Origin of the sequence: Pseudomonas sp. PDNC002 (assembly GCF_016919445.1) — a bacterium.
Classification (GTDB): Bacteria; Pseudomonadota; Gammaproteobacteria; order Pseudomonadales; family Pseudomonadaceae; genus Pseudomonas.
In genome coordinates this window covers 4498663-4612606 of record NZ_CP070356.1, presented here as the reverse complement: position 1 = coordinate 4612606, position 113944 = coordinate 4498663, and the positions used below count along the sequence as shown (strand labels likewise).

The window sequence follows — 113944 nt, the reverse complement described above, 5'->3', positions numbered from 1 at the left end:
CTGCCAGCGCACATAGCAGACTTCCACCGGCATGCCGTGCTCGGCGCAGAAGGCCAGCCAGCGCTTTTGATTATCCTGCAGGCGATCGCCGGGGCCTTTCACTTCGATCATCCGGTAGCGCGCTTCGCCGGGCCAGAACTGGATCAGGTCGGGCATGCCGGCGCGGTTGGCCTTCGGGTCGGCCAGCAGGCGCTCGAACCACAGCTTCAGGTGCGCCGCCGGCAGGCAGTGCAGGGCCTGTTCCAGCAGATTTTCGTCCAGCAGCTCCCAGTGCACGAACGGCGAGAGGATGCCGTGCTTGGCGGCGTAAGTCTCACGGATCGCCGCCAGATAGGCGTCGTTGTCCAGCAGTGCCAGGCGTGCGGCGAAGGCCTCGGCGCGGCGGCTGACGAAATCGCCGCGATACAGATCGCTCGGCCCGGCCTGGAAGGGGTGGAAGAAGGCGCCGGGCAGCGGGGCGAAGATCACCTCCCAGCAGAGCAGGCCGAACAGGCTGCAGACCAGCGCGTTTTCCACGTAGTGCACTGGCGCCTCTTCCTCGTGGAGCACGGATTGCACGGCGAATTCGACGTTGACGTCGGGGCGCGGCAGTTCCAGGTCGATACGCAACGGCGGTACGGGCTTGGCCGCTTTTTCCTTCGGCAGGCCAAGCTGGCGGACCAGTCGCGTCAGCGCACGCTCCACAAGCTGCAGCTCGCCGTCGCTTTCCGGCGCGGCTAGTGCGGCCTGGACCAGAGCATGCGCATCCTCGAAGCGCTGTAGACGTTCCAGCACGCGAATCTGCCGCTGCCGCGAGCCACCCGCGGAGGTTTGCTGATAAAGCGCCAGGGCGGCGTCCAGCTCGCCTTCACGCTCCAACTGGTAGGCCATGCGGTACAGCAGGCGGCCGTGGCGGGCTTGCAGGTAGACGTTGTCGCTGCGGAACTCGCCCAGTTCGGCCAGCAGATCGGCGATGGGCTCGCCAGTTTCAAAGCGGACGGCACCGTTCCACAGGTGGATGTAGGCCTCCAGCTCATCGCGGCGGCGGAAGGCGCGGGAGTCGGGCGTGAAGGGGACGCTTTCGTAGCGGAAGATGCCGAGGTCGGCGAGGACGAATTCGGACCAGTCCTGCTGCAGGTTGCCGAAGAACAGCAGGCGCAGGCGGTCGCACAGCGGCGTCGCCATCAAGGTGTAGAGGCAGTCGAGTTGCGGGTACCAGCCTTCGAACGGCTGCACCTGCTCGTGATAGGCGTGCAGGTGTTCGTACAACTCGGCCTTCTTCAGCGAGCCACGCGGCAGGTCGTCGCGGAAGCGCGCGAGCAGTTCGTCCTTGAGCAGCAGTGGCAGCAGTTCGTCCAGTGCCAGCGGGTAGTCATCGACCAGCCAGCCCAGCTCCAGCAGCGGCGCGGCGGCCTCGGGGATATCGCCGATCTCGGCATAGCTCAGCTTGCCGGCACGAAAATGCGGCCCCTTGCGCATGACCAGTCGCACCAACAGCGCCCGCGAAGGCAGCGGCAGCGCGCGGAAGTCCGCGATGAACCGAGCTTCCTCGGCGTCGAGCAGGTCGGCGTAGCGTTCGTCGATCCAGTCGAGGGCGCGGTGGAAGTTGGTCAGGTAGTAGAGGCTGGGGTCGAGCGGCGCGGGCATCGGCAGGCACTGGTTTTACATACAGTGCCAAGGATGGCGCGATGGTGGCTTGGCCGCAAGGGTTCTGGCGGCCTTTCATCGGGTGAGGCTACCGACGTAGGGCGAATAACCGTTCACGGTTATCCGCCGTTCTTGCGTCATGGCGCGATGATTTGGCGGATAACGCCGTAGGCGTTATGCGCCCTACGGATCAATCCAGCTGGAATACGAGGGCCTTCAGGCCGCTGTCTTCCTCGATATCGGCGAATTCCGGCGGGTTCTCCAGGCGCTCGACGAAGCGCAGCTGCGGCGCCTCGGCGGCCATGCCCTGGAGCAGGAAGTCGACGCCAACGGCCGGGTCGTTCACGCAGGCCAGTACGGTGCCAGCGCCGTCCAGCAGTTCCGGCAGGCGGCGCAGGACGCGGGCGTAGTCCTTATCGAGGACGAAGCTGCCTTTCTGGAAGCTCGGTGGGTCGATGATGATCAGGTCGTAGGGGCCGGATTTCTTCACCTTGCCCCAGGACTTGAACAGGTCGTGGTCGAGGAAGCTGACCTTCGACAAGTCGTGGCTGTTCAGGCGGTGGTTGTCGCGACCACGGCTGAGCGCGGTGCGGGCCATGTCGAGGTTGACCACCTTCTGCGCGCCGCCGGCGATGGCCGCCACGGAGAAGCCGCAGGTGTAGGCGAACAGATTGAGCACACGCAGGCCGTTGGCGTTGGCCTGTACCCACTGGCGGCCGTAGCGCATGTCGAGGAACAGGCCGTTGTTCTGCTTGCGGCCCAGGTCCAGTTGGTAGCGCAGCCCGTGCTCGGTGATCTGCCAGCCGTCGAATGCCTCGCCGTGGAGGACTTCCATCGTGCTTTCCAGGGTGTAGCGGTGCTGCAGCATCAGGCTGCGGGCGCCGGTGGCGCGCCAGGTTTCGCTTTGCGCCAGTTCGACCAGCATCGCCCTGAGTGCCGCCAGCTCGTCTTCGGCAGGCTCGCGGAACAGCGAAACCAGCAGCACGCCTTCCAGCCAGTCTGCGGTCACGTGCTCCAGCCCCGGCCAACGCCGGCCGCGCCCGTGGAACAGGCGGCGGGTCTCCGCAGGGGCTGGGTTCAGGGCCGCAAGCAGTTGCTCGCGCAGGGTAGCGATGGCGTCGGTGTTCATGCTTCGGGTCTTTCTACACAGGCTGATTCGGCGGATCGGGGCGGCGATTCTACGCGCTCAGGCGCCATGGCGCTGCACCCGCAGTTTTTCCTCCGGGCGCGGGGCGACGAAGAAGCGGTTGAGCGCCTCGTAGCCGGCCGGGTCCAGCGGGGCCGCCAGCGGCGCAATGGCATGGCGTGCCAACAGACGGCTACGGCAGGTGGCCGGGTCGACGTCGAGGAAGTGCAAGCAATGCGCCGCGCCGGCCTGTTCGGCCAGGTCGATCAGCCAACGGCGGTCGGCCAGGGTATTGGCGGGAATATCCAGCACCACGCTGGTGCCGGCGCGCAGCAGGCCGACCACGTGCGGCCCCATCACCTTGCGCACGCGCCGGGCATAGAGCTGGTAGTCGTCTGGGTTGCTGATGCCCCAGGGGAACAGCTCGGCCAGCCACTGCTCCTCGGCCAGCATCACGGTGCCGGGCGCCTCGGCCAACTGCCGCGCCAGGCAGGATTTGCCTGACGCCGCCTTGCCACACAGTAGATGCAATGTGCCCGGACTCATGTCGTCGCCTCCAGCAGGTCGGTGCCGTAGGAGTTGTCCACGGCGCAGCGCCAGGCGCCATCGGCCCCGCGGCGAAAGACGTAGGTGGCGCGGCGGGTCAGCTTGCCGTGGCTGGTGTCCAGCAGGGTCTGCGCGACCACCAGGGCGGTATCGCCGGTCTCGAGGATTTCCAGGCGGCCCTGGCGCACCCGCAGGTTGTGCCCGAAGTGCTCGGCGATGGCGACGAAGGCCTGGCGGATCTGCGCTTTGCCGCGCGCGAGCAGGCCGGGCTTGACCACCAGCAGGGCGTCATCGCTGTAGAAGTCGATCAGCGCGTCGAAATCCTCGCGGCCGATGGCTTCGTCAGCGGCCTGGATGAGCGCTTGCAGCGGGTGCTGTAGTGGGGGGAATGCCTGGTCCATCGGTATCTCCTCGTCGGGGAGCCTCGGACGGCGGGCATTAAAAAACCCGCCGGGAGGCGGGTTCGGTTGTCTGCGGAATGCGCTAACCCACCATCGGAGCGATGGTGGTAATAATCTGCTGGAAGGTGCGGTTGGCGGCATTCATGGAGCAGAAGCTAGCAGAAATTTCCTGGGCCGCGCCAGCGCTCTTTTCGCTCGCGCCGTGGCATGATCGCGCCGCGCCGTGGTCCAAGCGCTACCGATATCCTCCACACCGTACCGGAGTTCGCATGCCATCCCACTTCCCGACCCGCTTCCTGCGCGCCCTGGCGCTGCTCGCCGGGTTGGCCGTGTCCGTTCCCGCCAGCGCCAGCGCCAGCGCCTGCCCGGCGGGCCAGCGCCAGGTCTGCCTGGATACCTGCGTCTGCCTGCCGGACATCGGTGCCGTACTCGGCCCGGTGTTCTCCGACGCCAGCAAGGTCGCTGCCCAGGCCTTGGCCGTGTGGCTGCAGCAATCCCGCGACCAGGCCGCCCAGGGCGGCACCCAGCCGATCCCGCTGGAAATCCGCGCGCAACTCCAGGGTTACCTGCCGGACGAAGTGTTGATGGCGGCCCGCTACTCCACCGGCGCGCTGGACCAGTTGAACGCGGCCCAGGCGATGATGCAGAACCCCGATACCGAGGCCGTCACGCTGGTGGACGTGATCGTCTTCCGCAGCGAGGAAGATGCGCAGAAGGACGTTGCCCTCTGGGCCCACGAGCTGTGGCACGTGAAGCAGTATCAGGAATGGGGTGTGCAGGGTTTCGCCACGCGCTACACGCAGAATTTCAATGCGGTGGAGGCGCCGGCCTACGAAATGCAGTTGCGTGTGGCCAAGGACTTGCGCGAGGGCAGGATCAGCCACTGATCGGCCACTATCACGCCGGGTTATCCCGGCTGCTGCCCGCCGCCGGCTTATCTAGGATCAAGGCTTCCCCCTGGAGACAGCCATGACCCGCGCCGCTTCCGATAGCTTCGAACACCACGACATAGTTACCTGCCTGGGGCGCCTGCATGTGCGCTGTCAGGGCCGCGGCGAGGCGATCCTGTTCTGGTCCAGCCTGTTGATGAGCAGCGACATGTGGCTCGCCCAGGCGGCGCATTTCGGCGAGCACTACCGCGTGGTGCTGATCGACCCGCCCGGCCACGGTGACAGCGAGCCGTTGTGCCGTGCCTTCAGTTTCGGAGAGTGCGCGCGCTGCGTGGCGCAAGTGCTGGATGAACTGGGCATCGAGCGTGGCCACTTCGTCGGCAATTCCTGGGGCGGGATGATCGGTGGCACCTTCGCGGCGCGCTATCCGCATCGCATTGGCGCCGCTGTGCTGATGAACTGTACGGCCTCGCCGGCTGGGCTGCGCCACCGCATCGAATTTCCGCTGATGGCGCGCATCGTGCGCTGGCAGGGCGGCTTCAAGGGGCCGATGATCCGCAGTGCGGTGCGCGCCTTCACCGGGCCGACCTCGGATCGCGAACGGCCACAGGTCGGCGAATCTATCCGCCGGGCCTTGCGCCGGTGCCGGATCGATTCCGTGGCCTGGGCGGTGCGGAGCGTGGTGCCGCAGCGCCCGGACCAGCTGGAGTTGATGCAAAGTATCCGCACGCCGGTACTGGTGGTGGCGGGCGAGGAGGACCGCACCTTCCCGGTCAGTGAGACCCTGCGCATGGCCGCCGCCATTCCCGCTTCCGAGTCGGTGGTAATGGCCGGCACGGCGCACCTTGCCGCACTGGAGTGCCCCGAGCCGGTCAACCGGCTGATCGAGGACTTCCTGGCGCGCCATCCCTTCGCCTCGGGTGGTGGCTGAGGCGGTTTCAGCGGCTGGCGGTGGTATCCGGCGCCGGCGTGCCGCCGCCTAGAGCCTTGCACAGTGCGATCAGCGTCAGGCGCAGCTGGGTATCGCTGTCCACCACATCGCGGCGCGCCTGCAGGTAGGCGCGCTGGGCGTCCAGTTCCACCAGGAAATCCGTCATGCCGCCGGCATAGCGCGCCTTGGCCATGCCGTAGGCGACGTCGCTGCTCTGCAGTTTTTCCTGCAGGCGCTGGTTGCGCTGGCGTTCGGCGCCGTAGTGGCTCAGCGCATCGTCGACTTCCTGCCAGGCCTTGAGCACGGTCTGCTGGTAGGAAACGGCGGCTTCCTGCTGTTCCAGCTTGCGCAGGTTGATCTGCGAGCGCCGCCGGCCGTTGTCGAAGATCGGCAGCGACAGGCTCGGGCCGACGGTCCAGGTGCGGCTGCCCCAGTCACTGATGCGGCCGTCCTCCTCGGATTCGTAGCCGAAATGCGCGCCCAGGCGAATGGTCGGATAGAGGTCGGCCACGGCCACGCCGATATTGGCGGTGGCGGCGTGCAACTGGGCTTCGGCGGCGCGGATATCCGGGCGACGGCGCGCCACTTCCGAGGGCAGGCCGAGGCTCAGGTCTGGTGTCTGTGGCGTGGTCTGCGCGACGGGCTTCAGGTCGTCGCGCAGGCTGCCCGGCTCGGCGCCGATCAATACGCCGATCTGATTGATCGCCGCGCTCTCGCTGGCCTGCAGCTGCGGCAGGCTGGAGCGCAGGTCGGCCAACTGGCCGCGTTGGCGCTCGACGTCGAAGTCGTCCACCAGCCCGCCGTCGGCGCGCACCTGGATCAACTGCATGGATTCCTCGGTGGCGGCGATGTCCTGCTGCGCCACGGCGATCTGTTGCTGCACACCGCGCAGCTCGAAGTAGCTGCGGGCCAGCTCCGCGGAAACGCCCAGGCGGGTTTCCTCGAACATCGCCTGTTGCGCATCGACGCTGGCATCGGCGGCCTCGATGGAGCGGCGGATGCGACCCCACAGGTCGGGCTCCCACGAAGCGTCGAAACCGGCCTGGTAGAGCGTGAAGGGTTCGGCCAGGACCTTGGCGATCTGGTCGCTGTCACCGGTCGGTGCGATGCGCTGGATCATCAGCGCGTTGGAGCCGTTCTCGCTCAGGCGCTGGCGATTCACCGCCGCCGAAGCGTTGACGTCCACGCCGCGCTGGGCCGCCACCATCTGTCGCTGCATGCGGCTCTGGGCGAAGCGCAGCACGGCGGTATTGAGGTCCGGGCTGGCCTTGTCGGCGCGGCGTTGCAGGTTGTTCAGCACTGGATCGTTGAACAGGGTCCACCAGTCCTCGCTGAGCCGGGTTGCGCCCTCGGTCGGGTGCAACTGGCCGCTACCGGAATGCGCGGCCTGCCAGCTCGCCGGCGCCTGGGTTTTCGGTGCTTCGTAGTCGGGGCCGACGGCGCAGCCGGCGAGGCTGCTACCCAGCAGGGCCAGGGAGACGAAACGGGAAGTGAGGTTCATGGGTGACACCCTCTTGCAGACCTAGTCATCCGAAGTGCCCTCGAAGCGTCGCGCGACATGGCCCATCACCAGGCCGCCGAGAATGCCGATCAAGCCGCAAGCCAGGCCCATGGAGCGGTTGGTCACCATGCCGACGTTCTTCATGTGGGTGGGCAGGCCGAGCAGGCCGATGAAGAGCAGCATCGCCGCCGACAAGGCGATCAGGTAGATGCCGCCCGCGCGCCAGGACTGGGTGGGAATGCCTTTCTTGCGGCAGTACCGGTGACCCAGCCAGAACGGCAGCAGAAGCTGGGTGACGAGGAAGACGATGAAGCTGCTGGTGTCGCTCATGGCTGTCCATTTCCCAAATAGTCCCCAGTCAGGGTATTGCATTCGCTCGCCATGCCGGGTGACCCGTTACGCAAGCCGGTGGCGGAACAGCCACGAGGCAAGCGGCAAGGTGACGGCGGCGACCACCAGCATGGGGATCAGGTTGAGCCCCACATCGGCCAGGGTCGCGCCTTCCAGATAGACCCGCTGGATCAGGTCGATGCCGAAGCGCAGCGGGTTGGCGTAGGTCACGACCTGCAGGAACTCGGGCATGTTGCGTACCGGCGTGGCGAGGCCGGAGAGCAGCGTCAGCGGCATGATCAGCACGAAGGTGTAGAGCATCGCCTGTTGCATGTTCAGCGACACGGCGCTGATCGACATGCCCAGCCCGACGCAGGCGATGGTGAATACCGTCAGCCCGCCATAGAGGTTGAACAGCGAGCCGGCCATGGGTATTCGGAACCAGAACAGCGCCATCAGCAGCACCAGAGTGGCCTGCACCAGGCCGATGAGCAGCGGTGGGATGGCCTTGCCGAACATGATTTCCAGCGGCGTGTAGGGCGTCACCAGCAGCTGGTCGAAGGTGCCCTGTTCGCGTTCGCGGGCGACCGAGAGGGCGGTGAGCATCAGCGTCTGCATCATGCTCAGGGTGGCGATCAGCGCGGGGATCAGCGGCCAGCGGGTTTCCAGGTTGGGGTTGTACCAGGAGCGGCTGACCACGCTGATCGGCGCGGAGGCCAGACCTTGTTCGCGGTTGAATTCGTCGACCACCACGGCCAGGCCGGCGGCGGCGGAGCCGGCGGTGTTGGAGTTGCGGCCGTCGAGGATAACCTGGATCGGTGCCGGGTCGCCCTGGGTCAGGCGGGTCTGGAAGTCCGAGGGAATGTGGATCACCAGCAGCGCCCTCTGCTCGTCGATCACCGTCTGGATTTCCTCGACGCGAGTCAGGGTCGCCACCCGGTGGAAGATGCCGCTGCCGTCCAGCCGCGAGGCGAGGCGGGTGGAGGATTCGCTGTGGCTCAGGTCGAGGATGGCGTAGGGCGCGTCGTTGAGGTCGAAGGTCACGGCGTAGCCGAACAGCACGCTCTGCATCAGCACCGGCGCCACCAGCACGATGCGGTTGGCCGGGTCCTTGAGGATCACCAGCAGTTCCTTGCGCCAGAGGTTGAGGATGCGCCAGAGAAATTCCATGCGAGTCAGTCCAGCCGCTTGCGCGTCACCAGCCGCGCCAGGCCCAGCAGGGCGACGGCGTAGGCGGCGAGGATCGCGCAGTTCTTGAAGATCATCGGCCAGAAGTCGCCGGCCAGGAACAGGGATTTCACCAGCTCCATGAAGTAGGTCGCCGGCAGCAGGTTGCCGATCACGCGGATGGCGGTCGGTACGTTGCGCAGGTCGAAGATGAAGCCCGAGAGCATCATCGCCGGCAGGAAGCTGGCGAGCAGGGCGATCTGGCTGGCGAGGAACTGGTTCTTGGTCACCGCCGAGATCAGCAGGCCGATGCCCAGCGCCACCAGCATGTAGAGCATGGAGGAGATCACCAGTACGATGAAGGAGCCGTAGATCGGCACGTCGAACAGGAAGCGCGCGGCGAGCAGGCACAGCGCCAGGCCGATCATGCCGATGCCGAAGCAGGGGATGATCTTCGCCAGGAGGATTTCCACTGGCCGCACCGGTGTGACGAACAGCGCCTCCAGCGTGCCGCGCTCCCATTCGCGGGCCATCACCAGGGCGGTGAGGAAGGCCCCCACCAGCGTCATGATCAGCACGATCAGGCCCGGCACCAGGTACCAGGTGCTGGTGTTGGCGGCGTTGAACCACATGCGCTGGACGATGGTGACGGCGCCACCTTGGGCTGAGGAGCCGGCGCTGCGGTCGGCCTGCTTCTCGCCGTATCCCGCCAGCGCGCTGCTGACGTAGGTGGAGACGCTGGCGGCGCGGGTGGCGTCCGAGCCCTGTACCAGAACCTGGATTTGCGCGTTGCCGTCGTTGAGGCGGCGGGTGAAGTCGGAGGGGAACTGCACCACTGCGTCGATCTCCCGTGCCCGCATCAGCGCCTCGCCCTCGGCGAAAGAGCGCACGTAATGCGGTTCGAGGTACTCGGTGCGGCTGATCCCGGCGGCCACGTCGCGGGCCACGGGGGAGGGATCGTCGAGGACGATGGCGACGATGGCGCGCTTGACGTCCAGCGACAGGCCGTAGCCGAAGATCAGGATCAGCGCGATGGGCAGGCCGATGCCAATCAGCAGGTTGCTGCGGTCGCGCACCAGTTGCCGCACTTCCTTGCGGGTCAGCGAGGCCAGGCGCCGCCAGAAGCCGCCGGCGCTCATGCGGATTCCGCCTTGGCGTGTTCGCGGCTGGCCTCATGCCGGTTGGTTTCGACGATCTCGATGAAGGCCTGCTCCATGTTCAGCGTGCTGCCCTTGCCGCCGGCCTGTTCGCGCACTTCCCGCGGCGTGCCCATGGCCAGCAGTTTGCCGGCGTCCTGGATGACGATGCGGTCGCAGTACTCGGCTTCTTCCATGAAGTGGGTGGTGATGATGATGGTCGTGCCGGACGCCGCCAGCGCCGTGATGCGCTGCCAGAAGCCACGGCGGGCGAGGGGGTCGGCGCCGCTGGTGGGTTCGTCGAGGAAGAGGATTTCCGGCTCGTGGAGCAGGCCCACCGCCATCGCCAGGCGCTGCTTGAAGCCGCCGGGCAGCTGGCCGCTGGGCGAGTCCTCCTGGCCGGCGAGATCGAACTGGCGGGACACCTCGTCCATGCGCTGCTTCAGCTGCTTGCCGCCCAGGCCATAGGCGCCGCCGAAGAAGCGCAGGTTCTCCGCCACCGAGAGGTTGCCGTAGAGGGAGAACTTCTGCGACACGTAGCCGACCTTGCGCCGTGCCTGGGCCCGAGCATTGCGCAGGTTGACCCCGGCCACCTGCAACGTGCCGCTGGTGGCGGGCAGCAGCCCGCAGAGCATGCGGAAGGTGGTGGTCTTGCCGGCGCCGTTGGGCCCGAGCAGGCCGAAGATTTCCCCGCGGTGCACACTGAAGCTGGTGCTGGCCACGGCTGTGAAGTCGCCGAACTTGCGCACCAGGTCCTTCACTTCGATCACCGTTTCGTCGCTGTCGGCATGGCTCTCTCCGTGGCGCCGGGTGCCGGCCTTGAGCGATTCCATGTCGACTTGTTCGGCGTCACTGCGGGCGCGCAACAGGAACATGAAGCCGTCTTCCAGGCGCGCATCCACCTGGCGTACCGGCGCGCCATCGAGTAGCTGGTCGAGCTTGCCCTGATCCGCGTCGGGCTGACGGATGAAGCGCACTTCGCCCGATTGCGGCACGGCATCGACGATGTTCTGGTGGTCGTCCAGCAGCCGCGCCTGCAGGGTGCGCGCGGGTTCGTCCTGGGGCGGGGTGGCGATGAAGCAGAGGTTGTCCGCGTGCTCGCGGATCGATGCCGGGTCGCCCTTGGCCATCAACTGGCCCTGGTGCAGCAGGAAGACTTCCGCGCAGCGCTCGGCCTCGTCCATGTAGGAGGTGGAGACCAGCACGCTGAGCTGCTCCTGCTCGATCAGTTGCTGGATGATCTCCCACAGCTCGCGGCGCGACAGTGGGTCGACGCCGACGGTGGGCTCGTCGAGCAGCAGCAGGTCCGGCGAGCGCACCAGCGTGCAGGCCAGTCCGAGCTTCTGCTTCATGCCACCGGAGAGCTTGCCCGCCGGGCGGTCGGTAAAGCGCGCCAGGTCGGTCATCTCCAGCAGGCGCTGGTAGCGCTCCTGGCGTTCCCTGTGCGGTACGCCGTGGAGGTCGGCGTAGAGGTCGAGGTTCTCCTGCACGCTGAGGTCCTCGTAGAGGCCGAAGCGCTGCGGCATGTAGCTGATGCGGTCCTGGACCTGCTGCGGGTGGGCGTGGACGTCGATGTCCAGCACGGTCAGGGTACCGGCGTCGGCCTGCAACAGTCCGGCAACCAGGCGCAGGAAGGTGGTCTTGCCAGCGCCGTCCGGGCCGACCAGCGCGGTGAGCTGGCCGCGCGGGATGTCCAGGGAGATGTCCTTGAGTGCCTGCACCGTCCGTCCCGACTCCTTGACCAGGAACTGCTTGGCCAGGCCCTCGGCCCGAATCACTGGGGTATCGGCCATCAACGCGGCTCGTCGGCGAAGCGAACCGTGGCCGGCATGCCCAGGCGCAGGCGGTTGTCCGGGTCGGCGACCAGCACGCGCACTTCGTAGACGAGGCTGGTGCGCAGCTCTTCGGTCTGCACCGACTTGGGGGTGAACTCGGCGACCGAGGAGATGAAGCCGACGTGGCCGTCGATGGCCTGGTCCGGGTGGCTGTCGGTGAAGACCTGGGCCTTGAGCCCCGGCTTGATCCGTCCCAGGTTGGCTTCGCTGACATAGGCGCGAATCCATTTCGGGTCGGTCAGCGCCAGGGAATACACCGGGCGTTGCGGCGACGCCATGTCGCCGGGCTCCAGCAGACGCGAGCGTACGGTGGCGTTCTGCGGCGCCTTGAGGTCGGCTTCGTCGAGGTTGTGTTGCAGCAATGCCACGTCGGCGCGGGCGGCGGCGAGCTGGGCCTCGGCCTGGGCGATGTCTTCCACGCGCGGGCCGATCTGCGCCAGGCGCAGGGATTTCTGGCGGTCTTCCAGCTCTGCCTGGGCGACTTTCTGCTGCGAGGTGGCGCTGTCGATGTCCTGCTGGCTGACGGCGCGGCCGCCGGGGCTGTTGGCGCGGATGCTCTCAAGCCGGCGCAACTGGGTGTTGGCGAGGTCGAGCTGGGCGCGCGCGGCCTTGTCCTGGGCCTTGGCGCGGTCGATGTCCTCGGGGCGCGAGCCGTTCTTCAGGCGCAGCAGGTTCTGCTCCTGGGCGGCGATCTGCGCCTGGGCCTTGTCGATCTGCAGACGGAGGGTGCGGGTGTCGAGGCTGGCCAGCACGTCGCCGGCTTTCACCTGGTCGCCTTCCTCGACGTTCATCTTCGCGATGCGCTCGCTGCCGATAAAGGCCAGTGACACCTGGCGGATGTCCACGTTGCCGTAGAGCACCAGGCGTTTGTCATCACTCTCGCGGGAGTGCAGGTACCACCACACTCCGCCCCCCAGCAGCAGCGCGACGAGCGCTACCAGCACCAGCTTCTTAGGCATGCAGGCCTTCCCTGTTTCGTGACAGCCCGATGAAGGATAGACAGTTCCATGCGAAGCATGGGGACCTGTATCAATGTCGAAACGCTCTGGCGTGCAGGTCCGGCCGCGTCGATGACCGTTCGGCAGCTATATGGGACGAAGGTTTCAACTCAATCGCGCGGACGTCTATACAGAGTTTCAGTAGCCGTCACGCGCAGCGCCGTTTCGATCTTCCGGGCGACGGCTGGAGGCCCCACGGGCATTCCGGTCCAGTGCTTACCACCATTACCCGGGGTCGAACATGTCCAGACTGCGCCTGCCGTTCTTCGCGCTGTGCCCGCTTGCCACGCTCATCTTCCAGGCTGCTCACGCCGCACCGCTGCAGCCGCCACCGGAATTCAGCTACGACGCCCAGGGCACGACCCAGGCGACCCTCACCGCCGAGCGCAAGGACGTGGCAGTGGGCAATGCCCGCTACGACACCCTGGTATTCAACGGTCAGTATGATTCCCCCGTGCTGCGCCTGCGGCCGGGCGGAGCGTTGTCGCTGCGCCTGGACAATCGCATGGACGACATCACCAACCTGCATTTCCACGGCATGACCGTCACGCCGCTGGACGGCGGCGACAGCATCTTCCGTGAAACCAAACCCCACCAGGTGGGCGAGTATCACTTCGCGATTCCCGCCAACCACAGCCCGGGCGCGTACTGGTACCACAGCCACTTCCATGGCGGCGCGCAGTACCAGGTGTCGGCGGGCATCGCCGGGCCGATCATCGTCGACGGCATTCTCGACCCGTTCCCCGAACTCAAGGGCATCAAGGAACGCGTGCTGGTGCTGCGCAACTTCCAGAAGACGCTCACCGGCCGGAATGCCACCGAAGTCATCACCAGCGCACCATCGATCCGCACCATCAACGGCCAATTCGAGCCGACCATCGATATCCAGCCGGGTGAGACGCAGCTCTGGCACTTCATCAACATTGCCGCGAACCAGTATTTCAGGATCAGCATCGAGGGGCAGAAGATGCAGATCCTCTCCCGCGACGGTAATACCGTGACCCGCCGCGTCGACGCCAAGGACGTGCTGATCGGCCCGTCGGCGCGCTTCAGCGTGCTGGTGGTGGGCCCGGCGGCGGGCCAGCACGATATCAGCATGGGTGCCGCCAACACGGGGCCGGCAGGCGATACCTATCCGGCCCAGCGCCTGGCCATCCTCAATTCCCGTGGCGCGACGGTGGCGACCAGGCAGATCACCAGCCCCTATCCGCAGGCCGAGGATTTCCGCCAGGAGAAGGTCGCCAAGGTGCGCCAGTTCGCCTTCCAGGACTCGGACAGCGATCCCAACACCTTCTACATCAATGGCACGCGGTTCGATGCGGGCAAGGTCAACACCACGGTCAAGCTGGGCGACCTGGAGGAGTGGCGGCTGTACAACCCATCCCAGGAACTGCACCAGTTCCACATCCACCAGACCGACTTCCAGGTGGTGGAGATCAACGGCAAGCCGGTGCGCTTCAGCGGCTACCGCGACAACGTGTACATCCCGGCCACCGGCTCGATCACCCTGCGCATACCGTTCCGCGATCCGGTGATGCTCGGCAAGTTCGTCTACCACTGCCACATCCTCGAACACGAGGACGGCGGGATGATGCAGGCGATCCAGGTGGTGCGCCCGGAGGACTACGAGCAGGCGGTGAAGCTCGAGCCACTGGGCGGCATCTACGGCGACAACCAGATGTGCGCCTATCTGCGCAACACCGGGCGGGAGGCTGACAAGAAAGCCAACCCGCTGGCCCCGTGACGGAGGGCGCCGCCATGAATCCCAATCGCCTGACCCTGCCGCTCCTCGGCGCGCTGCTGGCCACGCCGTTCGTGCACGCCGACGACGGCCAGTACCCCAACGTCGGTCTGGATTACGACGCCACCTTCCAGTACGACTACACCCGCGCCGACCACTCCCAGCCCGGCGGCCGCGAGACACTCGATGGCTACCCGGACATCAACAGCACCTTCTACTTCCGCTTCAGCCGTGATGCGCAGATCCGCTTTTCCACCGAGATCAATCCGATCGACCCACCGAACAACGGTGAGAAGCGCTTCTTCGAAGACGTCGGCATGGTCATCAACGAGCTGGACTACTACCAGCAGTTCGACAAACAGGCCTTCGTCGTCGGCAAGTACCACGTGCCCATCGGCCGCGCCATGGACCAGGCGCCGGGCCTGTACACCAGCGATTTCGTCGACACCTACGACATGGACGGAATGCTCGGCGGCACCTACTCGTATCGCTTCTTCAGCCAGACGCTGGGCAACATCGAGCCGAACCTGAGCCTCTATTCCGCCGACAACTCCTATCTGGGCCGGCCGTACTTCCGTCATGGCGAGATGCTCAAGAAGGATGCCGGCGGCCCGGCCAATACCGGCAAGCTGGACTCCTACGCGATGATGGTGAACTGGCTGGCGATCCCGGCGATTCCCTACCTGGAGCTGCAGGCCGGCTATGCGCGCAGCCGCGAGGGTGATGAGGTCACGGGGCAGGGCGAGCCGGACGACGAGATCATCCGCCTGGCTTCGGCGCGCTACATCTGGGCGTTCCACGGCAATACCCTCGGTCCCACGCTGGACCGGGAGTACATGGATATCGTCCCGTTCATCGAATACGCCGACGTCGACAACGAGGATGCAGTCAAGGGCAACGACACCCAGTACCTGACCACCTCGCTGACCTTCGACTGGGGGCTCTGGGCCTTCGGCCTGACGCGCACCAACAAGAGCTACAGCCTGAGTGGTACGCCGGATGACTACCTCAATGAATTCAGCGTGGTCTACAACATCACCGGGCAATTGAAGCTCGACGTCTCCGCCGGCACGCAGAAGCAGCAGGGCGAGAACTCCAACATCGTCGGTCTGGCGCTGACCTATTCGGGAGGCTACTGAGCATGCGGCTCTGGATACTGTGTCTTTCGCTGCTGCTGGGAACGGCGGGCGCAGCGACCCGCAGCGACGTTGGCGGGCCGTTCAGCCTGACCGACCAGAACGGTGAGCGTGTCACCGAGCGCAGTTACGAAGGGCGGCCGGCGCTGCTGTACTTTGGCTTCACCTCCTGCCCGGACATCTGCCCGACGGACCTGGCGAAGATGGCGCGCATCGCCCGCGCGGTGGAGCAGGAGAAGGGCATCAAGCCGCGGCCGATCTTCGTCACCCTCGATCCGGAGCGTGATACGCCGCAGCAGCTCAAGGGCTACGTCTCGCACTTCGACCCTGAGTTCGTCGGCCTCACCGGCACGGCCCAGGAAATCGCCAGCATCACCGACGAGTACCACGTGTTCTACAAGAAGGTGCCCTACGGCGATAAGCCCGGCGACTACATGGTCGATCACTCCACCATCCTCTTCCTGCTGGACAAGGATGGCGGCTACCTCGACCACTTCGGCCGTGGCCTGAAAGAGGAGGAGATCATCCAGCGGGTCGGCGCGCGCCTTGCACCCTGACCACCCACCGCGCTCCTCGTCGGACGCATAGCGCGCAAGCGGTATGCGCCGCGGGCTACCGGCGCAATGAGCAGCGCTTTGCACATTCGTCCGCTGGCCGTTGGCGCCGCTCTGCGGCTGATAACGTAGGAGGGAAATCGCACAGGAGCGCTGCCATGAACGACGAAGTGGAAAATCTGCAGGAAGTCCGCCAATCCCCCTGGTTCCGGCGCGCCCAGCTGATGCAGTGGTTCGGCCTGGTCATGCTCGTGCTGGCGGTTGGCCTGGCGGCACTCACCGATCTCACCGATCGCCAGTCGGGTATCTTCGTCATCGCCGTGTGCGGCATGCTCGGCCTGATGTCCCTGGTGCCGGCGCGGTTCATCCTCACTGTCTATCTGATGAGCCCGGCGCGCAGGGCAAAGGGCCGGCAGTCCTGACAGGGAGTACCCTTCGGAGGCCCTGTCTCAGCGCCGTGGGATGGACTGCACCTGCGGCTGGATCTGCTGCTGCGGAATCCGCTGGTAGCCCATCTGTCCTTCGTCCATCGGCGGCGGAGGTGGAGCGTCGTTGCGGTTGTTGTGGCTGCCGCAGGACGAGCCGCCGAGTAGCACGGCCAGTACACCGACGAGCAGCAGGAGGGTGGACTTTCGCATGTCATTTCTCCCGGTGATCCCATTCTCCAGTGAACGCGAAAACCCGATACCGGGAGGGTTCGTCTGACGAGTGGGGCACGTGCAATGTCGCGGCCAACGGAGTCTGGCGATTGCTCGAAACTCCGTCGCCCGGGCCTGCTGGTTATCGTGCAGATCGCCAGGGCTCAGCCATACTCATCCAGGCTTCCCAGGCATCGGGCCTGGAATCAAGGAGTGTGGGATGCTGGATTACGTTGCCCTGGGAATACTGATCTTCGCCGCCGTGGTGCTGTTCTACGGGATCATCGTGTTGCACGACATTCCCTACGAGATCGCGGTGCACCGCGATCATCCCCATCAGGACGCCATCCATGCGGCCGGCTGGGTCAGCCTGTTTACCTTGCACGCGCTGTGGCCGTTCCTCTGGATCTGGGCCATGTTGTACCGCAAGGACAGGGGCTGGGGGTTTCATCACGGCAGCACGCCCGAGGCCGAGGCGGAGTATCTCGAAGGACAGCTGGCGGAGCTGCGCCAGCGCCTGGACGTGCTGGAGGGCCGTGTGACTGCCGCCGCTGCAGAGCCACCGCCAATTCCGCCAGCGCCCGCGCCGGTTCAACAAGGCGGGGAGGGCTGAGCCATGGACCTGTTGCTGATCCTCACCTACACCGCCATCTGCATCGCCATCTTCAAGATCTTCCGCATCCCGCTGAACAAGTGGACGGTGCCCACCGCCGTGCTCGGCGGCGTGGTGCTGATCGGCGCGCTGATCTTCACCATGAACTACAACCACCCGTATTCCGAGGTGGCGCGTTCGTATTTCGTTTCCACCCCGGTGATCCCGGTGGTGACCGGCCAGGTGATCGAAGTGCCGGTGAAGGGCAACGAGATGATCGAGAAGGGCACGGTGCTGTTCCGAATCGACCCCAAACCCTTCCAGCTGAAACTGGACTCGATCAAGGCGCAACTGGTGTCCGCGCGCGCCGACCAGTCCCGTGCGCGCGAGCTGGCGCTGCGCAACGTGGGCAACAAGCGGGACGTCGATCTGACCACCGCGCGCGTCGATGATCTGAATGCCCAGCTGGCACTGGCCCAGTTCAATCTCGACAACACGGTGGTGCGGGCGCCGTCCCGTGGCTTCGTCACCCATGTGTCGCTGCGTCCGGGGATGATGGCGACACGCCTGCCGTTGCGCCCCTCGATGGTCTTCGTACCGGACGAGGGGCATTATTTTGCCGCCTGGATGCGCCAGAACAGCCAGCTGCGACTGACTGCGGGGGACGAGGCGGAAGTCGCCTTCGACGGGATTCCCGGCAAGGTCTTCACCGGCAGGGTGAAACAGGCGATCGGTGTGATCGGCGAGGGCCAGATACAGCCCTCGGGTACCTTGCTCAGCTATACGGGTTCACCGCCGCCGGGGCGCGTGCCGGTGGTCATCGAGATTACCGACCCGGACTATGCCCAGTACGCCAACCTGATGCCCGGCGGTGCGTACGGCCAGGCGGCGATCTACAGCCAGCATTTCCACCACGTGGCGATCATGCGCAAGATCCTCCTGCGCATGGCGGCCTGGATGAACTACATCTTCCCGTTCCACTGATCCGCCCCCGCGCTGCGGCCGCCCGGCCGCAGCCATTCCCCCAGCAGTTGTACCCCACTTGTAGGAGCGAGCTTGCTCGCGAACCGCGTGACGCCTGGAGCTGCCGTCAGACATGGCTCGCAAGCAAGCTCGCTCCTACAGGCACGCCTCATTCCTGTGCCTTCCGGACTGTCATGAAATGAAAAGCCCCTGTCGCACGATGTGAAGCTGTCCGCCGGCCCCCTGCCTATTGTCCGCTCAAAGGGCGTTCGTCCGCTCCGACGATGAGCGCCCACGACAACAAGACAACTGGAGATTCCGGCCATGGCCAAAGCCGTTCGTTTCTATGAAACAGGGGGACCCGAAGTCCTGCGTTACGAGGACGTGGAGGTCGGCGAGCCCGGCCCGGGGCAAGTGCGCATCCGCCATGTGGCGGTGGGCCTGAACTACGCCGACACCTACTTCCGCAATGGCACCTACGCCGTCCCGCTGCCCAGCGGCATGGGCGTGGAAGCCGCCGGCGTGGTGGTCGCGGTGGGCGAGGGCGTGACCAACGTCGTGCCCGGTGACCGCGTGACCTACACCGGCTTCATCAACACCCTCGGCGCCTACAGCACCGAGCGCCTGGTTCCGGCGGCGCCGCTGATCCGCCTGCCGGAGAACATCGCCTTCGAAACCGCCGCCGCCATGACCATGCGCGGCCTGACCTCGGCCTACCTGCTGCGCCGCATTCACGACTTCAAGCCGGGCCAGAGCATCCTGCTCCACGCCGCCGCCGGTGGCGTCGGGCTGATCGTTGCGCAGTGGGCGAAGCTGCTCGGCCTGCGGGTGATCGGTACCGTTTCCAGCGACGCCAAGGCCGAAGTGGCCTTCGCCCACGGCTGCGAGCACGTCATCAACTACAGCCACGAGGGCGTCGCCGAGCGCGTGCGCGAGCTCACCGACGGACGTGGCGTGGACGTGGTGTTCGACAGCGTCGGCAAGGACACCTTCATGACCTCCCTGGAGTCGCTCAAGCGGCGTGGCCTGATGGTCTGCGTCGGTACCGCCTCCGGCCCGATCCCGCCGTTCGACCCGGTGCTGCTGGCCATGAAAGGCTCGATCTTCCTCACCCGCCCGGCCCTGGCCGACTACATCGCCGACCCGGCGGAAAAGGCGGCGCTGCTGGATGAGCTGTTCACCCACGTGGGCAACGGCGACATCCGCATCGAGATCAACCAGCACTACGCGCTGGAAGATGCCGTGCAAGCCCACCGCGACCTCGAGTCGCGCAAGACCACCGGCTCGTCGATCTTCGTCATCTGAGGGCGCCGCCATGCACGTAGAACGTCTGACCTGCAGCATTGGCGCCGAAATCTCCGGGGTGAACCTGGGCGACGCTTCCCGCGACGAGGGCCTGTTCGCCGAGCTGCGCGAGCTGCTGCTCAAGCACAAGGTGCTGTTCCTGCGCGACCAGGACATCACCCGCGCCGAGCACGTGGCGTTCGCCCGCCGCTTCGGTGAGCTGGAAGACCACCCGGTGGCCGGCAGCGACCCGGAGCATCCGGGTCTGGTGCGCATCTACAAGACCCCGGACCTTCCCAACGACCGCTACGAGAACGCCTGGCACACAGACGCCACCTGGCGCGAGGCGCCGCCCCTGGGCTGCGTCCTGCGCTGTGTGGAGTGCCCGCCGGTAGGCGGCGACACCATGTGGGCGAACATGGCGCTGGCCTACGACATGCTGCCGGCCGAGATCAAGGAACGCATCGCCAAGCTGCGCGCCCGTCACAGCATCGAAGCCAGCTTCGGTGCGGCGATGCCCATCGAGAAGCGCCTGGCGCTCAAGGCCATGTACCCAGACGCCGAGCACCCGGTGGTGCGTACCCATCCGGAAACGGGCGAGAAGGTGCTGTTCGTCAATGCCTTCACCACTCACTTCAGCAACTACCACACCCCGCAGAACGTGCGCTTCGGCCAGGACGCCAACCCCGGCGCGTCTGACCTGCTGCGCTACCTGGTGAGCCAGGTGTACATCCCCGAATTCCAGGTGCGCTGGCGCTGGAAGAAGAACGACGTGGCGATCTGGGATAACCGCTGTACCCAGCACTACGCGGTGATGGACTACCCGCCCTGCGTGCGCCGCATGGAGCGCGCCGGAATCATCGGCGACAAGCCGTTCTGAGCCCTCGTTGAAACCGACTTCTACAAGAACAATTCCAGGAGACAGACATGCAATTCTTCGACGATTCGCTGCACCCCGAGAACCAGGAAAAGGTGGTCATCACCACCGCTCCCTATGGCCCGGAATGGATGCCCGAGGACTTCCCCGAAGACATCCCGGTGACCATGGACGAGCAGGTGCAGAAGGCCGTGGACTGCTACGAAGCCGGCGCCACCGTGCTCCACCTGCACGTGCGTGAACTCGACGGCAAGGGCTCCAAGCGCCTGTCCAAGTTCAACGAGCTGATTGCCGGCGTGCGCGAAGCCGTGCCGGACATGATCATCCAGGTCGGCGGCTCGATCTCCTTCGCCCCAGAAAGCGATGGCGAAGCGGCCAAATGGCTGTCCGACGACACCCGCCATATGCTCGCCGAGCTGACGCCCAAGCCCGATCAGGTGACGGTGGCGATCAACACCACCCAGATGAACATCATGGAGCTGCTCTATCCGGAGTACCTCAAGGGCACTTCCCTGGAGAACCCCCTGTACCAAGCGGCCTATAGTGAGATGACCGTGCCGGCCGGCCCGGCCTGGGTCGAGGAGCACCTCAAGCGCCTGCAGGCGTCGGGCATCCAGCCGCACTTCCAGCTGACCGGCATGCATGCCCTGGAAACCCTCGAACGCCTGGTGCGCAAGGGCGTCTACAAGGGCCCGCTGAACCTGACCTGGATCGGCATCGGCGGTGGCTTCGACGGCCCCAATCCGTTCAACTTCATGAATTTCGTGCACCGCGCACCGGACGGCGCCACCGTCACCGCCGAATCGCTGCTGAAGAACGTCCTGCCGTTCAACATGATGGCGATGGCCATGGGGCTGCACCCGCGTTGCGGCATCGAGGACACCATCATCGGCCAGCACGGCCAGCGCATGACGTCGGTCGAGCAGATCCAGCAGTGCGTCCGTGTCGCCCATGAACTGGGCCGCGAGGTCGCCAGCGGCAAGGAAGCGCGTGCCATCTACAAGATCGGCGTGCAGTACGAGAGCGTCGAGGAAACCCTGCGCATGAACGGCATGGCGCCCAACCGCCAGCCGGGCCAGAAGTCCGTCCCGCTTCGTGCGTGACAGGCTGGTTGTAGCACGGGCTACCCCATGATCTTTTCGTATTTGTATCGAAACGGCCCTCTCCCTAACCATGGCTGCGCGCCCCGCTCCAAAGGGAGAGGGGACCGTACGGTGCAGGAAGAGACCATGGCGTCAGCCGGCACGGACAACTCCCTCTCCCTTAAGGGAGAGGGCGGGGGAGAGGGGCTGTGCAATGAGAAGCCTCAACCCACAACAACAAGAATCCACTGACTCACCCGGAGAGCTAGCACCATGGCCATCCACTCCGTCGCCCTGGGCGACATCCCTGCCACCGCGCCCAGCGTGCCGCGCCGCTATGCCTGGGTGGTGTTTGCCCTGACCTTCGGCCTGCTGATCTCCGATTACATGTCGCGCCAGGTGCTCAACGCCGTGTTCCCGCTGCTCAAGGTCGAATGGACCCTGAGCGACGCGCAGCTCGGCCTGCTCAGTGGCATCGTCGCGGTGATGGTTGGCCTGCTGACGTTCCCCCTGTCGTTGCTCGCCGACCGCTGGGGGCGAGTGCGCAGCCTGGCGCTGATGGCCATGCTCTGGAGCCTGGCGACCCTGGGCTGCGCCGTGGCGCAGAACTTCCCGCAGATGTTCGCCGCGCGCTTCTTCGTCGGCGTCGGCGAGGCTGCTTACGGCAGCGTCGGCATCGCCGTGGTCATCTCGGTGTTCCCGGCGCATCTGCGCGCCACCCTGACCGGCGCGTTCATGGCCGGTGGCATGTTCGGCTCCGTCCTTGGCATGGGCATGGGTGGCGTGCTCGCCGCGCACCTGGGCTGGCGCTGGGCCTTCGCTGGCATGGCACTGTTCGGCCTGCTGCTGGCGCTGCTCTATCCGTTGATCGTCAGTGAGAAACGCATCGCCCCGGTAGCCGCCGCCGAAGCGCCGCGCCAGGTGGGCGGGCGTTCGCTGCGCAGCCTGTTCGGCAGCCGTTCGGTGATCGCCGCCTACCTGGGCAGCGGCCTGCAACTGTTCGTCGCTGCCGCCGTGATGGTGTGGATTCCCAGCTACCTGAACCGCTATTACCACCTGGACACCGGCAAGGCCGGGCTGATCTCGGCCGTGATCGTGCTGGTCGGCGGCAGCGGCATGGTGCTCTGCGGCATCCTCTGCGACCGCCTGGGCCGTGCCAACCCGCCGCGCAAGATCATCCTCGCCATCGGTTTCTGCCTGGTCAGCTGCGTGCTGCTGTCCATCGCCTTCCACCTGCCACCGGGCACCACGCAGTTGAGTCTGATCTGTCTGGGCATGCTGGTCGCCGCCGGTACTTCCGGGCCGTCCGGCGCCATGGTCGCCAACCTCACTGCGCCGGCCGTGCATGGCACTGCCTTCGCCACCCTAACCCTGGCCAACAACCTGCTGGGCCTCGCCCCCGGCCCGCTGCTCACCGGCGTGCTGGCCGATCACATCGGTCTGGATCGCGCCTTCCAGCTCGTGCCATTGCTGAGCATCCTCGCCGCGCTGGTGTTCCTCTACGCCCGGCGCCACTACCACAGCGATATGCGCCGCCTGCGCGGCGAAGAGGAGGGCGCGTGATGCCGAATCTCAACCTGGACATGACCTTCGACTTCATCTGCCCCTGGTGCCTGATCGGCAAGCGCAACCTCGACGTCGCGCTGCGCCTGCTGGCGCGCCAGCGCCCCGAGCTGCAGGTGCGGGTGAATTGGCTCGGCCTGCAGTTGCTGCCGCAGCTGCCGATGGAAGGCGAGCCATTCGCCGAGTTCTACCAGCGCCGCCTGGGTGGCAAGCGCGCCGTGAAGGCGCGCATGGGCGAAGTGCGCAGGGCCGCCGAGGGCGCCAAGGTGGATATCGAGCTCGAGCGCATCCTCACCATGCCCAATACCACCTATGCGCACCGGGTGTTCCAGCGCGCGGTGCACGTGGGCAGCGATAGCCAGAAGGAGCAGCTGCTGGAGATGATCTTCCGCGCGCACTTCCAGCTGGGCCAGGACATCGGCGATCGCGACACCCTGCGCCGCTTGCTGCGCGCCTGCGATTTCAATGAGGCCGATTTCGCCGACGCCCTGGCCGACGGCGCGCGCCAGTTCATTGGCCGCCGCGTGGCCCTGGCCGATTCCAGCGTGCCGATGTTCCTCCTCGAAGGCCGTGCCTTTGCGCTGGGCGGGCAGAGCCCGGAGCAACTGCTGGCGGCCCTCCACCGAGCGTTGGAACGTCAGCTTCCGGAGGCGATTCCGGCATGAGCGGTGTGATTCGAATTCCCGCCGAACGCCTGCCGGCGCGCGGTGGCAGAAGCCTGTTCCATCACGAGAAAGGTATCTTCCTGCTGTTCGATGTCGACGGTGAACTGCACGCCATCGAAGACAGCTGCCCCCACGCCGGTGCCTCGCTGTTCAGCGGCCGCCTGGATGGCCGCTGGCTGCAGTGCCCGGCCCACGGCCTGCGCTTCGACGTGGCCACCGGCTGCCCGGCGGGCATCAAGGGTTTCGGCCTGCGCCGGCACGGGATTTCCTGGATCGCCGGCGAGTGCCATGTGGTGATCGCCGATCAGGAGATGCCTGCATGACCGCGCTGACGATTTCCGCGCTCGGCACGCGCAGCCGTACGCTGCTGCCAGGCCTGCTGGTCAGCGCCATGGTGGCGGCGGCCGCGACCTTCCTGTCCGAGCACTACGGCGCGCCGGTGATGCTCTTTGCGTTGCTGCTCGGCCTGGCGATGAACTTCCTCGCCGCCGACAGCGTGTGCAAGGCCGGCATCGAATTCACCGCCCGTGAAATCCTGCGCCTGGGCGTGGCGCTGCTCGGTATCCGCATCACCTTCGGGCAGATCGCCGAGCTGGGCTGGCAGCCGGTGGTCATGGTGGTGGTGCTGGTGACGGTGACCATCCTGGTGTCCATCGCGGCGGCGCGCGCCATGGGCTTCAACTTCCTCTTCGGCCTGCTCACCGGTGGCGCCACCGCCATCTGCGGCGCCTCGGCGGCCCTGGCGCTGGCCGCGGCGCTGCCGGCGCACACGCAGAAGGAAAAGGCCACGCTGTTCACCGTGCTTGGCGTGTCGGCGTTGTCGACCCTGGCAATGATCCTCTACCCGATGATCGTCCGCTCCCTGGGGCTGCCGCCGCTGCAGGCGGGGATCTTCCTGGGCGGCACCATCCACGACGTGGCCCAGGTGGTCGGTGCCGGCTACAGCATCTCGAAGGAAGTCGGCGACAGTGCCACGGTGGTCAAGCTGATGCGTGTGGCGATGCTGCTGCCGGTGATTCTCTGCGCGGCGATGATCACCCGCGCCCGCGGCGTGGAACCGGGCGACAAGCGCCCGCCGCTGTTGCCCTGGTTTGCCGTGGGCTTCGTGCTGCTGGCGGCGGTGAACAGCACCGGCTACCTGCCGGCGGTGGTTGTGGAGGCGGGAGGGAAGCTGTCGCAGTGGTGCCTGGTGATTTCCATCGCGGCGCTGGGCATGAAGACTCAGCTCAAGGCGCTGGCGACGGTGGGCGTAAAGCCGATCCTGCTGATGGTGGGGGAGACGGTGTTCCTGGCGGTGCTGGTGTTGGGGATGTTGCGCTTCGCGGGTTGATTTGCGCGTTGCGGATGTCGATCGCGGACGGAGTCCGCTCCTGCGTGAAAGTTCTGCGCTCGGGTCGGCCCTCACCCTAACCCTCTCCCAGGGGGAGAGGGGACCGTTAGGTGCAGGATGAAACCTCAGCGTCAGCCGGGTCGGGCTGCCCCCTCTCCCTGAGGGAGAGGGCTGGGGTGAGGGGGATGCATCAGTACGGACTTCCGAGGAAGAGGCAGTTGCTCCTACGCTCGGATCGGCTGTTGTAGGAGCGGACTCCGTCCGCGATTCTGTTTGGGCGCCTGCCCAGCGTCTCGGCTTGAACTCCAGCTGGCCACGCGCGCGATTCGCCGGCCCTCAGGAATGAATCACTCCGCTTCCCGCCCCAGATGCTCCTTGCGCCACGCCGCCGGCGACATCCCGTACTGCACCGCGAACCAGCGGGTGAACGAGCTGGGCATCGAGTACCCGAGCAAATCCGCGATGCGCCCCAGCGAATAGCGCGGGTTCTCCATGTAGCGCAGCACCAGCTCGCGCCTGACCTCGTTGATCAGGTCGGAGAAGGTCACGCCATTGTCTTCCAGCCGCCGCTGCAGCGTGCGCACGTTCAATCCCAGCGACTGGGCGATCTGCTCGATGGTCGCGCGGCCCATGGGCAGCAGCAGGTAGATGGATTTGCGCACCTCGTTCAGCGTGCTGCCGTCGGTGGCGCCGGGCAGGGAGTCGACGAAGCTGCGTGCGTGACGGGCCATGGCCGGGTCGGCCATGGGATTGGCGGCGTCCAGGTCGGCGGCGGGGATGACGATGCCGTTGAACTCGCTGCCGAACTCGATCTTGCAACCGAACAGCCGGCGATGAACCTGCATGTCCGCCGGGGCGTCGTGGCTGAAGTTGACGCTGACCGGCCGCCAGTGCGGGCCGAGGAGGGCGGCGCAGAGCCGGTAGAGCGTACCCAGGGCCAGCTCCAGGCCCTGGCGCATGGGCATTGGCGGAACGGTGAGGAGCTCCTCGCGCAGGATCGCCATCTTGCCTTCCTGGTCGACGTACAGCGCCAGGGATTCGTTGAGCAGGTGGCGGTAGCGAATGATGGTGTCCATCGCCTCGCGCAGGGTGGCCTGGTGCGACAGCAGCAGGCTGATCACGCCGAAGTCGGCAAGCTGGCGCGATTCGGCCATGCGCAGGCCGAAGGTTTCGCAGCCGCTGATGCGCGCCGATTCCTCCAGCAAGGTCACCGCCGTTGCAACGGGGATGCGTTGCTCCGGGTGTTCGAGCATGGATTGGGAAAGGCCCACCGCACTCAGTTGCTGCTGAGGGTTGAGGCCCAGGTGCCGGGCCACTTCCAGGTAGTTGGTGAGGGCCGCAATGCGAACCATTGGGGTCATGCCGATCGCCTTCTTGTTCTTGTGGTTGCTCCGTGCCGACAGGGCTCATGGGCGCCTGGCGACCGGATTGCACGCTGGCTGGGTCGATGTCGTCAGATTCTATCGGCAGCCGCAAGCAAGCGTGTACGAAGTTTCGTGGTTCATCCAGTGCCGCCGGGCGCTCTGGAATGCGCCGTACGTCCCATGGATTACGGCCTCCGGTGCAGCGGTGGGGCGCTGGGCGGGCAGGGTGCTGTCATCAAATGCGAAGTGCCTGACGCTCAATGCAAAGCACCGCCATCGGTGCATCTCTACTGTCTGTCCAACAAGTTCGAAATCACGGCATAGGTGAATCGGTGAATAACAACAAGACCTCAACCACCGTCCTCATGGTTCCGGGCCTGCGCGACCACGTGGCCGAACACTGGCAGACCCTGCTGCAGCAGCGCCTGCCCAATGTGCGCAGCGTACCGCCGCTGACCGAGAACAAGCTGGACCTGAACGCCCGCATCGACGCCATTCAGCGCGAGCTGGAAAGCATCGAAGGCGAGGTGATCCTGGTCGCCCACAGTGCCGGCGTGCTGATGGTCGCCCACTGGGCGGCGCGCTACAGCCGGCCGATCAAGGGCGCGCTGCTGGCAACACCACCGGACCTGGACGGCGACTGGCCGGCGCATTACCCCAAGCCCCAGGTGCTCGCCGAGCTGGGCTGGGCGCCACTGCCTCTGCAGCCGCTGCCGTTCCCGGCACTGGTTGCCGCCAGCGATAACGATCCTCTGGCGAGTCCGCAGGCCGTCCAGCGCATGGCCCGCCACTGGCGCGCCAGCGTGGTGGAGCTGGGCCGTGTCGGGCACCTCAACCCCGCATCGGGATTCGGCGATTGGCCAGAGGCCGAAGCGCTGATCCAGATGCTCGACAACTGATTCACCGCAACTGACTCAACAGCATTCCCCGGTTCCGGCGTAAACGCCGGGGCAGGACCCCGTGCGCCCCGGCGCAGGGGAAGGGCTGCGGGACGGGCTCGGAAAGCGTCCCGACCACAACAAGAAACGGAGCACACGAATGCATCATCAGAGCAACCCGCACCGCCCCCTGCAGCGCTGCCTGCTGGCGACCGCAGTCCTCGCCGCCATGGCCGGCCAGCCGCTGCAGGCCTTCGAGCTGGACACCGGTAACCCGGACCTGTCGATCCGCTTCGACAACACTGTCAAGCTCAGCTACGGGCAGCGGGTCGAGTCGCCCAACAGCAAGATCGCCGGCACCGCCAACACCAACGACGGCGATCGCAACTTCTCCTCCGGCACCCCGGTGACCCAGCGCTTCGACCTGCTCAGCGAACTGGACTTCGTCTACCGCGATAGCATGGGTTTCCGCCTCAGCGCCGCCGGCTGGTACGACCATGCCTACGATGATGTCGGCTCCGACAACCCGTTCCCCGGCCAGAAGGGCAACGCGGGCCACCTGGTCACCCGCAACGGCACGGTGGTTTCCCCGCGTGGCGCACAACCGGCCACCCACGGCCTGAGCAACTTCGCCGACCGTTACTACAACGGTCCGTCCGGCGAGCTGCTCGATGCCTTCGTCTTCGCAAGCCACCAGGTCGGCGACGACATGCAGCTCAGCGGCAAGCTCGGCCGCCACACCATCTACTGGGGCGAGACGCTGTTCAGCGCCGCCAACGGCATCAACTACGGCCAGTCGGCCCTGGACCTGGGCAAGCTCTACAACGTGCCGGGCACCGAGGCGAAAGAGCTGTTCATGCCGCGCAACCAGCTGTCGGCCTCGCTGACGGTCAATCCCGAACTGACCCTGGCCGCGCAGTACTTCCTCGAGTTCGAGAACTCGCGCTTCCCCGAAGGCGGCACCTACATGGGCCCCTACGACATGCTCAACGACGGCGGCAACGTCTTCTGGCTGCCGCTGCCCGCGCAGAACGCCTTCTACGGCGCCGCGCGCGGCCATGACCGCAAGCCCGACAACACCGGCGACTTCGGCCTGATGGCCAAGTGGAGCCCGGAATGGCTCGACGGCACCCTGGGCTTCTACTACCGCAAGACATCCGACACCCTGCCGGCCGTACTGGTGGATGCACCGAACCTGCACAAGCCGGGTCTGGCCGGTCTGCCGGGGATGAACTACTTCACCGCCTACGCCGACGACATCGACATCTATGGCCTCAGCCTGTCCAAGGAAATCGGCGGCGTCAGTGTCGGCATGGACCTGAACTACCGGGAGAACATGCCGCTGGCGAGCAACTTCACCACGGTCAACTCCACGCTCTATGCAGCGGCCAAGCGCGGCGCGATCAACGGCGCCAACCTGATCGGCGAACTGCCCAGCGACGGCGATACCGGCCTGGCCCGCGGCAAGACCTTCCACGTCGTGCTCAACGGTCTGGTGACCTTCGGCGCCACCCCGCTGTGGGATGCCTCGTCGCTGGCGGTGGAAGGCACCCTGACTCACCTGATCGATGTGACCGAAGGCGAGCAGACCTTCAAGGGCGACTCCAGCTACCACGGTGTCGACAAGGTCACCACCAACGCCTACGCGATGTCGGCCAACTTCACCCCGACCTGGTACCAGGCCTTCCCCGGCGTCGACCTGTCCATGCCCATGTCCTACAACGTTGGCCTGCACGGCAACTCGGCGGTGCAACTGGGTGGCAACGAAGACGCCGGCAGCTACTCCGTCGGCGTGGCCGCGGACTTCCACCAGAAGTACCGCCTGGACCTGAAGTACGTCGACGCCTTCGGCCCCTTCGATACCTGCGAGAGCGGCCGCGACAACAACACCCCCGGCGCCAACGGCCAGTACCAGTGCATCCCCGGCCAGATCACCTCGCAGGGCGGCCTCGCGCCCCTGCTGAAGGACCGCGGCATGGTCACCGCATCCCTGAAGGCCACCTTCTGATTTCACCCCAGGCCTCGACTTCGAGGCAGGAGAAAAACAGCATGAACTTCAAACCCACCCTGATCGCCACCGCCCTCGGCCTGACCCTCTGCGGTCTGGCCCAGGCCGCCGTTTCCCCGCAGGACGCCGCCCAGCTGGGCAGCACCCTGACCCTGGTCGGTGCCGAGAAGGCCGCCAGCAGTGACGGTTCGATCCCCGCGTACGCCGGTGGCCTGACCAGCGCCCCGGCCGGCTTCAAGGCCGGTGACTCCATGCGTCCGGACCCGTTTGCCGGCGACAAGCCGGTGCTGGTGATCGACGGCAAGAACGTCGACCAGTACAAGAACGAACTGTCCGCCACCACCGTCGAGCTGGCCAAGCGTTATCCGACCTTCCGCGTCGACGTCTACCCGACCCACCGTAGCGCCGCGCTGCCGGACACCGTGCTGGAAAACAGCAAGAAGAACGCCGTCACCGCCCAGTCCCTGGAAGGCGGCACCGCCATCGACAACGCGCTGCCGGGCGTGCCGTTCCCGATTCCGCAGACCGGCGCCGAGGCCATGTGGAACTTCCTGCTGCGCTACCAGGGCGTGAACATCAAGGCCAAGTACGATTCCTGGAACGTCGACGCCTCGGGCAGCGCGAACCTCGCCACCACCGGCCAGGCCTTCATCAACTATCCGGTGTACGAAGACCTCACCCAGCCGGTGAAAGGCTCCGAGGTCTACTACCAGATGAAGCTGTACTACAGCGGCCCGGCCCGCCGCGCCGGCGAGGCGATGATGCTCAAGGACGCCGCCAACCCGCTGCAGCAGCCACGCCGCGCCTGGCAGTACCTGCCTGGCCAGCGCCGCGTGAAGCTCGCACCGAACCTCGCCTACGACACCCCCAACCCCGGCATGGCCGGCGCCGGCACCTACGATGACGTGTTCGTCTTCAACGGCGCGCTGGACCGCTACGACTGGAAGCTGGTGGGCAAGCAGGAAATGATCGTGCCCTACAACACCTACCGCCTGACCTACGCCAGCGACATCAAGCCGGTGGTCACGCCCAACCACCTGTCGCCCGACTACGTGCGCTGGGAGAAGCACCGCGTGTGGGTCGTCGAAGGCACGCTGAAATCCGGCGCGCGGCACATCTACGCCAAGCGTCGCTTCTACCTCGACGAAGACAGCTGGGTGGCCCTGGCCTCCGACCAATATGACGCTCGCGGCCAGCTCTATCGCGGCTCCTTCGCCTTCCTCAGCCAGAGCTACGACAAGCGCATCCCGGATGCCACGCCGTTCATGATCTACGACCTGACCGCCGGCTCGTACAACATCAACGGCGTCGTCGGCCCGTACGGCGGCATCAGCTACATCGACCCGCTGGCCAAGACCCAGTGGTCCCCCGAGGCGCTGGCCGGCAGCGGCATTCGCTGACCGCGGGCGGCGGCTCCGTCCGGGGCCGCCGCTGCTCTACCCGAGGAAAGCACCATGCAGATCCCCTTCAAGCGCCTGATGCTCCTGGGCGCCTTGCTGCTGGCGGGCGCTGCCCAGGCAGGTGAGAACGCTGACGGATTCGTCGACGTGCTCGACCTGCCGGCGGCCTACAGCAACATCCCCAGCCGCGTGCCGCTGTTGGCGATCACCCGCGTCGACAAGCGACTGGTGAGCGTCGGCCAGCGCGGCCACATTCTCTATTCCGACGACGGTGGCAGCGGCTGGCGCCAGGCCGAGGTGCCGGTCAGCTCGGACCTGACCGCCGTCTATTTCCCGACGTCGCAGGATGGCTGGGCCGTGGGCCACGATGGCGTGGTGCTGCATAGCGCTGACGGTGGCGTTCACTGGGAGCGGCAGCTCGATGGCCGGCAGATCGGCCAGTTGATGCTCGATTACTACGCCGCCCACCCGCAGCCGGACAACGCCACCTGGCTGGACCAGGCGCGACGGCTGAAGGAGGAGGGGGCCGACAAACCTTTTCTTGACCTGTGGTTCCGCGATGCCAACGAAGGGTTCGTGATTGGTGCTTTCAACCTGATCCTGCGGACCACCGATGGTGGACGCAGCTGGGAACCCTGGATTCATCGCATCGACAATCCCCAGTCCCTGCACCTCACCGCCATGGCGGCAAGCGGCGACGAGTTGTTCATCGTCGGCGAACAGGGCCTGTTGCTGCGCCTCGACCGCCAGCAGGAACGCTTCGTCGCCCTGCCATCGCCCTACGCCGGCAGCTTCTTCGGCGTGGTCGCGCAACCTGGCCTGGTATTCGCCTACGGTCTGCGCGGGCATGCGGTACGCAGCACCGACGGTGGAGAGAGCTGGAGCGCGGTGGACACCGGCCTGCCAGTGAGCCTGACCGCCGCCAGCGTCGACGCCAACGGCCAGCTGTATCTGTTCAGCCAGGCGGGCCAGGGCCTGGTCAGCAATGACCGCGGCGTCAGCTTCAAACCCCTCGAACTGGCCGAGCGCCTGCCGGTCAGTGGCGCCGTGGCCGGCCCCGGCCGCCTGCTGCTGGTCGGCACACGGGGCGTTCGCGAGAACGCCATGCCGGTGCGCTGAGCGCGCCGGCTCTTCACAAGAACAAGAGAGAAAGAGACAGCCTCATGGTCGACCTCAAGCAAGGCGAGATGCCTGTAGTCCGCGAACTGCGGGACTTCGACGCCCACAGCGGCAACCTGCTGGAGCGCCTGGTGTTCAACCACCGTGCGCTGTTCATCGCGCTGATCGCGATGGTCACCGTGCTGCTGGGCTACATGGCCGTGACCCGCCTGGAGATGCGCCCGGCCTTCGAGAAGATGATCCCCCACGGCGATCCTTATATCCGCAACTACCTGGACAACCGCGCCGCGCTGCGTGGCCTGGGCAACTCGGTGCGGGTAGTCGTGGAGAACCCGAATGGCGACATCTTCGACCCGGCCTACCTCTCCAGCCTGCGGCAGATCAGTGACCAGCTGTTCCTCAGCCATGGCGTCGACCGTGCCTGGATGAAGTCGCTGTGGTCGCCGGCGGTGCGCTGGACCGAGGTCACCGAGGAAGGCTTCCAGGGCGGCCCGGTGATGCCCGACGGCTACGACGGCAAGCCCGAGGCCATCGGCCAGTTGCGCCAGAACATCGCCCGCGCCGGCATCGTCGGCAGCCTGGTGGGCAACGACTTCCGCTCCAGCATGCTGGTGGTGCCGCTGCTGGACCGCGACTCGGCCACCGGCAAGGGCATCGACTACCGCGAGTTCTCCCGCGCCCTCGACGAGCTGCGCCTGAAGTACGAATACCTGGGCGATGCCCGAGCCTTCGCCGCGGGCGAAGAGGGCAAGGGTGCGGTGCGTCTGCACGTGATCGGCTTTGCCAAGCTGGTGGGCGACCTGATCGACGGCCTGCTGCGGGTGATGCTGTTCTTCGGCCTGGCGGTGGTCACCGCCTTCGTCATCATATTCTTCTACACCCGCTGCCTGCGCAGCAGTCTGCTGGTGATCGGCTGCTCGCTGATGGCGGTGGTCTGGCAGCTCGGCCTGGTGGCCTGGCTGGGCTATGCGTTGGACCCGTACTCGATCCTCGTGCCGTTCCTGATCTTCGCCATTGGCGTATCCCATGCCACCCAGAAGATGAACGGCATCATGCAGGACATCGGTCGCGGCACCCACAAGCAGGTGGCCGCGCGCAACACCTTCCGCCGCCTGTTCCTCGCCGGCGTCACCGCGCTGCTGTCGGATGCCGTGGGCTTCGCCGTGCTGATGCTGATCGACATCCCGGTCATCCAGGACCTGGCCATCGCCGCCAGCATCGGCGTGGCGGTGCTGATCTTCACCTCGCTGCTGATGATGCCGGTGGCGCTGTCCTATGTCGGCGTCAGCCAGCGCGCCGCCGAGCGAGCCCTGCGCGAGGAACGCCAGGTGGATCGCCGGCAGGGCCTCGGCAAGCTGTGGGCGTTGCTCGATCACTTCACCGAGCGGCGCTGGGCGACTGTCGCGCTGGTCGTGGCGGCGCTGCTGGGCGCGGGTGGGCTGCTGGTCAGCCAGCACCTGCAGATCGGCGACCTCGACGCCGGCGCGCCGGAGCTGCGCGCCGACTCGCGCTACAACCGCGACAACGCCTACATCACCAGCCATTACGCGCTTTCCAGCGACCTGTTCGCGGTGATGGTGAAGACCGCGCCGGAAGGCTGCCTGAACTACCACACGCTGATCCTCGCCGACCGCCTCGGCTGGGCGCTGCAGCAGCACGACGGTGTGCAGGCGACGACCTCGCTGGTCAACGCGGTGCGCCAGATCACCGCCGGCACCTACGAAGGCAACCCCAAGTTCGCCAGCCTGCAGCGCAACCAGGACGTGCTCAACTACGCCGCCCAGCAGGCTTCGGTGAACACTCCGGAGCTGTTCAACACCGAATGCTCGCTGATGCCGGTGATCGCCTTCCTCAAGGACCACAAGGCGCAGACCCTGGATGAAGTGGCCGGCATCGCCGAAAACTTCGCCCGCGCCAACAGCACGCCGGACCGCCAGTTCCTCCTCGCCGCCGGCAGCGCCGGCATCGAGGCGGCGACCAACCGCGTGGTGCGCGAGGCCAACCACCGCATGCTGTTCTACGTCTATGCGGCCGTGGGCATCTTCTGCCTGATCACCTTCCGCAGCTGGCGCGCAACCCTGGTGGCGCTGTTGCCGCTGGTGCTTACCTCGATTCTCTGCGAGGCGCTGATGGTGATGATGGGCATTGGCGTGAAGGTCGCTACGCTGCCAGTGATCGCCCTCGGCGTGGGGATTGGGGTGGACTACGCGCTCTACCTGCTCAGCGTGCAGCTGCAGTTGCAGCGGGCCGGGTTGCCGCTGTCGGTGGCCTATCAGCAGGCGGTAGCGTTCACCGGCAAGGTCGTCGCTCTGGTCGGCGTGACCCTGGCGGCGGGGGTGATCACCTGGGCCTGGTCGCCGATCAAGTTCCAGGCGGACATGGGGATTCTGCTGACCTTCATGTTCCTCTGGAACATGCTCGGGGCGCTGATCCTGATTCCGGCGTTGTCGCACTTCCTGCTCGGTGGCAGGAAAGTCTGAGCCGCCGGTAGGTCAATCGCGGACGGAGTCCGCTCCTACGGGGCATCGGTATCGTAGGAGCAACTGTCTTTACCCGGAAAGTCCCTACCGATGCATCCCCCTCACCCCAGCCCTCTCCCTTAGGGAGAGGGGGCAGCCCGAGCCGGCTGACGCGAAGGTTTCATCCCGCACTGAACGGTCCCCTCTCCCTTAGGGAGAGGGAGCAGCCCGAGCCGGCTGATGCGAAGATTTCATTCTGCACCGTACGGTCCCCTCTCCCTTAGGGAGAGGGAGCAGCCCGAGCCGGCTGACGCGAAGGTTTCATCCTGCACTGAACGGCCCCTCTCCCTTTGGGAGAGGGGACAGCCCTGGCCGGCTGACGCGAAGGTTTCATCCTGCACTGAACGGTCTCTTCTCCCTTTAGGAAAGGGGACAGCCCGAGCCGGCTGACGCGAAGGTTTCATTCTGCACCGTACGGTCCCCTCTCCCCTTGGGAGAGGGTTAGGGTGAGGGACAACCCGAGGGCAGAACTTCCACGTAGCAGCGGACTCCGTCCGCGATCGGGTACATGGCGCAGAGGCCCCCTTTCAATCAAACGCCGGAATCGCCTCCAGCTCATGCAGCAGCCAATCCGCGAACTCCCGCGCCAGGGCCTGGTTGCCGTGGGGCGGGATGATCAGGAAGTAGGGGTGGGGCGCCGGGAAGTCGATGTCGAACAGGCGCACCAGCCGGCCTTCCGCCAATTCCTCGCCGGCCAGGATATGGTCGCTGATGGTCACGCCGCCGCCAGCCAGCGCGGCGCGAATGGTCAGGTAGGCGTCGGGCAGGAAGACGTTCTGTCGCGCTTGCAGGCCGGGCACGCCGGCGGCGAGGAAGTAGCGGCTCCAGTCGAAACCATCGTCCTCGTGCAGCAGCACCTGGCGCGCCAGGTCGCGCGGTTTGCGCAGGTGTTCCTGGGTGTTGAGCAGGCGCGGGCTGCACACCGGGAAGTAGCGGATGTCGCCCAGCGCGGCGAAGCGCTGGCCTTCGATGTGCGTCTCGCCGAAGGAAATCACCATGTCCACCTGGCCCAGGTCGCTACTCATCGGCAGCAGATGCAGGGCGACCTCCTGGTAATTGCGCAAAAACTTCTCCAGCAATGACGACACCCTCGCCAGCAGCGCCGGGGCGCAAGCGATGCGCAGTTCGCCAGCGGGCTCCTCGCTGGGCAGGGCGCGGCGGATGTCGCGCAACTGGTCGAAGGCGCTGCTGATCTGCTGGCTCAACTGCCGCCCGGCTGCGGTCAGCTTCACGCCCTTGCCCTGGCGCTCCACCAGCGCCATGCCGAGCTCTTCTTCCAGCTTCTTCACCTGGTGGCTGACCGCCCCGTGGGTGACGTGCAACTCCAGCGCCGCACGGCTGATGCTGCCTTGCCGGACCAGCGCCTCGAAAGCGCGCAGGGCGATGAGGGAAGGCATTCGGAACGCACTGTTCTGACGCATGGAGAACCTTTTTGTGTGAATTTGACTAACGATTCAGGCGGAAAACTATTGAGTTGTCGTTAGTTAAATTTGCACAGAAGATGTCCTCAAGCCAACACCGATCAACAAGAAAAACGGCTGGAGATCCGCCATGCAGCATTTCGTCGACTTGCTCGGCCTGGGCAAGCGCTACGGCAACCTGCAGGTCCTGAGCGACCTCAGCCTGAGCATTCGCCAGGGCGAATTCCTCACGCTGCTGGGGCCCTCGGGCTCTGGTAAAAGCACCACGCTGATGATGCTCGCCGGCTTCGTCGAGCCCAGCGAGGGGCATATCGAGATGGACGGCCGCGACATCACCCAGCTGTCGCCGGACCAGCGCGATTTCGGCGTGGTGTTCCAGGGCTACGCGCTGTTCCCGCATATGAGCGTGGCGCAGAACGTTGCCTACCCGCTGCGCATCCGCAAGGTGCCGGGCGCGGAGATCGAACGCCGGGTGGCCGAGGTGCTGGAGCGCGTCGGCCTGGCCGGCATGGGCAATCGCGGCATCGCGCAGCTCTCCGGCGGCCAGCAGCAACGTGTGGCCCTGGCCCGTGCGCTGGTGTTCAAACCCAAGCTGTTGCTGCTCGACGAGCCGCTGTCCGCCCTCGACCGCCGCCTGCGCCAGGAAATGCAGGGCGAGCTGGCGCGCATGCACAAGGACTTCGGCACCACCTTCGTCTTCGTCACCCACGACCAGGAAGAAGCCCTGGCACTGTCCGACCGCATCGCCGTGTTCAACAAGGGTCGCCTGGAGCAGGTCGGCACCCCGCGCGAGGTCTACGAGCGCCCGGCCAGCCGCTTCGTCGCCAACTTCCTCGGCGACACCAACCTGCTGGAGGTCGGCGTGGTTGGCCGCGAGGCTGAAACGACACTCTGCGATTTCCGTGGCCAGCAACTGCGCGTGGCACACACGGCCCAGGCGAGTCAGGCCGGCAAGAGCTGGCTGGCGGTGCGCCCGGAACACATCGACCTGCGCCCGCTACAGGACGCCGGCCGCGACAACGGCCTGTGCGCCACCGTTGGTAACGCCACCTACCAGGGCGCCCACGTCAATCTCGAACTGACCCTGGAGCAGGGCGAGCGCCTCGACCTGCGCCTGCCGGTCGCGCACCCGCTGTTGGCTGATCTGCGCAGCGGCCAGCGCTACTGGTGCAGCTGGTCGCCGCAACACTGCCACCTGTTGTCCGCCTGACATTCGCATAACGAAAACAACGATCGGCCAGCAATCACAGGGGAAAAATCACAATGAAAGAACGCCAAGGCTTCATCGAAGACGCCATCGAAATCGCCGCCCAGAAGGGCGAGCGCGCCGGCATCAGCCGCCGCGATTTCAACCGCAGCCTGCTGCTGCTCGCCGCCGCCAGCGCGCTGCCGTTCGGCACCGGTGGCCGCGCCTTCGCTGCCGGCGGCAACCTGGTGGTGGCCAACTGGGGCGGTGATGCGGTGCCGGCCTTCGAGAAGAGCTACGGCGGCTTCAACGAGGCGGCAGGGCTGTCGTTGAAGATCGATGGCAGCGGCCCCACCGAAGGCGCGCTGAAGACCCAGGTCAGCAGCGGCGCGGTGCGCTGGGACGTGTGCGATGGCGAGATGTATTCGTCCTACCGCCTGGGCAAGGACAAGTTCCTCGCGCCCATCGACTTCGGCATCGTCGACAAGTCGCTGATCGGCTACGGCGACGTGCATGATTTCGGCCTCGCCAACTACACCTACAGCTACGTGATCGGCTACGACCACGAGCAGTTCGGCAAGAACCCGCCCAAGTCCTGGGCCGACTTCTGGGACGTGAAGAAGTACCCGGGCAAACGCACGCTCTACAAATGGATGAGCGCCAACCTCGAATGCGCGCTGCTGGCCGACGGCGTGCCGCCGGAGCAGCTCTATCCGCTGGACGTGGACCGCGCCCTGCGCAAGATCGAGGAATTGCTGCCGCACATTGCCACCCACTGGTCCACCGGCGCCGAGTCGCAGCAACTGATCCGCGATGGCGAAGTGAGCATGGCGCAGATGTGGCACACCCGCGCCGAGCTGGTGAAGAACGACACCGGCGGCAAGATCGACTGGAGCTTCGACGGCGGCATCGTCTCGCCTTCGGTGTGGATGGTGCCGAAGAACAACCCGGCCGGCGCCAAGGCCGCCATGGAGTTCATCGCCTATGCGCTGCGGCCGGAGGTGCAGGCCAAGCTCATGGAGGTCTACAACATGGGCCCGGTGAATCTTGCGGCCAACGACCTGCTCAGCGCCCAGTTGCAGGCGATCAACCCCACCGCGCCGGACAACCTGAAGAAGCAGGTGTCGCTGAACAACAAGTGGCACGCCGAACACTACGGTGAAACCCTGGAGCGCTACCTCGCGCTGATCGGTGGCTGAGATGCGACGTTTCGCACCGGGCGTGCTGCCGGTCTACGGCCTGCTGATCCTGCCTCTGCCGCTGCTTGTTATCGTCGGCTACCTGCTGCCGACCCTCGGCGTGCTGGGTTGGAGCTTCAGCCTGCCGGAGTGGGGCACGCAGAACTACGCGGCCATCGCCGACAACGCCAACCTGCAGGCAGTGATCTGGCGCACTTTGCGCATCTGCCTGCTGACCACCGCGATCAGCGTCGCCATCGCCTACCTGATTGCCTACCGCTGGCGTTTCGCGACGCCGCGCGGCCGGCAGCTGATAGAACTGTTCGTGCTGCTGCCGTTCTGGCTGTCGATGCTGATCCGCGCCTTCGCCTGGCTGGTGCTGCTGCGCAACGGTGGCCTGGTCAGCCAGGGGCTGATGGCCACCGGCTGGTTCGACGCACCGCCGCCGCTGGTGCGCAACGAACTGGGCGCGCTGATCGGCATGGTGCACTTCATGGTGCCCTATGCGGTGCTGCCGCTGCTGTCCTCGCTCAAGCAGGTGGACGACAGCCTGCTGCGGGCTTCCAGCAGCCTGGGCGCCAGCCACTGGCAGACGCTGAAGGACATCTTCATCCCGCTGACGCTGCCGGGTGTGGTTGCCGCATCGGCCATCGTCTTCGTCTTCAGCCTCGGCTGCTTCGTCACCCCGGCGCTGCTGGGCGGCGGCAAGGCGGCGATGCTTGCGGAGTACATCTACGTGCAGATGTTCCAGCTCTCCAACTGGGGCCTGGGCGCCGCGCTGAGCATCGTACTGATGCTGCTGGTGGTGGGATGTGCGCTGCTGTTCGGACAACTCATCGGCTACCGCCGCCTGCTCGGGAGGGCTGAGCTGTGACTCCGCAGGGAACCTATCTCTCCGCCATGCCCAAGGGCGTGAAAAAGCCGCAACTGCCACGCCCGCAGGTCGGCCGCTGGCTGTCCTGGGCCGCCCTGGCGCTGTCCGCGCTGTTCCTGCTGTTGCCGATCCTGGTGATCGTCCCGCTGTCGTTCGGCAACCAGCGCTACCTGGCCTTCCCGGACGGCGGCTGGTCGCTGCGCCACTACGCGACGCTGTTCGACGGCGCCTGGCTGGTGTCGATCCTGCAGAGCCTGGGCCTGGCCCTGGTGGTTGGCGCGCTGTCCACGGCACTGGCCTTCCTGTTCGCCACCGGCATCTGGCTGCAGCGCCGGCACCGTACCCTGCTGACCGCCATCGTGCTGCTGCCGATGATCGTCCCGCAGGTGGTCTCGGCCATGTCGATCTACTACCTCGATGCGCGCCTGGGCGTGCTCGACAGTCTGCTGGGCGTCGGTTTCGGCCACCTGCTGATGGCGCTGCCGTACTCGGTGATCGCCATGCTGGTGGCTTACGCGCGGCTCGACCAGAGCCTGTACAAGGCCTCGCGCTCCCTGGGTGCCGGGCTCTGGCCGACGCTGTGGAACGTGCTGCTGCCCAATGTGCGCGGCGGTGTGCTCGGCAGCTTCTTCATGGGCTTCGTGATGAGTTGGGAAGAGGTGGTGGTGACCCTGTTCACCAGTGGCCTGAACGTGGTGACGCTGCCCAAGCGCATCTGGGACGGCCTGCGCTACAACCTCGACCCGGCGATTGCCGCCGTGTCCACCCTGATGATCGTCCTCACTCTGGTGGTGATGTTGGTGCGCCTGTACCTGGCGCGACAGCAACCACCCAGCTGACTGTTTCAACCCCGCATACGGCCGCCCGATGGCGGCCCCAAACAAAAACACCTGTGTCGCTCGCACCTTGTCCCTGAGGAGGGAATCCCCATGCTTACTGCTTTCCCCGCTCGCACCTACCGCCAACGCGTCGAAGCCGTCAAACGCCGCATGGCCGACCGTGGCCTGGATGCCCTGGTGGTCAACTACCCGGACAACATCAACTACCTGAGCGGCTTCGACAGCCTGGGCTTCCTCTGGTACCAGGCGCTGATCATCTCGCCGAAGCTGGCGGAGCCGGTGTTCCTCACCCGCACCAGCGAGGAGCCCTGCACCTGGGAGCTGTCGTGCATCAACGAGGCGATCTTCTATGACATCGCCAAGCAGGACCCGCTGAAGATCGTCGCCGACGTGCTGGCCCAGGCCGGCCTGTCCCAGGCGCGCATCGGCCTGGAAATGACCGCCTCGACCTTCTCCCCGGCGCAGTACAACGCGCTGCTGGGCTACATGCCCGAGGCACGTTTCGAAGACGCCGGCCCCCTGGTCGCCGAGAACCGGCTGATCAAGACCGCCGAGGAAATCGAGTACCAGCGCAGCGCCGCGCGCATGGCCGACCAGGGCATGCTGGCCGCCTTCGAGGCGCTGCGTCCGGGCATCTCCGAGGTGGAAGTGGCGGGCATCGTCGCCAACGCACTGGGCCGCGCCGGCAGCGAGTACTCGGCGATCAGCCCGATGTGCGCCACCGGCCGCCGCAGCACCATGACCCACGCCATGCCGCACCGCCAGACCATCAGCCATGGCGACGTGGTGATCCTCGAACACGCCGGCGTATGCAACCGCTACCACGCCATCCTCATGCGCACCGCGGTGATCGGCAAACCCAGCCCGCGCGTGAAGGAAGTCGCGACCCTGCTCACCGAGGCCTTCAACGCCGCCATCGAGATCGCCAAGCCGGGCACCCCGGTGGGCGAGGCCAACCGCGTATGCAACCAGATCCTCGACCGCATCGACCTCTCGCGCACCCGCGTGCACCGCATCGGCTACAGCCTGGGCCTGGCGTACCCGCCGACCTGGCTGGAAGCGATGATGGTGGACGAGGCCGACGACCACGTGTTCCAGCCGAACATGTCGTTCTCCATCGAGCCCAACCTGTCCTTGTACAACGAAGGCTTCGGCATCAAGCTCGGCGACACCGTGCTGTGCGGCGAGAAGGGCTCGGCAAGCCTGTCGGAGTTACCGCCGGAACTGACGATCATCGACTGATACGGGCTCGCCTTCAGCCGTATAACGTCGGTGGGCGGCCTCGCCGTGCTGGAAGCACTGTCTTCGGCCGCCCGCCTGGTTCTCCGGCTGACTGCGAACCCGCATGGATGTACATGAAGCGTGTCTGCGCCTGCGGGCGCAGTGATGGAAACCGAGGGCTTCTGATGAGTCACACGATGGATGTTTTCTGGCACGACGACGTGCTGCGTCACGACACCGCCGCCGGCGTGTTCGAGGCGCCGCCCAGCGACCTGCTGGCCGAACAGCTGCTGCACCCGGAGAGCAATCCCCGGCTGCTCAACATGCGCGCCATCCTCCAGCGCGGGCCGGTCGCCGGCTCATTGCGCTGGCATGAAGGCCGCCACGCCAGCGAAGAAGAACTGCTGCACTTCCATGATGCCGACTACCTGCGTGGCATCTTCGAGGCGGATGCCGCCGGCAAGCGCTTCAGCAGCACCACGCTGATGTCCGCTGGCAGTCTCGCCGGGCTGCTGGCCGCCGCCGGCACCAGCCTGGCGGCCCTGGAGAGCGTATTGGCCAGCGGCCATCCGGCCATGGCCCTGGTGCGCCCGCCGGGTCACCACGCCGCTCCAGCCATGGCGGACGGCTACTGCTTCTTCAACCACGCCGGGATTGCCGCGCGCGCCGCACAGGCGGCCGGTCTGGAACGCGTCGCCATCGTCGATTGGGACGTACACCACGGCAACGGTACGCAGGAAGGCTTCTACGACGATCCCTCGGTGTTCACCGTCTCGCTGCACATGGACCACGGCGCCTGGGGCCCGAGCCATCCGCAGACCGGCGCGGTGGACGAGCGCGGCTATGGCGCGGGGCTGGGCAGCAATCTCAACCTGCCGTTGCCGATGGGTTCCGGCGACCAGCTGTATGAAATGGTCTTTGCGCGCTTCGTCGAACCGGCGCTGCGTGCGTTCAAGCCGGACCTGCTAATCATCGCCAACGGCCTGGACGCCTCGCAGTTCGACCCCAACGGCCGCCAACTGGTGACCATGCAGGGCTTCAACCGCCTGGCCCGCCGCGCCCGTGCGCTGGCCGACGAGTTGTGTGCTGGGCGGCTGCTGGTGGTGCAGGAGGGCGGCTACAACCCGGCGTACAGCGCGTACTGCTTGCATGCGGCGACCCAAGGTTTCCTCGGTGAGCCGTCATCGCTGCCCGATCCGCTGGCCTACATGCCGGAACCGGCGGCGCGGGTGGAGGCGGACCTGGCAGCGCTGGATACGCGATTGGCAACTGCGGGATGGAAGTTCGCCTGAGACCCCGGCGCGGTTCGTTCGCGCGGGCTGGCTGCCTTGCTGGGAGCAACAGCTTCTTGCGGGATACTCCGTGCCGATGCCCCCCTCACCCCAGCCCTCTCCCAAGGGGAGAGGGAGCCGATTCTGCCGACTGACGCCAGGGTTTCAACCTGCACCGAACGGTTCCCTCTCCCGCTTGCGGGAGAGGGCTAGGGTGAGGGGCTCCTGACTTTGTAGGAGCGGACCTTGTCCGCGATGCGCCGTCTGGCCCGGCGTCGGGTAGGTTAGCGGGCAATCTCACCCCGACAACCGTACCGACGGCGGACTATCGGTCGCCCTGCGCACTAGCGGTGATTGCGATAGCGCTCGGTCAAGGATTGCACACGGGTGACGTAGGTTTGCGTCTCCTCATAGGGAGGTACCCCGTTGTACTTGTCCACGGTCATTTCGCCGGCGTTGTAACCGGCCAATGCCAGCGTCTGATTACCGTTGAAGCGCTTGAGCAGCCACGCCAGGTAGCGCACGCCGCCGCGAATGTTCTGCCGCGCGTCGAACGGATCGTTCACGCTGAAGCGCTCGGCAGTCTCAGGCATCAGCTGCATCAGACCCTGCGCGCCGGCCAGGGAAATGGCGTCGGGGCGAAACGCCGATTCGGCGTGGATCACCGCACGGACCAATGCCCTGTCGACCCCATAAGAGATCGAGGCGGCTTCGATCTCGCGCCGATACGAGCGGGTATCCAGGCGCAGCGAGGCGACCCTGAAATCCTTCGGCATCCGGCACAGGTAGCAGCCCTTGATGTAATTGACGTCAATGACATCGACCCGTGCGGAGATGCCAACGGGGCGTCGACTGACATACTGGCGAACACCCTTGTGGACGAAGGTGTACACCCGAATCCGCCCAGGGCCTGGGTCGTCGTCCCCTGCAAGCCTTGGCAAGGCCTTTGCCTTGGCGCCAACTCTTGCGGCGCGATCCAGGCGAGTGCAGTGGGCGCTGGCGATGGTCTGGCTGGTATAGCGGACGGTTCCATCCCTGGCCTGGCACTTGAACTGGGCGCTGGCGTAAAGGGGAGCGACCAGCAGCGCCAGTCCGAAACATCCTGGAAGGGCCCATCGCCATGCTCTGGAACTCATCGCATCGCTCCGCGCCGTGGGCGCCGATCAGGGCAGGGCGGGGCGCCTGACCTGGGAAACTGGGAAACATCATCAAGGGCCGTCATTACCGGGGCGCCAGGTAGGCTCTGCCCCGGAGGATTCAGGTGCTGGCCAGGCTCCAGGACTTCCCTGGGGGCAGACCCAGGGGTTCATCCTGAGTGACCAGTTATAGCCCTTTTATCTGACCGTGGAGCCTGTGTTGACGTACGGGCGATTGGCACGTTCAGAACTTGAAGTCGTCCCGACTTGCGAAGGAAGTGTGCACGTCCGATCTGATGGTGGGGTCAGGAATGTGAGCAGAGGCTGGAGCCAGCGCGGGGCAGGGTTCGAGTAGTCGAGGACAACACGCCGCTGGTTATTCGCCCTACGATACTGCCCCGTCACCCAGCAGAAAGTGCGACCGAACCTACGGCCAACCCGGCAAAAGTCCCACAGCAGCTGCATTAGAGTGTTTTTTCCACGTCCGTCAAAACAGGGAAAGTCCGCCATGACCACCGAAGCGCTGTTCCGCCGCGATGCCTACCTCACCTCCTGCGACGCCCATGTCCGCGAGATCACCGACACCGGCGTACTGCTCGACCGCACCGTGTTCTACCCCCTGGGCGGCGGCCAGGCCGGCGATAGCGGCTGGCTGACCCTGGGCGACGGTGTGCGGCTGCGTATCGCCGATGCGCGCAAGTCTCCGCTCGACGGCGCGAGCCCGGATGATGTGCTGCATCTGATCGCCGAGGAGCAGCGCGATCAATTGGCCGGGCTGCGCGCAGGCCAGCCGGTGCATGTCGAGATCGACTGGGAACGCCGTCTGCGCCATATGCGACTGCACACCGCCTCGCACCTGATGTGCGCGATCCTGCCGTACCCGGTGGACGGTTGCAGTATCACTGCCGACTACGCTCGGCTGGATTTCGTGACCACCGAGCCGCTATCGCGGGAAGACATCGACGCGCGCCTGGCCGAACTGGTCGCCAAGGCCAGCGACGTGACCATCGATAGCATCAGTAACGAGGCGTTGGCGGCCAATCCGGAGCTGGTGCGGACCATGAGCGTGAAGCCGCCGATAGGTTTTGGCCAGGTTCGCCTGGTGCGTATCGAGGGCATCGACCTGCAGCCGTGCGGCGGGACGCACGTGGCGAACACCGCCGAGATCGGCGGGGTGCGCGTGTCGAAGATGGAGAAGAAGACTGCGCGGACGCGGCGCGTGGTGTTGGCGCTGGACTGAGGGTAACGCAGCGTCCTGCGGATGCTTTCGCGGGCATGGCCCGCTCCTGCAGGTTGGTGGTGGCGTAGGAGCGGACTCTGTCCGCGATCGATCCACCGCCACGCCTATTCGTCCGGGCGTTGGGCGAAGCCAATCGCGGACGGAGTCCGCTCCTGCCTGATCGGTCTGTGCTCCGGTCAGCCCTCACCCTACCCCTCTCCCAGGGGGAGAGGGAACCGTTCGGTGCAGGATGAATCTTCGGCGTCAGCCGGTACGGACGGCTCCCTCTCCCTGGGGAGAGGGCTGGGGTGAGGGGAAAGCATCGGCACGGGCTTCCCGAGAAAGACAGTTGCTTCTACGAAGCCTGCCAGTCCATCGCGGAGCTGGACTCAACCGAGGATGAAATACACCTTGCGCACCGGCGTGAGGTTTTCCCAGGTTCCCTTGAACCCCGCCGCTACCACGAACGAGTCCCCCGGGCCGAAGGTCTTCGCCACGCCGTCCGCATCGGTCAGGCGCACGGTGCCTTCGAGGATGTGGCAGAGCTCGTCGTAATCGCACTCGCACCGCTCCAGGTGCACGCCGGCTTCCCAGATGCCGGCGATGGCGTTCTTTGCGGGCGCCGCGAAGTGCCGCCAGCTGCGGCTCTGGTAAGGCGCGTCGACGATGGCCGGGTCGTTGATCTCACGCTCCTGGGGCGCGAGATTGGGGTTGGCGAAATCGATGACGTGGTTGGGCAGGGTGGACATGACATTCTCCATCAGGAATCGAAACCGATGCCGAAGGCATCGAAGGTCTTGAGCAGCAGGTCGCGGCGGCCGTTGCGGTCTTCCTTGGCCAGCGAGCGTTGGGCGAGCTTCACACCGAGGTAGCGCAGCGGCTCGGGCGGGAAGGGGAAGGGCTTCTGCGAGGTCATGCGCAGCTCGGTACGTTCGGTGCGTTCGCCGCCGAGCTGGTCGAGCATGTTCAACGCGGCGAAACGGCTGGCCGATACGCCCTGGCCGGTGAACCCCAGCGCATAGGCGACGCGCCCACCGAGTACGCAACCAGTGAACAGCGTGGTGCGAGCAGACGTGTCGATGATGCCGCCCCAGGCGTGGCTGAAGTCCACCGGCCCGAGCTGGGGGAAGGCCGCGCGGAATTGTTCTGCCAGGCGCTGGAAGCTTTCCGGACGCTGGGTCAGTGCCTCATCGCGACGACTGCCGAAGTGGTAGATCGCGTCGAAGCCGGCCCAGAGGATGCGGTTGTCGGCGGTCTTGCGCAGGTAGTGGAACTGGTTGCCGGCATCGGCGACGCCATAGCGGTCGACCCAGCCGATGGAGCGCAGTTGTTCGTCGGACAGTGGCTGGGTGACCAGCGAGTAGTCGTAGACCGGGATCACGCTTGCGTTGAGGTGGTCGAGCAGCGGCGGGGCGATGTTGGTGGCCAGGGCAATCTGCCCGGCTTCCAGTTCGCCACGGTCGCAACGCAGCATCAGGCGGTCGCCGCGCTGGTGCAGCTCGTGGACGGGCGTGTTCTCGAACAGCTCGACGCGCTGTTCCAGGCAGACCCGGCGCAGCTCGGCGGCCATCTTCGCCGGGTTGAGCAGCGCGTAGTTAGGCTCGAACAGGCCGGCGTTGTAGGCCGGCGAGTCCAGCTTGCTGGCCAACTGCGCGCCTTCGAGAAACTCGCAGTCGATGCCGAACCGCTGGTAGTTGCGCTGCATGCCGCGCAGCCCCTCGATCTGCCAGGGTTGGGCGGCGGCATTGAGTTTGCCCTTGCGCTCGAAATCCACCTGCATGCCGAAGCGCTTCAGGTCCTCTTCCAGTTCGTCGAGGTTCTGTCGGCCGAGGCGGATCAGCGTTTCGGCCTCTTCGGGCCAACGGCGCAGGGCGTTGCCTACGCCGTGGGAAATGCTGGGTGCGCAGAAGCCACCATTGCGCCCGCTGGCCTCGCCGCCGCAGCGACGCGCCTCGACGACCGCGATGCTTGCGCCGGGCCAGCGTTGGCGGGCGTGCAGGGCGGTCCACAGACCGGTGAAGCCGCCGCCCACGACCACCAGATCGAACCGCCGATCGGCCTCCAGCGCAGCGGTGGCTGGAGCGGCCTCGAGGGTGTCGAGCCAGAAAGGTCTTGGAACTGCGTGCGCAAGTGGAGCGGATGTCATTGGAAAACTCCGGCAGAATGTCGGAAGAAGAAAAGCGGTCTTTCAGCCGCGTCCGAAGTTTTGTAATCGCTCCTGGCGGACAATCAAACGACCCGTCGCTATTTGCGGGCACGCCCGGAGCATCGGAGCCGGCCAGGACCGGCAGGGGAATACGGATGAGCAACAACCAGGGCTGGAGTGCCACTCTGGAAGGCACGACCTTTCAGCCCGACCCGGCAAGCGCCGCCACCCACGGGGTGGTGATGCGCTATCACCAGGCCTGGCGCCGTCACGATGTCGAAGCGTTGCTGGCGCTGTTCGATCCGCAGGTGGAGTACAACGACTTCTTCCAGGGGCGACGCATCGCCCCGGAAGATCTTCGCGATTACCTCCAAGCGAGCATGCCGGCTGCGGGAGACGAATCGCAGGTCTACACCGACCGCCTGCGGGTGGACGGCGACACCGCCTTCCTGCAATACCAGGTGACCCTGCGCGGGACCGAGGGGCTGGTGTCGTTCCGCGCCAGCGAGGCCTACACCGTGCGTGACGGGCGCATCGTCCGGGTCAACGAGCATGCGTCGCTGATCGGCCAGCCGCAGAAGCCAGCCAGCGAACCGCAGCCGCGCATGGCGGGCAGCCGTCTGGGGCTTTCCGCACGGCAGTTGAGTCTGCTGGGAGGCGACATCCAGCAGTACTTCCAGTTGGCCCAGCCGTACCTCAATCCCGAGCTGGACATGCCCCAGGTCGCGGCGGCTACCGGCTATACGCGCAACCAGATTTCCTACTTCCTCAACCAGGTGCTTGGCCTGAGTTTCTACCAGTACCTGAATCAGTTGCGACTGAAACATTTGCTCGGTCAGCTCGACAGTGCCACCAGTGTTACCCGAATCGACGAGCTGGCGCGGGCGGCGGGGTTCCGTTCGCTGTCGACGTTCTATCGCTGCTTCCGCGAGGAGACCGGGCTGTCGCCCAAGGCGTACCTGGAGCAGAAGGCGGCGCTGTAGCTGAAGGCGCTGCCCCTGTCTATCCTGCTGAAGCCGGCAAGGTTCGGCCTGCTTACCCATCAAGGATGATGCTATGAACGTGTTGAAGTGGGCGCTCTGCCTGATCATGGTCGCTGCCTTCGCGAAGATGTGCAGCGTGGAATCCGAGAGCCGCAACGGCCCCAGGGCCGATGCAGTGGTGGAGAGCACCGAGGTAGAGCACAAGTTGGCGTCGAAGAATAGTTCTCCGAGGTCGCATTACTACGTCTACGCACACTACGTTTATGAGGTTGGCGGCAGGCAGTATCGTGACCGCTATCTGGTCGCAGTCACGGCAGGCAAGCCGCGCGCTATCCAGGAAGCGGCCCAGTTCCCCACTGGGCGGCCGATCACAATCGGCTACAACCCGAAGAAGCCGGCTTATTCGGTCATCGTCGTGCCGGAGATTCCGCGCTTCCACGAGGTTCTTTGAGTCCGAGTCACGGACCGTACCGGGCGCTTTTCGGACGTGCCGCTCCGCGCGTGCCCGCATGCACGGCGCCTGCGTTATCAAATCGGCGCCCATTTCCCTATGCTCGCCCGACAAATATTCCAACACGTTCAGGAGACCTTCGCATGCGCGACCAGCTCTATATCGACGGCCAGTGGCAGGCACCCGCCCAGGGCGGCCGCTTCGAGGTGTATGAGCCATCCAGCGAAACGGTGCTGACCGAAGTCGCTGCCGCAACTGGCGAGGATGTGGATCGCGCCGTGCAGTCCGCGCGCCGTGCGTTCGATGAAGGTGAGTGGGGGCGCACCAGCGGCAAGCAGCGCGCCGGCTACCTGCGCGCCATCGCCGACAACCTGCGTGGCCGCCGCGAGGACCTGGCCCGCCTGGAAGTGCAGGACAACGGCAAGCCGCTGCCCGAAGCGCAGTGGGACATCGATGACGCTATCGGCTGCTTCGACTATTACGCCGAGCTGGCTGAAGGGCTGAATGACGAGGGTGAAGTGGTCGCGCTGCCCGACGAGCGTTTCGCCTGCCGCGTGCTGCGCGAGCCAGTCGGCGTGGCCGGGCAGATCATCCCGTGGAACTATCCGCTGCTGATGGCTTCGTGGAAGGTCGCGCCGGCGCTGGCTGCCGGTTGCACCGCCGTGCTCAAGCCTTCCGAACTGACTCCGCTGACCTCCCTGGAGCTGGCCGCTGCCGCTGACGCCGTCGGCCTGCCCAAGGGCGTGCTCAACGTGGTCACCGGCCTGGGGCGCGATGCCGGTTCGCCGCTCTCGGCGCATCCGGACGTGGACAAGCTGGCCTTCACCGGCAGCGTGCCGACCGGGCGCGCGATCATGCAGGCGGCGGCCCAGGACATCAAGAACGTCAGTCTGGAGCTGGGCGGCAAGTCGGCCTTCATCGTCTTCGACGACGCCGATGTCGAGGCGGCCGTGGAGTGGATTCTGTTCGGCATCTTCTGGAACCAGGGTCAGGTGTGCAGCGCCACCTCGCGTCTGTTGGTGCAGGACGGCCTGCATGACCGTTTGATCGAGCGCCTGGTGGAAGAAACCCGACGCATCACCATCGGCAACGGGCTGGAACCGGGCGTGCTGCTCGGTCCGCTGGTCAGCGCCGGCCAGCACGCCAAGGTGCTGCAGGCCATCGAGGCGGGCGTGCGCGATGGCGCGAAGCTGGCCACCGGCGGCAAGCGTCCGGCGCATCTGGACAGAGGCTGGTTCGTCGAACCGACCGTGTTCATCGACGCGCCGCTGGAGAGCGCCGTGTGGCGCGAGGAAATCTTCGGCCCGGTGCTCGCTGTGCGCCGCTTCAAGGACGAAGCCGAGGCATTGCGCTTGGCCAACCACAGCCAGTTCGGCCTGGCGGCGGCGGTGATGTCCGCCGACCCGGCGCGTTGCCAGCGGGTGAGCCGTGGCCTGCGTGCCGGCATCGTCTGGGTCAACTGCTCGCAGCCGACCTTCACCCAGGCGCCCTGGGGCGGCTACAAGCAGAGCGGCATCGGTCGCGAACTGGGTGTATGGGGCCTGGACAACTACCTGGAGACCAAGCAGGTCACCGAGTACCTCAGCGACCAGCCCTGGGGTTGGTATATCAAATAAGCTCGGGAGCGCAGAGAACGATTGTGCAGGAGCGGACTCCGTCCGCGATCGCTTCCCGGTGGCTCCGAGCTGGCCGGTGGCACATCGCGGACGTAGTCCGCTCCTGCCTGATCGGTCCGTGCTCCGGTCAGCCCTCACCCTAACCCTCTCCCAGGGGGAGAGGGGACCGTTCGGTGCAGGATGAATCTTCGGTGTCAGCCGGCATGGACTGCTCCCTCTCCCTCAGGAGCGGGGCGCGTAGCCAGGGCTGGGGTGAGGGGAAAACTTCGGCACGGGCTTCCCGAGAAAGACAGTTGCTCCTACGCTCGCTGGGCATCTCGGACCTCATGTCGGATCAAACGCTCAGCGCAACCCGGCCCTTGCCGCGCAGGTACAGGCCGTAGAGCAAGCCGACTATCAGCCAGATGCTGCCCATGATCAGCGCGTGCACGTCCATGCCATCGAGTACGGTCAGTACCACTGCAATGCCGATGATCGGCACCAGCCAGTGGGCGAACCAACGCCTGCTACGCCCTTTGATGCCGAGCTTCACCAGCACCGACAGGTGCAGCAGCACGAACGCGGTCAGTGCGCCGAAGTTGACGAAGGAGGCGAGGGTGTCGATGCGCTCGCGCATCACCAGCGCAATCCCCAGAGACAGCAGCGTCGATAGCACCAGCGCCACATGCGGCGTGCCGTGCCTGCGGTGCAGGCGGGCGAACAGCGCCGGCAACTGACGGTCGCGGCTCATGGCGAACAGTACGCGGGACACCCCGACCTGCATCGGCAGTGCGTTGGTCAGGCCGACCATTACGGCGATCACCCAGGCCAGCAGCAGGGCGAGCCAGGGGCCGATCTGCGTCGACGTCAGCTCGTAGATGGCGGCGGAGGAGTCCTTGATGGTCACACCCGGCATCAGGTTGCCAAGCACCCAGGCCGTCACCACGAACAGCGCCGCGCAGATGAACAGCACGGTGAGGATGGCGCGGCCGACCAGCCGGCGATCGTTGTCCTTCACCTCTTCGGCGAGGGTGGAAATGGCGTCGAAGCCAAGGAAGGACAGCACGCAGATGGACGTCGCGGTGAACACCTTGCCGACGTCGAAGGCGCTGCTGTCGAAGAACGGTGCGGCGGTCAGCGTGCCGGCGCCCTTGCCCTGGGACAGCGCGAATAGCGCCAGGCCCAGCAGGCCGAACATCGCGGTGAATTGCAGCACCACCGAGACAATGCTCACCCGCGTGGTGACGGCGACGCCGAACCAGTTGATGCCCAACGATACCGCCACCAGCAGCACCAGGCAGAGCGCGCGGTCCAGGCCGGGAACCAGGATCTGCAGGCCCACCGACATGATCAGGAATACCAGTGCGGGGATCAGCAGGTAGTCCAGCAGGATCAGCCAGCCGGCGATGAAGCCCGGCAATTCGCCCAGGCTGTGGCGGGCGAATCCGTACACCGAGCCTGCGCTCTGCACTTCATTGGAGAGCGTCGCGTAGCTCTGGGCGGTGAAATACATGCAGATCGCACCGAGTAGGTAGGCCAGGGCGACCAGCCCGCCGGAGGCGTCCCAGACGAAACCGAAAGTGGTCAGCGGCGCCATCGGCGCGATATAGGCCATGCCGTAGGCCACCAGGTCCTTCAGGCCGAGGGTGCGCCTGAGTTGTGCCTCGTTTCGGGAAATTGCAGCGCCCATGTTCAGGCTCCGTTGTTCTTGTTGTTGGAGGGGTTGGATTGCCCGCCTTGGCGGCGGGCGGGTGATCGTGCAGGTCAGCCGGCGAAGTTGGCGTCGCGGTGCACCTCGCGGCCTTCGAGGAGGGTCAGCAGGACCTGGGTCTGGCCGATCTCGTAGGGGGAGATGGCGTAGAGGTCGCGGTCCAGCAGGATCAGATCGGCGTACTTGCCCGGCGCCAGGCTACCGGTGCAGTCGTCGCGCCAGGCGGCGTGGGCGGCATTGATCGTGTAGCCCTTGATCGCGTCGTCGATACCGATGCGATGCTGGGCGGTCTGCACCGGGCTGTCGCTGCCCAGTGCCGGGTTCTGCCGGGTGAGGGCGCACTGGATGATCTGGAACGGGTCGTAGCCGGTCACGCCCCAATCACTGCTGAGCATGCAGGTCACGCCCTGGCGGACGAACTCGCCCAACGGGTAGATGTACTGGCTGCGCTGCGGGCCGATCATGGCTTCGACGATGGCGTCCGCCTCGGGATTGGGCTGCGCCCAGAGCGTCTGGTAGTTCGCCAGCGCACCCAGTTGCCTGAAGCGCGGGATGTCCTCCGGTGCGACGACCTGCAGGTGCGCCAACTGATGGCGCGAGTCCCACTGGCCGTTGCGTTCGCGGGCGATTTCCAGGCCATTGAGGGCGGCGCGCACGGCGCCGTCGCCGATGCTGTGCACATGGATCTGGAAGCCTTCGCGGTCGAAGGCGCTGAAGAACTCGTCGATCTGCTCCTGGCTGAACATCAGCTCGGCATTGCCGCCGGTGTCGCTGCGCGGCGCGGCCAGCACGGCGGTGCCGTTCTCCAACACGCCGTCGAGGAAGAACTTCGCCGAGTGCAGGCGCACGCGGTCGCCCTGATAGGTGGCGCGCAGATCCTTGAGCTCGGCCATCTGCTCGGTCAGCGACTTGTGGGCGAAGATTTTCGACGTGGCGCAGACACGCAGGGTCAGGTCACCGCGCTCATAGGAGGCCTGGTAGTTCTTCAGGTAATTGCGTGCGGCCATGGCGTCCAGCACGCCGGTGATGCCACGGGCGTTGAAGGCCTTGCTGTAGTGCGCCATGGCCTGCAGGTAGTCGTCGTCGGTATAGCCGGGGGCGATGCGGTTCATCGCCCAGATGGCGTCTTCCACCAGCCAGCCCCTGGGCGTGCCGTCGGTATGCCGCAGGTACTCGCCGTTGTCCGGCTCGGCGCTGCCGGGGCGCACGCCAGCCCGTTCGAAGGCGGCGCTGTTGGCCCAACCGTTGTGGTAGTCGCTGGCGAACATCAGCGCCGGACGGCCATCGGTGACGCTGTCCAGTAGTTCCCTGGTGAGTTGTTCGGGGGTGAAGCGTGCCGAGGAGAAACCGACGCCGCGAATCCAGGGCTTCTCCGGATGCGCCTGGGCGAACGCCTTGATGGTCGCCAGCAGCTCGTCGAGGGTGGTGGCGTCGTACAGCGAGGCGTTGTGGTAGAGGTCGGCGGCGCTCAGCTGGAAATGCACGTGGGTGTCCTGGAAGCCCGGGAGGATCAGCCGCCCGTCGGCGTCGATGCGGCGCGTGTTGGCATCCGCCAGCGCTTCGATCCGGGCATTGCTGCCCACGGCAAGGATTCGCCCATCGCGTATGGCGATGGCCTCGGCGCGCGGATGGTTTTCGTCCATCGTGCGGATGTCGGCGTGGGTGATGATCAGCTCGGCGGTGGTGGGCATGGTGGCTCCAGGCAAGGCGGGTAGAGGAAGAGGGCTGGGCGTCATCGAGGGGCTGCGTATCGCCCGGATGACGGTCATTCGTCCATGGAGGAAGAGGCGTGCGGGGCGGTTCGAAACGGACTTGCCAAGCTCGTCACCGATCGGTGGGAGCGGTAGGTCGAGAAGTGCCTGTGTTGAAGGGGAAGGCGATGTATTTTCATTTTCGAGTTCAAAATGCACGGGGCGGAGGGCGCGGCGGCTTATCTCGATGAAAGCGCCTTTCCCTTGATTCTTGTTGGGGTGTGGCAGAGGCTAAGGGCCTTCCGGATGGCGAGAAAGTTGCCCGCCGGAATAACACTTGGGAAAAATCGGACTCAATCGTGGACAAGCTCAACAGCCTGCAACTCTTTGTGATCAGCGCCGAGCTCGGCAGCTTCAGCCGTGCCGCCGAGGAGCTGGGCAAGACGCCCTCGGCAGTGGCCAAATCGGTCGGGCAATTGGAGCAGGAGGTGGGTGCGCGGCTGTTCGAGCGCACGACGCGGAGCATGGCGCTGACCGAGGCCGGGCAGCTCTATCTGGAAACGGCGCGGGAAGTGCTGGAGCGCATGCGTGAATCCGAGGAGGAAATCGCCCAGTTGCACCACAGCCTCAAGGGCACGTTGCGGATCAACGGCCCGCTGGCGTTCGGCCGGCCTTTCCTCAATGCCGCCTGCGCCCTGTTTCTGCAGAAGCACCCGGACATGCGCCTGCAAGTGGACCTGAGCGATGCCTACATCGACATGCTCGACGGCCGCTACGACCTCGCGCTGCGCCTGGGCCATAGCGACCTGCCGGGGCTGATCGCGCAGCCGGTCGGCGAGAGTCGCATCGTCTTCTGCGCGAGCCCTGACTATCTGGCACGCCACGGCGCACCGGACCGCCCGCAGCAGCTCGCGGAGCATGAGTGCCTGGTCTATCGCCACCCGGCTCTGGGGGACAGTTGGCTGATTGAGCGCGGTGCGGAGCGGGTGTTGCTACCGCGCAGCGGACGGTTGAACAGCGACAACCAGGAGCTGCTGCTGGAGGCCTGCCTGGCCGGGCAAGGGATACTGCCATCGCCGTACTGGAGCGTGCTGCCGTACCTGCGTGACGGGCGGCTGCGGACGATTCTCGACGATTGCCATTTCGACCCGAAGGCGCTGGGGTCTGAGCTGCTGGCGGTGTATCCGAGTACGCGGCGGGCGACGCGCAAGATCATCGCGTTCATCGAGCATCTGCGGGAATATCTGCGGGAGCAGCGGTTGGTCTGATCGGGCAGGAAAATCCCTGTAGGAGCAACGGTCTTCTGTTGGCTAATCGGTACCGATGCCTCCCCCTCACCCCAGCCCTCTCCCGCAGGAGAGGGAGCCGTCTGTACCGGCTGATGCATTGGTTCCAGCCTGCACCGAACGGTCCCCTCTCCCGCGTGCGGGAGAGGGGCTTCTGATCTCGTAGGAGCGGACTCTGTCCGCGATCGCCTTCGCCGCTGCGCCGGTCGCTAGATCAGCTCAACCCCTTCCCCTGCAAATGCTCGCGCAGGTAGTCGATGAACACCCGCACCTTGCGCGTGCTGCGTCGGTGCGGCAGGTAGAGCACATGCACCCATGGCCCGAAGGCGCTCTGGTCGCGCCAGCAATCCGGTAGTTGCTCCACCAGCTCGCCGCGTTCGAGGTAGGGCAACGCGCTCCATTGCGGCAGGAATTGCAGGCCCTGGCCATCCAGCAGGCACGACAGCAGGAAGTCGTAGTTGTCGCTGGCCACCCGCGGTGTCGGCTGGCGGATGCGGATGCGCTCGCCATCACGCTGGACCCACCAGAAATTCCGGTTCAGCAACGGGTGGCGGAAGATCAGCCAGTCGTGCTGCTCGTAGTTCTCCAGGGTTACATCCAGTCCCTTGCGCGCCAGGTATGCCGGGCTTGCGCAGAGCAGCAGGCGGTTTTCCAGCAGCGGCTGGGCGATCACGTCCGGCAGGTCGATGGGGCCGTCGCGCAGGGCGAGGTCATAGCCGCCTTCCACCAGATCGGCGAACTCATCGGCCAGGTCCACTTCCAGGCGCACCTGCGGGTGCTCGCGCAGGAATCGGCAGCACACGGCGTTGAAGAATGCCGGCGCGAAGGAGGGCGGGGCGGCGATGCGCAGGCTACCGCGCAGTTCGGTCTGCAACTGCTCCACTTCCTCTTCGGCCCGCTGCAGCTGCACCAGCGCCTGGCGCGCGCCCTCCAGATAGATGTGCCCGGCCTCGGTCAGCGCCATGCGCCTTGTGGTGCGCTCGAACAGGCGCTGACCGAGTTCGGCTTCCAGCTGCGCGACGCCCTTGGTGATCGCCGACGGCGTCTTGCCCAGTTGTTCGGCGGCGCGGCTGAAGCCGCCATGGTCGGCGGTGGCGACGAACATGGTGAGGGCGGTCATCTTGTCCATGGATTGCTTCCTGTCAGGAACAGAAGTTGTGCGGGAAGTCGGTGTTAAAGGCGCCGGGGCTTTTGCTTAACCTTCTTCGCAGACCAACAATAACGAAGGCTCTGCGATGAAACTACTGATTCCGGCGCTGGTATCCGCCGCTTGCGCTTTTTCCTCGATGGAAACGATGGCTGCCGCCGACCTGATCTTCCATGGCGGTAAGGTCTACACCGCCGAACCCGGCCAGGCGCTGCAACAAGCCGTCGCGGTGGAGAACGGCCGCATTCTCTCCGTCGGGTCCGACGCGCAGATCCTCACACTCAAGCAACCGGGAACGAAGGTCATCGACCTGCACGGCCAGGTGTTGATGCCGGGCTTCATCGACTCGCATACCCATCTGGTCAAGGGTGGCCTGCAGATGCTCCAGGCCAATCTGGACAATCAGGACATACCGCTCGCCGAGTTCGAGGGCAAGCTGCGCCAGTGGCGCGACGATGGCCGCGCGCGGCGTGGCCAGTTCCTCTATGTCGGTGGCGTGCCCACGGCGTACTGGGACGAGATCGCCGAGTTGCAGCAGCGCTTCAACCAGGGCGAATGGGCCGATCAGCCGATCCTCCTGGCAGGTGGCGACTACCACACCGGCTGGGCCAACCAGGCGTTGCTGAAACTGGCCGGCATCGATGCCGCCAAGGTCAAGTCGCTGCAGGGCGAGGAGCAGGCCACCATTGGCCACGGCGCCGACGGCACGCCCAATGGTTTTCTGGTGGATGCCGGTCTCTATCCGGTGCAGGCGCTGTTGCCGTTGCCGACTGATGACGAGCTGCTCAAGGCGCTGAAAGGCGCGCAGAGCTATTACCACGAGCTGGGCATCACCGCCTGGATGGAGCCCCTGGCGAACGAGAATCCCGGCGGCGACATCCACAACGATTCCGTTGGCGTACTGCCGGCCTACAAGATGCTGGCGGAGGAGGGCGGGCTTACCGCCCACGTTGCCGCGCTGCTGATGGCCGATTCCAAGGCGAAGCCAGCCGATCTCGATGAGTTGGACAAGGTGCGCCAGCAATTCATCGATGTCCCCAACCTCACCTTGCCCGGCATCAAGGTATTCGCGGACGGCGTGGCCGAGGTGCCGGCGCAGAGCGCAGCGATGCTCGAGCCCTACAGCAACTCGAAGAAGTACGGCGAACTGCTGATCGACCCCAAGCACTTCGGCGAACTGGTCAGCGCCGCCGACGCCCGCGGCTGGCTGGTGCACATCCACGCCATCGGCGACCGCGCGGTGCGCGAATCGCTCAACGGCATCGAGCAGGCGCGCAAGGATCGCCACAGCGGCATCCCGCACTCAATCACTCACCTGCAGATGGTCAACCCAAAGGATCTCGCGCGCTTCAAGGCGCTCGACGTGATCGCTTCCATGCAGCTCTATTGGGCCGCCGCCGACGAGAACAGCGTCGATCTGGTCAAGCCCTACGTCAGCGCCATGGCCTTCCTGCACATGTATCCGGCACGCTCGCTGCTGAAGAACCGCGCGACCATTTCCGGAGCCAGCGACTGGCCGATCACCACGCCCGACCCGTGGAAGGCCATCTACCAGGCGATCCAGCGCGTCGGCCCGAAGGGCGTGCTCAACGCCGCCGAGGACATCGACCGGCAGACCATGTTCCAGGCCTACACCCTCAACGCCGCACGCACCATCCGCCTGGAAGACCGCATCGGTTCGCTGAAGCCGGGCAAGCAGGCCGACCTGATCCTGCTCGACCGCGACGTGTTCACCGTCAAGCCGGAAGCGCTGCGCGACACCCAGGTGCTCAAGACCTGGTTCGCCGGCCGCGAAGTCTATAGTCGTTCCGACGACAAACTCTGATCCAACCGGAGCGCCCTGGCGCTCCGGCCTCAAAAAAAAGCAATTGCAGGAGCCTTGCCGTGATTCTTCACACCTTCACCACCGACATCCGCGACCCGCTACAGCGTGGCCGGCAGATCGGCGAAACCTTCGCCGAGCAGATCCGCCAGAGCGTGGCGCTGTACCTGGACTTCTTCCCGCGCGTCGGCGTGGAGATCGACAAGGCGCGGGCCATTGGCGAAGGCAGCCTGTCCGCGCTGGCCGACTGGTGCCCCGCGTTGGCGAAGGAAGTCGAAGGTCTGGCCCTGGGCACCGGCCTGCCGCTGTGGCAACTGGCGGCGCTGAACGCCCGCACCGAAGTGCTGGCAGTGATGCCCGAGCAGCCGGTGGAAGGCGAGTGCTCCACTTCCGTCCACGCACCCGCCGGCGCCATCGCACCGCGCAGCCTGCAAACCTGGGACTGGCACGACAGCCTGGTGCCCCACGGCCTGCTGCTGGGCTTCACCGGCAGCACCGGCCTGACCGCCAAGCTGTTCACCGAGTTCGGCATGCTCGGCAAGATCGGCGTGAACAGCGCGGGACTGGGCGTGCACTTCAACATCCTGCACCACGAAAGCGATGACGGCAGCGCCGGTGTGCCGGTGCATGCCATCGCCCGCCGCGTGCTGGAGGAAGCCACCAGCGTCACCGAGGCGATTGACATGGCACGTTCCGCACGGGTCAGCGCCTCCACCGTGCTCAGCGTGTTCACCCGCAGCGATGTTCGCGCCCGCGCCGCGAGCATTGAGATGAGCCCGGCGCACACCGCCGTGGTGGTGCCGCGCGAGGATGGCTGGCTGCTGCATACCAACCACTTCCTCGACGGCGAGCTGAGCTGGGGCGAGCGCACGGCGGATGTCTCCACCACCTACGCGCGCCTGGACCACCTCAAGGCCGCCACCACCGGCATGACCGGCAAGGCCCTGCGCGAACGTGCCGACGCCTTCTGTGGCACTGAGGGCGATCAGGCGGTGGTGTGCTTCCATCCGGACATGTCCGAGCCGGACACCGAGCGCTGGGAGACCCTGCTGAGCATTGGCCTGGACACCGTTGGCTGTGCCCTGGAATACGTGGCTGGCACGCCGAAGAAGCTGGCGGACGAGGGGTTCCTGCGGTTCTAGGTCCTGGGTTTCAACGGGAAGAGTCGTAGAGGATTCGCTGCGAATTGGCCTGACGGCCCCCTCACCCTAACCCTCTCCCAGGGGGAGAGGGGACTGATCGGTGCAGGTTGAAACGACAATATCAGCCGGCACACGCGGCCCCCTCTCCCATTGGGAGAGGGGACTGATTGGTGCAGGTTGAAACGACTGTATCAGCCGGCACGCGCGGCTCCCTCTCCCCTTGGGAGAGGGCTGGGGTGAGGGAGGCATCCGAGCGCTGAAACTCGCGTCGTCGCAGATCGCAAGGCGCTCCAACGCAAAGTCTCCGTTCCAAAACATTCGTCCCCGTGGCAGCCCCCCGGCCGCCGCGCGGGTTTCGTATTACCACAAAAACAAGAGTGAACCGCCATGATCGATCACACGCCCGCTGCGCCGGGTTCGCGCTCGGCCTTTCGCACCTTCTGCGTTTCCGGCATGGGCACCGCACTGGAGTTCTACGATTTCGTCATCTACGGCTACGCCGCCGCGCTGATCTTCCCGCAACTGTTCTTCCCTGGCATGGACCGGCTGACCGCCGTGCTGGTCGCGTTCGCGGCCTTCGGCGCGGGCTTCTTCGCACGCCCGCTGGGCGGCGTGGTGTTCGGCCACCTGGGTGACCGCTACGGCCGACAGAAGGCGCTGGTCGCGACCCTTGTGCTGATGGGCCTGAGCACCTTGCTGATCGGCTTCCTGCCGACCCACGCCAGCATTGGCGCGGCGGCGCCGGTGCTGCTGGTGCTCCTGCGCCTGGTGCAGGGCTTCGCCGCCGGTGGCGAGTGGGGCGGGGCGGCGCTGTTCGGCATCGAGGTCGCGCCCAAGGGGCGTCGTGGCCTGTGGGGCAGCTTCACCAGCATGGGCATCGGTATCGGCGGCATCTTCGGTTCGGCGGTATTCGCCATCGTCAGCTTCGCCTTCGACGATGACCTGAGCGGCATCGCCTGGCGCATTCCGTTCTGGCTCGGTGGCCTGCTGGTGCTGATCGGCCTCTACGCGCGCCTGCAGAACACCGCGCCGCAGACCAAGGCCGCGCCGAAAGCCGAGGCGCGCATGCCGCTGATGGAGGCTTTCCGCCGTCGGCCGCGCGAGCTGCTGCTGTGCATCGGCATTGCCTTCGGCTACGTCACCATCGCCTACATCGGCAGCACCTTCTTCCTCGCCTATGCGACGGACATCGGCTACAGCAGTAGCCACGCCTTGCTGTTCGATTTCTCGCTGTCGGTGGCCATCGTGGCGTCCGCGCCGTTCTTCGGGCATCTGTCGGACCGCTTCGGCCGCCGCGCGGTGATGATCTTCGGGGCGGCGATCATGGCGTTGGGGCTGTTCGCCTTCTTCCCGCTGATCGGCCTGCACAACCTGCCGCTGGCGCTGTTGGCGTATATCGCTGTGGGCTTCTTCATGGGCGCGACCCAGGGACCGATTCCGGCCTTCCTTGCCGAACAGTTCCCGCGGGAGATGCGCTACTCGGGGATTTCCTTCAGCTACCAGATCGGCGCGGCACTGGGCGGCGGCACGGCATCGAGCATCGCCACGGCCATCCTCATCGCCACCGGGCGCAATCCGTTCGGCGTGGCGCTTTACGGTGCGGCGGCACTGCTGCTGGTGGCGATCTGTTCGTGGCTGCTACGCGAAACCTCGCGCTTGCCGATGGATGTGATCGACCGGGACGAGGCCTCGCTCGCTACGGCGCAGGCGCAGGTCGGTTAAGTCACCGCGCGCGCCTTGGTGCCCGGCACCAGCCCGAGCACCAGGGCGCAGCCGCCCAGAATGATCAGCGCGCCCAGGCCCTGGATCAGTGAGAGGCTTTCGCCCAGCACCAGCGCGCCGACCATCACGGCGACCACGGTGACGACGAACTCCACGCTGATGGTCTTGGTGGCGCCGATTCGCGAGACCAACTGGAAGTAGACGACGTAGTTGACCGCGCTCAGCACGCAGCCGCAGATCAGCAGGAAGAGGAAGTCGATCGGCTGCGGCGTGCCCGGCAGCGGCACCCAGATCAGCAGCGGCAATGTCAGCACGCCACCGATCAGGAAGGCCCCGCAGGTCACTTCCCACGGGCCGGCGGTGCGCAAGTGCAGGCTCGCGTAGTTGCTGCCGAAGGCTGCGCACACCGCGCCGAACACCGAAGCGGCGCAGCCCAGGATGAAGGAATGGGTCACGGGCACCGCCGGGAAACCCACCAGCAGCACGATGCCGAACAAGCCCAGGACAATGCCGGCCAGCCCGCTCCAGGTGATCCGTTCCAGGCCCCACATACGGCCGATCAGCATGGAGAACAGCGGGATCGCCGCGACGAAGATGGCCGCCATGGCGGTGCCGATGCGTGGTGTGGCGAAGGTCATGCCGATCAGTTGGCCGGCCACCGTCGTAGCGCCGACCACGCACAGCGGCTTCCACAACCCTTCGAAGTTCAGCTTGCGCCCGGACAGGCGTGCCACGGCGAACAGCGTGAAACTGGCGATCAGGGCGCGGAAACTCACTGCGCCAACCCAGCCGAAACCCGCGATGGCCTTGAGCAGTACCAGGAACGACAGCCCCCAGCCGATCGCGAGGAACAGGTAGGCGGCAAGATCACGGGGTTGCATAGGACTCCCGAAACACACGGCAGAAGGTGGCCGCCGAAGCGCGGCGGCGAATCGGGCCATCTTGCCGGGCGCTCGCGCCTCTTGGGAAGGTGTCGCACCGACGTTTTTCGATCTCGCAGCGTCATGGGCTGGCAGATCGTCGCCACCGCTTCGCCGCGGCGCTGTCCCCGTTTGCCCCCTTGTTGGCCGCCAATGCCCTCAGCGCCGAGCGGCGCGTGGCTTAACGTCGGTGTGCCCATGACAACAAGAGTCCGTGCCGCCTGTCCGGCGCGGTAGAAGAGGGGAGCACCATGCTGAAACCTGCAACACCGCTGCTGACGGCCGCCCTGCTGGCGCTGGTCGCGCTGCTCGGCGGCTGTGGCGAAGACGCCGCGCCAGCCACCCCCCGCAATACCGCCGCCCTGGCGCCCAGTGACCCCGCGTTGGCCAAGGTCTACGACAGCAGCTGTAAGCTGTGCCACGCCAACCCGGCCTCCGGCGCGCCGCAGACCGGCGATGCCAAGGCCTGGCAACCGCGGGTGGCGCAGGGCGCCGACAGCCTGCTGGACCACAGCATCAACGGTTACAAGGGCATGCCGCCCATGGGCATGTGCATGCAGTGCTCGGAAGAACAATTCCTCGCGCTGATCTCATTCATGTCTGGCCAGCAAGTCCAATAGGCGAGGGGTATCCAGATGACTATGCATCTCACCCGGCGCCAATTGCTGCTTAGCGCGGGCGTCGCCGGCGCGTTCGCGGCGCTTTCCAGCAGTCCGATGGCCGCCGAGCTGGCTCGTGCCCCACGACTGATTCCCTGGCGCAACTGGTCCGGCGGGCAGAGTTGCCTGCCAGCGGCACGGCTGGCGCCGCAGAGCCTCGATGAGCTGGTGCAGGTCATCCGCCAGGCCCAGGGCAAGGTCCGGCCGGTCGGCTCGGCTCACTCCTTCAGCGCCCTGGTGCCCACCGATGGCACGCTGGTCTCGCTCGCCTACTTCAACGGCCTGCTCGGCCACGACGCCGAGACGTTGCAGGCGGAATTCGCCGCCGGCACGCCGATGTCGCTCATGGGCGCGGCGCTGAAGGAAGTCGGCCAGGCGCTGCCGAACATGGCCGACATCGACTACCAGACCCTAGCTGGGGCGATTTCCACCTCGACCCACGGCACCGGCGTCGGCTTTGGCTCCTATTCCTCCTGCGTCACCGGTCTGCAATTGGTGACCGCCAGCGGCGAGGTGCTGGACTGCGACGCCCAGCGCCACCCCGAGGTGTTCAACGCCGCACGGGTCTCCCTCGGCGCCTTTGGCGTCGCCACCCGCGTGCGCTTGCAGAACCGCCCGGCCTATCGCCTGCGCGAGCGGCAGTGGGTGGCCAGTACCGAGGAACTGCTGGAGGACGTGGAGAAGAACACCCGCGAGAACCAGCACTGGGAAATGCAGGTGATCACCCACTCCGACTATGCGCTGTCCATCGCGCTCAACGAGACCACCGACCCGCCCACGCCACCGCTGGACCCGGCCAAGGAAGGCGGCAACGAATTCGTCAGCCTGATCGAGAATCTCGACAAGTACGGCAGCGACTTCCCCGCCGCGCGCACCTTCCTGCTCAACAACCTGCGCCACATCGCCAGCTTCGACGATCGCATCGACGACTCCTACGAGATCTATGCCAATGTGCGCAACGTGCGCTTCAACGAGATGGAGTATTCGGTGCCGGCGGAACACGGCCCGGCCTGCCTGCGGGAGATCCTCAAGCTGATCCGCGACAAGGACCTGCGCACCTGGTTTCCCATCGAGTACCGCTACGTGAAGGCCGACGACATCCCGCTGAGCATGTTCGAGGGACGCGACAGCTGCTCGATCTCCGTGCACCAGCACTACAGCATGGACCACCACAACTTCTTCGCCGCCGTCGAACCGATCTTCTGGAAGTACGCCGGCCGGCCCCACTGGGGCAAGCTGCACACGCTCAACGCGCGGACGCTGCAGCCGCTCTACCCGCGCTGGAAGGAATTCACCGAGGTGCGCCAGGCGCTGGACCCGCAGGGCAAGTTCCTCAATGCCCACCTGATGTCGATCCTGGGCGTGGCCTGACAAGGAAGGAGATTCCATGAAACGACGCAATTTCATCGTCGGCGCTGCCGGGGCAGGTGTTCTGCTGGCGGGCGCGGGTGCCTGGCTGCGGCCCTCCGACAAGGGCGCCCCGTACACCGACTATTTCGCCAGGCTGAACCGCGAACTCAGGGAGCACGGGCCGATGCGCCCGGTGATGCTGATCGACCTGGATCGCCTGGATCACAACATCGACGTGGTGATGCAGTCGGTGCGCCGTACCGGCAAGCACCTGCGGCTGGTGGAGAAATCCCTGCCATCGCCGCAACTGCTCGACTACCTCTCGAAACGCACGGGCACCCGGCGGATGATGTCGTTCCACCAGCCGTTCCTCAACCACGATGCCGAGCGCTTCCCCGACGCCGACCTGCTGCTGGGCAAGCCGCTGCCGGTGCGCTCGGCGCAGGAGTTCTACGCGAACCTCAGCGGTCCCTTCGATCCGAAGGCCCAGCTGCAATGGCTGCTGGACACGCCTGAGCGCCTGCAGGAGTACCTGGCGCTGGCCAAGGCGCTCAACACCCGGATGCGCATCAACATCGAGCTGGATGTCGGCCTCCACCGCGGCGGCGTGGCGGATCACGCCACCCTGGGGCAGATGCTCACGCTGATCGGCGCCAACCCGCAGCACCTCGAGTTCGCCGGATTCATGGGCTACGACCCCTTCGTCGGCATGGGCGTGCCGGGCATCCTCGGCTCGTCGGAGGAACTCTTCGCCAAGGTCATGACGCTCTACGACGGTTTCGTCGATTACGCCCGCACGCAGCACGCTGCGCTGTGGCGGCCGGACCTGACGCTGAACACCGCCGGCAGCCCGAGCTACCGCATGCATGAACACGAGCGCACCAGCAGCGAGGTATCGGTGGGCTCCGCGCTGGTCAAGCCGACTCACTACGACCTGCCTTCGCTGGTGGATCATCAGCCGGCCGCGTTCATCGCCACTCCGGTGCTCAAAAGCACGGGAGCTGTGGAGATGCCGGCGCTGGACGACAAGTCGGCAATCTTCTCCTGGTGGGACCCGAACCTGCGCGAGACCTTCTTCGTCTACGGCGGCAACTGGATGGCGGAACCCGAGTCGCCCCGGGGCCTGCAGTTCAACGGGCTGTATGGGCGCAGCTCCAACCAGGAGATGATGAACGGCTCCCACGCCGTCGGCCTGGACGTGAATGATCAGGTATTCCTGCGACCCACCCAGTCGGAGTCGATCCTGCTGCAGTTCGGCGATCTGCTGGCGGTGCGCGAGGGGCGCATCGTCGAGCATTGGCCGGTCTACAGCTGAGCCAGGGCTCGCACCAACGAAAAACCCCAGGCTGATGACCTGGGGTTTTTTCTATCCGCTATTCGTTCCTCAGGTGCTTTCCGGGTAAGGTCATGACACCTACCGGTAGGGCCCACCGGCGAGCTTGCTGGGCACTCTGTAATATTCTGTTACGCTCGTTCTTGGCATTCGCGCGAACGCGCTATGATGTCGCCGCCGTGCACTGGCTCCCACAACAAGAACTTCAGGCGCCCCGGTTCGAGAACAGCCCACATGCCCAGCACTCCCATCGACGCCCAATTCGACCTGGCCCTGGTTTCTCCCTTCCTGTTGCAGACCCTCGCCGAGGTCGCCAGCGACAAGGGGGTGAGCAGCGAGCGTTTATGCCTCGGCCTCGGCTTTACCGTCGAGGAGCTGCAGGACCCGGCGCAGCGCATCTCCTACCGCCAGGCAGTGAGCATGATCCAGCGCGCCCTGGAGGCGCTGCCCGAGCGCGGCCTGGGACTCTGGGTCGGCGCCCACAACGTGCTCGGCACCCTCGGCCTGCTCGGCCACGTGTTGTCCCTGTGCAAGACCCTGCGTGACGCTTTCGAGGTTGGCCGCCGCTTCCAGCACACCACCGGCGGCATGACGGTGTGCCATCTGCTCGAAGGCCCCGAAGAAAGCTTCATCGAGGTGGAGTGCCGGCTTCCCTACGCCGATATCCAGATCTTCGCGGTGGAAGAGTTCTTCGCCAGCGTACTGGTCTACAACCGCGCGCTGATCGGCAGCGCATTCCAGCCCCTGCGTTTCGAGTTCACCCATGCTGCGCCCAGCTACGAGGCGGAGTATCGGCGCCTGCTCGGGCCAGAGCTGCGCTTCGGCTGCCTGCATAACCGCATGGTGATCGCCAGCCAGTGGCTGGACCTGCAACTGCCCAGCCACCAGCCCGTGGCGTTGCGCCAGGCACTCAACCTGCTGGAGGCGGAGTCCGCGTCGGTGCAGCAGAAGATGGGGCTGCTGGAAACGGTGGAGCGCGCCATCCTTCGCGACTTGCCGCTGGGCTGCCCGATCGACAAGGTCGCCGCCGGCCTCAACATGAGCAGCCGCACCTTGCGTCGGCGCCTGAGCGAGCACGGCATGACCTTCGACGCATTGCTGGAGCAGGTGCGCCGCGCCCGTGCGACCAGCCTGCTGAACAACCCCGACATGCCCATCGAGCGGATCGCCGAGGCCCTTGGCTATAGCGATGTCCGTGGCTTCCGTCGAGCGTTCAAGCGCTGGACCGGCCGGAGCCCATCGGCTTGCCGTGACGACGTAGTGGCGTCGGCCCAGTCAGCCTGAGAAGGCGGCGCCCGGCGTTCACGGTCAGGCGCCGTTTTGCCAGCGCTCGTGCGGTAGCTGGTAGCAGAGCCATCGCGCCGGCGTTCCGGAGAGGTCGAGGTCCGCTTCGTAGGCGAGTTCCGCACCCAGCTTCGCCGTGCCTTTCTGCGAGCGGATATTGCTCGGCGCGATGTGGAACCAGACGCGCTCGAAACACTGGAAGGCATGTCCGAGCATCAGCGTCTTCAGCTCGCGGTTGGTCGCGCCGCCCCAGTAGCGGTGGTTGATGAAGGTAAAGCCGATGCCGATGTCGTCCGGCTGGTCCGGCACCGGGTAGTAGCGCGAGCAGCCGATGGCCTCGCCGGTTGCCCGGTCGAGGATCAGCAGACAGCCGCCGGCGTTCACCAGGAACTGGAAGTAGGGCTCGAAGACTTCACGGCGATGGCGCTCGGTGGCCGGGTGGCCGGCCCAGGTCTCGGGGGCGTTGGCGGCGGCGTAGAGCGCCTCGAAATCATCGGCGCTCAGCGGGCGCAGTTGCAGCGTATGGCCGAGCAGGGTCGGCTGGTTATCGAAGGCGGTCATGCAGGACTCCGGCGTGGTTGGAGTCCAGCTTACGCATGGATTGGCGTGCAGCAGAGTGCCATTCGCAGGTGCTTCGAAGGTGCCAATGGCTGGCTCAGTCGGCGCAGATGTCGAGGATCGCCCGTGCCGCCGTTTCGGTGCCGCGCGAGGCCTGCATCTGTTCGCGTACGGCGGCCAGGCGTTGCTCCATGGTCTGGTCGGCGAGCAGTTCGGCGAGAGCTTCGGGCAGCGCCGCCAGCGGGCTCTCGAAGCGAGGCAGGTAGCGTGCCACGCCGACTTCCTCGGCGCGCCGGGCGTTGTCGTGGCCGTCCCAGCAGTAGGGAATGATCACCGAGGGCAGGCCAAAATACAGCGCTTCGCAGAAGCTGTTGTTGCCGCCATGGTGGATGAACAACTGGCACTCGCGCAGCACTGCCGGTTGTGGGTACCAGCTGTCGAGGTAGACGTTGTCCGGCACCGTGTCGTAGTGCTCACGGTAGGCGCCGACGTTGATCAGGAAGCGGTAGGGCAGTTGCGCCACGGCGTCGATCAGCTTCTGCATCATCGCCACGTCTGCCGCGCCAAGGCTACCGAAACTCACGTAGATCAGCGGGGCGTCGTCGTGCCGGGGGAACTGCGGCGGAATGTACGGTGCCTCGCTGCGCACGCAGCCGTCGAGGTACAGATAGCGCTCCGCTGGCAGCGGCTTCTGGCGCTCGTAGCGCACCGGCTTGGGCGACAGCAGCAGGTTGAGCCAGGGCGAGTCTTCGAGGAACTGGCCGGCGGGCAGGGCGGGGTGGCCACACTCGCTGAGGAAGCGGGCGAAGCGCTCGTGCGCCGGCTGGGTGGCTTTCAGGTAGTGCTCGCGGTAGATCGCGCAGGCTTGCGGATCGTCGCTGCTGGCGCCGGACAGATAGGGCGGCACGGCGGCGTCGGGCAATTCGGTTTCAGCGCAGGACACCATGCGCACCCAGGGACAGCCGGCGGCGGCGATGGCCGGGAAGCTGACCACGTTGTCCAGCACGATGGCGTCGGGCTTGAGCCGGGCGAGCAACTGCTGCAGCGGCTTTTCCGACTCGATGGCGGTGTCGATGATGGCTTCCCAGGCCGGCGCCACGTAGCTGTCGATCTGCGCCAGGGGCGGCTGGTCGAAGTACGGCACGTTGCGCTCGATGAAACGTTCCCAGTAGTGCTGGTGATCGGCCGCGGACAGCGGAGAATCCAGTTGCAGCGGGTACTCGGCGAAACCGTACTCGGCGAAGATGCCCTGGAAGTGCGCATGGCAGATGAACACCGGGCGCGCGCCGAGTTCGCGCAGGGCCTGGGCGATGCCGATGCAGTTCAGCGCGGCGCCGAAGCTGGCTTCGGGGAAGAAAGCGATGGTTCTTGTTCTTTGCGTCATGGGCACATCCGGGTGTTGCTCACGGGCACTGCATAAAACTGATACTGCATTTTTTCGTTAAAAAAAACACCGTGAGTGAAAAATACTTAGCGGCGCGCCCCGGCGAATGACTGCGGAATCCCGCGGTTGGCGGTCTGCGGGCGCTGCGCGAAGGAGAGTCGCAGGTGCAGGCGCATCAGGTCGGCGGCGATTTCGAGCTGGCCGCGCTCGATCTGCTCGATGATCCGCAGGTGCTCGCGCAGGGCTTCCTGCAGGCGGTGCACGCTGACCATCGGCAGCAGGTTGGGCAGGCGGCGCAGGCGCTGGTGCTGCAGGAGCGAGTCACCGATGAAGCGGTTGCCGCAGCCCTGGGCGATCAGTTCGTGGAAGCCGATATCCAGTTCGCGGAACTGCGCTACGTCGAAGCGTTCTATGGGCGCGCCGAGCAGTTCTTCCATGGCCCCGCGCAGCAGGGCGAGGCGCGCCAGGTCCGGGTCGAAGCCAGGAGCTAGCAGGGCTTCGGGCTCGAGGATCAGGCGGTAGCGCAGGCTGTCTTCCAGCGCCGCGAGGTTGTTCAGCAGCGGGCGGAACGACCAGCTCTGCCCGGCGCCTCGCTCCAGTACCTGGTCCTCGCTGAGCTGCGCCAGCACCTTCTGCGCGGCGACCCGGTTGATGTCATAGCGGCGCATCAGCTCACTGGCGCTGAGGCTGTTGCCCAGTCGTCCGGCCATGCGGTCACGTAGCACCGAGGCGGCCAGCGCTTCTTCCTCGGCCTGGGGCAGGGCGGGACCGAGCACCTGGGCGGAAGGGTCGGCGGTGAGGCGATAGCCCTTGCCCGGTTCGTGGGCCACCAGTTGCTGTTCCAGCAGCAGGTCCAGTCCCGCGCGGATCAGTGTGCGGGACACGCCGAAGGTGCGCGCCAGCTGTTGTTCCGAGAGCGCGTCGCCTTCGCCCAGCCCGCTGTCCTGGGCGTGCTCGATGACACGCCGGGCGAGTTCCAGGTGGTTGGTGCGCGGTTTTTTCTCAGTGACGTTGCTCAAGCCGATGCTCTCCAGCGGGCCCGTGGCACGGGGCGAGCCCCTTATGCCACAGCGTGGGTGGTCCAACAAGAATGCAAGAAATGGTTGACTTCGCCAGTGGTTCGGTTTTTATTTTGAAAAAAAGACATGTAGTACGCTTTTCGTTCCGCTGCCGTTGACACACAAAAACAACCATCGTCAGGTGCGCAAGATGAAGCTGAAGACCATGCTCTACGCAGGGGCGACCCTCGCGCTCACGCTGTCCGCCACCACGGCCAGTGCCAAGGATCTGGTGATCTCCATCTGGGACGGCTACATGGCCCCGGACAACCTGGAGAAGTTCCAGAAGGCCACTGGCCTGGAAGCCGACAAATCCCTCCACGCCACCAACGAAGAGATCATGGGTAAGCTCATGGCCTCCGGCGGCGAGGGCTACGACGTGGTGTTCGTCTCTTCCCCCTTCGCCGAGATCCTGCATAAGCAGGGCCTGCTCGCCGACATCGATCCGGCCAAGGTGCCGAACCTCAAGAATCTCTACCCCGAAGCGCAGAAGCTCGAGTACGACCCGGGCAACCACTTCTCCGTGCCTTACACCTGGGGCACCACCGGCATCTGCTACCGCTCGGACAAGGTCAGTCCCGCACCGTCCAGCTGGAGCGACCTGCTCAAGCCCTCCGACGCTCTCAAGGGCAAGACCACCATGCTCGCCACCGACCGCTGGCTGCTCGGCGCCGGCTTCCTGGCCAACGGCTGGTCGGTCAACGACGGCAACCCGGACCAGATCAACGCGGTGCGCGACCAGCTGATTGCCACCAAGAAGCGCCTGCTGTCCTTCGACGACACCACCTTCTACTCCAAGCTGGCTTCGGGCGAGGCGCTGATGGCCCACGCCTGGGATGGCTGGTGCAACTACGGCACCCAGGCCAACGAGTCGATCAAGTTCGTGGTGCCCAAGGAGGGTTCCGACCTCTGGGTGGACACCATGGTCGTGCTGAAAAGCTCGAAGAACCCCGACGCCGCCTATCGCTTCATCAACTACATGCTGGAGCCGGCGAACCACGCCTGGGTCGCGGAGAACATCCTCTACAAGGTGCCCAACCAGGCGGCGATGGCGACCCTCAAGCCGGACCTGCTGGCCAAGTACCCCAACCTCACCACCACGCCGGCAGAGTTGGTCAAGCAACAGCAATTGCGTGACGTCGGTGGTTCCACCCAGAAGGCCTATACCCGCGCCGTGACCGAGATCATGGCTGCGCAGTAAGGCTGCGGAGGGGCGTCGCTCTGGCGCCCCGCAACGCTCTCCGGAATAACCCTGAAGCACCCCACCTGGCGTGGGGTTGGGGGAACTACGCATGACCGCTTTATCCGCCGACCGCAAATTGTCGGCCTGGCTGCTCGCGCCCGGTCTGGGCTGGCTGGCCCTGTTCCTGCTGCTGCCGTGCCTGCTGGTGCTGGTCTATAGCTTCCTCGAGCGCGGTGCCTATGGCGGCATCGACTACGTGTTCACCTGGGAAAACTACCGCCGCGCGGTGGACCCGCTGTACCTAGACATCCTCCTGCGCTCGGCGAAGATCGCCGGCCTGGCCATGCTCTTCGCGGTGATCATCGGTTACCCGGCGGCCTACGCCATCACCCGCACTACGCCGCGCCGGCAGGCGGTGTACCTGTTCCTGGTGATGCTGCCGTTCTGGAGCAACTACCTGATCCGCACCTACGCCTGGATCGTGCTGCTCAACCGCGAAGGCCTGCTCAATCGCCTGTTCAACCTGCTGGGCTACAGCGGCGAGCCGATCAATCTGTTGTACACCGACGCCACCGTGGTGCTCGGGCTGGTCTACAACTACATCCCCTTCGTCATCCTCGCCATCTACAGCTCGCTGTCGCGCATCGACAACGAACTCTGGGAGGCTTCGCGCGACCTCGGCGCATCCGGCTGGACCACTTTTCGCCGAGTGATCCTGCCGCTCTCGGTGCCCGGCGTGGCGGCCGGCGCGGTGTTCGTCTTCGTGCTGTCCATCGGCAACTTCATCACCGCCGACCTGCTGGGCGGCAAGCAGGTGCAGATGGTCGGCAACCTGATCTACGCGCAGTTCCTCACCGCGCGGGACTGGCCGTTTGGCGCGGCGCTGAGCTTCTTCCTGATCGGCATCATGCTGCTGCTCCTGTTCATCCAGGCCATGGTCTCGCGCCGGGCCCAGGGCGCGGAGGGCGAACGCCATGCGTAGCTCCATGCGTAACGGCTCCGGCATCGCCCTCGGCGCGCACCTGTGGCTGGTGTACGCCTTCCTCTATGTGCCGATCCTGGTGCTGATCCTGCTGTCGTTCAACGCCAGCGGCCTGCCCACCGCCTGGGGCGGCGCATCGCTGAAGTGGTACGCCAAGCTGCTGGCCAACGCGTCGATCCAGCACGCGGCGCTGAACACGCTGATCGTCGCGCTGACCTCCACCTTCATCGCCTGCGTGCTCGGCACCTTGCTCGCGCTGGGCGTGGAGATGCGCGCGCGCAGCAGCGGCAAGAAGGGCAGCAACATCGCCGACACCCTGCTGATGGCACCGATGATCATCCCCGACATCGTCCTGGCCATTGCGCTGCTGAGTTTCTTCAACCTGCTGAAGATGAGCCTGGGGCTGCACTCGATCATCCTCAGCCACGTGGTGTTCAACATCGCCTTCGTCTGCGCGGTGGTGCGCACGCGCCTCAAGCACTTCGACTATTCGATCCTCGAAGCCTCCATCGACCTGGGCGCCGGCTGGTTCACCACCGCGCGCCGGGTGCTGCTGCCGGCGATCTTCCCCGGCGTACTGGCCGGCGGGCTGCTGGCGTTCACCCTGTCGGTGGACGAATTCATCATCGCCTTCTTCAACTCCGGCTCCGGCAGCGCCTCCACCACGCTGCCGATGCAGATCTACTCGATGATCCGCTTCGGCGTGACCCCGGAAATCAACGCCCTCGCCACCCTGGTGATGCTGGTCAGCTTCACCGCGCTGTTCGCCTCCCAACGTCTGAACAAGGTGCCCAAAGCCCATGACTAAGTCTTCCGACCTGCTGGTGCTGGACCAGGTCAGCAAATCCTATGGCGAGGGCCTGACGGCGGTGGACCAGGTGTCCCTGGCGATCCGCGAGAACGAGTTCTTCGCGCTGCTCGGCCCGTCCGGCTGCGGCAAGACCACGCTGATGCGGATGATCGCCGGCTTCGAGACGCCCAGCTCCGGCGCCATCTACCTCAACGGCCAGGACATCTCGCCGTTGCCGCCGAACAAGCGCCCGCTGAACCTGATGTTCCAGTCCTACGCGCTGTTCCCCAACATGACCGTGCGCGGCAACATCGCCTACGGCCTGGAGATGGAAAAGCTGCCGGCCAGTGAAATCCGCCAGCGCGTCGATGCGGTGCTGGAAACCGCGCAGCTCGGCCCGCTCGCCAACCGCCGCCCGGACCAGCTTTCCGGCGGCCAGCGCCAGCGTGTCGCCCTGGCCCGCGCACTGGTCAAGCGCCCGCGCGTGCTGCTGCTGGATGAACCGCTCGGCGCGCTGGACAAGAAGCTGCGCGAGAAGATGCAGCTGGAACTCAAGCGCCTGCAGCACGAGAGCGGCATCACTTTCATCATGGTCACCCACGACCAGGAAGAAGCCTTGGTCATGTCCGACCGCATGGCCGTGCTGCGTGACGGCAAGGTCTGCCAGTGCGGCAGCCCCAGCGAGCTGTACGAGAACCCGGGCAGCCGCTTCGTCGCTGACTTCATCGGCGTCAGCAACCTGATCGAGGGCCGCCGCGTGGGCACCAACCGCCTGCAGGCCGGCGATCAGGTGCTGAACATCGAGACCACCGCCGAATCAAGCCCCGAGAGCGTGACGCTTGCGTTGCGCCCGGAGCGCCTGCGCGTACTCACCGACGCCACGCCGGCCACCGACAACCAGATTCAGGGCCAGGTGGCGGAAGTCGCCTACCACGGCCTGGACACCAACCTGCACGTGAACACGGCGCTGTCGAGCAAGCCGCTGATCGTCCGCGTGCCGTCCTCGGACTACGACTTCTTGCGCCTCGCCGCCGGCATGCCGGTGCGCCTTGGCTGGGATGCGCGGCACGGCCGCGTGCTGACTCACTGATTGCCTAGAACAAGACCTACAGGAGAGCACCATGAGTAGTGAACGCAAGGTCATCGCCTTCTTCCCCGAGGCCGCCTACGGCCCGGCCCTCAATTCGGTAGGCATCGCCCAGGCCTGCGAGGCGCTGGGGCACAAGGCGGTGTTCCTCACCGATCCGGGCATGACCGGGGTGTACTCGGCGTACGGCTTCGAGGAGCACTACGTGAACATGTCCGAGCCGATGCCGGCGGAGGAGATGGCGCGCTACTGGACCGACTTCATCAACGGCCACATCCCCAACTTCCGCAAGGCGCCGATCGACCAGCTCGACAACTATGTGAAGGAGTGCTGGGAAGCCATCGTCTCCACCTCCAAGTGGGCGCAGAAGGAGCTGCCGGCGATCCTCGACCGGATCAAGCCGGACCTGATCTGCGTGGACAACGTGATCCTCTTCCCAGCGATCAAGCACTACGGCAAGCCGTGGGTGCGGATCATCTCCTGCTCGGAGAACGAGGTGCATGACCCGGACATCCCGCCCTACCTGTCGGGCATGAGCGTGGACGACAAGGAAGGCCACGCGCGCTTCCAGAAACGCTTCGAGGAAGTGATCGCGCCGATCCACGCCGACTTCAACGACTTCCTCGCCGAGTGTGGCGAGCGGCCGTACCCGCTGGGCACCTTCTTCGAAGAGTCGCCCTACATGAACCTGCTGCTGTACCCGGACCCGGTGAAGTTCCAGCGCCGCCATCCGCTGCCGGCGCGGCAGTTCCACTACCTGCAGGGCTGCGTGCGCAGCGACAAGCCCTACGAGATCCCGCAGTTCAAGGCGCACAACGACAAGCCGCTGCTCTACGTCAGCTTCGGCAGCCTCGGCTCGGGCGATGTCGACCTGCTCAAGCGCCTGGTCACCGCCATCGGCAAGTTGCCGTACCGCGCGCTGTTCAACGTCGGCGAGCACGTGGAGAAGTACACCGACCTGCCGGACAACGTGATCGTTTCCAACTGGTACCCGCAGCCCTCGGTGATCGCCCAGGTCGACGGGGTGATCCATCACGGCGGCAACAACAGCTTCACCGAGTGCCTGTTCTTCGGCAAACCGGCCATCGTCATGCCCTACGTCTGGGACGGCCATGACAACGCCATGCGGGCCCAGGAAAGCGGCCACGGCCTGCGCATGGATCGCTACGACTGGAGCGAGCAGGACCTGGCACGCAACATCGCCCAGCTGCTTGGCGACGACCTGATGCAGGAGCGCCTGGCGCGTACCAGCGACTACATGCGCTCGCGCAAGGGCCCGGAGGATGCCGCGCGCATCCTCGACCAACTGATGGGCGGCAAGGCGGTGAACCATGGCTGAGTTCAAGGGCCCCTTCTTTAATGGAGCGGCCAGCGCGCCGCACATCCGTGGCGCCCGCGACTACGACGACCTGGTGGACTGGGGCGTGCAGTCCGACGCGCTGGAAGGCGTCTCGCATTCCAGTGGTCGCCTGCTGTTCAAGGGGCCGAACAACAGCCCCGAGACCGGCCTGTGGGTCTGCACCCCCGGTCGCTGGCGGCTGTCGATCCCGCGCGACGAGCTGTGCCATTTCGTTTCGGGCCGGGCCACTTATCGCTCGGATGAGGGCGAGGTGATCGAGGTCGAGCCCGACACCCTGGTGCTGTTCCCGGCCGGCTGGACCGGTGAATGCACCGTGCACACCACACTGCGCAACCTCTACATGCTGGCGTGATTTTGTAGGGCGGATAACGCCGCAGGCGTTATCCGCCATCGACCTTGCGCCGAATTTATCGGCGGATAACCGCAAGCGGTTATTCGCCCTACGCCTTATCCGGTCGCCCGTGTGGGTTGCCATCGAAGGAGATGTACATGAAGACCCCCGTTATCTACCGCCCGCTGCAAGTCACCGAACTCAAGGACTGGGGCGTGATCCCGACCATGCTCGAGGGCGAGTCCCACGTCAGCGGCGTGGTCCTGCACAAGGGGCCAGAAGGCCGGTCCGAATGCGGCATCTGGCACTGCACGCCGGGCAAGTGGTTCTGCCACGTGACCAGCGACGAGTTCTGCCACTTCCTCGAAGGCCGCTGCACCTACGTGCACGAGTCGGGTGAAGTGATCGAGATCGAGTCGGACACCGCCGCCTTCTTCCCCAAGGACTGGAAGGGCGTGTGCACCGTGCACGAGACCATCAAGAAGGTCTACATGATCCGGTGATGCCATGAACCTGCCTTGTGAAACCACCCGCGCCGCCGCCCGCGAGACCTTTCTCGTCGGTTGCGGCCTGGCCGGAGAGGCGCTTACCGCGCTGCCGGCGGATGCCTCGGCGCGGCGCTATTTCCGCCTCGACGACAAGGGCCTGTTGCTGATGGACTCGCCGCCCGGCGCCGAGCCGCTGGCGCCGTACCTGCGGGTGGCGCAGTTGCTGCGCGACTGCGGGCTGTCGGCACCCAATGTGATGGCGGCCGACCGTGAGCTGGGCCTGGCGCTGGTGGAGGACTTCGGCCAGGACACCTATACCCGGTTGCTCGCCGCCGGCCACGACGAGATGGCGCTGTACCGTCTCGCCGTGGATGCCCTGGTGCGCCTGCATCGCGCCGGCCCGCAGGCGGCCGAAGGCGTACCCGCCTATGACTCCCAGAAACTGAGCGACGAAGCGGCATTGTTCATCGACTGGTACGCGCCATTGCTGGTGGGCGCCCAGTCCGCCGCACAACTTCGCGAGCGTTATCTGCTGGAGTTCGCCGCACTCTGGCGCGATGTCTCGATGCGCCGCGAAGTGCTGGTGTTGCGCGACTACCACGTCGATAACCTGATGCTGCTGGAGGGCAGGGAAGGCGTGGCTGCCTGCGGTCTGCTGGACTTCCAGGATGCGCTGTTCGGTGCGCCTGCCTACGACCTCATGTCCCTGCTGGAGGACGCGCGGCGCGACATACCCGAATCGCTGCGCGTGACCCTGCTGACCCGTTACCTCAGCCAACGCCCGGAGGTGGACGGCCGGCGTTTCATGGCCGACTTCCAGGTGCTGGCCGCCCAGCGCCACGCCAAGGTGCTGGGCATCTTCGTGCGCCTGGCCCGGCGCGATGGCAAGCATGGCTATCTCAAGCATTTGCCGCGCGTACTGCGGCTGTTCCAGCGCGCGCTCGACAACGAGCACCTGCGCCCCCTGGCGGCGCTGCTCGACTCTCACTTGCCGAACTGGCGCCAGCCGCTGGAGAGCGACGTGATCGCCCAGCGCCTGGCTTCATCCGAATCCCTGCGGAGCATTCCATGACCGACTTCCATAGCGACGTGCCCCTGCGCTTCATCGGCCCCCACTACCAGGGCGTGGCCACGCAGCGCCGGCGCGACATCATCAACCCCGCCGACCTCACACCCGTGGGCCGCATTGCCCTGTGCGATGCCGAGGACGTGGACGCCGCCATCGATGCCGCCAACGCCGCCCAGCGCGAGTGGAAGCGTGTCGATGCGAAATCCCGCGCGGCGATCCTTCACCAGTTGGCCAACGCCATCGAGACCGACCAGGCGACCCAGCGCGAAGTGGCGCGGCTGATGACGCTGGAGATGGGCAAGCCGTTCCCCGAGGCCATGGGCGAGCTGGCCAACTGCGCGCCGATCTTCCGCTACTACGCCGAGATGGCCCGCGATGAAGCGGGCAAGGTAGCCGGCACCACCCAGCTCGGCTCGTTCCAGCATGTGCGCTACGAGCCCTATGGCGTCAGCGTGCACATCATGCCGTTCAACTTCCCCATCCTGCTGATGTGCTGGACCTTGGCCGCCTCGCTGGCCGCGGGCAATGCCTGCATCGTCAAGCCGGCGGAAAGCACCACGCTGTGCACGCTGAAATTCATGGAGCACTTCAAGGTACTGCCGGCGGGCATGGTCAGCTGCGTGCCGGGCGATGCCACTACTGCGCAGCGCCTGGTGCAGTCCGAACGCACCCACGCCGTGGCCTTTACCGGTAGCGTCGCCGCCGGCAAGGCAGTGGCGGTGGCCTGCGCCGAACGGATGAAACCGGCGGTGATCGAGGCCGGCGGCAGCGACCCGATGATCATCTCCCGCCATGCGCCGCTCGAGGTTGCGGCGGCTGGCGCGGTGACCGCAGCCTTCCACCTGAGTGGGCAGATCTGCACCTCCGCGGAGCGTTTCTATGTGGTCGATGAAGTGCACGACGAGTTCGTTGCGCGTTTCGCCGAGCGGGCTCGCGCGCTGCGCATCGGCCATGGGCTGGAGCGTTCCGAGATCGGCCCGATGGTCAGCGAGGCGGCCCGCGCCAAGGTGATTCGCCTGGTGGACGACGCCATCGCCAAGGGTGCCACGCTGGTCTGCGGCGGGCGCATCCCGCCGCAATTCCCGGTGGGCTGGTACTACGAGCCGACCATCCTCACCGACGTCACCCCGGCCATGGCGATCTTCCATGAAGAGTGTTTCGGGCCGGTGGCGGCCATCTGCAAGGTGAAGGATTTCGACGAGGCCGTGCGCCTGGCCAACGATTCACCCTTCGGCCTGGGCGCCTCGCTGTTCTCCACGGACCTGGCCGAAGCCATGGAAGCGGCGGACCGCCTGGAAGCGGGCATGGTCTGGGTGAACAACCCGCTGATCGATAACGATGCGCTGCCGTTCGGCGGCTGGAAGATGTCCGGCATGGGCCGCGAGCTGGGCCGCCAGGGGCTGGACGCGTTCCGTCGCTCGAAGATGGTGATCATCGACCATCAGCCGCAGATTCATTCTTGGTGGTACCCCTACAACGACGAGGTGTTCTACCAGGGTTGATGTGAAACCTAGGCGCGGCCCAGCCTTTCCAGCAGCCGCGCCTTCACCTCGGGCCACTCACTGTCGATGATGCTGAAGCGCACCGAGTTGCGCTTGCGGCCGTCGGGCATGATGCGTTCGTGGCGGACGATGCCTTCCTGCACGGCGCCCAGTCGCAGGATGGCGGCGCGGGATTTCTCGTTCAGCTCGTCGGTGGTGAACTGCACGCGCACGCAGTCGAGTTCCTCGAAGGCGTAGGTGAGCAGAAGGAGCTTGGCCTCGGTGTTGATCGGCGTGCGCTGCGCAGACAGGGCGAGCCAGGTGTGGCCGATCTCCAGCTTGCGGTTGGCGCGGTCGACCTTCCAGAAACGCGTGCTGCCGACGATCTTTCCGTTGCGCCGATCGAGGATGGCGAAGGGCAGGACAGTGCCTTCTTCCAGGCCCTTTTCGGCCTTGGCGAGATAACCCTCCACGGTGTCCGGGCCGGGCACGACCGTGACCTTCAGGTTCCAGAGTTCACCGTCGGCGGCTGCGGCGAGCAGCGCGTCGCGGTGTTCCGTGCGCAGGGGGAGGAGTTCGACGTGCTGGCCGATGAGATGGGGGCAGGTGAGGGCGGGCATGCTTCGGGGCTCTGCTTGGAACGAATCCCAAGCCTACCGGATGCACAGCGCTTTTCGTAGGCGGAGCTTCCGAGCGATGTGCCGGCAGGGCCGGCGATGGGGTGCGGCGGGATTCGTGGTTTCCCTGATGTGGTGGATTACGCTGTGAAGGATTTCGCGGACAAGGTCCGCTCCTACGAGATACGCCTGCGCGCTGGGGCGGCCCTCACCCTCTCCCAGGGGGAGAGGGGACCATTCGGTGCAGGATGGAACCTCAACGTCAGCCGGCACGGGCAGCCCCCTCTCCCTGAGGGAGAGGGTTGGGGTGAGGGGGGAGCGCAGGCACGGGCTCTCAAGAGAAGACAGCCGCTCCCACCAAAGCAGCGCATTCCTGAAGGAGCGGACTGCATCCGCGATGCGTCCGAAGGGTGCCAGCCCTGGCCGCGCTCACACGTGCCGGATCTGCAGGTCCTTGATCACGCACACCGACGCGTCGGTGGCCAGGGTCGTCTCGCTGAAGTCGACCTGGTTGTAGACCCCGCCATGGAAATCGAACACCTGCGCCGCCCAGCTGGCGTCCAGCGGCATCGAGGGAACGTTGGAGGTGCGCCCGTTGCAGCTGGCCTGCACGCTGAGCATGAGGCTGGAGGTGGCGAGGATCAGGATGTCGAAGTCCGCCCCCAGCGGTACGTTGTCCAGCACCGTGCTGTTGACCGGGGTGGTCTGGTTGAAGTTCTGCCGGAAGCCCATGGTCAGTTTGCCTTTCTGCCAGAACACCTTGAGCAGTGGGCTGTCGTCGTCCTTCACGTGCAGCTGTGCCACTACCACTTTCTGCGCGGAATTCACCTGGGTGACCTTCATCAACTGATGGTTCGCGTGCTCGGTCGCGCTGGAGAGGCTCCAGTAGAGGTGTTCCTTCCACTCGCAACGCGTACGGTGAACGCTCTTGCTCGCGACGCCCCGGGTCGGGGCGGTCAGCTGCAGGCTGCCATCGGGTAACCGTGTGACCAGTTCGGGATACTGCGCCAGTGCTTGTGGGCCGGGAATCTCGAGGGCCACGGTGTCAGTCGGGGTCTTGCCCACCGGGAGGGCGATGTTGAGGTTGTCGATACTCACGGTCATGCCAGCATTCCTCTTGGGGACGGGTGCAGGGTATGACCGGGGTTGCCCGGAGATGGGCGAAATTTCGGCCGAGCGGTCGTGGTGGATGCCGCGCATGACCCGCGAGGGTACCGGACAGCTGGTGGCTGCCCGGTGCTGCAAGGTCACCAGGGCCGCAGTGCCCGATCAGAGACTGACGCGCGCCAGCGATCCATCAATCGATAGGCGCGTCCCGTACGGCTCCGACAGCGCGGCAAAGCGCTGCAGGATCGCTTGTGCGTGCTCGCCTTCGGCCAGGCGCGGGCGGCCACGGCGGTGGACCGCTTCGCCCAGGCCCAGGCTTACCGGGTGCAGTTCGATACCGGTGAGACGGCGGCCATCGAACTGGCAGACCGGCACCAGGCTTTCCCAGAAGCGTGCATCGGAGGGGAAGCTGCGGGTGTCGTTCTGGGTACGTTGCAGGAAGACCTTCGACGGCGTCTGGTTGCGGTCGACGCGGAACTGGTCGTAGCTGTCCGCCGGCAGGCGCTCCACCAGCTCGTTCTGGCCAATGAAGTTGCCCAGACTGTAGAAGATCGGCTTGCCGTTGTAGATCTCCATGCCGCGCAGCAGGTGCGGGCCGTGGCCGACCACGATGTCGACGCCGGCGTCGATCATGCGCCGCGCCACCGGCTGGATGAACTCGGCGGCGGCTTCCAGGTTCCACTCGCCGGTGGCGTCGTGGCCCAGTTCGTGGGCGTGGATGCTCAGCACTACCACGTCGGACATCAGGCGCGCTTCCTCGACCCAGCGCAGGATGTCATCCATGTCCTTCTTGCGCGGCAGGGTGCGCAGGCGCGAGGTCTCGCCCTGGCGGAACAGCAGCGGGGTGAAGGGACCGAAAACGGCCAGCGACGGGTCGGGGATCGGGTGGGCGAAACCCAGGTCGACCGCGCCCTGGTAAAGGCGGTCCAGGCCGAGGCTGGCGATGATCCCGCGCATGGCTTCCATCTGCGTGCCGTCCAACTGGTGCACGGTGTCGTAGCGCAGTGGGTTGAGGCCGGGGCGGCCAGGCATGTCGCGGGTCTGCTCGCTGGCTTCCTGGCCCTTGCCGAAGGTGGAGGTGCAGGCCAGCAGCGAGACGGTGCCGGCGGGCTTGGTGCAGTACACCGGGCGGCGCGCTTCCTCGAGGTTGCGGCCGGTGCCGGCGAACAACAGTTCGCGTTTCTCCAGCTGCGTGTGGGCGGCGTGCAGGCCGGCGATGCCATAGTCCAGGCTGTGGTTGTTGGCGGTGGAGAACAGATCGAAGCCGCCGTCCACCAGCTCATCGAGGACCCAGGACGGAGCGCCGAAGTGCGAGCCGCCGCTTTCCAGCACCGCGTCGCCCTGGAAGTCGTTGGGCAGCACTTCCAGGTTGGTGAAGCTGACGTCGGCGCCGCGTAGCAGGTCGAACAGCGGGCGCAGGGTTTCGTCGTCACGGCTGTTCAGGCGGCGCTGCAGGATGCTGTCGCCGGTCAACGCAATCTTCATGGTCCACCTCATCGTCGGGGAGTCGCTGATGGCGGCGGACTTTAGGCCAATGCGCGGCGGCGGTCGGCTGAATCCTGGGTATCGCGATAGCCGTCGGTTATTGCCCGCGAAGCCTTGTGCGGCGCGTAGTGCAGGCGCTTGCATTCTGGCTATGGGCATCACTTTTTTTCAGCAGTCAGCTTTGTGACAGCGCTCTTACCATGCGACCGCCTCCCGGCCGTCGAGCCGCGGAGCAGGGGTGGCACGGCTTGCCGTGACCAGCACGATCCAGGCGGAGAGCAGCATGAAAAGAACAATAACCGGCGCCGCAGGCTTCAAGCCGCACGCGCTGGCGCTGGCGACCAGCATGGCCCTTGGCGGGGCATCTTCGGCTCAGGCAGTGAGCTTCAACGTGGGGGAAATCGAGGGTCGCTTCGACTCGACCCTGTCCATCGGCGCGAGCTGGGCGATGGACAGCCCGGACAAGAAATTCATCGGCACCCGCAACGGCGGAACGGCATCCAGCCAGACCTCCGACGATGGCCGCCTGAACTTCAAGAAGGGCGAGACTTTCTCCAAGATCTTCAAGGGCCTGCACGACCTGGAGCTGAAGTACGGCGACAGCGGCCTGTTCCTGCGTGGCAAGTACTGGTACGACTTCGAGCTGAAGAACGAGCACCGCCCACTCTACGACATCGACGACAACGGCCGCGACATGGCGGCGCGCTCGTCCGGCGCCGAGCTGCTCGATGCCTTCATCTACCACAACTACGACTTCCGCGATCTGCCCGGCACAGTCCGCCTGGGTCGCCAGGTGGTGAGCTGGGGCGAGAGTACCTTCATCCAGAACGGTATCAACTCGATCAACCCGGTGGACGTCGCCGCGCTGCGCCGTCCGGGCTCCGAGGTGAAGGAAGCGCTGATCCCGGTGAGCATGCTGTATTTCAACCAGGGGCTGACCGACACCCTGTCCATGGAAGCCTTCTACCAGCTCGAATGGGAGAAGACCGTGCCGGACAACTGCGGCATCTTCTTCGGTAGCGACGTGGCGGCCAAGGGCTGCGACATCAACATGGCGGTGAACGGCAGCGACTTCGACCGCGACATCGACGGCACCGGCATCAAGGGCGGCTACGGCTACGTGCCGCGCACCCGCGACCATGACGCCCGCGACGGCGGCCAGTTCGGCGTGGCGTTGCGCTGGATGGTCAACGACACCGAGTTCTCGGCCTACGCGATGAACTACCACAGCCGCACCCCGACCAGTAACTGGGTGGTGGGCAAGGGCGCGCTGGCCGACCCGGTGGGCGGCCTGATCGGGCAGGGCGGGCGCAGCACCGCCAGTTGGTACCTGGATTATCCGGAAGACATTCGCCTCTACGGCCTGGGCTTCAACACCACCTGGGGCAGCACCGCGGTGCAGGGCGAGATCAGCTACCGGCCGAACATGCCGATGGGCATCAACTCCAGCGACGTCTCGGGCGCTGCCACCCTCGGCTCGGCGTCCACCAATACGATGGTCAACGCCGGCTTGCCGATCTTCGCCAGCGGCTGGGCGGATTCGAGCTACGGCTCGTTGATCCAGGGCTATAAGCGCCTGCCCTACACCCAGGCACAGATGACCTTCACCAACACCTTCGACCAGATCCCGGTGATCGGCGCCGAACGCCTGACCTTGGTGGGCGAAATCGGCTTTGGCCATATCGACGACCTGGGTTCCACCGATGGCTCCGACCTGCGCTTCGGCCGCAGCAGCGTGTATGGCAACGGTGAGCTGGCCAGCGCCGGTAGCTCTTCGCTGCTGGGCCTGTCGGGTAACGCGCTGTGCGAGAAGGTGGTGAACACCGCCAACCCTGGGCAGTGCAACGACAAAGGCTTCTACACCCAGAACTCCTGGGGTTATCGCCTGCGCGCGGGCCTTGAGTACAACGACCTCATCGGCGGCATCTCGCTGCGCCCGAACCTGGCGTTCTCCCACGACGTGGAGGGCTACGGCCCGACCTTCAACGAGGGCGACAAGTCGGTGAGCGTCGGCGTCGATGCCGAGTACCTGAGCCGCTACACCGCGAGCATCAGTTACACCGACTACTTCGGCGGTGATTACAACGTCAACACCGACCGCGACTTCCTTGCCGTCAGCCTGGGCGTCAGTTTCTGACCCCCGCCTGCTCCACTCTCAGTCCCAGAGGTATCAGCATGAACAACAAGCAATGGTTGCAGGCCGGCTGCCTGACCCTGAGCCTGCTCGCCGGGCAAGTGATGGCCGCGGTGGGCGCCGACCAGGCCGCGCGCCTGGGCAATGAACTCACCCCCATCGGCGCCGAGAAATCCGCCAATGCCGACGGCAGCATCCCGGCCTGGACCGGTGGCCTGGCGCCGAACGCCGGCAAAGCCGACGCCGGCGGTTTCCTCGCCGATCCCTACGCGGCGGACAAGCCGCTGTTCACCATCACCGCGCAGACCGCCAGCCAGTACAAGGACAAGCTGACGCCCGGCCAGTTGGCGATGTTCCAGCGCTTCCCCGACACCTACCGCATTCCGGTCTACCCCAGCCACCGCAGCGCGAGCTATCCGCCAGCGGTGATCGACGCGGCGAAGAAGAACGCTACCACCACCTCGTTGGCGGAGGGCGGCAACGGGCTGACCAACTTCAGCATGACCATCCCGTTCCCGATTCCGCAGAACGGCCTCGAAGTCATCTGGAACCACGTCACCCGCTACCGCGGCGACGCCATGCTGCGCACCACCGCGCAGATGAACCCGCAGACCAACGGCGACTACACCATCAGCTACATGAAGGAGCAGTTCGCCTTCCCGTTCGGGCTCAAGGACTACGACCCGGCGAAGATGAACAACATCCTTTATTACTTCCGCCAGGAAATCCTCTCGCCGCCGCGTCGCGCGGGCAGCGTGATGCTGGTGCTGGAGACCATCGACCAGGTCAAGGAGCCGCGCATGGCCTGGATGTACAACGCCGGCCAGCGCCGCGTGCGCCGCGCCCCGCAGGTGGGTTACGACAGCCCCGGCGCGGAAGGCATGCGTACCTACGACGACTTTGACATGTTCAACGGCGCGCCGGATCGCTATGACTGGAAGCTGGTCGGCAAGAAGGAGTTGTACATCCCGTACAACAGCTTCGCACTCGACTCGCCGACGCTGAAGTACGACGACATCGTCAAGCCCGGCCACCTGAACCCGGACCATACCCGCTACGAGCTGCACCGCGTCTGGCACGTGGTGGCGACCCTGAAGCCGGGCCAGCGCCACATCTACAGCAAGCGTGACCTGTACATCGACGAGGACAGCTGGCAGATCGCCGAGGCCGACGCCTACGACGGCCGGGGCAGCCTCTGGCGTGTGTCCGAGGGCCATGCGCGGCCGTTCTACGATCAGCAGTTCACTTGGCTGACGGCGGAGACCCACTACGACGTGCTGTCCGGACGCTACACGGTCTCCGGCCTGCGCAACGAGGAGAAGAGCAGCTACGACTTCGCGGTGAAGTCCAGCAGCAACGACTTCACCCCCAACGCTTTGCGCGCCACGGGTATCCGCTAAGGCGGGCTTTACTGGCGCTCACCGGCGCTCCCTGTGTTATTCAGCGGCCCTCGGGCCGCTTTTTTTCGCCTGCCGATGTTCCTGCCCGGCGGCACTTCGTAGGGCCGAGGGGGATGCCCAGTCCTTGCTCGCGAACCTTGGGTGCAGGCCTTCCATGCCCTCTCCCTAACCCTGGCTGCGCGCCCCGCTCCGAAGGGAGAGGGGACTGTTCGGAGTGAGCGGTGATTTGGGACTTCACCCGATGGCTTCGTATGAGTGCGCGCAGAAGTCTTTCGGCGGCTCGGAAAGTCCCCTCTCCCTGAAGGGAGAGGGGACTGTTCGGAGTGAGCGGTGACTTGGGACTCCACCCAATGGCTTCGTATGAGCGCGCGCAGAAGTCTTGCAGCAGCTCGGAAAGCTCCCTCTCCCTTCAGGGAGAGGGATGGGGAGAGGGCGGTTCAGCATCTTCCAGAGCATTCGCGAGCAAGCTCGCTCCTACTGAACCATGTGAGCGCGACCCGTCGGTCCGCCTCCGTTTACCAACCGTTACTCACGCGGGCCTCGATTTTGCTTTATGTTCCGACCTGTTACCGACCTCCGAGCCGTCGTCCACGCCATGAAGTTGCATCAACTCCGCGCCATCGTCGCCATCTGCGAAAGCGGCAGTATCCAGGAGGCTTCGCGCCTGCTGCACATCTCCCAGCCCGCCCTGTCCAAGAGCATCAAGGAGCTGGAGGCCGAACTGGGCGTGCCGCTGCTGGTGCGCTCCAATCGCGGCATCACCGCCACTGAGTACGGCGAGCGCCTGGTGCGCCGTGCCCGCCTGGTGGTGGAGGAAGTACGCCGTGCGCGGGACGAGATCGAGACGCTCAAGGGCGCCATGGATGGCCGCGTGGCCATTGGTGTGTCACCCGTCACCCCGAGCCAGCAGTTCGCGGCGAGCCTGCTGCGTTACCGCAAGCGCTACCCCAAGGTGCAACTGCAGATCAATGAACTGCGCCCGGCCAAGCTGCTGGAAGGCCTGCGCGAAGGGCAGCTGGACCTGGTGCTGACCTCGCAGCCGGCCTCGCGCAACGTCGATGGTTTTCACTGGCAGGAACTCTACGCGCAGCCCACCACGCTGGCGGTACGCAAGGGCCATCCGCTGCGCCATGCGCGCTCGCTGAACGAGCTGCTGGACGAAGAATGGCTGGTGCCGGACTCCCTGGACGTTTCCCTCGCCGGGCAGATGTTCGAGCAGTACAAGGTGCGCAAGCCCGAGCGCGTCATCGAGTGCGCCTCGGTGGTGCTCTATGCGGAGCTGGCGGCCAACACCGATGCGGTGAGTTTCTGGTCACGCCGGGTGTTCGACCTGCCCATTGTGTCCGGCACGCTGGATGCGCTGGACATCGCGGAAACCGTGCCAGGCACCGACATCTCGCTGGTCTGCCGCCCACCGGAACTGATGACCCGCGAGGCGCAGACGCTGGTGGACGAGCTGGTCTACGCGTTCAAGGGGCCGCACCTGCGCAAGGGGGATTGAAGGCTCTCGATAACCAGTCTTGATAAGCATGCGCGAAGGTCATTATTCAGCGCCGCGCGCGTGGGGCATCCTGCCGGCCACATCAGAACAATGAGCAGGATGCGGCATGAGTCAGCACCCCACGATCGAACGGCTCCAGGCCGGCGCCGAAGCCTTCGCCCGGATTCGCCGGGACCTTCACCAGCATCCCGAACTGGGCTTCGAGGAAGCGCGCACCAGCTCCATCGTTGCCGGTTACCTGCGCGAATGGGGCTATGAAGTCCACGAGGGCGTGGGCGGCACCGGCGTGGTCGGCGTGCTTCGCCAGGGCAGCAGTGCCCGCAGCATCGGCATCCGCGCCGACATGGATGCGTTGCCCATCGACGAGGCCAGCGGCGTTCCCTACGCCAGCCAGCACGCGGGTCGCATGCATGCCTGCGGCCATGATGGCCACACCGCGATCCTGCTTTGCGCCGCCCGCGACCTGGCCGAACAGCGCAACTTCGACGGCACCCTCAACCTGATCTTCCAGCCTGCCGAGGAAACCCTCGGCGGCGCCGTGGCGATGATGGACGACGGCCTGTTCGAGCGGTTCCCGTGCGACGCGGTATACGCGCTGCACAACGCGCCGGGCCTGCCGGTGGGCTGCTTCCTGACCCGCGAAGGCGCGCTGACGGCATCGTCCGATCGTGTGTCGATCCGCCTGACCGGTGTCGGCGGCCACGGCGCCATGCCGCACCTGACCAGGGACCCGATAGTCGCTGCTGCCGAACTGGTGCTGGCGCTGCAAAGCATCGTCGCGCGCAATGTGCCGTCCACCGAAGTGGGCGTGGTCACCGTGGGCATGCTCAAGGCGGGGGAGGCGGCCAACGTCATTTCCGACCATGCGGACCTGCGCCTGAGCGTGCGTGCCACCAAGCCCGAAGTGCGCGAACTGCTCAAGCGCCGCATCGGCGAGATCACCCGTGGTGTTGCCGCCGTGCACGGCATGGAGTGGCAGTACGAATACGAGGAGCTGGTGCCGGTGCTGGTCAACACGCCGGAAGAAACTCGCCTTGCACGCCAGGTGCTGACCGAACTGGTCGGTCCGCAGCGGCTGCTCTCCGAGGTGCCCTCGGGTTTCCTCGGCAGCGAGGATTTTGCCTGGATGCTCGAACGCCGCCCCGGCTGCTACATCGCCCTGGGCAATGGCAACAGCGGCCCCAGCGGCTGCATGGTCCACAACCCCGGCTACGACTTCAACGACGCGGCCATCCCTTACGGAGCCGGCCTCTGGGTACGGCTGGTGGAAACCTTCCTGTCCGGCGGAGACTGCGCATGAACCGGCGCAACGGCGTACTCGTACTACTGATGCTGGTGATGGTCATCAGCGTGCTGGACAAGACCATCTTCGCCTTCGCCGGCGCGCAGATCATCGACGAGCTGAAGCTCTCGCCGACCGAGTTCGGCTTCATCGGCAGCGCGTTCTTCTTCCTCTATTCGATCTCCGGCGTGCTGGTGGGCTTCCTCGCCAACCGTTTCCCGACGCGCTGGATTCTCGCCGGCATGTCGGTGGTATGGATGGCCTCGCAACTGCTGGTGGCGCTGTCCAGCGGCTTTGCCGCGCTGGTCGCCGGACGCCTGCTGCTGGGTGCCGGCACCGGGCCGGGCACGGCGGTGACCCAGCACGCCTGCTTCAAGTGGTTCGGCCCGAAGGAGCGTGTGCTGCCCTCGGCGCTGATCCAGGTGTCGATCATGCTCGGCGCCGTGCTCGGCGCGTTGAGCCTGCCGCTGGCGATCCAGCACTTCGGCTGGCGCACCGCGTACTTCCTGCTGGCGGTGGTCGGTCTCGCCTGGCTGGTGGTCTGGCTGGCCTTCGGCCGTGAAGGCACCCGGACCGAGGAAGAAGGGCCGGGCTCGGCATTGCGCCTGCCGTACAGCCGGCTGCTGCTCAACCGTACCTTCCTCTGGATCACCCTCGCGGGCTTCCTCAGCTACCTGCCCACCGCGCTGGTCTACAGCTGGGTGCCGGTTTACCTGCAGAAAGGGCAGGGCATGACGCCGCTACAGTCGGGCTACACGGTGATGGTAGTGACGGTCGGGGTGATCCTCTGCAACCTGGTCATCTCCAGCCTGTCGCAACAGGCCATGGCGCGCGGCGTCTCGGTACAGCGCGCCATGGTGCTGCCGCCGATGATCTGCGGGCTGATTGCCGGCGTGGCTTTCTGCGCGCTGAACCTGTTGCACGGCGACCGCCTGGCGGTCCTGGTGCTCTACGCCATCGGCGCGATCCTGGTGAATATGCTGCCGACCTTCTGCAACACCATCGTCGCCTACATCGCACCGTCGGCGCAGCGTGGTTCGATGCTGGCGATCCATATTGGCGGGATGACCAGCGCTGGCATGCTCGCGCCGTGGATCGTTGGCCAACTGGTGGAGTGGCGTGGCGGCGACATCGCCCAGGGCTTCGAGATGACGTTGGGGCTGTTCGGTGTCGTCACCGTGGTCTGCACGCTGCTTGGCTGCCGGATCATCAATCCCGAAAGTACCCGCCAGTCTCTTCAGGGCGAGCACAGCCAAACGCCGCTGCCCGGTGCCGTCGGCCACGCCTGAATCCATTGGCCGGCCCAGCGATGTGGGCCGGCCCTTTCTTATTCGAATCCCCAATCATCCGGAGCGGTGATGAATCCGTCTGCCTGCTTTTCCCAGAGCTACGCCGAGGCGCGTGGCAAATTCCTTGCGGCTTGCCTGTCGGCCGGCCTGGTCGTCGAATCCCACCGTCATCCGCTGGTGGGCCGCGACGGCGAGCCCCTGGCACTGGATGTGGCGCGCACTGGCCCGAGCGATGCACGGAATCTCCTGATCATCAGCAGCGGTTGCCACGGAGTGGAGGGCTTCTGCGGCTCGGCGGTCCAAGTTGCGCTGCTCAACGACCCCGACTGGCTGGAGCAATGCGCCAGGACCGATTGCGCCGTGCTCTACCTGCATGCGGCCAACCCGTATGGCTTCTCCTGGTGGCGGCGCTGGACCCACGAGAACGTCGACCTGAACCGCAACTTCCTCGACTTCTCCCAACCGCGTCAGCGTAACCAGGCTTATGCGGCGCTGGACCCGATCCTGGTCCCGCGTCGCTGGCCGTCCTTCGCCAGCCACCTGCGTCTGCTGCGTTACGCCATGCGCCACGGGCGCAAGCAGCTGCAGGCGGCCATCGCCAGCGGCCAGGACAGCCATCCGCGTGGCCTGTTCTACATGGGCGAACAGCCGACCTGGAGCAACCTGGCCGTGCGCCGGGTGCTCCGCCAGCACGCACGGCAGTGCTCGCGGATCGGCTGGATCGACCTGCACACCGGGCTCGGTCCGAAGGGCCATGGCGAGCGTATTCACGTCGGGGAGAACGCCGACGAATCGCTGGAGCGCGCCCGGCGCTGGTGGGGCAAGCAGGTGACGTCCTCGCAGAAAGGCGATTCGGTGTCGGTGCCACTCAAGGGGCAGATGATATTGGCCGCCGCCAGCGAGTGCCCGCAGGCCGAGCTGACCGCGATCACCCTCGAATACGGCACGTTGCCGGGGCTCAAGGTGCTGAAGGCGCTACGGGCGGACCAGTGGTTGAACAACAATCCTGGTGCGTCGGTGGAAAAGGCACAGCGCATCCACCGGCAATTACGCGATGCCTTCTACGTGGATGAGGATGGCTGGAAGCGCCAGGTACTGGAGCAGGCCGGCGACGTGGCACGGCAAGCCCTGGCCGGGTTGGGCGAGACTCAGGCGGTGCCGGTTCGCGCGTCCAGATAACAGGCCGTGGTGCGCCGCGACCCGTTGGGCCGGCGCTGTGGGTCGGCGAAGGTCTCCAGTTCGAGGAAGCCGGCCTTGCGCATCATCCCGGCGGAGCCGGGGTTTTCCTCATGGCGTTCGATGTAGATGTCCGGCAGGCCTCGGGCGGTCAAATCGGCGATGGCCGCGCGCAGCAGGCGAGTGCCGAGGCCGCGTCCGGCTTCGCCACGATGCACCGTGGCTTCGGCGATGTAGGCGTGGCGTGTGCGGCCCGGCTGCTGGAAGCGGCCGAATGCGTCGCTTTCGTGGAAGGTGACCAGGCCGCGCAGATCGTTGCCATCCACGGCGACCAGTGCCCAGACCGCACCTTCGGCAATGCCCTGGAAATGTTCGCGCACCGGACCTTCGGGCAGGAAATTCCAGTCATTGGGACCGTGCTCGAAGATCAGTTCCAGCATGGCCGGCACGTCATCGGCTTGGGCGGGGCGAATCTGCAGGTCAGCCATGGCACGTTCCTTGAAGTCGGCTCGAAGTCGGGACGAACGACTCTAGCCACTGCCGACCCTGCGAGGCAGGCACAGTGGCGCAGGAAAACTGTACGGGTGAGGGGCGAATCAGCGGCCGGGCAGCATCGGTGTCAGGTGCAGGATGTTCAGCAGATGCGGGACGCGCAGCGGGTAGCACGCCTGCAAGCGCACGCGCGCCTCGGAGAGCGTCATCTGGCGGGAAAACGAACGCAGCACGGTCTTGCCCAGGCAGTGACCGTCCTGAAAATGCACGAGGAATTCATTCATGGCGAAGCAACAACGAGGAAACACGCACGAGGTGGCGCACAGGGCGCGAATAATAGCGACTTCGCTGCGTTCATCGTTGCCATAAATCATCCTTTGCAGGGACTGTCCGACGGAACGCTAGCTCCGCCACCGGCCGAACCGACGACCGGTGGTATCGGAATGGGCTTAAAGCCCTGAAGCGTGCTCGTAAGAATAGTCCAGACGCAGGACGTTGTAGTCCAGGCGCATGCCGAAGGCGTGCATGAAGAACGCCTCCAGTTGCAGCTCCAGCGCTCGCGAAGTCAGCGACGCCAGGCGCGCGCCCTGGCGACGCGTGCGGCGGTTCACCGCGGTGAATTCCTCGTGGACGATGCCCTGGGCGGCCGGGTCGGCGATCAGCCGGTAGCAACTGTCCGGCAAGTCGTCGCGCTGGGTGGCCGAAAGGCTGAGTTCGGGGTGGCCTTCGGCGTTGGTGATCAATTCCACGCTACAGCGCAGACCTCGGTCGCGGGCGAAGCGCGAGGCCTCTTCGAAGGCCGGCAGGGCCTTCTGCAGGACCTGGATTTCGAAGGCGAGGAAGAATTGCTCGTCGAGTTCGACGTCCTGGGTGTTCCGGGGTGCCTGGTTCAACATCGCCGGCATCTCCTGTGTCGATGAAACGAGAGAACATTCGTGAGCGATCGTCGGGATCGCCGAAGTTTCGTCATCGCGGCATTGCGGCAGCACAACGCACACACCTACATCAGTCAGCCGGCAATGCCATTTGCCTGAACGAAAGGCCATCTCACTGAAGCGCCGACAGGCTGTCAACGAGCATTTCTGTATAAGGAAAGGTCCCGGCAATAGCCAAGCGTGTACCAGGCCGGTGCGGCCCCTGTGCGGACCACGGGTAGCGGGATCGACTCCGGGTGTAAAGATGTCGTTACGGATCGAGGCCGCCTGTGGTGACATCGGACAGGCGGCCACCCGCAGCGGGCCGGGCGTTAGAAGGCGGCGTCATCCATGGTCAGGGCGCTGTCGCTGCCATCGACGATACTCTGTGCCAATCCGGGGGCGCGGGTCAGGAAATGCCCGGCGTAGAACTGCGCCGTGTGCAGCTTGGCGCGATAGAAGGAGGCGTCTCCCCGTCGCTCCGCCAGGCACCGCTGAGCGACCTGCGCCGAGCGCGCCAACTGCCAACCGCCGGTGACGATGCCAAACAATTCCAGCAGCGGCACCGAGCCCAGGGCGACCTGGCGCGGCTGTTCCGCGTAATGCTGGACAACGAACTGGACGGCGTCATCCAGTGCGTTGATCGCCGAGAACAACCGGTGACGGATGGCCGCCAGCTGCGGGTCGTCGTCCGGTATTGCCAGCTGGAGCGCGCGCATGTGGGCGATCAGTGCACTGGCGGCGGTGCCTTTGTCGCGGGCGATCTTGCGGCCGATCAGGTCGCTGGCCTGGATACCCGTGGTGCCTTCGTAGATCGGCGTGATCCGAGCGTCGCGCAGGTGCTGGGCAGCGCCGGTTTCCTCGATGAAGCCCATGCCGCCGTGGACCTGCACGCCGAGGGAGGCGATATCGACGGCGTTCTCGGTGCAGCAGCCCTTGATCACCGGGATCATCAGGTCGACGAAAGCCTGGCGTTCCTGGCGCACCGCCTCATCGGGGTGCCCTTGGGCAACGTCGGTGGCCAGCGCGACTTCGCAGGCCAGGGCACGCATCGCCTCGATCCGCGAGCGCATGGACATCAGCAGGCGGCGCACGTCAGGGTGGCGAATGATCGCGGCCTTCTCCCGGCTGGACGCACCGATCTCGCTGCCCTGGACGCGCAAACGTGCATAGGCCACGGCACGCTGGTAGGCGCGCTCGGCCAGGCCGATGCCTTCGATGCCCACCGAGAAGCGCGCGGCGTTCATCATGATGAACATGTACTCCAGGCCCCGGTTCTCTTCGCCCACCAGCCAGCCGGTGGCGCCACCCTGGTCGCCGAAGGCCAGCACGGCGGTGGGGCTGCCGTGTATGCCGAGCTTGTGCTCGATGGAAACGCAGCGCACGTCGTTGCGCTCGCCCAGGTTGCCGTCGGCATCCAGCAGAACCTTGGGCACCACGAACAGCGAGATGCCTTTCACCCCTTCCGGCGCGCCGGGGACGCGGGCCAGGACGAGATGGACGATGTTGTCGGTGAGGTCGTGCTCGCCATAGGTAATGAATATCTTCTGGCCGAATACCCGGTAGCTTCCGTCGCCCTGTGGTTCAGCGCGGGTGCGTACGGCGGCGAGATCGGAACCTGCCTGTGGCTCGGTGAGATTCATGGTGCCAGTCCATTCACCGCTGACCAGTTTCGGCAGCCAGGTCTGCTTGAGCGCCGCCGAGCCGCGTAGCTCGATGGCCTCGATGGCGCCGCGGGTCAACATGGGGCACAGGCCGAAGGCGACGTTGGCGGCGTTCCACATCTCCTCGACCAGGGTGGAAACCAGTCGCGGTGCGCCCTGGCCGCCGAAGTCAGGCGGGCAGGAGAGGGCGTTCCAGCCATTGGCGGCGAACTGTTCGTAGGCCTCCTGCCAGCCCTCGGCGGTGCGCACATCGCCGTCTTTCCAGCGTGCGCCCTGGCGGTCACCGATGACGTTCAGCGGCGCCAGCACGCCTTGGGCGAAGCGCGCGGCTTCATTGAGGATCGCGTCCACCAGTTCGCCACTCATCTCTTCCTGCCCGGGCAGTTGGTGCAGTGCATCGAGCAGTTGCAGTTCGCGGAGGATGAACTGCATGTCGCGCAACGGGGCGAGGTAATCACTCATGGGGAACTCCTGTTCGAGGGATTTGGCGCGGAAGGATTGAGCGAAGTGGCAAGGCGCCGTTCCCTGGTGCGGAAAACGAACGCCTCTGATCGTTCTGACCGGCGTTATACGCCGAAGGTGCCCGTATTTGACGATTCGATTTCCAGCGGCATCTTCAGCTCGCCCACTGCCTGGCACGGAGGATGCCGTCGAGGGTGCGACTGATCGCGGTGCAATTGCGCACCATCTCCATGCGCTCCCAGGTGGCCTGTTCGCCTTCGCGTATCAGTTGCCGCAGCTCGCCCAGCGGCATCGGCGCGAGAAGCTTGATCGGGTTGTGCCAGCGCTTGCCCAGGAAGATGTTGATGTCGGCGATGTAGTCCTGCACCAGCACGCTGTAGCTCAGGTGCTGCCAGCGCGCCAAGGTGGGATTGCGGATGCGCAGGTGGTCGCGACCCAGGCGCAGCAGGTGCGTAGCTACCCCTTTGCTGAGTTTGATCTGCTGATTGAACGCACTCTGCAGCAGGCTGTGCCGCGCGTTCGGGTTCGGGGTGAAGAGCAGGGCGGCCGGGTTGGTCATGCTGGAGATGAAGTGGTTGACCCGGTACAGGCGCCCGAGCCGCTTGGCCGGCAGGTCATCGAGGAAGGAGCCGTCGATCCACTGCTGCTCCGGCAGGTAAGGCACCTGCTGTCCGGCGGCGTTCTTCGCCTGCAGGGTGACGGGCGGATAGATCCCGGCGATGGCGCAGGAAGCCATGACCGCCGAGCGTACCAGTACCGTGGGCGCGGTGATGGCATTGAGCAGGCGCGGCGCCTGGCGCGGCTCCAGCCCGGTGACCGTGATGTTCAGGTGTCGGCCACTGACCTTGTAGGCCTCGGCAAAGGTGAGGTCGGGAATCAGTCGCTCGAGGTAGGCCGCCAGGTCGCCGGCCTCCAGCGCCGGCCGGGTCCGCACCCGGCGTTGGCGCGGGGAACCTTCAGGCTGCATCAGGAGGATTTCCGGTTGCAGTTGATCCAGCAGAGTGGCATCGCTGTGCGTGCAGGCGATGGAGGCGAGGATCGAACCGGCGCTGGAACCGGAGATGATGTCCGGCAGCAGGCCTTCCTCGAACAGGGCCTTGAGCACCCCGGCGTGAAAGTAGCCGAGCACCGCGCCGCCACTGAGCATCAGCGCCGAACGGCCGAAGCATTGGCTGGCACGGACGAAGAAGTCCTTGCGCTCTTCCAGCGGGATGATCGAGTCGTCGAGCCCGTCGATGGTCTTCAGGGCGAGACAGACTTCCTCGATGTAGTGGTGGATCAGGTACTTGGTGCCGAGGTTGGCGTGACCATACAGCGCCGCCCTGCCCATCCCCGCGAGGTTACCGTGGATGCCCTCGTTGAGGGCGAACATCAGGTTGGCGAAGGAGCCGGCGTTGCGCATGCCGCGCAGGCGTTCGTAGCGCTGGCGCACGGTGCGGTAGTCGTATTCGGTGGATACCTCGTTGCTGCGCCAATCGTCCATGCCGGTCGCCCGGTCCAGGGCAGCGGCATGTTCGGCCCACTCCTGGTAGGAATGGGCGTGATCCATCTTGCCCATCAACTGGTTGGATGGCGACTTTTGCCAGAGCATGATGATTTTCCTGTTCGCTAGGGGAGAGTGTCGGCGGGGGTGGTTCATCCCTGTCTGCCAGCCCGCCGACGGATGCCATCATTCGCCGCCGGTAGGGGCGGCGGCAGGGCGTTTGCCACGCGGCGCGGGGGTTGGCTTGGGGCCGGCTTCAATGGCCGACGCCTTCTGTTTTTCGCGTGCCAGCGCCAGGTACTCCTCGGTCGACTCCTGCAGGCACTCCATGTACACGTCCATGTCCGGCAGGGCCTGTCGATCGGCCAGCACGCCGAGGATGATCTGTCCGTACAGGCTGGTGATGCCGTGGCTCAGGCCCATGCCGTCGAATACCGGGACGATGGGGTAGGTGGAGAGGATCTCGGCGCCGGCGAAGTATTTCTTTTCCACGCCATTGGTCGGCCCCGGCACATTGGTGATCAGGGTGTTCTGCAGGTGCAGCTTGCTGACGTAGCGGATCTGGTTCTGCAGCCAGCCGCCGAGCATGCGCATCGGCGCCGGCAGCATCTCGCCCATGGACGTGATCAGCTCGTGCATGACTTCCTTGGCCAGCGGGGCGCCGCGCTGGGTCCGCTCGGTGATGGCCTGCAGGCGCAATTGCGGGTCGCTCATGTCGGTGCCCATGCCGATCAGCATCATGGAAATCAGGTTGCCCATGTCGCGTTGCGCGCTTTCGGGACGCATGGCGACCGGGCACAGCGCTACGAGGGACTGCTCCACCGGCAGCGCCTCGCGACGCAGCAGGTAGCGACGCAGGCCACCCGCGATGATGGCGATGATCACATCGTTGAGCGTGGAGCCTTCGGCGCAGCGGCGGATCGCCTTGAGGTCGCCCAGCGGCCAGCGCGTCGCACCGTAGGATCGATGCGGGGATACCTGGGCATTGAAGATGGTCGTGGGTACACGGTTCTGGTCGGGGCTGGCGTCGCCACGCAACTGGCCGAGCAGTTGCACGCTCTTGCGCGCCACGCTGAATCCGGCCCTGGCGCTGCGGTAGGACTGGCCGAGCAGGCGCGGCATGGTCTTGGCCCACATCTGCGCGCGGGTGGGCATGCGGTCGCTCACCGGTTGCCGATAGGTGTTCTCGTCGAACTCGATCTGGTCATCCATCAGCAGGGTGGTGATCTCCACGCCGGACTTGCCATCGACGTAGGCGTGATGGAAGCGCAGCAGCAGCGCGAAGCTACCGGCGGGAACGCCCTCGACGTTGTTCAGACCTTCGATGATGGTGATTTCCCAGGGCGCCCGCTCCATGTCCAGGGTGCGCGACATCGCCCGCGCGGTGAAGATGCACAACTGGCGCCAGTCGCCGGGTTGCGGCAGACCGACGTGGCGGATGTGGAATTCCAGGTCGAAGTTCTTGTCCTCCAGCCAGTACGGATCGTCCAGGCGGAAGGGGGCGTGCTGCAGGCGCCGGCGGAACAGTGAGGTGCTGCTCAGGCGGCTGTTGATGTAGCGAATGATGTCCTTGTGACGGACCAATCCGTTGGGCGCAGTGCTCTGGTCGCAGATCCACAGACCGCCGATGACCATCGGCTGATGGGGCGCATCGGAGTAGAAGAACTGTGCATCCATGGGGGTGAGTTGCTTCATGGTGTCTGTCCTTGCGTGGCGGTCGGGTCAGGGAGTGACGATGTTGAACTGCGGTGGGAAGCTGTCGATCATGCCGAGCAGTCCGCCGAGAATCTTGCTGTCGCCTTCGAGCTTGATGGCGCCCTGCTTGATCGCGGTGGGGAAGTCCAGCTGACGCAGGCTGATCTGGTCCAGGGTCGCCTTGGCGAGGCGGATCGTCACGTTCGCATCGGGGTTCGTTTCGTTGTCACGGTGCGTGAGCACGCCATTGCGAATGGTTACCGCATAGGACTTTCCGAGGTCCGTGAACTCCCAGTTCATGACCATGTCGTGTCCCTGTGCCTTGTCGGAGTCCAGGCGGATCGCCATGAAGTCGAAGAACTGGCTGGGGTCCATGCTCCTCACTACGTCGGCCTTGGTCGCCGCGGCATCGTAGGTAGGCACGCCGTGGCGCAGTTCCATGGCGCCCGTCAGGTAGATATTGCGCCAGAGGGCGTTCTCGGACTGGTAGCCCATCTGCTCCAGTGCGTCGGCCTGGAGTGCCTTGGCCTGCTGATTCTGCGGCTGAGCGAAGACCAGGTGGTTACCCAGCGTCGCTGCCCAGCGGTAATCGCCCTTGTCCATGGCAGCGTGAATCAGTTTCTCGACGGCCTCCGCGCCACCCAGTGCCTCGACGTAACGGGTTGCGGCGTCCTCCGGGGTGAGCGGATTGAGGTTGGCCGGGTTGCCGTCGTAGTAGCCCAGGTAGCGCTGGTAGACGGCGCGCGAGTTGTGGCTGAGGGAGCCGTAGTACCCGCGGGTGTACCACTTCTGGTCTAGATCGCCCGGCAGCTTGTCCATCTTCTGCGCGATCTCGGTGGAGGTCAGGCCCTGGTTCATCAGGTGCAGCGTGCGGTCGTTGAGGAAGGCGTACATGTCACGCTGGTCGGCGAGCAGGGTGCGGATGCGATCGCCGCCCCAGGTCGGCCAGTTGTGCGAGACGAACATCACGTCGGTCTTGTCGCCATAGCGTTCCAGGCTGGCATCGAGGTACTGCGACCAGGCCTTGGCATCGCGCACCAGGGCGCCACGCGGCGTGAGGATGTTGTGCATCATCTGCGTGCTGTTTTCCGACATGCACAGGGCGCGCAGCTGCGGGAAGTAGAAGTTCATCTCCGCCGGCGCTTCGGTGCCGGGAGTGAGCTGGAACTCGATGTCGATGCCCGCGACCGTATGCGTCTCGTATTCGTTCTTGATCAGGTCGGTCGGCTCGATCAGCGTGAGCGTGCCGCCGGAAGGCAGCACCTTGCCCATGCCTACATCCACCTGGCCACGCTCCCCGCGCGGCAGGAAGGTGCCGAACTGGTACTGCGAGCGACGGCTCATGGCATTGCCGGCGAAGATGTTCTCGCTGATGGCGTGCTCCATGAAGCCCGATGGCGCGAAGATCTTCACCTTCCCGCTCTTCACGTCGGCTTCGTCGATGACGCCGCGCACACCGCCGAAATGGTCGCCATGGCTATGGCTGAAAGCCACGGCGACGATGGGCTTCTTCGGCCGGTGCTGGTAGTAGAGGTCGAGGGCGGCGCGGGCGGTTTCGGTGTAGGTCAGCGGGTCGATGACGAAGAGCCCGTCCTTGCCCTCGACGATGGTCATGTTCGACACGTCCATGCCGCGCAGCTGGTAGATGTGCTCGGCGACCTGGAACAGACCTGCATGGTGGTTGAGCTGCGCCACGCGCCAAAGGCTGGGGTTGACGGTGTCGGGCACCTTGTCGGCGTCGAGGAAGGCGTAGCTGTCGGCGTCCCAGACGACCTTGCCGGCAGCGTTCTTGATCTGTCCCTTGAACGGAGCGATCAGCCCGCGCGTGACGGATTCGAAATCCGTGCGGTCGGTGAACGGCAGCGTCTTGAGGACTGCCGCGTTCTTGGCGGCGGTGATCGCACTGGCCGGTTGATCGGCGAGTGGCTCGTCGGCGCGCAGCGGCTGGCTCAACGAGGCCGCGACCGACGCGGCGAGGAAGACGTGAGGCAGGTTTCCGAGGGACAGCTTCATGCGAAACTCCATGTTCTTGTTATTGGGGAGTGCGCGGTCGCGGCGCCGATGGCCCCCGCGACCGTTGCAGCCGTGCTATTGCAGGTTGCCCGCCACGGCGACGGTCTGGGCGGTGATGTAGTTCGATTCCGGGGAGCAGAACAGGTACACGGCATCGGCCGCTTCCTGCACGGTGCCGGGCCGGCCCAGCGGGTTGCGCTGGGCGAACGACTTCGCTGCTTCGGGGCTGATGCCGACGCGGATGTCGCGACCCTCGATGCTCACCGTGGCACCGGCGTGGGCGTCGGCGCGGGTCATGCGGGTCTCGATGAAGCCGAAGGCCACCGCGTTGACATTCACCTTGAAGCGCCCCCACTCGCGGGCGAGCGCGCGGGTCATGCCGGCGACACCAGCCTTGGCGCCGCTGTAGTTGATCTGTCCGGCATTGCCGTTCAGCGCCGAAACCGAGGAAATGTTCACCACCTTGCGGAACACTTCGCGACCGGCCTCGGCATCGGCCTGAGCCTGGGCCTTGATGATCGGGTAGGCGGCGCGGAAGATGCGGAAGGGCGCGGTCATGTGGCAGTCGAGAATCGCGTACCACTGCTCGTCGCTCATCTTCTGGACCACGTCGTCCCAGGTGTAGCCAGCGTTGTTGACGATGATGTCGATGGCCTTGAAGCTGTCCATCGCGGTGCGGATGTAGCGCTCGGCGAAGTCCGGGGCGCTGACGTTGCCGTGGCAGATCGCCGCCTGGCCGCCGAGGTCGCGGATCATCGCGGCGGTTTCCTGCGCCGGTTCCAGATCCAGGTCATTGATCACGATGCGCGCGCCTTCACCGGCCAGCTTCAGGGCGATCGCCTGGCCGATGCCACGGCCGGAACCGGTGACCAGCGCCACCTTGCCGTCGAGTTTTGCCATGTTCTTGCTCCTCACTGCAGGGCGACGATGGCGTCGCCGACGATCTTGGTTTCGCCGTATTGGTTGGTGGTCTGGATTTCCAGCTTTACGCGCTGTTCGCCTTCGGCCTCGAATTTCTCCACCACCTTGCCGCTGCAGGTGATCTGGTGACCGAGGTGGGTGATGCCAGCAAAGCGCACGCCGAAGCCGCGTAGCTGGCGCTGGTCGACCCACTGGGTGAGCAGCCGGCCGAGGTAGGCCATGGACAGCATGCCGTGGGCGAACACGTCGACCATGCCCGCCTTGCGCGCATAGTCGATGTCGATGTGGATCGGGTTGTGATCGCCGGAGGCGCCGGCGAACAGCGCCAGGGTGGTGCGATTGACCGGTGGCAAGGCCAGTGGCGGCAGGCTGTCGCCGACCTGGACGGAAGCGAAGTTGATTGTGCTCATCGAGGTTCTCCGGTTCAGCCGTTGCGATGGACGAGGGTGGTGCGCAGGGTCGCCACGTGTTCGCCGCGCTGGTTGGTCACCGTCGATTCGCGCACCACGAAACTCAGTGCGCCGCCTTTCTTGTCGTAGATGTCGGTGATCCGCACGTCGTAGCGCAGCGTGTCGCCGGCATAGGTCATGCGTTGGTAAGTGAAGGATTCTTCGCCGTGGAGGATGCGCGAAGAGACGATGCCCAACTCGTCGCGCCAGGCCTGGTTCGGCATCTGGAACGCCAGCGAGAAGAGGAAGGTGGGCGGCAACGGCAGGCCAGGGTGGCCGGCATCGCGTGCGGCCTGCTCATCGAAATAGATCGGATTGGTCTCGCCGATGGTCTTGGCGAAGAACCGCAACTGGCCAGCCTCGGCGGTGGCGCTGAATGACGGCAGGACCTTGCCGATATGCTTCTTGTCGATCATCTGCAATGCTCCCGGCGTCAGTTCTTCTGGTAGACGGTGACCACGCCGGCACCGCCGAGGCCGAGGTTGTGCTGCACCGCGATGCGGGCATTCGCCACCTGGCGATCACCGGCGCTGCCGCGCAACTGATGGGTCAGCTCATAGCACTGGGCCAGGCCGGTGGCGCCCAGCGGGTGACCCTTGGAGAGCAGGCCACCGGACGGGTTGACCACCCACTTGCCGCCGTAGGTGTTGTCGCCGTCGGCGACCAGTTTGGCGCCTTCGCCTTCGGCGCAGAGACCGAGACCCTCGTAGGTCAGCAGCTCGTTCTGGGCGAAGCAGTCGTGCAGTTCGATCACATCGATGTCGTTCACCCCGATTCCGGCCATTTCAAAGGCCTGGCGGGCGGCGAGACGGGTCACCTCGAAGCCGACCACGCGGATCATGTCGTGCGGCTCGAACGATGCCGGGACGTCGGTGGTCATGGACTGGCCGGCGATCAGCACGTCCGTGCGCAACCCATGCTTCTTCGCGAAGGCTTCGGAGACCACGATGGCCGCTGCCGCGCCGCAGGTCGGCGGGCAGGCCATCAGACGGGTCAGCACGCCAGGCCAGAGCACCACGTCATTCATTACCTGCTCGGTGGTGACCACGTTGCGGAACACTGCCAGCGGATTGCGTGCGGCGTGGCGGCTGGCCTTGGCGCGAATGGCGGCGAAGGTTTCCAGCTTGGTGCCGTACTTCTGCATGTGCGCGCGGCCGGCGCCGGCGAACTGGCGAATGGCGTTGCTCGGTACGTCCACACCGGTCACCAGCTGGTCGACGATGGCGTTGGCGCGCTCCAGTGCCGGCGGGCGATCCGGCCAGGCGGATTTCAGTGCGCCAGGATTCATCTGTTCGAAGCCGACCGCCAGGGCGCAGTCGACCGCGCCGCTCTGCACGGCCTGGCGCGCCAGGAACAGCGCGGAGGAACCGGTGGCGCAGTTGTTGTTGACGTTGAATACCGGGATACCGGTGAGGCCGGCGTGGTACACGGCCTTCTGTCCGCAGCAGGAATCGCCGTAGACGTAGCCGGCGTAGGCCTGCTGCACCAGGCGATAGTCGATGCCCGCATCGCTCAGCGCCTGCCGGATGGCATGGTCCGCCATCACGTCATAGAAGTCGCTGGTGCCGGGCTTCTTGAACTGGATCATGCCGACACCGGCAACGAATGCTTTCTGGCTCATGTGCTGGTCCTCGAGGGTGGGTTCAGAGCTTGCGGGAGATGAGTTCGCGCATGACTTCGCTGGTGCCGCCGTAGATGCGGTTGACGCGCATGTCGACGAAGGCGCGGGCCACGGGGTACTCGAGCATGTAGCCGTAGCCGCCGTGCAGCTGGACCATTTCGTCCAGCGCCTTGCCCAGGGTTTCGGTCGCGAACAGCTTGGCGATCGCCGCTTCTTCCAGGGTCAGGCGGCGGCGCATGTGTTCGCTCAGGTAGTGGTCGATCATCAGGCGCACGGCGGTGGCCTGCGCCTTGATGTCGGCGAGCTTGAAGCGGGTGTTCTGGAAGTCCCAGACGGTCTGGCCGAACGCCTTGCGGCTCTTCACGTACTCCAGGGTGTGCTCGAGCACCACTTCCAGGCGCGCGGCGGCGGAGACGGCGATGGAGAAGCGTTCCTGGGGCAGCTCACCCATCAGGTAGGAGAAACCCTTGCCTTCTTCGCCCAGGCGATTGCCAACGGGCACGCGCACGTTGTCGAAGAACAGCTCGGCGGTGTCCTGGGCGTGCTGGCCGACCTTGTCCAGCTTGCGGCCACGCTGGAAACCGGGGCGGTCGGTCTCGACCGCGATCAGGCTGATGCCCTTGGCGCCCGCGTTCGGATCGGTCTTGCAGACGACGATCACCAGGTCGGCGGACAGGCCGTTGCTGATGAAGGTCTTGCTGCCGTTGATCACATAGTCGTCGCCGTCGCGCACGGCGGTGGCGCGCACCGCTTTCAGGTCGCTGCCGGTACCCGGCTCGGTCATGGCGATGGCGAGGATCAGTTCGCCGGAGCAGGCGCCGGGCAGCCAGCGCTGCTTCTGCTCCTCGCTGCCGCAGCGGGCGATGTAGGGGGCGATGATGTCCGAGTGCATGCCCATGCCGTTTCCGGACAGGCCGGCGCGGTTGAACTCCTCGTTGTACACCGCGCTGTGGCCGAAATCGCCGCCGCCGCCGCCGTACTCGACGGGCAGGGTGATCCCCAGCAGGCCTTCGCGACCGGCCTTGAGCCAGGTCTCGCGGTCCCACTGGCCGGCCTGGTTCCAGGCCTCCTGGCGAGGAACGCATTCGCGTTCGAAGAAGCGTCGCACCGTAGTGCGGAAGATTTCGTGGTCGTCGCGGAAGACGCTGCGTTCGATGTGCACGGAGGGCTCCTGATGCCAGCCGGCGGCGCCGGTATTGGTTGTCGTGTCGCGCTGCCGCGCGAGTGCTCAGGTGTCTACGTTAGGGGCGGGCCTGAGCCGGCTACTCCACCCGGGCTGGGTGGCGCCAGGCTCAGCCGCGGTCCCAGTCGTAGCGCGATGGTTTGCCGCCCAGGAAGGCGGATACCGCCTCGCCGTGGTAGGGCGCGGTAGCGGCTACGCCCTGGGCCAGGCCTTCCATTTCAGCCATGGCGTTCCAGTCGGATTCGAAGCTCTGGTTGAGCAATCGCTTGCTCATGGCGATGGCGTCGCGGGGAGCGGAGAGGAATCGCTGTGCCATGCGCTGCGCGTTGGCTGCCAATTCCTCCGGTGCGTGGATCGAATGAACGATGCCCAGCTCGCTGGCTTCCTCGACGCCTACGCGTCGGGCACTGAACAGCAGTTCCTTGGCCTTCTGCATGCCAACTACCCGCGGCAGGGTGTAAAGGGCTCCCGAGTCCGGCACGAGGCCGAGCTTGGCGAAAGGCATGCAGAACGAGGCGCGGTTGGAGGCGAGGATGAAATCCGCCAGCAGGGCGATGGCGAAGCCGGCGCCATAGGCGGGCCCGTCGACCGCGGCGATCACCGGGATTTCCAGTGAGCGCAGGCGCTGGAGCGAAGCATGCAAGCGGCGGATGCGCAGCCGCATCGCATTGGCGGAGTTCACTTCCGGATCGGTGCTGGTCTGGCGCTCTTTGAGTGATCGGATATCTCCGCCGGCGCAGAAGCTGCCGCCGGAGCCGGTAATGATCAGTGCGCGCAGGCTGCGATCGTTTTCCACCCGATCGAGCATGTCGGCATAGTCTTCACGGAGATCCAGTGACAGCGCGTTGCGGGCGGCACTGTTGAGGTGGGTGAAGGTGGCGACGTCGCCGGTGATGACCAGTCGAGACTCGCGCAGCTCAAACGATTCTGTGTTCATGGCGGACCCTGGGAGGCAAAGTCCAACCATGCTCGGCGGCGGGTAAATCAGCGGCGCCCCCCGGTGCGGGTGGCGCCGTCTATTCAGCGACTCGAGTTGTCTGCTGTTTCCGCATCGCGCAAGCGCGCCACGGCCTCGTCCCGGCTACCCACGCCGAGCTTGCTGTAGATGTGCCGCAGGTGCCATTTCACCGTTTCGTGGGACAGGCCCAGTGCGCGGGCAATCTTCTTGTTGGGCAGCGCCTGGGCGAGCAGGCGCAGCACCTCGAGTTCCCGCTCGCTGAGCGGCTCCATGCCAGCGCCGAGCTGAAGGCTGCCCACTGGTCGTGGCGCCGGTTCGGGGGCCTTGCGCTCGGCTGGTTCGCGGCGGGTTTGGCGCAGTCGCTCGACATAGAACGCCAGCAGTGGATCGAGCGGTTGATCGCGGGTCAGTGTCTCGATCAGTTCGAGGGCGTCCGGATGGGCATCGACCAGGCTGCGCAGTTGGCCGTAGCGCTGACCGACGCGCAACAGCGAGAGCACTTTTTTTTGGGCGGAATCGAGATGTCCGCGTTGGGCATCGAACACCGCGCTGAGCATCTTCAGGCGGGTCACCGCCAGTTGCCGGCCATCCTGTTCGCCCGCCTCGATCATTCGGTTCAGGCGCAACGTCGCGCTGTGCAGATCGCCATGGGCGGCGTCCCAGCGAACGTGGGCATTCTCGACGATGATGAAGATGTCCTTGCGATCGCTGGTGACGGCATCGGGATGGCGCGCCGCTATGCTGTCCAGTCGTGCCAGCTTGGTCTCGGCGGCGACCACCTCGCCCAGCAGCAGGTGCCAGTGCACCTGCCAGGCCAGAGCGTGGGCTTTCAACCGATCGAGCTTGTGTCGCCGCGCATATTCGCCCAGGTGTTCGAGGTAGGCGAAGGCCTCGCGGCGGTTGCCGGCCACCCAGTGTGCCTTGCCCAGCACTTCCAGGGCGCGAAGCACGGAGTCCGGAATGGAAATGCGCTCGAGCAGGTCGATCTGGGGCTCCAGCAGCTGCAAGGCGGCTTCGATCTCATTGCTTTCGTAGAGCGTGTCGCCAAGCAGGGCCGTGGCGAGGTGCAGCGCGTCGGCGCAGGAGCGGCCATGCCGCTGGGCTTCGTAGATGACCTCCCGGTAGATGCGCTCGGCCTGGCCGATCTGGCCTTCCATGGCCAGGCTCAGGCCTATCAGGCAACGACCTTGCAGGCTGCCGCCCGCGGTTCCGAGTAGAGGCGCGCCATTGATCAGCAGGGGCGGGCGCTCCAGTTGGATCCGGCGGGCGCGGTCGAATTCGCCGAGGTTCATATAGAGCCAGGACAGGATGTTCAGGCTGCCGCCGATCATCGCGGCATTGATGCCGGGCGGGGGTTCGAGCAGTTGCTGGATGACGCCCAGCGCTTCGTCGGTATTGTCGCGTTGTACGGCGAGCACCGCGCGTAGCATGGCGACGCGGAAGCATGAGTCATGATCGTCTGCGGGGATGTCGCGTTCCAGTTCGCCGATGCTGGCTTCGCAGGAGTCGAAATCCCGGGCGAAGACCTGCATGCGTGCCAGCAGCAGGCGCAGGCGAATGCTGGCGCGGACCTGCTCCCTGGGCAGCAGGCGCGCGAGTTCGATCAGGATGCGCAGATCGCCCTGGGCGTAGAGCGCTTCGAGATTTTCCTCGACCAGGTGCGCGGCCGCCAGGGCTTCGCCGCCGGCAACGGCATGGCGCACGGCGTCGACCAGCTGGCCCCGGTCGCGCAGCCAGCGCCAGGCGCGGCCATGAACGGCCCGCTGGTGCTCCTGGTCACAGCGGACGAACAGGCCCAGAAGCGTTTCCCGCAGCAGTGGATGCAGCCGATACCAGCTCTCCTGGTCATTGCTGTCGAGAGCGATCAGGAACAGGTTGTCCTGCTCCAACCGGGAGAGCAGCGCCATGGCGTCGGCGATCGCATCGGGGCGGTTGACGAGGGCGGCGCAGAGCGATGGGCAGAAACGGTTGCAGACGGCGGTATGTACCAGCAATTCGACGTCCTTCGTATCCAGGCGAGACAGGACGACGGACTCGAAGTAGTTGGCAAAGGCCTGGTGATCGCGCAGCGGCAATTGCGCTTCGCTGCTTCCCCCGGCGTCGGCCGGGGACGGTTTGCGATGGCTGGCGGCCAGCAATTGGAGGCCGGCGATCCAGCCATCGGTCAGGCTGTGAATCTGCCGGACTTCGTCAGCGGACAGCTCGCCCACCTGTTGCAGAAGGAATTGCCGGGTTTCGTCCAGGGTGAAGCCCAGATCGCGCAGGTCCAGTTCCAGCACCTGTTCCTGCATGCGCAGGCGGGCCAGTGACAGCGGGACGGCGCTGCGCGTTCCGAGCACCAGATGGAAGTTCGCCGGCGCGTATTCAAGCAGCCACTGCAGCGCCTGGTGGATGCCAACGTCGGTAAGGCTGTGGAGGTCGTCGAGTACGAGTACGACCTCGCGGTGGCTGCTGGCAATGCCCTGGACCAGGGTGAAGACGGTGCGCTCCACCGACTCGCTGTCGAGTCCGTGAGCCTCCATCAAGGAAGCTTCCTGCACCATTTGCGGATCGATCTGCGCCAGGCTGCCCAGGAGGTAGTCGATGAAGCGGCCCAGTTCGTTGTCCTCGGTGCTCAGGCTCAGCCAGGCAACCTCGAATCCCAGTGACAACAATTGCTGGCGGCACGCCAGCAGAACCGTGGTCTTGCCCCAGCCCGCGGGGCCCTTGATCACGGTGCAACGCAATCGTCGACCTTCGATCAGTCGCTGTACCAGGCGCTCGCGCAGCACCACGCGGCTACCGCTGCGTGGGGGAGACAGCTTGGAACGATCCAGGGCTGTGGTCAGGGCCGGCTCGATGGCGTCGAGCGAGGCATGGGCGATTGTTGTTGTTCTATGTGGTTTTTCCATGGCGCTTCCGAGGCAGTTCCAACTGCCCGCGATCTATTGCAGGGCAGCACGGGCGTTCCCCGGAGCATGCCGTACTTCCGACGTCCTTCACCAGTGCCGTGCGACACCTGATGTCCGGCTACGGCATTTGCCACCCAACGTGGGTGGCGGCCGCCATTGCCGGGCAATGTTCCATTGATGAAAAGCCGCAGTTGCGCGGTATCGCCAAGGCGCGTCGAGCGCCGGTCAGGAACGGGACGACGTCGATGGGTGTGCTGCGCGGTATTCGGGTTCTCGAGTTTGAAGCCATTGGTCCGGCGCCTTTCGCAACCATGCTGCTGGCCGACATGGGAGCGGACGTTATCCGTATCGATCGCCCGGTCGCGCATGCCGACCTTGGGCCGAAGATGGACAGCCCCCGGATCGACATCACCGGTCGTGGCCGTCGTTCCGTGACGCTCGATCTGAAACGTCCCGAGGCGGCGGCCGTCGCTCTTGATCTCATTGCCCATGCCGACGTGCTGATAGAAGGATTCCGCCCTGGCACGTTGGAGCGCCTCGGGCTGGGCCCTGCGCAGGCACTCGAACGCAACCCGAAGCTGGTATACGGCCGCATGACCGGCTGGGGCCAGCACGGTCCGCTGGCGCAGCGTGCCGGCCATGACATCAACTACATCGCACTCTCCGGCGTGCTTTCCGGTATCGGTCCGGTGGCGGGGCGCCCCGTGCCGCCACTGAACCTGGTCGGCGATTACGGTGGTGGCGGCATGCTGCTGGCGATGGGGGTGCTGGCCGCACTGGTCAATGTCCAGCGCGGTGGCGTGGGGCAGGTGGTGGATGCCGCCATGACGGAAGGCGCGGCGCAGCTGGGCTCGGTGATCTGGGGGCTTCTCGCCTCGGGAAACTGGAGCGAGGAGCGCGGCAGCAACCTGCTCGATGGCGGTGCTCCCTGGTACGACACCTATCGCACGCTGGACGGCGGCTACATGGCCATTGGCCCGGTGGAGTCGCGTTTCTACGCCGAACTGCTGGACAAGCTTGGACTCGACGCGGCGCAACTGCCGGAGCAGCACGATCGCAGCGGCTGGCCACGTCTTCGCGAGGCCTTCATCCGTGCCTTCATGCAGCGTACCCGCGACGAGTGGTGCGACATCTTTGCCGGCAGCGACGCCTGCGTGGCGCCGGTGCTTGGTTTCGCCGAGGCCGCACGCCACCCGCACGCAGAGGCGCGCGGTAGTTTCATGGAAATCAACGGCGTCGTGCAGCCAGCGCCGGCGCCGCGCTTTCTCGGCACCCCGAGTCCAGTTCCGCAACCAGCGCCCGCACGAGGGCAGGGTGGGCAATCCGCGCTGCGCGACTGGGGGCTGAGCGACGAGCTCATCGGCCGGCTGCGCCACGACGGCCTGGGCATGAGTGCCTGATCCCATAACAACGAAAATACCTAAGAGACAGCCATGTCCAATGCCTACATCATTTCTCCCGTGCGCACGCCCATTGGCCGCTTTGGTGGTTCCTTGGCCGCTGTGCCGGCGGCCAACCTGGCCGCACTGATTCTTCGGGAATGCCTGCAACGCAGTGGTGTCGACGACGCGTTGGTCGATGAGGTGATCGTCGCCCAGTCCTACCAGTCCAGCGAGGCTCCCTGCATGGGGCGCTATGCCGCTTCCCTGGCAGGCCTGCCTGACGAAGTGTCCGGCTACACGGTGGATCGCCGCTGCGGTTCCGGCTTGCAGGCGCTGATCGATGCGGCCATGCAGGTGCAGACCGGTGTGGCGGAGTGCCTGCTGGTGGCGGGTGTCGAAAGCATGAGCAACATCGAGTACTACAGCACCAGCATGCGCTGGGGCGCACGCCTGGGTGACGTGAAGCTGCATGATCGCCTGGATCGTGGTCGGGTGAATTCGCAGCCCATCAGCCGATATGGCGAGTGTCCGGGCGGAGCGGTGGAAACAGCGGAAAATCTGGTGCGCGACTACGGCATCAGCCGGGAGGCATGCGATGCCTGGGCGGTGGGAAGTCACCTGAAGGCAGCTTCCGCCTGGGCCAGAGGCTGCTTCGACAGTGAAGTGATGGCGGTCGAAGTACCGCAGCGCAAGGGCGAGCCACTCCTGTTCCGACGCGACGAAGGCATCCGTGAGGATGCCACCCTGGAAGCCATGGCCCGCCTGGCGCCAGTGCTCAAGGGCGGCACCGTGACAGCCGGCAGCGCCAGCCAGCAGAACGACGCAGCCGCTGGTTGCCTGGTGGTCTCCGAGCGTTTCGTCATCCAGCACGATCTTCGCCCCATGGCGAGGCTCGCTGGTTGGGCCTCCGCGGGTTGCCACCCGCTGCGCATGGGCATCGGACCGGTACCCGCGGTCGCCAAGCTGATGCAGCGCCTGAATCTGGACCTTTCCGACATGGACCTCATCGAGGTGAACGAAGCCTTCGCCGGCCAAGTGCTCGCTGTTCTGCGCGAGTGGGAGCTGGAAAGTGACCCGCGAGTGAACGTCAATGGCTCGGGTATTTCCCTCGGGCATCCCATCGGTGCCACCGGCTTGCGAATCATGACGTCGCTGCTCCACGAGATGCAGCGGCGCGATGCCCGGTACGGCCTGGAAACCATGTGCATCGGTGGCGGGCAAGGTCTTGCCGCCGTATTCGAGCGAGTCTGACCCTCGGGGAATCCCAATGAGCAACCAAACCGAAACGACGCCAGGTATCGCCGAACGCCCCTGGCGTGAAGTAGGCGGCCGCGTGGTGCTGCTGGCCAGCCGCCGGGCAGGCCATCCGGGTCTGCATTTTCCGCCGCTGCCGGAAACCTCACCGCTGCGCGACGGCAGCGAACTGGTGGAGCTCGATTCCCCAGTGCGTCTCTACAGCTACACCATCGTCCATTCCAGCCCGAAGGCCAACAAGCCGCCGCAGCCGCTGGGGCTGGCCGACTTCGATGAAGGGCTGCGGGTTTTCGCCCGCCTGGAGTATCCGGCGGATCGCCGTCCGCGTATCGGCGACATCCTCGTCCTGTGCCTGGTCCAGACCGACAACGGGCCTATCTATGCCTTCCGCCCGCAGGAGGGCGCATGAACAAGCCTGTCTACATTTCTGGCGTGTCGATGACCCCATTCGGACGCCACGCCGCGTCCATGCAGGACCTGACACAGCGAGCGGTGCTCGACGCCCTGGCTGACGCTGGCTGCGAACTGCACGAGCCACAAGCCTTCTACGCCTGCAACGTATTCGGAGGCATGGTTCTGGGCCAGGTTCTGCTGCGCGACCTCGGTCTCTCCGGCCTGCCGATCTACAACGTCGAGAACGCCTGCGCCAGCGGCGCCACCGGCGTGCACCTGGCGTGTCATGCGCTCCAGGCAGGCGTCTATGACACCGTGGTGGTATTCGGCGTCGAGAAGCTTACCGCGCTGGGCGGCGGGACCATCCCGCTGCAACGTAACGATTACATGACGGAACTGTACGCGCGCGCCGGCATGGCATTGCCGGCGATTTACGCGATGCGCGCTACCCGCTACCTGCACGAGTTCGGCGTGGGTGCCGACGTGCTGGGCGAAGTGGCGGTGAAGAACCGTCGTCACGGCGCGCTCAACCCCTATGCCCAGACGCGTACCGAGGTCTCCCTCGACGAGGTGATGAACTCGCGGATGGTCTTCGATCCGCTGACCTTGATGCAGTGCTGTCCCTCTGCGGTGGATGGCGCGGCGGCGCTGGTGTTGACCACCCGCAAGCCGAGCGAACCACGGGCCGTGAAGGTGCTCGCCTCGGTGATCCAGTCCGGCCGCGCCGAGGAACCGGACGATGACATTCTGTCCGCCGAGATCACTGCGCGTGCGGCCTCGCTGGCGTACCAGCAAGCGGCTGTCCGCCCGGCTGATATCAACGTCATCGAGCTGCACGACGCCTTCAGTATCGCCGAACTTATCTATTACAACGCCCTGGGCCTGTGTGGTCGTGGCGAGGCTCACGACCTGCTGAAGAGCGGCGCTACCCGCCTGGGCGGACGGACCGTGGTCAACCCGTCCGGCGGCCTGCTTGCCAAGGGGCATCCGCTGGGTGCCACCGGTGTCGCGCAGATGGTCGAGGCGGTCTGGCAACTGCAACACCGCGCCGGCGATCGACAGGTCGCCGGCGCCGAGCTGGCACTGACCCAATGCACGGGCGGTGGCATCGCTGGTGTCGATCACGCGGCGTCCGCCGTACACATCCTGGGCGTCTGAGGAGACCCACATGAGCAAGCCGTCCCCCATGAACAAGCAAGTTGCAATCGTCACCGGTGGCGCCCAGGGCATCGGCCTGGGATTGACTCGCGCGCTGTTGAATGCCGGTTATCGCGTGGCCATGTTCGATCTGAACGGCGAGGCCATGGACAAGCTGGTTGCCGAGGCGGGTGAGCACGCTGACAGCCTGATGGGCGTGAAGGTCGACGTGACCAACGCCGATCAGATAAGCGCCGCCGTCGCCCAGGTCGCCGGACGCTGGAAGACCCCGGACCTGTTGGTCAATAACGCCGGCCTGACCCGTGACAAGCGCCTGGTGAACATGAGCGAAAGCGACTGGGACCTGGTGCTGGACGTGAACCTGAAGTCGCAGTTCCTCTGCGCCAAGTGCGTGGCGCCGGGAATGATCGAGCAGGGCTTCGGGCGTATCGTCAACATCTCCTCCCGCGCGTGGCTCGGCGGTTTCGGTCAAGCCAACTATTCGGCGGCGAAAGGCGGGGTGATCAGCCTGACCCGGACCCTGGCGCTCGAACTGGCCAAGCATGGCATCACCGCCAATGCAATTGCGCCCGGTGCCATCGATACCCCCATTCTCGCCCCTCTGTCGGAAGAGCAGCGCGCGCGAATCATGTCCACCATCCCGGTGGGACGCATCGGTAAGCCGGAGGACATTGCCCACGCGGTGCTGATGTTCGCCGATCCGAAGGCGTCCTACATCACCGGGCAGACCTTGTATGTCTGTGGTGGTCGTTCCCTCTCAAGTCCGAGCGTCTGAGCCCATGGCCATCCAGTTCCAGATCGTTGGCCACGTCGCAGTCATCACCCTCGACGCGCCTGAGTCCATGAATGCGCTGACCATCGGCGACCTGCGTCATCTGCGCAAGGCGTTGAATACCTGCCAGGACGACGATCAGGTACGCGCTATCGTCCTGACCGGCGCGGGCGACAAGGCGTTCTGCACCGGCGCCAACCTCAAGGCGACGCTGCCGCCGTCCACCAGTTTCCCCAGTGGCGCCTTCAAGAGCCGCTCCGCGGAAGCGGAAGAGGGCGGCTACACACGGCTGATCGACCTGAGCGATCTGGAAATCTGGAAGCCGATGATCGCCGTCATCCATGGCTATTGCCTGGGCGGCGGCCTGGAACTGGCGCTGCAATGCGACCTGCGGATCGCCAGCGACGAAGCGAGCTTTGCCTTGCCCGAGGCGAAGGTGGCCAGCATCCCTGCAGTCGGCGGCGTGCAGTACCTGCTGCGTGCCATTCCGGCGGCCCATGCGATGAAGCTGGCACTGACCGGCGAGCGTATCGATGCCAACGAGGCGCGACGCATCGGTTTGATCAGCGACTGCGTCCCCCGTGAACAGTTGCTGCCGCTGGCCATGCAACTGGCGGAGCGCATAGCGGCGAACGGTCCGCTGGCGGTGCAGGCGATCAAGCGACTGGCCGTGGAGTCCAGCCATCTCGCGCCGCGCGACTTCGTCACCCAGGCCAACCTGCACTGGGGACTGCTGCGCGACAGCAAGGACCGTATCGAAGGCCGCAAGGCCTTCGCCGAAAAACGCCCGCCGAAATACACCGGCGCCTGAGAAGCCCGCCCATGAACTTCGCTCCCAACGAATCCCAGGAAATGATGATAGATGCGGCTCGGCGCATGGTCCGTGACCGCATCGACCCGGTGCTGGCCCGCCATCCGCTGGACAAGCCGCTGCCCAAGAGCGCCATGCTGCAGATCTACGCGGCGCTGGCCGAGTTGGGCGTTACCGCGCCCCGTCTGCCTCCGGAAGTCGGTGGCGGTGGCCTGAAGATGCTCGACTATGGGCTGATCCTCGAACAGCTGCCGGCCATCGTCGCACTGTCGCTGATCTCCCATGAGGGCACCGTGGCGCGTATCTACTCCGGTTGTCCGGCGGAGATTGCGGACCAGTACCTGCCGGACCTGATCGCCGGCCGCAAGATTGCCTGCACCGCCAACTCCGAGGTCAACGCCGGCTCCGACTCGAATGCCGTGAAGACCCGCATTCGCCTCGATGACACCCATGCCTACATCACCGGCCGCAAGATATGGATCACCAACGCGTCGGTCTGTGACGTCCTGAACGTCTCCTGCACCCTCGGCAACGACGAGCGTGGCCGGCCCATCGCCCAGCGTGCGCTGGTCGACCGCAGCCTCTCCCAGGTGGACGTCCGTGAGATCGCGGTCACCGGCCTGCAGCAAGGGCATCTGAGCGAGGTCGTGTTCGAAGAGACGCGCATCCCGCGCACCCATCTGATCGGCGAAGCCGGGGATGCGGCCAAGACCCTCACCGTTGGCTGGAACGGCAACCGTCCGCTGATCGGCCTGATGTGCGTGCACCTGGCGCAAAAGGCCTTCGAAATGTCAGTGGAATACGCCAAGGTCCGCGAGCAGTTCGGCAAACCGCTCGCCGCTCACCAGTTGGTGCAGCAGGACCTGGCGGATATCGAAACCCTGATCGTCACTTCGCGCCTGCTCTGCTACCAGGCGCTCGATGCCATGGACCGCGGGCAGCGCGCCAACGGTACATCCGCCATGGCCAAGCGCTACGCCACCCAGGCTTGCGAACGTGCACTCGGCCTCGCCATGCAGGTGCATGGCGGCATGGGCATCACCGAAGAACTGGGCATCGAGCGGATGTGGCGCGACGCGCGCATGTTCCAGGTGCCCGACGGCATGAACGGCATCCTGGCATTGATCCAGGGCCGCGAGATCACCGGTGTCAGCGCGTTCCGCTGAGGCCCGCACAACAAGAATTCGAAGGAGCAAACGATGAGTTCGCAGATGATGGAAGGCAAGGTTGCCATCGTTACCGGAGCTGGCCGTGGCATCGGCCGCGAGATGGCACTGCAAATGGCTGCGCAAGGTGCTCGCGTTGTCGTCAACGACGTCGGTGTCACTGTCACTGGCGCGGTCGATGATGAAGACCCTGGCCGTGAAGTGGTGGACGCCATCCGCGCCGCTGGCGGCGAGGCCGTGCTGAGCCGCGACAGCGTCTCCGAATGGGACAGTGCCCAGCGCATCGTCCAGTTGGCGATGGACAGCTTCGGTCGTATCGACGCCGTGGTGAACAATGCTGGCATCCTGCGCGACCGCATTTTCCACCAGATGACCCCGGAAGAGTTCGACTCGGTGATCAAGGTGCACCTGTACGGCAGTTTCTACATGAGTCGCGCGGCGATCACCCATTTCCGCGAGCAGAAGTCCGGCGCTTTCGTCCACATGACCTCAACCTCCGGCTTGATCGGCAACGTCGGCCAGGCCAACTATGCCGCCGCCAAGCTGGGGATCGCCGGGCTGTCCAAATCCATTGCCCTGGACGGGGCACGCTATGGCGTACGCTCCAACTGCATTGCACCGTTCGCCTGGAGCCGCATGGTCGGTTCCATTCCGGCGGAGGACCCTGCGCAGGCCGCGCGGGTGGAGAAGATCAAGTCGATGACGCCAGCGCC

Annotated in this window: 101 protein-coding genes (2 of these 101 running past the window's edge); 61 read left to right on the top strand and 40 right to left on the bottom strand. The window is 65.7% G+C overall.

All coding sequences use genetic code 11. The features are described from left to right. The 4 genes from JVX91_RS20810 to JVX91_RS20795 all read right to left on the bottom strand — a co-directional run. On the bottom strand, window positions 1-1626 hold the 5' portion of the coding sequence (locus JVX91_RS20810) for a VRR-NUC domain-containing protein (RefSeq protein WP_205336044.1). 24 nt of this gene lie to the left of the window's left edge; only the first 1626 of its 1650 coding nucleotides appear in the window; its start codon is at window positions 1624-1626; its stop codon lies beyond the left edge, outside the window. 190 nt (window positions 1627-1816) lie between these two features. Further along, a complete protein-coding gene (locus tag JVX91_RS20805; RefSeq protein ID WP_205336043.1) occupies window positions 1817-2755 on the bottom strand; it encodes a class I SAM-dependent methyltransferase in 939 nt (312 codons plus the stop codon). Between the two features lie 57 nt (window positions 2756-2812). Beyond that, complete coding sequence (locus JVX91_RS20800) at window positions 2813-3298, bottom strand: ATP-binding protein (RefSeq protein ID WP_205336042.1); 486 nt, start codon at window positions 3296-3298, stop codon at window positions 2813-2815. Continuing rightward, complete coding sequence (locus JVX91_RS20795; RefSeq protein WP_205336041.1) at window positions 3295-3699, bottom strand: nuclear transport factor 2 family protein; 405 nt, start codon at window positions 3697-3699, stop codon at window positions 3295-3297. The genes JVX91_RS20800 and JVX91_RS20795 overlap by 4 nt, the downstream gene beginning before the upstream one ends. A 269-nt stretch (window positions 3700-3968) precedes the next feature. On the opposite strand from JVX91_RS20795, the gene JVX91_RS20790 reads away from it, so the two are divergent. Both JVX91_RS20790 and JVX91_RS20785 read left to right on the top strand, forming a co-directional pair. Further along, a complete protein-coding gene (locus JVX91_RS20790; protein WP_205336040.1) occupies window positions 3969-4586 on the top strand; it encodes a DUF4157 domain-containing protein in 618 nt (205 codons plus the stop codon). An 82-nt stretch (window positions 4587-4668) separates the two neighbouring features. Beyond that, the gene (locus JVX91_RS20785) at window positions 4669-5520 is read left to right on the top strand and encodes an alpha/beta hydrolase (RefSeq protein ID WP_205336039.1); all 852 of its coding nucleotides are present in this window, start codon (window positions 4669-4671) and stop codon (window positions 5518-5520) included. Window positions 5521-5527: 7 nt separating this feature from the next. On the opposite strand, the gene JVX91_RS20780 is transcribed toward JVX91_RS20785, so the two are convergent. From JVX91_RS20780 to JVX91_RS20755, 6 genes are all read right to left on the bottom strand, one after another. Further along, on the bottom strand, window positions 5528-7021 hold the full coding sequence (locus tag JVX91_RS20780) for an efflux transporter outer membrane subunit (RefSeq protein WP_205336038.1): 1494 nt from the start codon (window positions 7019-7021) through the stop codon (window positions 5528-5530). Between the two features lie 21 nt (window positions 7022-7042). Next, window positions 7043-7351, bottom strand: coding sequence for a hypothetical protein (locus JVX91_RS20775; protein ID WP_205336037.1), 309 nt, complete (start codon window positions 7349-7351; stop codon window positions 7043-7045). 66 nt (window positions 7352-7417) lie between these two features. After that, the gene (locus tag JVX91_RS20770) at window positions 7418-8521 is read right to left on the bottom strand and encodes an ABC transporter permease (RefSeq protein WP_205336036.1); all 1104 of its coding nucleotides are present in this window, start codon (window positions 8519-8521) and stop codon (window positions 7418-7420) included. A 5-nt stretch (window positions 8522-8526) separates the two neighbouring features. Then, window positions 8527-9657: an ABC transporter permease gene (locus JVX91_RS20765; protein WP_205336035.1), complete on the bottom strand. Its 1131-nt coding sequence runs from the start codon at window positions 9655-9657 to the stop codon at window positions 8527-8529. Further along, window positions 9654-11447: an ATP-binding cassette domain-containing protein gene (locus tag JVX91_RS20760; RefSeq protein ID WP_205336034.1), complete on the bottom strand. Its 1794-nt coding sequence runs from the start codon at window positions 11445-11447 to the stop codon at window positions 9654-9656. Before JVX91_RS20760 ends, JVX91_RS20765 begins: the two co-directional genes overlap by 4 nt. Then, entirely contained in the window at window positions 11447-12448 is a 1002-nt protein-coding gene (locus JVX91_RS20755; protein WP_205336033.1) for an HlyD family efflux transporter periplasmic adaptor subunit, read from the bottom strand. Before JVX91_RS20755 ends, JVX91_RS20760 begins: the two co-directional genes overlap by 1 nt. A 280-nt stretch (window positions 12449-12728) precedes the next feature. Here JVX91_RS20755 and JVX91_RS20750 point away from each other — a divergent pair, with 280 nt between their 5' ends. The 4 genes from JVX91_RS20750 to JVX91_RS20735 all read left to right on the top strand — a co-directional run bounded on the left by JVX91_RS20750 (window position 12729) and on the right by JVX91_RS20735 (window position 16340). Further along, the gene (locus JVX91_RS20750; protein WP_205336032.1) at window positions 12729-14231 is read left to right on the top strand and encodes a multicopper oxidase family protein; all 1503 of its coding nucleotides are present in this window, start codon (window positions 12729-12731) and stop codon (window positions 14229-14231) included. A 14-nt stretch (window positions 14232-14245) separates the two neighbouring features. Further along, a complete protein-coding gene (locus JVX91_RS20745; RefSeq protein ID WP_205336031.1) occupies window positions 14246-15367 on the top strand; it encodes a hypothetical protein in 1122 nt (373 codons plus the stop codon). Window positions 15368-15369: 2 nt separating this feature from the next. Further along, window positions 15370-15921 (top strand): SCO family protein, encoded by a 552-nt coding sequence (locus JVX91_RS20740; RefSeq protein WP_205336030.1) that lies wholly within the window; start codon window positions 15370-15372, stop codon window positions 15919-15921. Window positions 15922-16076: 155 nt separating this feature from the next. Then, window positions 16077-16340, top strand: coding sequence for a hypothetical protein (locus JVX91_RS20735; protein ID WP_205336029.1), 264 nt, complete (start codon window positions 16077-16079; stop codon window positions 16338-16340). A 27-nt stretch (window positions 16341-16367) separates the two neighbouring features. Here the strand turns inward: JVX91_RS20735 and JVX91_RS20730 are convergent, their stop codons facing one another. Then, entirely contained in the window at window positions 16368-16556 is a 189-nt protein-coding gene (locus JVX91_RS20730; protein WP_205336028.1) for a hypothetical protein, read from the bottom strand. A 220-nt stretch (window positions 16557-16776) separates the two neighbouring features. Between JVX91_RS20730 and JVX91_RS20725 the strand changes: the two genes are divergently transcribed. From JVX91_RS20725 to JVX91_RS20685, 9 genes are all read left to right on the top strand, one after another. Beyond that, window positions 16777-17169: a DUF3302 domain-containing protein gene (locus JVX91_RS20725; RefSeq protein WP_240201635.1), complete on the top strand. Its 393-nt coding sequence runs from the start codon at window positions 16777-16779 to the stop codon at window positions 17167-17169. 3 nt (window positions 17170-17172) lie between these two features. After that, window positions 17173-18132, top strand: a complete 960-nt coding sequence (locus tag JVX91_RS20720) for a biotin/lipoyl-binding protein (protein WP_205336027.1) — start codon at window positions 17173-17175, stop codon at window positions 18130-18132. Window positions 18133-18435: 303 nt separating this feature from the next. Beyond that, on the top strand, window positions 18436-19416 hold the full coding sequence (locus JVX91_RS20715; protein ID WP_205336026.1) for a quinone oxidoreductase: 981 nt from the start codon (window positions 18436-18438) through the stop codon (window positions 19414-19416). Window positions 19417-19426: 10 nt separating this feature from the next. After that, window positions 19427-20275: a TauD/TfdA family dioxygenase gene (locus JVX91_RS20710; RefSeq protein ID WP_205336025.1), complete on the top strand. Its 849-nt coding sequence runs from the start codon at window positions 19427-19429 to the stop codon at window positions 20273-20275. Window positions 20276-20322: 47 nt separating this feature from the next. Next, window positions 20323-21375: a 3-keto-5-aminohexanoate cleavage protein gene (locus tag JVX91_RS20705; protein ID WP_205336024.1), complete on the top strand. Its 1053-nt coding sequence runs from the start codon at window positions 20323-20325 to the stop codon at window positions 21373-21375. A 252-nt stretch (window positions 21376-21627) separates the two neighbouring features. Then, entirely contained in the window at window positions 21628-22917 is a 1290-nt protein-coding gene (locus tag JVX91_RS20700) for an MFS transporter (protein ID WP_205336023.1), read from the top strand. Further along, complete coding sequence (locus tag JVX91_RS20695) at window positions 22917-23582, top strand: DsbA family protein (protein ID WP_205336022.1); 666 nt, start codon at window positions 22917-22919, stop codon at window positions 23580-23582. The genes JVX91_RS20700 and JVX91_RS20695 overlap by 1 nt, the downstream gene beginning before the upstream one ends. Beyond that, on the top strand, window positions 23579-23905 hold the full coding sequence (locus JVX91_RS20690) for a Rieske 2Fe-2S domain-containing protein (protein WP_205336021.1): 327 nt from the start codon (window positions 23579-23581) through the stop codon (window positions 23903-23905). Before JVX91_RS20695 ends, JVX91_RS20690 begins: the two co-directional genes overlap by 4 nt. Further along, window positions 23902-24912, top strand: a complete 1011-nt coding sequence (locus JVX91_RS20685) for a putative sulfate exporter family transporter (RefSeq protein ID WP_205336020.1) — start codon at window positions 23902-23904, stop codon at window positions 24910-24912. Before JVX91_RS20690 ends, JVX91_RS20685 begins: the two co-directional genes overlap by 4 nt. A 347-nt stretch (window positions 24913-25259) precedes the next feature. Here JVX91_RS20685 and JVX91_RS20680 read toward each other — a convergent pair whose 3' ends face one another. Continuing rightward, window positions 25260-26264 (bottom strand): AraC family transcriptional regulator, encoded by a 1005-nt coding sequence (locus JVX91_RS20680; protein ID WP_205340061.1) that lies wholly within the window; start codon window positions 26262-26264, stop codon window positions 25260-25262. A 344-nt stretch (window positions 26265-26608) separates the two neighbouring features. Here JVX91_RS20680 and JVX91_RS20675 point away from each other — a divergent pair, with 344 nt between their 5' ends. The 5 genes from JVX91_RS20675 (at window position 26609) to JVX91_RS20655 (ending at window position 34161) form a co-directional block, all read left to right on the top strand. Next, window positions 26609-27175 carry an alpha/beta hydrolase gene (locus tag JVX91_RS20675; protein WP_205336019.1) on the top strand — a complete coding sequence of 189 codons (567 nt, stop codon included), beginning with the start codon at window positions 26609-26611 and terminating at the stop codon, window positions 27173-27175. A gap of 139 nt (window positions 27176-27314) precedes the next feature. Next, window positions 27315-29162, top strand: a complete 1848-nt coding sequence (locus JVX91_RS20670; RefSeq protein WP_205336018.1) for a DUF1302 domain-containing protein — start codon at window positions 27315-27317, stop codon at window positions 29160-29162. A gap of 41 nt (window positions 29163-29203) precedes the next feature. Beyond that, window positions 29204-30562 carry a DUF1329 domain-containing protein gene (locus JVX91_RS20665; RefSeq protein ID WP_205336017.1) on the top strand — a complete coding sequence of 453 codons (1359 nt, stop codon included), beginning with the start codon at window positions 29204-29206 and terminating at the stop codon, window positions 30560-30562. Window positions 30563-30616: 54 nt separating this feature from the next. After that, a complete protein-coding gene (locus JVX91_RS20660) occupies window positions 30617-31681 on the top strand; it encodes a YCF48-related protein (protein ID WP_205336016.1) in 1065 nt (354 codons plus the stop codon). A 44-nt stretch (window positions 31682-31725) separates the two neighbouring features. Beyond that, complete coding sequence (locus tag JVX91_RS20655; protein WP_205336015.1) at window positions 31726-34161, top strand: MMPL family transporter; 2436 nt, start codon at window positions 31726-31728, stop codon at window positions 34159-34161. Window positions 34162-34727: 566 nt separating this feature from the next. On the opposite strand, the gene JVX91_RS20650 is transcribed toward JVX91_RS20655, so the two are convergent. Further along, on the bottom strand, window positions 34728-35597 hold the full coding sequence (locus tag JVX91_RS20650; RefSeq protein WP_045207678.1) for a LysR substrate-binding domain-containing protein: 870 nt from the start codon (window positions 35595-35597) through the stop codon (window positions 34728-34730). A gap of 154 nt (window positions 35598-35751) precedes the next feature. Here JVX91_RS20650 and JVX91_RS20645 point away from each other — a divergent pair, with 154 nt between their 5' ends. The 6 genes from JVX91_RS20645 to JVX91_RS20620 all read left to right on the top strand — a co-directional run bounded on the left by JVX91_RS20645 (window position 35752) and on the right by JVX91_RS20620 (window position 42211). Next, on the top strand, window positions 35752-36831 hold the full coding sequence (locus JVX91_RS20645) for an ABC transporter ATP-binding protein (RefSeq protein ID WP_205336014.1): 1080 nt from the start codon (window positions 35752-35754) through the stop codon (window positions 36829-36831). Window positions 36832-36884: 53 nt separating this feature from the next. Further along, entirely contained in the window at window positions 36885-38006 is a 1122-nt protein-coding gene (locus JVX91_RS20640) for an ABC transporter substrate-binding protein (RefSeq protein WP_205336013.1), read from the top strand. A 1-nt stretch (window position 38007) separates the two neighbouring features. Beyond that, window positions 38008-38859: an ABC transporter permease gene (locus tag JVX91_RS20635; RefSeq protein WP_045207674.1), complete on the top strand. Its 852-nt coding sequence runs from the start codon at window positions 38008-38010 to the stop codon at window positions 38857-38859. After that, entirely contained in the window at window positions 38856-39698 is an 843-nt protein-coding gene (locus tag JVX91_RS20630) for an ABC transporter permease (RefSeq protein ID WP_196913645.1), read from the top strand. The genes JVX91_RS20635 and JVX91_RS20630 overlap by 4 nt, the downstream gene beginning before the upstream one ends. Before the next feature lie 90 nt (window positions 39699-39788). Next, complete coding sequence (locus tag JVX91_RS20625; RefSeq protein WP_017517744.1) at window positions 39789-40940, top strand: Xaa-Pro peptidase family protein; 1152 nt, start codon at window positions 39789-39791, stop codon at window positions 40938-40940. 164 nt (window positions 40941-41104) lie between these two features. Then, window positions 41105-42211 carry a hypothetical protein gene (locus tag JVX91_RS20620; protein WP_240201634.1) on the top strand — a complete coding sequence of 369 codons (1107 nt, stop codon included), beginning with the start codon at window positions 41105-41107 and terminating at the stop codon, window positions 42209-42211. Between the two features lie 323 nt (window positions 42212-42534). Here JVX91_RS20620 and JVX91_RS20615 read toward each other — a convergent pair whose 3' ends face one another. After that, window positions 42535-43326 (bottom strand): lytic transglycosylase domain-containing protein, encoded by a 792-nt coding sequence (locus tag JVX91_RS20615; RefSeq protein WP_205336012.1) that lies wholly within the window; start codon window positions 43324-43326, stop codon window positions 42535-42537. A 508-nt stretch (window positions 43327-43834) separates the two neighbouring features. Here JVX91_RS20615 and JVX91_RS20610 point away from each other — a divergent pair. Beyond that, window positions 43835-44566, top strand: a complete 732-nt coding sequence (locus tag JVX91_RS20610) for an alanyl-tRNA editing protein (RefSeq protein ID WP_205336011.1) — start codon at window positions 43835-43837, stop codon at window positions 44564-44566. Window positions 44567-44934: 368 nt separating this feature from the next. Here JVX91_RS20610 and JVX91_RS20605 read toward each other — a convergent pair whose 3' ends face one another. Beyond that, window positions 44935-45294, bottom strand: coding sequence for a cupin domain-containing protein (locus JVX91_RS20605; RefSeq protein WP_205336010.1), 360 nt, complete (start codon window positions 45292-45294; stop codon window positions 44935-44937). Window positions 45295-45305: 11 nt separating this feature from the next. Continuing rightward, window positions 45306-46691, bottom strand: a complete 1386-nt coding sequence (locus JVX91_RS20600) for an FAD-dependent oxidoreductase (RefSeq protein ID WP_205336009.1) — start codon at window positions 46689-46691, stop codon at window positions 45306-45308. Window positions 46692-46846: 155 nt separating this feature from the next. Between JVX91_RS20600 and JVX91_RS20595 the strand changes: the two genes are divergently transcribed. The 3 genes from JVX91_RS20595 (at window position 46847) to JVX91_RS20585 (ending at window position 49741) form a co-directional block, all read left to right on the top strand. Continuing rightward, the gene (locus tag JVX91_RS20595) at window positions 46847-47674 is read left to right on the top strand and encodes a nuclear transport factor 2 family protein (protein ID WP_205336008.1); all 828 of its coding nucleotides are present in this window, start codon (window positions 46847-46849) and stop codon (window positions 47672-47674) included. Between the two features lie 73 nt (window positions 47675-47747). Further along, the gene (locus tag JVX91_RS20590; RefSeq protein ID WP_205336007.1) at window positions 47748-48125 is read left to right on the top strand and encodes a DUF3592 domain-containing protein; all 378 of its coding nucleotides are present in this window, start codon (window positions 47748-47750) and stop codon (window positions 48123-48125) included. Window positions 48126-48268: 143 nt separating this feature from the next. After that, the gene (locus JVX91_RS20585) at window positions 48269-49741 is read left to right on the top strand and encodes an aldehyde dehydrogenase family protein (protein ID WP_205336006.1); all 1473 of its coding nucleotides are present in this window, start codon (window positions 48269-48271) and stop codon (window positions 49739-49741) included. Window positions 49742-50075: 334 nt separating this feature from the next. On the opposite strand, the gene JVX91_RS20580 is transcribed toward JVX91_RS20585, so the two are convergent. Continuing rightward, window positions 50076-51410 (bottom strand): APC family permease, encoded by a 1335-nt coding sequence (locus JVX91_RS20580; RefSeq protein WP_205336005.1) that lies wholly within the window; start codon window positions 51408-51410, stop codon window positions 50076-50078. A gap of 74 nt (window positions 51411-51484) precedes the next feature. Then, window positions 51485-53122: an amidohydrolase gene (locus JVX91_RS20575; protein WP_205336004.1), complete on the bottom strand. Its 1638-nt coding sequence runs from the start codon at window positions 53120-53122 to the stop codon at window positions 51485-51487. 359 nt (window positions 53123-53481) lie between these two features. Here JVX91_RS20575 and JVX91_RS20570 point away from each other — a divergent pair, with 359 nt between their 5' ends. Then, window positions 53482-54390: a LysR family transcriptional regulator gene (locus JVX91_RS20570; protein WP_205336003.1), complete on the top strand. Its 909-nt coding sequence runs from the start codon at window positions 53482-53484 to the stop codon at window positions 54388-54390. 232 nt (window positions 54391-54622) lie between these two features. Here JVX91_RS20570 and JVX91_RS20565 read toward each other — a convergent pair whose 3' ends face one another. Next, the gene (locus tag JVX91_RS20565) at window positions 54623-55537 is read right to left on the bottom strand and encodes a LysR family transcriptional regulator (RefSeq protein WP_205336002.1); all 915 of its coding nucleotides are present in this window, start codon (window positions 55535-55537) and stop codon (window positions 54623-54625) included. Between the two features lie 106 nt (window positions 55538-55643). Between JVX91_RS20565 and JVX91_RS20560 the strand changes: the two genes are divergently transcribed. The 3 genes from JVX91_RS20560 (at window position 55644) to JVX91_RS20550 (ending at window position 60241) form a co-directional block, all read left to right on the top strand. Beyond that, window positions 55644-57380 carry an amidohydrolase gene (locus tag JVX91_RS20560; protein WP_205336001.1) on the top strand — a complete coding sequence of 579 codons (1737 nt, stop codon included), beginning with the start codon at window positions 55644-55646 and terminating at the stop codon, window positions 57378-57380. Between the two features lie 59 nt (window positions 57381-57439). Further along, complete coding sequence (locus JVX91_RS20555) at window positions 57440-58519, top strand: C45 family peptidase (protein WP_205336000.1); 1080 nt, start codon at window positions 57440-57442, stop codon at window positions 58517-58519. A gap of 387 nt (window positions 58520-58906) precedes the next feature. Continuing rightward, window positions 58907-60241: an MFS transporter gene (locus JVX91_RS20550; RefSeq protein ID WP_205335999.1), complete on the top strand. Its 1335-nt coding sequence runs from the start codon at window positions 58907-58909 to the stop codon at window positions 60239-60241. Here JVX91_RS20550 and JVX91_RS20545 read toward each other — a convergent pair. Continuing rightward, entirely contained in the window at window positions 60238-61122 is an 885-nt protein-coding gene (locus JVX91_RS20545) for a DMT family transporter (RefSeq protein WP_205335998.1), read from the bottom strand. The genes JVX91_RS20550 and JVX91_RS20545 overlap by 4 nt on opposite strands. A gap of 290 nt (window positions 61123-61412) precedes the next feature. On the opposite strand from JVX91_RS20545, the gene JVX91_RS20540 reads away from it, so the two are divergent. The 4 genes from JVX91_RS20540 (at window position 61413) to JVX91_RS20525 (ending at window position 65787) form a co-directional block, all read left to right on the top strand. Beyond that, window positions 61413-61781, top strand: a complete 369-nt coding sequence (locus JVX91_RS20540; RefSeq protein ID WP_205335997.1) for a c-type cytochrome — start codon at window positions 61413-61415, stop codon at window positions 61779-61781. Between the two features lie 21 nt (window positions 61782-61802). Beyond that, window positions 61803-63191 (top strand): D-arabinono-1,4-lactone oxidase, encoded by a 1389-nt coding sequence (locus JVX91_RS20535; protein ID WP_205340059.1) that lies wholly within the window; start codon window positions 61803-61805, stop codon window positions 63189-63191. An 85-nt stretch (window positions 63192-63276) separates the two neighbouring features. Further along, on the top strand, window positions 63277-64485 hold the full coding sequence (locus tag JVX91_RS20530) for a DSD1 family PLP-dependent enzyme (protein WP_205340058.1): 1209 nt from the start codon (window positions 63277-63279) through the stop codon (window positions 64483-64485). A 252-nt stretch (window positions 64486-64737) separates the two neighbouring features. Then, window positions 64738-65787, top strand: coding sequence for an AraC family transcriptional regulator (locus tag JVX91_RS20525; protein ID WP_205335996.1), 1050 nt, complete (start codon window positions 64738-64740; stop codon window positions 65785-65787). 24 nt (window positions 65788-65811) lie between these two features. On the opposite strand, the gene JVX91_RS20520 is transcribed toward JVX91_RS20525, so the two are convergent. The 3 genes from JVX91_RS20520 to JVX91_RS20510 all read right to left on the bottom strand — a co-directional run bounded on the left by JVX91_RS20520 (window position 65812) and on the right by JVX91_RS20510 (window position 68748). Further along, on the bottom strand, window positions 65812-66348 hold the full coding sequence (locus tag JVX91_RS20520) for a GNAT family N-acetyltransferase (RefSeq protein ID WP_205335995.1): 537 nt from the start codon (window positions 66346-66348) through the stop codon (window positions 65812-65814). 94 nt (window positions 66349-66442) lie between these two features. Further along, on the bottom strand, window positions 66443-67729 hold the full coding sequence (locus JVX91_RS20515; RefSeq protein WP_205335994.1) for a glycosyltransferase: 1287 nt from the start codon (window positions 67727-67729) through the stop codon (window positions 66443-66445). 86 nt (window positions 67730-67815) lie between these two features. After that, window positions 67816-68748 (bottom strand): GntR family transcriptional regulator, encoded by a 933-nt coding sequence (locus JVX91_RS20510; RefSeq protein ID WP_205335993.1) that lies wholly within the window; start codon window positions 68746-68748, stop codon window positions 67816-67818. Between the two features lie 190 nt (window positions 68749-68938). Between JVX91_RS20510 and JVX91_RS20505 the strand changes: the two genes are divergently transcribed. From JVX91_RS20505 to JVX91_RS20465, 9 genes are all read left to right on the top strand, one after another. Continuing rightward, window positions 68939-69988 (top strand): spermidine/putrescine ABC transporter substrate-binding protein, encoded by a 1050-nt coding sequence (locus JVX91_RS20505; RefSeq protein ID WP_205335992.1) that lies wholly within the window; start codon window positions 68939-68941, stop codon window positions 69986-69988. 91 nt (window positions 69989-70079) lie between these two features. Continuing rightward, window positions 70080-70952 carry an ABC transporter permease gene (locus JVX91_RS20500; RefSeq protein ID WP_054909749.1) on the top strand — a complete coding sequence of 291 codons (873 nt, stop codon included), beginning with the start codon at window positions 70080-70082 and terminating at the stop codon, window positions 70950-70952. After that, the gene (locus JVX91_RS20495) at window positions 70945-71760 is read left to right on the top strand and encodes an ABC transporter permease (protein WP_240201633.1); all 816 of its coding nucleotides are present in this window, start codon (window positions 70945-70947) and stop codon (window positions 71758-71760) included. The genes JVX91_RS20500 and JVX91_RS20495 overlap by 8 nt, the downstream gene beginning before the upstream one ends. Beyond that, window positions 71753-72832: an ABC transporter ATP-binding protein gene (locus JVX91_RS20490; RefSeq protein WP_205335991.1), complete on the top strand. Its 1080-nt coding sequence runs from the start codon at window positions 71753-71755 to the stop codon at window positions 72830-72832. The genes JVX91_RS20495 and JVX91_RS20490 overlap by 8 nt, the downstream gene beginning before the upstream one ends. 31 nt (window positions 72833-72863) lie before the next feature. Beyond that, window positions 72864-74168, top strand: coding sequence for a glycosyltransferase (locus JVX91_RS20485; RefSeq protein WP_205335990.1), 1305 nt, complete (start codon window positions 72864-72866; stop codon window positions 74166-74168). After that, entirely contained in the window at window positions 74161-74541 is a 381-nt protein-coding gene (locus JVX91_RS20480) for a cupin domain-containing protein (protein ID WP_240201632.1), read from the top strand. Before JVX91_RS20485 ends, JVX91_RS20480 begins: the two co-directional genes overlap by 8 nt. A gap of 137 nt (window positions 74542-74678) precedes the next feature. Beyond that, window positions 74679-75023, top strand: a complete 345-nt coding sequence (locus JVX91_RS20475) for a cupin domain-containing protein (protein ID WP_205335989.1) — start codon at window positions 74679-74681, stop codon at window positions 75021-75023. 4 nt (window positions 75024-75027) lie between these two features. Next, window positions 75028-76080, top strand: a complete 1053-nt coding sequence (locus JVX91_RS20470) for a phosphotransferase (RefSeq protein WP_205335988.1) — start codon at window positions 75028-75030, stop codon at window positions 76078-76080. Continuing rightward, complete coding sequence (locus JVX91_RS20465; protein WP_205335987.1) at window positions 76077-77579, top strand: aldehyde dehydrogenase family protein; 1503 nt, start codon at window positions 76077-76079, stop codon at window positions 77577-77579. Before JVX91_RS20470 ends, JVX91_RS20465 begins: the two co-directional genes overlap by 4 nt. 8 nt (window positions 77580-77587) lie before the next feature. Here the strand turns inward: JVX91_RS20465 and JVX91_RS20460 are convergent, their stop codons facing one another. The 3 genes from JVX91_RS20460 to JVX91_RS20450 all read right to left on the bottom strand — a co-directional run bounded on the left by JVX91_RS20460 (window position 77588) and on the right by JVX91_RS20450 (window position 80767). Then, window positions 77588-78178: a GNAT family protein gene (locus JVX91_RS20460; protein ID WP_205335986.1), complete on the bottom strand. Its 591-nt coding sequence runs from the start codon at window positions 78176-78178 to the stop codon at window positions 77588-77590. Window positions 78179-78604: 426 nt separating this feature from the next. After that, on the bottom strand, window positions 78605-79279 hold the full coding sequence (locus JVX91_RS20455; protein WP_205335985.1) for a polysaccharide lyase family 7 protein: 675 nt from the start codon (window positions 79277-79279) through the stop codon (window positions 78605-78607). Between the two features lie 165 nt (window positions 79280-79444). Continuing rightward, the gene (locus JVX91_RS20450) at window positions 79445-80767 is read right to left on the bottom strand and encodes a CapA family protein (protein ID WP_205335984.1); all 1323 of its coding nucleotides are present in this window, start codon (window positions 80765-80767) and stop codon (window positions 79445-79447) included. A 283-nt stretch (window positions 80768-81050) separates the two neighbouring features. Here JVX91_RS20450 and JVX91_RS20445 point away from each other — a divergent pair, with 283 nt between their 5' ends. From JVX91_RS20445 to JVX91_RS20420, 6 genes are all read left to right on the top strand, one after another. Beyond that, window positions 81051-82904, top strand: a complete 1854-nt coding sequence (locus tag JVX91_RS20445) for a DUF1302 domain-containing protein (protein WP_205335983.1) — start codon at window positions 81051-81053, stop codon at window positions 82902-82904. 38 nt (window positions 82905-82942) lie between these two features. After that, on the top strand, window positions 82943-84301 hold the full coding sequence (locus tag JVX91_RS20440; protein WP_205335982.1) for a DUF1329 domain-containing protein: 1359 nt from the start codon (window positions 82943-82945) through the stop codon (window positions 84299-84301). 595 nt (window positions 84302-84896) lie between these two features. Next, window positions 84897-85802: a LysR substrate-binding domain-containing protein gene (locus JVX91_RS20435; protein WP_205335981.1), complete on the top strand. Its 906-nt coding sequence runs from the start codon at window positions 84897-84899 to the stop codon at window positions 85800-85802. Between the two features lie 106 nt (window positions 85803-85908). Next, window positions 85909-87102: a M20 aminoacylase family protein gene (locus JVX91_RS20430; protein WP_205335980.1), complete on the top strand. Its 1194-nt coding sequence runs from the start codon at window positions 85909-85911 to the stop codon at window positions 87100-87102. Beyond that, window positions 87099-88373, top strand: a complete 1275-nt coding sequence (locus JVX91_RS20425; RefSeq protein ID WP_205335979.1) for an MFS transporter — start codon at window positions 87099-87101, stop codon at window positions 88371-88373. The genes JVX91_RS20430 and JVX91_RS20425 overlap by 4 nt, the downstream gene beginning before the upstream one ends. A 69-nt stretch (window positions 88374-88442) precedes the next feature. Beyond that, complete coding sequence (locus JVX91_RS20420) at window positions 88443-89552, top strand: M14 family metallopeptidase (protein ID WP_205335978.1); 1110 nt, start codon at window positions 88443-88445, stop codon at window positions 89550-89552. Here JVX91_RS20420 and JVX91_RS20415 read toward each other — a convergent pair. The 14 genes from JVX91_RS20415 to JVX91_RS20350 form a co-directional block, all read right to left on the bottom strand. Further along, window positions 89522-90037, bottom strand: a complete 516-nt coding sequence (locus JVX91_RS20415) for a GNAT family N-acetyltransferase (protein ID WP_205335977.1) — start codon at window positions 90035-90037, stop codon at window positions 89522-89524. The two genes, JVX91_RS20420 and JVX91_RS20415, sit on opposite strands and share 31 nt — an antisense overlap. Window positions 90038-90145: 108 nt before the next feature. Next, complete coding sequence (locus JVX91_RS20410; protein ID WP_024762799.1) at window positions 90146-90325, bottom strand: hypothetical protein; 180 nt, start codon at window positions 90323-90325, stop codon at window positions 90146-90148. Between the two features lie 165 nt (window positions 90326-90490). Continuing rightward, on the bottom strand, window positions 90491-90937 hold the full coding sequence (locus JVX91_RS20405; RefSeq protein ID WP_205335976.1) for a hypothetical protein: 447 nt from the start codon (window positions 90935-90937) through the stop codon (window positions 90491-90493). A gap of 350 nt (window positions 90938-91287) precedes the next feature. After that, window positions 91288-93081, bottom strand: coding sequence for an acyl-CoA dehydrogenase (locus JVX91_RS20400; protein ID WP_205335975.1), 1794 nt, complete (start codon window positions 93079-93081; stop codon window positions 91288-91290). 154 nt (window positions 93082-93235) lie between these two features. Next, window positions 93236-94672 carry a DUF3336 domain-containing protein gene (locus JVX91_RS20395; RefSeq protein ID WP_205335974.1) on the bottom strand — a complete coding sequence of 479 codons (1437 nt, stop codon included), beginning with the start codon at window positions 94670-94672 and terminating at the stop codon, window positions 93236-93238. 78 nt (window positions 94673-94750) lie between these two features. After that, window positions 94751-96259, bottom strand: coding sequence for a wax ester/triacylglycerol synthase family O-acyltransferase (locus JVX91_RS20390; protein WP_205335973.1), 1509 nt, complete (start codon window positions 96257-96259; stop codon window positions 94751-94753). 27 nt (window positions 96260-96286) lie between these two features. Continuing rightward, a complete protein-coding gene (locus JVX91_RS20385; protein WP_205335972.1) occupies window positions 96287-98272 on the bottom strand; it encodes an alkyl sulfatase dimerization domain-containing protein in 1986 nt (661 codons plus the stop codon). Window positions 98273-98347: 75 nt separating this feature from the next. Then, a complete protein-coding gene (locus JVX91_RS20380) occupies window positions 98348-99172 on the bottom strand; it encodes an SDR family NAD(P)-dependent oxidoreductase (protein ID WP_205335971.1) in 825 nt (274 codons plus the stop codon). An 11-nt stretch (window positions 99173-99183) separates the two neighbouring features. Further along, window positions 99184-99603 carry a MaoC family dehydratase gene (locus JVX91_RS20375; protein ID WP_205335970.1) on the bottom strand — a complete coding sequence of 140 codons (420 nt, stop codon included), beginning with the start codon at window positions 99601-99603 and terminating at the stop codon, window positions 99184-99186. A gap of 14 nt (window positions 99604-99617) precedes the next feature. After that, window positions 99618-100058: a MaoC family dehydratase N-terminal domain-containing protein gene (locus tag JVX91_RS20370; RefSeq protein WP_205335969.1), complete on the bottom strand. Its 441-nt coding sequence runs from the start codon at window positions 100056-100058 to the stop codon at window positions 99618-99620. A 17-nt stretch (window positions 100059-100075) separates the two neighbouring features. After that, on the bottom strand, window positions 100076-101263 hold the full coding sequence (locus tag JVX91_RS20365) for a lipid-transfer protein (protein ID WP_205335968.1): 1188 nt from the start codon (window positions 101261-101263) through the stop codon (window positions 100076-100078). A gap of 22 nt (window positions 101264-101285) precedes the next feature. Then, window positions 101286-102425, bottom strand: coding sequence for an acyl-CoA dehydrogenase family protein (locus JVX91_RS20360; protein ID WP_205335967.1), 1140 nt, complete (start codon window positions 102423-102425; stop codon window positions 101286-101288). Window positions 102426-102555: 130 nt separating this feature from the next. Beyond that, window positions 102556-103383 (bottom strand): enoyl-CoA hydratase/isomerase family protein, encoded by an 828-nt coding sequence (locus tag JVX91_RS20355; protein WP_205335966.1) that lies wholly within the window; start codon window positions 103381-103383, stop codon window positions 102556-102558. A gap of 83 nt (window positions 103384-103466) precedes the next feature. Then, the gene (locus tag JVX91_RS20350; RefSeq protein WP_205335965.1) at window positions 103467-106295 is read right to left on the bottom strand and encodes a LuxR C-terminal-related transcriptional regulator; all 2829 of its coding nucleotides are present in this window, start codon (window positions 106293-106295) and stop codon (window positions 103467-103469) included. A 245-nt stretch (window positions 106296-106540) separates the two neighbouring features. On the opposite strand from JVX91_RS20350, the gene JVX91_RS20345 reads away from it, so the two are divergent. The 8 genes in view from JVX91_RS20345 to JVX91_RS20310 are tightly spaced (at most 33 nt apart) and all read left to right on the top strand, a layout consistent with a single transcriptional unit that may run on beyond the window. After that, window positions 106541-107695, top strand: a complete 1155-nt coding sequence (locus tag JVX91_RS20345) for a CaiB/BaiF CoA-transferase family protein (protein ID WP_205340055.1) — start codon at window positions 106541-106543, stop codon at window positions 107693-107695. A 33-nt stretch (window positions 107696-107728) separates the two neighbouring features. Beyond that, window positions 107729-108928: an acetyl-CoA C-acetyltransferase gene (locus JVX91_RS20340; protein WP_205335964.1), complete on the top strand. Its 1200-nt coding sequence runs from the start codon at window positions 107729-107731 to the stop codon at window positions 108926-108928. 16 nt (window positions 108929-108944) lie between these two features. After that, a complete protein-coding gene (locus tag JVX91_RS20335) occupies window positions 108945-109340 on the top strand; it encodes an OB-fold domain-containing protein (RefSeq protein ID WP_205335963.1) in 396 nt (131 codons plus the stop codon). After that, entirely contained in the window at window positions 109337-110482 is a 1146-nt protein-coding gene (locus JVX91_RS20330) for a thiolase family protein (protein ID WP_205335962.1), read from the top strand. The genes JVX91_RS20335 and JVX91_RS20330 overlap by 4 nt, the downstream gene beginning before the upstream one ends. Window positions 110483-110492: 10 nt before the next feature. Next, window positions 110493-111257, top strand: a complete 765-nt coding sequence (fabG, locus tag JVX91_RS20325; protein ID WP_205335961.1) for a 3-oxoacyl-ACP reductase FabG — start codon at window positions 110493-110495, stop codon at window positions 111255-111257. 4 nt (window positions 111258-111261) lie between these two features. Then, window positions 111262-112065 (top strand): enoyl-CoA hydratase-related protein, encoded by an 804-nt coding sequence (locus JVX91_RS20320; protein ID WP_205335960.1) that lies wholly within the window; start codon window positions 111262-111264, stop codon window positions 112063-112065. 11 nt (window positions 112066-112076) lie between these two features. Continuing rightward, window positions 112077-113231, top strand: a complete 1155-nt coding sequence (locus tag JVX91_RS20315; RefSeq protein WP_205335959.1) for an acyl-CoA dehydrogenase family protein — start codon at window positions 112077-112079, stop codon at window positions 113229-113231. A gap of 33 nt (window positions 113232-113264) precedes the next feature. Continuing rightward, window positions 113265-113944 carry the 5' portion of an SDR family NAD(P)-dependent oxidoreductase gene (locus JVX91_RS20310; protein ID WP_205335958.1) on the top strand. 238 nt of this gene lie beyond the right edge of the window, so the window shows 680 of its 918 coding nt (coding positions 1-680); the start codon lies at window positions 113265-113267; its stop codon lies off the right edge, out of view.

Coding starts and splice junctions, on each gene's coding strand:
- JVX91_RS20805 (WP_205336043.1), bottom strand. CDS start 2,755: ATGAACACCGACGCCATCGCTACCCTGCGCGAGCAACTGCTTGCGGCC.
- JVX91_RS20800 (WP_205336042.1), bottom strand. CDS start 3,298: ATGAGTCCGGGCACATTGCATCTACTGTGTGGCAAGGCGGCGTCAGGC.
- JVX91_RS20795 (WP_205336041.1), bottom strand. CDS start 3,699: ATGGACCAGGCATTCCCCCCACTACAGCACCCGCTGCAAGCGCTCATC.
- JVX91_RS20790 (WP_205336040.1), top strand. CDS start 3,969: ATGCCATCCCACTTCCCGACCCGCTTCCTGCGCGCCCTGGCGCTGCTC.
- JVX91_RS20785 (WP_205336039.1), top strand. CDS start 4,669: ATGACCCGCGCCGCTTCCGATAGCTTCGAACACCACGACATAGTTACC.
- JVX91_RS20780 (WP_205336038.1), bottom strand. CDS start 7,021: ATGAACCTCACTTCCCGTTTCGTCTCCCTGGCCCTGCTGGGTAGCAGC.
- JVX91_RS20775 (WP_205336037.1), bottom strand. CDS start 7,351: ATGAGCGACACCAGCAGCTTCATCGTCTTCCTCGTCACCCAGCTTCTG.
- JVX91_RS20770 (WP_205336036.1), bottom strand. CDS start 8,521: ATGGAATTTCTCTGGCGCATCCTCAACCTCTGGCGCAAGGAACTGCTG.
- JVX91_RS20765 (WP_205336035.1), bottom strand. CDS start 9,657: ATGAGCGCCGGCGGCTTCTGGCGGCGCCTGGCCTCGCTGACCCGCAAG.
- JVX91_RS20760 (WP_205336034.1), bottom strand. CDS start 11,447: ATGGCCGATACCCCAGTGATTCGGGCCGAGGGCCTGGCCAAGCAGTTC.
- JVX91_RS20755 (WP_205336033.1), bottom strand. CDS start 12,448: ATGCCTAAGAAGCTGGTGCTGGTAGCGCTCGTCGCGCTGCTGCTGGGG.
- JVX91_RS20750 (WP_205336032.1), top strand. CDS start 12,729: ATGTCCAGACTGCGCCTGCCGTTCTTCGCGCTGTGCCCGCTTGCCACG.
- JVX91_RS20745 (WP_205336031.1), top strand. CDS start 14,246: ATGAATCCCAATCGCCTGACCCTGCCGCTCCTCGGCGCGCTGCTGGCC.
- JVX91_RS20740 (WP_205336030.1), top strand. CDS start 15,370: ATGCGGCTCTGGATACTGTGTCTTTCGCTGCTGCTGGGAACGGCGGGC.
- JVX91_RS20735 (WP_205336029.1), top strand. CDS start 16,077: ATGAACGACGAAGTGGAAAATCTGCAGGAAGTCCGCCAATCCCCCTGG.
- JVX91_RS20730 (WP_205336028.1), bottom strand. CDS start 16,556: ATGCGAAAGTCCACCCTCCTGCTGCTCGTCGGTGTACTGGCCGTGCTA.
- JVX91_RS20725 (WP_240201635.1), top strand. CDS start 16,777: ATGCTGGATTACGTTGCCCTGGGAATACTGATCTTCGCCGCCGTGGTG.
- JVX91_RS20720 (WP_205336027.1), top strand. CDS start 17,173: ATGGACCTGTTGCTGATCCTCACCTACACCGCCATCTGCATCGCCATC.
- JVX91_RS20715 (WP_205336026.1), top strand. CDS start 18,436: ATGGCCAAAGCCGTTCGTTTCTATGAAACAGGGGGACCCGAAGTCCTG.
- JVX91_RS20710 (WP_205336025.1), top strand. CDS start 19,427: ATGCACGTAGAACGTCTGACCTGCAGCATTGGCGCCGAAATCTCCGGG.
- JVX91_RS20705 (WP_205336024.1), top strand. CDS start 20,323: ATGCAATTCTTCGACGATTCGCTGCACCCCGAGAACCAGGAAAAGGTG.
- JVX91_RS20700 (WP_205336023.1), top strand. CDS start 21,628: ATGGCCATCCACTCCGTCGCCCTGGGCGACATCCCTGCCACCGCGCCC.
- JVX91_RS20695 (WP_205336022.1), top strand. CDS start 22,917: ATGCCGAATCTCAACCTGGACATGACCTTCGACTTCATCTGCCCCTGG.
- JVX91_RS20690 (WP_205336021.1), top strand. CDS start 23,579: ATGAGCGGTGTGATTCGAATTCCCGCCGAACGCCTGCCGGCGCGCGGT.
- JVX91_RS20685 (WP_205336020.1), top strand. CDS start 23,902: ATGACCGCGCTGACGATTTCCGCGCTCGGCACGCGCAGCCGTACGCTG.
- JVX91_RS20680 (WP_205340061.1), bottom strand. CDS start 26,264: ATGGTTCGCATTGCGGCCCTCACCAACTACCTGGAAGTGGCCCGGCAC.
- JVX91_RS20670 (WP_205336018.1), top strand. CDS start 27,315: ATGCATCATCAGAGCAACCCGCACCGCCCCCTGCAGCGCTGCCTGCTG.
- JVX91_RS20665 (WP_205336017.1), top strand. CDS start 29,204: ATGAACTTCAAACCCACCCTGATCGCCACCGCCCTCGGCCTGACCCTC.
- JVX91_RS20660 (WP_205336016.1), top strand. CDS start 30,617: ATGCAGATCCCCTTCAAGCGCCTGATGCTCCTGGGCGCCTTGCTGCTG.
- JVX91_RS20655 (WP_205336015.1), top strand. CDS start 31,726: ATGGTCGACCTCAAGCAAGGCGAGATGCCTGTAGTCCGCGAACTGCGG.
- JVX91_RS20650 (WP_045207678.1), bottom strand. CDS start 35,597: ATGCCTTCCCTCATCGCCCTGCGCGCTTTCGAGGCGCTGGTCCGGCAA.
- JVX91_RS20645 (WP_205336014.1), top strand. CDS start 35,752: ATGCAGCATTTCGTCGACTTGCTCGGCCTGGGCAAGCGCTACGGCAAC.
- JVX91_RS20640 (WP_205336013.1), top strand. CDS start 36,885: ATGAAAGAACGCCAAGGCTTCATCGAAGACGCCATCGAAATCGCCGCC.
- JVX91_RS20635 (WP_045207674.1), top strand. CDS start 38,008: ATGCGACGTTTCGCACCGGGCGTGCTGCCGGTCTACGGCCTGCTGATC.
- JVX91_RS20625 (WP_017517744.1), top strand. CDS start 39,789: ATGCTTACTGCTTTCCCCGCTCGCACCTACCGCCAACGCGTCGAAGCC.
- JVX91_RS20620 (WP_240201634.1), top strand. CDS start 41,105: ATGAGTCACACGATGGATGTTTTCTGGCACGACGACGTGCTGCGTCAC.
- JVX91_RS20615 (WP_205336012.1), bottom strand. CDS start 43,326: ATGAGTTCCAGAGCATGGCGATGGGCCCTTCCAGGATGTTTCGGACTG.
- JVX91_RS20610 (WP_205336011.1), top strand. CDS start 43,835: ATGACCACCGAAGCGCTGTTCCGCCGCGATGCCTACCTCACCTCCTGC.
- JVX91_RS20605 (WP_205336010.1), bottom strand. CDS start 45,294: ATGTCCACCCTGCCCAACCACGTCATCGATTTCGCCAACCCCAATCTC.
- JVX91_RS20600 (WP_205336009.1), bottom strand. CDS start 46,691: ATGACATCCGCTCCACTTGCGCACGCAGTTCCAAGACCTTTCTGGCTC.
- JVX91_RS20595 (WP_205336008.1), top strand. CDS start 46,847: ATGAGCAACAACCAGGGCTGGAGTGCCACTCTGGAAGGCACGACCTTT.
- JVX91_RS20590 (WP_205336007.1), top strand. CDS start 47,748: ATGAACGTGTTGAAGTGGGCGCTCTGCCTGATCATGGTCGCTGCCTTC.
- JVX91_RS20585 (WP_205336006.1), top strand. CDS start 48,269: ATGCGCGACCAGCTCTATATCGACGGCCAGTGGCAGGCACCCGCCCAG.
- JVX91_RS20580 (WP_205336005.1), bottom strand. CDS start 51,410: ATGGGCGCTGCAATTTCCCGAAACGAGGCACAACTCAGGCGCACCCTC.
- JVX91_RS20575 (WP_205336004.1), bottom strand. CDS start 53,122: ATGCCCACCACCGCCGAGCTGATCATCACCCACGCCGACATCCGCACG.
- JVX91_RS20565 (WP_205336002.1), bottom strand. CDS start 55,537: ATGGACAAGATGACCGCCCTCACCATGTTCGTCGCCACCGCCGACCAT.
- JVX91_RS20560 (WP_205336001.1), top strand. CDS start 55,644: ATGAAACTACTGATTCCGGCGCTGGTATCCGCCGCTTGCGCTTTTTCC.
- JVX91_RS20550 (WP_205335999.1), top strand. CDS start 58,907: ATGATCGATCACACGCCCGCTGCGCCGGGTTCGCGCTCGGCCTTTCGC.
- JVX91_RS20545 (WP_205335998.1), bottom strand. CDS start 61,122: ATGCAACCCCGTGATCTTGCCGCCTACCTGTTCCTCGCGATCGGCTGG.
- JVX91_RS20540 (WP_205335997.1), top strand. CDS start 61,413: ATGCTGAAACCTGCAACACCGCTGCTGACGGCCGCCCTGCTGGCGCTG.
- JVX91_RS20535 (WP_205340059.1), top strand. CDS start 61,803: ATGCATCTCACCCGGCGCCAATTGCTGCTTAGCGCGGGCGTCGCCGGC.
- JVX91_RS20525 (WP_205335996.1), top strand. CDS start 64,738: ATGCCCAGCACTCCCATCGACGCCCAATTCGACCTGGCCCTGGTTTCT.
- JVX91_RS20520 (WP_205335995.1), bottom strand. CDS start 66,348: ATGACCGCCTTCGATAACCAGCCGACCCTGCTCGGCCATACGCTGCAA.
- JVX91_RS20515 (WP_205335994.1), bottom strand. CDS start 67,729: ATGACGCAAAGAACAAGAACCATCGCTTTCTTCCCCGAAGCCAGCTTC.
- JVX91_RS20505 (WP_205335992.1), top strand. CDS start 68,939: ATGAAGCTGAAGACCATGCTCTACGCAGGGGCGACCCTCGCGCTCACG.
- JVX91_RS20500 (WP_054909749.1), top strand. CDS start 70,080: ATGACCGCTTTATCCGCCGACCGCAAATTGTCGGCCTGGCTGCTCGCG.
- JVX91_RS20495 (WP_240201633.1), top strand. CDS start 70,945: ATGCGTAGCTCCATGCGTAACGGCTCCGGCATCGCCCTCGGCGCGCAC.
- JVX91_RS20490 (WP_205335991.1), top strand. CDS start 71,753: ATGACTAAGTCTTCCGACCTGCTGGTGCTGGACCAGGTCAGCAAATCC.
- JVX91_RS20485 (WP_205335990.1), top strand. CDS start 72,864: ATGAGTAGTGAACGCAAGGTCATCGCCTTCTTCCCCGAGGCCGCCTAC.
- JVX91_RS20480 (WP_240201632.1), top strand. CDS start 74,161: ATGGCTGAGTTCAAGGGCCCCTTCTTTAATGGAGCGGCCAGCGCGCCG.
- JVX91_RS20475 (WP_205335989.1), top strand. CDS start 74,679: ATGAAGACCCCCGTTATCTACCGCCCGCTGCAAGTCACCGAACTCAAG.
- JVX91_RS20470 (WP_205335988.1), top strand. CDS start 75,028: ATGAACCTGCCTTGTGAAACCACCCGCGCCGCCGCCCGCGAGACCTTT.
- JVX91_RS20465 (WP_205335987.1), top strand. CDS start 76,077: ATGACCGACTTCCATAGCGACGTGCCCCTGCGCTTCATCGGCCCCCAC.
- JVX91_RS20460 (WP_205335986.1), bottom strand. CDS start 78,178: ATGCCCGCCCTCACCTGCCCCCATCTCATCGGCCAGCACGTCGAACTC.
- JVX91_RS20455 (WP_205335985.1), bottom strand. CDS start 79,279: ATGACCGTGAGTATCGACAACCTCAACATCGCCCTCCCGGTGGGCAAG.
- JVX91_RS20450 (WP_205335984.1), bottom strand. CDS start 80,767: ATGAAGATTGCGTTGACCGGCGACAGCATCCTGCAGCGCCGCCTGAAC.
- JVX91_RS20445 (WP_205335983.1), top strand. CDS start 81,051: ATGAAAAGAACAATAACCGGCGCCGCAGGCTTCAAGCCGCACGCGCTG.
- JVX91_RS20440 (WP_205335982.1), top strand. CDS start 82,943: ATGAACAACAAGCAATGGTTGCAGGCCGGCTGCCTGACCCTGAGCCTG.
- JVX91_RS20435 (WP_205335981.1), top strand. CDS start 84,897: ATGAAGTTGCATCAACTCCGCGCCATCGTCGCCATCTGCGAAAGCGGC.
- JVX91_RS20430 (WP_205335980.1), top strand. CDS start 85,909: ATGAGTCAGCACCCCACGATCGAACGGCTCCAGGCCGGCGCCGAAGCC.
- JVX91_RS20425 (WP_205335979.1), top strand. CDS start 87,099: ATGAACCGGCGCAACGGCGTACTCGTACTACTGATGCTGGTGATGGTC.
- JVX91_RS20420 (WP_205335978.1), top strand. CDS start 88,443: ATGAATCCGTCTGCCTGCTTTTCCCAGAGCTACGCCGAGGCGCGTGGC.
- JVX91_RS20415 (WP_205335977.1), bottom strand. CDS start 90,037: ATGGCTGACCTGCAGATTCGCCCCGCCCAAGCCGATGACGTGCCGGCC.
- JVX91_RS20410 (WP_024762799.1), bottom strand. CDS start 90,325: ATGAATGAATTCCTCGTGCATTTTCAGGACGGTCACTGCCTGGGCAAG.
- JVX91_RS20405 (WP_205335976.1), bottom strand. CDS start 90,937: ATGTTGAACCAGGCACCCCGGAACACCCAGGACGTCGAACTCGACGAG.
- JVX91_RS20400 (WP_205335975.1), bottom strand. CDS start 93,081: ATGAGTGATTACCTCGCCCCGTTGCGCGACATGCAGTTCATCCTCCGC.
- JVX91_RS20395 (WP_205335974.1), bottom strand. CDS start 94,672: ATGCTCTGGCAAAAGTCGCCATCCAACCAGTTGATGGGCAAGATGGAT.
- JVX91_RS20390 (WP_205335973.1), bottom strand. CDS start 96,259: ATGAAGCAACTCACCCCCATGGATGCACAGTTCTTCTACTCCGATGCG.
- JVX91_RS20385 (WP_205335972.1), bottom strand. CDS start 98,272: ATGAAGCTGTCCCTCGGAAACCTGCCTCACGTCTTCCTCGCCGCGTCG.
- JVX91_RS20380 (WP_205335971.1), bottom strand. CDS start 99,172: ATGGCAAAACTCGACGGCAAGGTGGCGCTGGTCACCGGTTCCGGCCGT.
- JVX91_RS20375 (WP_205335970.1), bottom strand. CDS start 99,603: ATGAGCACAATCAACTTCGCTTCCGTCCAGGTCGGCGACAGCCTGCCG.
- JVX91_RS20370 (WP_205335969.1), bottom strand. CDS start 100,058: ATGATCGACAAGAAGCATATCGGCAAGGTCCTGCCGTCATTCAGCGCC.
- JVX91_RS20365 (WP_205335968.1), bottom strand. CDS start 101,263: ATGAGCCAGAAAGCATTCGTTGCCGGTGTCGGCATGATCCAGTTCAAG.
- JVX91_RS20355 (WP_205335966.1), bottom strand. CDS start 103,383: ATGAACACAGAATCGTTTGAGCTGCGCGAGTCTCGACTGGTCATCACC.
- JVX91_RS20350 (WP_205335965.1), bottom strand. CDS start 106,295: ATGGAAAAACCACATAGAACAACAACAATCGCCCATGCCTCGCTCGAC.
- JVX91_RS20345 (WP_205340055.1), top strand. CDS start 106,541: ATGGGTGTGCTGCGCGGTATTCGGGTTCTCGAGTTTGAAGCCATTGGT.
- JVX91_RS20340 (WP_205335964.1), top strand. CDS start 107,729: ATGTCCAATGCCTACATCATTTCTCCCGTGCGCACGCCCATTGGCCGC.
- JVX91_RS20335 (WP_205335963.1), top strand. CDS start 108,945: ATGAGCAACCAAACCGAAACGACGCCAGGTATCGCCGAACGCCCCTGG.
- JVX91_RS20330 (WP_205335962.1), top strand. CDS start 109,337: ATGAACAAGCCTGTCTACATTTCTGGCGTGTCGATGACCCCATTCGGA.
- fabG (WP_205335961.1), top strand. CDS start 110,493: ATGAGCAAGCCGTCCCCCATGAACAAGCAAGTTGCAATCGTCACCGGT.
- JVX91_RS20320 (WP_205335960.1), top strand. CDS start 111,262: ATGGCCATCCAGTTCCAGATCGTTGGCCACGTCGCAGTCATCACCCTC.
- JVX91_RS20315 (WP_205335959.1), top strand. CDS start 112,077: ATGAACTTCGCTCCCAACGAATCCCAGGAAATGATGATAGATGCGGCT.